Below are 114,161 nucleotides of genomic sequence, written 5' to 3' on the forward strand. Positions count from 1 at the left end.
CCGCACCCCGCGCTCGGGCATCCCGCACTCCGACTGCGGGCCCGGCGCCCGCCCGCCCGCCGCAGGGCCCGCCTACCGCAGGGCCGCCGTCACCAGCCTGCCGATTTCCTTCTCCGACACACGCCCGCCGTTGACCAGGCGGTCGAAGACCAGTCCATCCACGCAGGTCAGCAGGGTGACGGTTCGCTCCTCGGCCTCCGCGACGCCGTGCGCGGCCAGGAAGTCGCGCACGACGTGCCGCCCTGCGTTCTCGCGCGGCACGAGGATCTCCCGCAGCTCGGGATGGTGCACGCTCTCGATGGCGCACGCATAGCGCGCGAGGGAGCGCCGTCGGCCGTCGGCCGTGAGCCGGTGCTCGACGAAGGCGGCGATACCGGCCGCCAGTTCCCCGGCATCCCGCGGCACGGGTGTCCGCTCCCCGATCGCCTGGAGTTCCGCCTGGTCGAGTGCGACCAGACGCCGGACCAGCGCGGTGAGCAGCGCCTGGCGCGTGCGGAAGTAGGCGGACGTGGTGCCCGGTGGCAGGTTCGCCGTCCTGTCCACCGCGCGATGGGTCAGTCCTCGCATCCCCGTCTCGGCGAGCACGGTGATGGCCGCGTCGGCGAGGACGGTGCGTCGGTCGGTGGACATTCCCCCTTTCTACACCTGTAGAGAGCGGGAGTACGATCCTTCTACATCTGTAGAAGGATCGTGGCGGGCAGGACGACGGGGGGCCGGATATGGGCGGCAGTGCTGTGGTGGTCGGCGGGGGCATCGGCGGGCTGGCCGCTGCCATCGGCCTGCGCCGGGCCGGCTGGGAAGTGACGGTTGTCGAACGCGCCTCGGTGCTCGCCGACGTGGGGGCGGGCATATCCCTGCACGCCAACGGCATCCGCGCCCTGGACGTCCTCGGCATCGGCGATGCGGTGCGCTCGGCCGCGCGGCCTCAGTACACCGGAGGCACCCGTGTCCCCGGCGGCGGCCGGCTGGCCCGGATGGACGGAGCCGCGCTGGAGCGTGAGCTCGGCACACCGATCGTCGGCATCCCCCGAGCCGTGCTGCACCGCCTGCTGCGAGCGGCACTGCCGCCCGAGTGCCTGATCGTCGGGGCCGAGGTGACATCCGTCGACCGCTCCGACCCGAGCCGGGTGCGGATCCCCGTCGGCGACACCGTCCTGGAGGCGGACCTGGTCGTGGCCGCCGACGGAGTGGGCAGCCGGATGCGCGCCCACCTGTTCCCTCGCCACCCGGGTCCGGCCTACAGCGGGTCGACCGTGTTGCGCGCCATCACCGAGCATCCGGTCGAGTTGGACACCGACTTCGAGCTGACCTGGGGGAAGGGCGCCGAGTTCGGTCACATCGCGTTCGCCGACGGCCGGGCCGAATGGCACGCGGTGCTCAACTCGCCACCCGGGGTGCGTCATACGGATGCCCTGGACGCGATGCGCCGTCGTTTCGGCGGTTGGCACGATCCGATCCCCGCGCTGCTGGACGCGACCCGGCCCGACGCCGTCCTGCACCATGACATCCACGAACTGGTGACACCCCTGTCCTCCTTCGCTTCGGGCCGGATCGCGCTCCTCGGCGACGCGGCCCACGCCATGACCCCGAACCTCGGCCAGGGCGCCTGCCAGGCGCTGGAGGACGCGGCCACGCTGGCCGCCGCGCTCGCCTCCGAGCCCACCGTGGAAGCGGCGCTGGCCCGTTACGACGTCGAGCGCCGCCCGCGCAGCCAGTCCGTCGCACGCGCCGCCCGCCAGGCCGGCCGGATGGGCCAGCGGATGACGCATCCCCTGGCCGTCGCCGTGCGCAACACGGCGCTTCGGCTGGCCCCGTCCCGCGTGACCGTCCGCGCCGTCCTGCGGCACGCCGACTGGACACCACCGGTCCTGGGCTGACCCGTCCCACGCGGCTGCGGCGCCGCGCCGCCCTCACCCACCCGACGACGGTGCTCCGGCAAGCCGGAGGAGGAAGGGGACACGGCCTAGGCGCCCAGCCACGCCCCGGTCCGCGCCGGACGCTGCCACCCTCGCACCAGCGGCCAGACGGCGACGCCGACGAGCAGCGCCAGCACATGCCCCCAGTTGGTCAGCGGGTCCCGGTAAGCGATCAGGTCGGCGCCGAGCATCCAGCCGCAGCCGCCCAGCACCGCCCAGCGCAGCCACGGCGTGAGCAGGCCCGCGAGGGCACCGACACTCGCGGCGACACCGAAGCTGATGCCGTAGTCGAGGCGGTGCAGCGAGGTGCCGGGGAGCTGCCCGGCCAGCACCGAAAGCCCGACGGGCACCTCGGTGGCGAGCGTGGCGATGACATGGCCCAGCAGGAACACCGCGGCCGTGCGCAGGCCGCCGACGCGGCGTTCCAGCGCGGTGAGGACCACCAGGAAGCCGACCGTGAACGGCGACACCAGACCGCCGGCGACCCACAGGGCGCTGGCGACCAGCACCAGGACGGGCCGGCGCACGAGGTGCGCGACATCGGTGCTGGAGCCGTGCAGCAGCGCCGAGACGACGGACGGGTCGGCGTACGCGGCGACCAGGGACGTCAGGGCGAGCACGGCCGCGTATCCGAAGGTGAACGGCGTGCCGGTGGGCGTGGGCAGGAGCAGCCGGGCGTCCGGCAACCGCCGGACCGCGGGGGGCACCGCTTCGAACCGTGGGGCGCACACGGGGGCTCGGCCGGGCTCGCGCGGGATGCCGTCGAGGGTGGGCGGGAGCCGTTCCTCGGCGGCCGTCACATGGGCGGTCGCACTCCGGTCCACGGGGCCCCCTTCCGTCGCGCCCCACATTTCGCGCCTCACGGTCCCATGTCTATGACCGACGCCACGCGAGACCCGATTCACAGCAACCTCATAGTCACCTTCCGCGTCCCACCACACCCCCGGCACGTCGCAAACAATTCGTCCGGCGGGCCGCGATCCGGCCAGGATGGGCACATGTCCACCCTGTACGACGCCTTCGACAGCCCGTCCCCCGGCGGCAGCGACCGCTTCGACCCGCCGCACGGGGCGCCTCTCGTCCTGGACCGCCGCGACGGTCCGTACGGCGAGGTGGTGCTGCGGCGGCACGGCGCACTGCTCCAGATCATCGCCAACGGTTGCTTCCTGATGGACACGTCCGACGGCCGCTCGGAGCGGCTGCTCGTCGACGCCGCCCGCGACGCCCTCGACGACAGACCCGCGCCGCACGTGCTGATCGGCGGACTGGGCGTGGGCTTCTCGCTGGCGCACGCGGCGGCCGATCCGCGCTGGGGACGCATCACGGTCGTGGAGCGCGAGGCGGCGATCATCGACTGGCACCACGACGGCGGCCCGCTGTCGGTGGTCTCGGCCGACGCGCTCGCCGATCCGCGGACCGGGATCGTGCACGACGATCTCGTGCACCACCTGCACAGCGCCGATGTGACATATGACGCACTGTGCCTGGACATCGACAACGGACCGGACTGGACCGTCACGGAGGGCAACGAAAATCTGTACGATTCCGCGGGCCTCGCAGCCTGCCATGCCCGCCTGAATCCGGGCGGAGTGCTCGCCGTCTGGTCCGCGCAGCCCTCCGAGGAATTCGAGGGCACATTGCGGAATGCGGGGTTCCAAGGGGTTCATACCGAGGAAATCCCGGTTGCCCGGGGCGTTCCGGACGTCGTGCATCTCGCGGTCAGGCCTGGATAGCCGCGGCGCTGTTACTGCCCGTACCCTGCCTACCGGCACATGGACGATCCGTGCGTCAACAGCAGTCATGGGATCACCCCACGGGTTCCGGAAAGCACAGTCAGGGGCGGGCGATGGAGCAGACACACACCTCCTCCCAGAACGGCACCGGCGGCGCGGCCGCGCCGGGTGCCCAGCGAAGGGTGCTGGTGGTCGAGGACGACCCGACGATCGTGGATGCCATCTCCGCACGTCTGCGCGCCGAGGGGTTCCTGGTGCAGACGGCGGGCGACGGTCCCGCAGCCGTCGACACGGCCGAGGCCTGGCAGCCCGACCTGCTGATCCTCGACGTGATGCTGCCGGGCTTCGACGGCCTCGAGGTGTGCCGCCGGGTGCAGGCCCAACGGCCGGTGCCCGTCATGATGCTCACGGCCCGTGACGACGAGACCGACATGCTGGTCGGCCTCGGGGTCGGCGCCGACGACTACATGACCAAGCCGTTCTCGATGCGCGAGCTCGCGGCCCGCGTCCATGTGCTGCTGCGCCGTGTCGAGCGCGCGGCCCTGGCCGCGACGACGCCGCGCTCCGGCATCCTGCGCCTGGGCGAGCTGGAGATCGACCACGCACAGCGCCGGGTACGGGTGCGCAGCGAGGACGTCCACCTCACCCCGACCGAGTTCGACCTCCTGGTCTGCCTGGCCAACACGCCGCGTGCGGTGCTGTCCCGCGAGCAGCTGCTCGCGGAGGTCTGGGACTGGGCGGACGCCTCCGGCACCCGGACCGTCGACAGCCACATCAAGGCGCTGCGGCGGAAGATCGGCGCCGAGCGGATCCGCACCGTGCACGGTGTCGGATACGCGCTGGAGACGCCGACGCCGTGAGCGTCGCGGGCCGTCCGGGCGGGATACGGCAGACCCCCTGGCGCGACGCCCCGAACGGGCCCGGCGGGCCCGGCGGGGCGCGCGGGAGCGCGGGCCCCTGGGGCGGGCTGCGGCCGTTCTCGATCAAGACGAAGCTCGGCACGCTCGTGGTCGTCTCGGTGTTCATCACCACGGGCCTGCTGATGATCGCGGTGCGCACGGAGACGGAGCTGCGCTTCATCACCGTTTTCTCGGTGATCGCGACCCTGCTGATCACCCAGTTCGTGGCGCACTCGCTGACGGCTCCGCTGGACGAGATGAACCACGTGGCCCGGTCGATCTCGCACGGCGACTACACGCGCCGGGTGCGCGGCGCCGACCGGCGCGACGAACTGGGCGACCTGGCGTCGACGATCAACCGCATGGCCGACGACCTGGAGGCCCAGGACCTCCAGCGCAAGGAGCTCGTGGCGAATGTCTCGCACGAGCTGCGCACCCCGATCGCGGGGCTGCGGGCCGTTCTGGAGAACGTCGTGGACGGGGTCTCGGCCGCCGACCCGGAGACCATGCGCACGGCGCTGAAGCAGACCGAGCGCCTCGGCCGGCTGGTGGAGACGCTGCTGGACCTGTCCCGGCTCGACAACGGCGTCGTCCCGCTGAAGGCGCGCCGCTTCGAGGTGTGGCCGTATCTCTCGGGCGTTCTGAAGGAGGCCAACATGGTCGCCTCGCAGCGCGCGGGCATCGCCTCCGGATCGGGCAGCCACACGCGTACGGACGTCCATCTGCACCTGGACGTGTCCCCGCCGGAGCTGACGGCGCACGCGGATCCGGAGCGCATCCACCAGGTCGTGGCGAATCTCATCGACAACGCCGTCAAGCACAGCCCGCCGCACGGCCGGGTCACCGTGCGGGCGCGGCGCGGGGACGGGCCCGAGTCGCTGGACCTGGAGGTCCTGGACGAGGGGCCCGGGATCCCGCGGTCGGAGTGGCACCGGGTCTTCGAGCGGTTCAACCGTGGCGGGCAGGGCTCTTCGAAGGGCCCCGGCAGCGACGGGGGCACCGGTCTGGGCCTCGCGATCGCCCGCTGGGCCGTCGAACTGCACGGTGGCCGGATCGGGGTGGCCGAATCGGAGCGAGGCTGCCGGATTCAGGTCACTCTCCCGGGTCTGCCGAGCGCCTGAAGTTGACGTAGGGTTCAAAGCGGAAGCACAAGATCGACGTGAGGTCGGTCACAAACCACACTCGATCCACCCACGATCGACGCGGGAACGGACAGGGCGCAGGCACACCAGGCCGCGGCCACTCGTCGACGTACCCACTCCGCATCGGAACCTCGCTTGTTTCCCGCCATTTCCGGGCCCGAAACACGGGATCCGGTGTGACTTACGCGACGGATGACCGGCCCGGCCTGCATCACCTGGTCCGGGAGGCGTAGCCTCTATTCCCGCTGTCCATCACCTTGTGAAGCGGAAGAGGGCGGTTGCCGCCGTGTCGCCACAGTCCCCCAGTAACTCGAGCATCTCGACCGACCAAGAGGGGCAGGGCAAGAACCCTGCAGCCGCGTTCGGTCCCAATGAGTGGCTCGTCGACGAGATCTATCAGCAGTACCTCCAGGACCCGAATTCGGTCGACCGTGCCTGGTGGGACTTCTTCGCCGACTACAAGCCCGGGGCGGCCTCGACCGCCGCGCCCGCGCAGAGTGCCGCAGCCGCGGGGGCTGCGGACACCACCGCAACGCCGACGGCTGCGGCGCCCGTAGCCGCCCCCGCCACCCCTGCGGCGAAGCCCGCGGCCCCCGCCGCGTCCGCCGCGCAGACTGCGCCGCCCGCACAGCCCGCGCAGCCCGCCACGGCGAAGCCGGCCGCCGCACAGCCGGCCGCCGCCGCACCGAAGCCCGCCGCCGCCAAGGCCGCGCCCGCGACCGAGGCCCCCGCCGGCCCCGAGCTCGTGACGCTGCGCGGCCCGTCCGCCGCGGTCGCGAAGAACATGAACGCCTCCCTGGAGCTGCCGACGGCCACGTCCGTCCGCGCGGTCCCGGTGAAGCTGCTGTTCGACAACCGCATCGTCATCAACAACCACCTCAAGCGGGCCCGGGGCGGGAAGATCTCCTTCACGCACCTGATCGGCTACGCGATGGTGCAGGCCATCAAGGCCATGCCGTCGATGAACTGGTCCTTCGCGGAGAAGGCCGGCAAGCCGACCCTGGTCAAGCCGGAGCACGTGAACCTCGGCCTCGCCATCGACCTGGTGAAGCCCAATGGCGACCGGCAACTGGTTGTAGCGGCCATCAAGAAGGCCGAGACCCTGAACTTCTTCGAGTTCTGGCAGGCCTACGAGGACATCGTCCGTCGCGCCCGCGACAACAAGCTGACGATGGACGACTTCACCGGCGTCACGGTCTCGCTGACCAACCCCGGCGGCATCGGCACCGTCCACTCCGTGCCGCGTCTGATGCCGGGCCAGTCGGTGATCATGGGCGTCGGCGCCATGGAGTACCCGGCGGAGTTCCAGGGCACGTCCCAGGACACGCTCAACAAGCTGGGCATCTCCAAGGTCATGACGGTCACGTCGACCTACGACCACCGCGTCATCCAGGGCGCCGCCTCCGGCGAGTTCCTGCGGATCGTGTCGAACCTGCTCCTCGGCGAGAACAACTTCTACGACGAGATCTTCGAGGCGCTGCGCATCCCCTACGAGCCGGTCCGCTGGTTCCGGGACATCGACGCCTCCCACGACGACGACGTCACCAAGGCCGCCCGGGTCTTCGAGCTGATCCACTCCTACCGGGTCCGCGGCCACGTCATGGCCGACACCGACCCGCTGGAGTACCGCCAGCGCAAGCACCCCGACCTGGACATCACCGAGCACGGCCTCACGCTCTGGGACCTGGAGCGCGAGTTCGCGGTCGGCGGCTTCGCCGGCAAGTCGATGATGAAGCTGCGCGACATCCTCGGCGTGCTGCGCGACTCGTACTGCCGCACCACCGGCATCGAGTTCATGCACATCCAGGACCCGAAGCAGCGCAAGTGGATCCAGGACCGCGTCGAGCGTCCGCACGCCAAGCCTGAGCGCGAGGAGCAGCTGCGCATCCTGCGCCGGCTGAACGCCGCCGAGGCCTTCGAGACCTTCCTGCAGACGAAGTACGTCGGCCAGAAGCGCTTCTCGCTGGAGGGCGGCGAGTCGGTCATCCCGCTGCTGGACGCGGTCATCGACTCCGCGGCCGAGGCCCGCCTCGACGAGGTCGTCATCGGCATGGCCCACCGCGGCCGTCTGAACGTCCTGGCGAACATCGTCGGCAAGTCGTACGCGCAGATCTTCCGCGAGTTCGAGGGCAACCTCGACCCGAAGTCGATGCACGGCTCCGGCGACGTGAAGTACCACCTGGGCGCCCAGGGCACCTTCACCGGCCTGGACGGCGAGCAGATCAACGTCTCGCTGGTCGCCAACCCCTCCCACCTGGAGGCCGTCGACCCGGTCCTGGAGGGCGTCGCACGCGCCAAGCAGGACATCATCGGCAAGGGCGGCACGGACTTCACGGTCCTGCCGATCGCCCTGCACGGCGACGCGGCCTTCGCGGGCCAGGGTGTGGTCGCCGAGACGCTGAACATGTCGCAGCTGCGCGGCTACCGCACCGGCGGCACCGTCCACGTCGTGATCAACAACCAGGTCGGCTTCACCGCCGCCCCGGAGTCCTCGCGCTCCTCCATGTACGCCACGGACGTGGCCCGCATGATCGAGGCGCCGATCTTCCACGTTAACGGCGACGACCCCGAGGCGGTCGTCCGTGTCGCGCGTCTGGCCTTCGAGTTCCGCCAGGCGTTCAACAAGGACGTGGTCATCGACCTCATCTGCTACCGCCGCCGCGGTCACAACGAGTCGGACAACCCGGCCTTCACGCAGCCGCTGATGTACGACCTGATCGACAAGAAGCGCTCGGTGCGCAAGCTGTACACCGAGTCGCTGATCGGCCGGGGCGACATCACGCTCGAAGAGGCCGAGCAGGCCCTCCAGGACTACCAGGGCCAGCTGGAGAAGGTCTTCACGGAGGTCCGCGAGGCCACCCAGGCGCCCGCCGAGGCCAGCGCCCCGGACGTCCGGGCCGAGTTCCCGGTGGCCGTGGACACCGCGGTCTCCCAGGAGGTCGTGAAGCGGATCGCCGAGTCCCAGGTCAACATCCCCGACCACATCACCGTGCACCCGCGTCTGCTGCCGCAGCTGCAGCGCCGTGCGGCGATGGTCGAGGACGGCACGATCGACTGGGGCATGGGCGAGACGCTGGCGGTCGGCTCCCTCCTCCTCGAGGGCACCCCGGTCCGCCTGGCCGGCCAGGACTCCCGCCGCGGCACCTTCGGCCAGCGCCACGCGGTCCTCATCGACCGCGAGACGGGCGAGGACTTCACCCCGCTGCTGTACCTGTCGGACGACCAGGCTCGCTTCAACGTCTACGACTCCCTCCTGTCGGAGTACGCGGCGATGGGCTTCGAGTACGGCTACTCGCTGGCCCGTCCCGAGTCGCTGGTCATGTGGGAGGCCCAGTTCGGCGACTTCGTCAACGGCGCCCAGACCGTCGTGGACGAGTTCATCTCGTCGGCCGAGCAGAAGTGGGGCCAGACGAGCGGTGTGACGCTGCTCCTCCCCCACGGCTACGAGGGCCAGGGCCCGGACCACTCCTCGGCCCGCCCCGAGCGGTTCCTGCAGATCTGCGCGCAGAACAACATGACGGTCGCGATGCCGACCCTCCCGTCGAACTACTTCCACCTCCTGCGGTGGCAGGTGCACAACCCGCACCACAAGCCGCTGGTGGTCTTCACGCCGAAGTCGATGCTGCGTCTCAAGGCCGCGGCGTCCAAGACGGAGGAGTTCACGACGGGCGGCTTCCGCCCCGTCATCGGCGACAGCCACGTGGACCCGGCCGGGGTCCGCAAGGTCGTCTTCTGCGCGGGCAAGGTCTACTACGACCTCGCCGCCGAGCGCGAGAAGCGCGGCGCGACGGACACGGCCATCATCCGCATCGAGCGCCTGTACCCGCTGCCGGGTGCCGAGCTCCAGGCGGAGGTCAACAAGTACCCGAACGCCGAGAAGTACCTGTGGGCCCAGGAGGAGCCGGCGAACCAGGGTGCCTGGCCGTTCATCGCGCTCAACCTGATCGACCACCTGGACCTGGCGGTCGGCGCGGACATCCCGCACGGCGAGCGGCTCCGCCGCATCTCCCGCCCGCACGGCTCCTCGCCCGCGGTCGGCTCGGCCAAGCGGCACCAGGCGGAGCAGGAGCAGCTGGTGCGCGAGGTGTTCGAGGCGTAGCCCCGGGCGGCCGCTTCGGCGGTACGACGGACACAGGGCCCGGCCCCGGGTGGAACGACCCGGGGCCGGGCCCCCGTCGTCGTCCGTCCTGAGCCGGGCCGTGCCACCGGGAGCACGGGCGATGCGGACCGACGGCGCGAACCGTCCCGCCGTGCCGGTCATTAGGCTGTGTGCAGCACGAGCATCACGTGCACGACCACCACGTATGTAGGCACGTACGTCTGTACGCAGGAGAGCAGCCCCATGTACTTCACCGACCGCGGTATCGAGGAGCTGGAGAAGCGGCGCGGCGAGGAAGAGGTCACGTTCGAGTGGCTCGCCGAGCAGCTGCGGACGTTCGTCGACCTGAACCCGGACTTCGAGGTGCCGGTCGAGCGGCTGGCCACCTGGCTGGCGCGGCTGGACGACGAGGACGAGGACGAGTAGGGGCCAGGGGGGACGTGGCCCGATCGGCCGGATGCCGGCGTGCGCATGGGCCCGGCATGATCCACAGGACCCCTCCTAGGCCGTGCGCTCCGCCTTCCGGATCTCGTAGGCCAGACCCAGTACCCCCTCGGCCATGAGGACCAGTCCCGCCAGGGCCCAGCCGGTGTCACGGTGGCGTACGCCCCAGAGGGCGGCGGGGAGGCCGACGGCCAGCTGGGCGGCGCAGAGGGCGCGGATCCTGGAGCCGCGCAGCCAGCGGACCGGCCTGGTGTTCTCGACGACGTCGAGTTCGGTGCGTACGGCCTCGCGCCAGCCGCCCCACTCGACCTCCTGGGCCTCGGGCAGGGCGTCGACGGCCGCGCGGAGCTGTTCGGCCGGGTCGCCGGGGCCGAGCCCGGCGGGCAGCCGGAGGCCGGTGCGGTCGAGGACCGCGAGCAGCCCGTGCAGACGGGCCCGGGCGTCCGCATCCGTGTCGGGGCGGCTGAGCACGTCCAACGCCTCGCCGTCCATCACCGGATCGAGGCCCAGCCGTCCCGCGAACGTCCGCATCGCCTCCTCCTCGCCGACCGGCGTGCCGCTCGCGAGCCATACGTAGCCCACGGGGCGGCGGAATCCGGAGGCGAGGGTGTAGCCGCTGTGGTGGTCGTCCCACCACAGGGCGAGCACCGGCCAGGGTGCGCTCACGGCGAGGGCGCTGGCCCAGCCGCGCATGACCCGGTCGACCGGCTCTGCGCCGTCCTTCCAGGGCTGCCCCTCGGGCACCAGCACGCTCCACTCGGGCCCCGCGGGCGCCAGCGCCATCGGCTCCCGCAGCAGCCGTGCCACGGGACCCACGGCCTCGGGCTCCGCCCGGCACAGCAACAGCCCACCGATCATGGACACCACGCTAGGGCACTTCGTCCCGCCAGGCCCGAATTGGTCCTCTGACGTCCGGGGTCGACCCGCGGCACGGCCCGCCCCCCTCCCACGCCGACTCCCGCTCCGGCGGATTGCCCCTTCCCCGGCGCGCCTTGACTTTCGCGATCCGCGATATATCGTGTTGAGCAAGGAGACGCGATATGGCGCGTCATGGTAGGTGTCTGGGGGAGGTCGCGACATGGGCGAGTGGTCCGTCGGTGAGCCGACGCAACTCACGTTCGACGCACCGGTGAAGGAACTGCGCGTACGGATCGTCAACGGAACGGTGAACGTCGTGGGCACCGACGAAGGTTCCGCCCGCCTCGAAGTGACCGAGCTGGACGGTCCGCCGCTCACGGTGACCCGGCAGGGCTCCACTCTGACCGTGGCGTACGACGACCTGCCCTGGAAGGGCTTCCTCAAGTGGCTGGACCGCAAGGGCTGGCGGCGCAGCGCGGTGGTCTCGCTGGCCGTGCCCGCGGACACGCGCGTCGAGGTGGGCGTGGTCGGCGCGAGCGCCGTCGTCTCCGGCATCGACGCCCCCGCCGAGGTCAAGGGCGTCACCGGCGACACCACCCTGGTGGGCCTGTCGGGCCCGGTCCGCACCGACACCGTCTCCGGAAACGTCGAGGCGCAGGCGGTCACCGGCGACCTCCGCTTCAACTCGGTCTCCGGCGACCTGACCGTCGTCGACGGCGCGGGCTCCTCCGTGAAGGCCGAATCCGTGAGCGGCTCCATGATCGTCGACCTGGACCGCGCGGGGAGCCCGACCGACATCAGCCTGACCAACATCTCGGGCGAGATCGCCATTCGCCTGCCGCACCCGGCGGACGCCGAGGTGGAGGCCAACACGGCGAGCGGCACGGTCTCGAACGCCTTCGAGGACCTGCGCGTCAGCGGCCAGTGGGGCGCCAAGCGGATCACCGGCCGCCTGGGCGCGGGCAACGGGCGGCTGAAGGCCACGACGGTCTCCGGCGCGATCGCCCTGCTGCGCCGCCCCCCGGCCGATGAGCCGTACGGGTCCGGGACGCCGCAGGGTGACACACCGACCGCCACCGAACAGTCCGCCGCCTCCTCGCCCGCCGCCGACAAGAAGGTGCTGTGACATGCCCCCCGTCTTCGCTCACGGCCGTCTGCGTCTGTACCTGCTGAAGCTGCTCGACGAGGCGCCCCGCCACGGCTATGAGGTGATCCGTCTCCTGGAGGAGCGCTTCCAGGGGCTCTACGCACCGTCGGCCGGCACCGTGTACCCGCGCCTGGCCAAGCTGGAGGCCGAGGGCCTGGTCCGGCACACCTCGGAGGGCGGGCGCAAGGTCTATTCGATCACCGACGCGGGCCGCGCCGAACTGGCGGACCGGAGCGGCGAGCTGGCCGATCTGGAGCTGGAGATCCGCGAGTCGGTCGCGGAGCTCGCCGCCGAGATCCGGGACGACGTGCGCGGCGCCGCGGGGGATCTGCGACGCGACATCCGGGCGGCGGCCAAGGAGGCCCGCACCCGGCCGGGCGGTGCCCGGAGCAGGAGCTTCCCCGACTTCCCTGAGATGTCCGACTACTTCGAGGGAACGTGGGGCGACAAGGAGGCGTGGCGGCAGGCCAAGGAGGACTTCAAGCGCGCCAAGCAGGAGTGGAAGGAGCAGGCGCGGCGGGCGAAGGACGAGAGCCGCCGGGCCCGCGAGGAGGCCCAGCAGGCCCGCAGGGCCGCCAAGGAGGCGCAGGACAAGGCCCACAGCCAGGCGCAGCAGGAGATGCAGCGCATCGCCCGGCGTGTCCAGCAGCAGGTGCAGGACCACTTCGCGCGCGGCGACTGGCCGACGGGCGTGCGGGAAGGGCTCACCGAACTCGCCAGGGAGTTCGGTGAGTTCGGCAAGGACTTCGGCAAGGGCGCCGGGAGCGACGCCGGCCCGGGCCCCGGCAAGGACGCGGGCGGGGAGCACACGGACACCCGGGACGCCCGTATGGAGCCGGAGTACCTGGGCGAGCAGGAGGGGTTCCCCGGACGGTACGTGCCCGAGTGGGCCTCGGAGGAGTCCACCGGCAATCCGGCACGCGATCTCGACCGCCTGCTGGACCGCTTCCGCGACGACATCCGCGATGCCGCCCGGGACAACGGTGTGACGGAGGACCAGCTCCGCGACGCCCGCCGTCATCTGTCGACGGCGGCCGCGCACATCGGGGCGGCACTGCGCCACCGGCCGGAGGACTGAGCCTCCCCCGCCCCGGCCTCTCTCGGCCTCAGCTCGCCCTGGCCTCTCCCGCCCCTCCGACGCCGTGCAGTACCCGCTGGACCGCCTCGTGGGTCACCCCGTGGTCCGCGAGGATCTCGGCGGTCACGCCCGGACGTGCGGTGAGGGCGAGGAGGAGGTGCTCGTCACCGATGTGCCGGTCGCGCTGGGCGACGGCAATACGGAGGGAGCGGGTCAGAAGCTCCTTGGCGCCGGGAGTGAAGGGGCGCCGCCCCGGCCGCCTGCCCCGGCCCCGTGCCGACGCCCCGCGGCTCGCCAGCGCCCCCGCACCGTGCACGTCCTCGACGCGGGCCACGATCCCCTCGACGTCGATGCCGAGCCCGGCGAGTGCGTCCATCTCGGCCCGGGAGAGTCCTCCGCGGCGGCGCGCCTCGGCGAGGGCATGCTCGACCGAGGCCCTGCGGCCGGCGAGGCCGAGCGTGCTCAGCGCGAACGCCGCCGGGCTCCCCTGCCGGTCCAGCAGCGCCAGCAGCATGTGGTCGACGTCGACGAAGTCGCCGCCCCCGCGCTCGGCGTGCTCGACTGCGCCCTCCACCACGGCACGGGCGTCCTTCGTGAACCGTTCGAACATCACTGCCTCCCGTACTTCTTGTGCACGGCCTGCCTGCTCACACCCAGCTCCGCGGCGATCTCCTGCCACGACCAGCCCTGGTTGCGCGCACTGCGCACCTGGACGGCCTCCAACTGCTCCAGCAGCCGGCGCAGCGCGGCGACGGCCCGCAGCCCGACCCGAGGGTCGCGGTCGCCCGCGCGCTCGGCGAGATCCGTTGCTTCGGTCATACATGTCAATGTAGGTTGACACGCCCAGCCTGTCAACCAGAGTTGACAGGATGGGGTGGTGGGCGAGGCGGTGCCGGGAGGAGTGGCTCTCAGGCGGTCAGCACGATCTTGCCGAACTGGTCGCCCTGCGCCAGGCGCTCGAAGCCCTCCCGGGCCCGGTCCAGCGGAAGGACCTCGTCGATGACGGGACGGATTCCCGTCGCGGCACAGAAGGAGAGCAGGTCCTCCAGCTCGTCCTTGGAACCCATGGTCGAGCCGACGATCTTGAGCTCCAGGAAGAAGATGCGGGTGAGTTCGGCGTGCGAGGGGCGGTCGCCGCTGGTCGCGCCGGAGATCACCAGGGTGCCGCCGGGCCGCAGGGACTTGACGGAGTGCGACCAGGTGGCCGCACCGACGGTCTCGATGACGGCGTCGACGCGCTGCGGCAGACGGGCACCGGACTCCAGCGCCTCGACGGCACCGAGCTCCAGGGCCCGCTTGCGCTTGGCCTCGTCGCGGCTGGTGGCGAAGACCCGGAGGCCGGCCGCCTTGCCGAGAGCGATCGCCGCCGTGGCGACGCCGCCGCCGGCGCCCTGGACGAGGACCGAGTCACCGGGGCGCACCCCCGCGTTGGTGAAGAGCATGCGGTAGGCGGTGAGCCAGGCGGTCGGGAGGCAGGCGGCCTCCTCGAAGGAGAGCTCGGGCGGCTTCGGCAGGACGTTCCAGCTCGGGACCGAGACCTGCTCGGCGAACGTGCCCTGGTACTTCTCGGTGAGGATGGACCGGCCCTCGCGCGGACCGACACCGTGGCCGGTCTGGCCGATGACGGAGTGCAGGACGACCTCGTTGCCGTCCTCGTCGATTCCGGCGGCGTCACAGCCGAGGATCATCGGCAGCTTGTCCTCGGAGAGCCCGACCCCGCGCAGGGACCAGAGGTCGTGGTGGTTCAGCGAGGCGGCCTTGACGGTCACGGTCGTCCAGCCCGGCCTCGCCTCGGGGGCCGGCCGCTCCCCCAACTCGAGGCCGTTCAACGGCTGGTCACGGTCAATTCGGGCGGCGTAGGCAGCGAACATGACCTTGACGATAGGCGCCGCCCACCGGCGGACGGAACGCCACCGGCGTGTGACACGCGCCGCGCCCCGAACCGGACACGGACGGGCGCCCCCGCACGGACCCGCCCGACCACCGACCCTGCACCAACAGCAAGGAGGCCCCGCCGGTCGGCGAGGCCTCCTCGGGAGCTGGGCGCGTCAGCGCCGGGCCACTCCCTCGGCCCGGGCGGCGGCGGCGACCGCGGCCGTGACGGCCGGCGCCACCCGCTCGTCGAACGGCGACGGAATGACGTAGTCCGCGGCGAGCTGGTCACCGACGACATCGGCGAGCGCGTCCGCCGCGGCGATCTTCATCCCCTCGGTGATCCGGGAGGCCCGCACCTGGAGCGCACCGGCGAAGATGCCGGGGAACGCCAGCACGTTGTTGATCTGGTTCGGGAAGTCCGAGCGCCCGGTGGCGACGACGGCCGCGTACTTGTGGGCGACGTCCGGGTGCACCTCGGGGTCCGGGTTGGCCATCGCGAACACGAACGCGTCCTTGGCCATGGAGGCGACGGCGGCCTCCGGGACCGTACCGCCGGAGACGCCGATGAAGACGTCGGCGCCCTCGAGGGCGGACTCCAGCGACCCGGTGAGCCCGGCCCGGTTGGTGATCTCGGCCAGCTCCCGCTTGACCTCGGTGAGGTCCTGGCGGTCCCGGCTCACGACGCCCTTGCGGTCGGCGACCGCGACATCCCCGATCCCCGCCTCCAGCAGGAACTTGGCGATGGCGACGCCGGCCGCACCCGCGCCGGAGATGACGGCCCGCAGGTCGCCCAGGGTCCGTCCGGTCAGCTTCGCGGCGTTCCGCAGGGCCGCAAGGGTGACGACGGCGGTGCCGTGCTGGTCGTCATGGAAGACCGGGATGTCGAGCCGCTCCTGGAGCTTGCGCTCGATCTCGAAGCAGCGCGGGGCCGAGATGTCCTCGAGGTTGACTCCGCCGAAAGAGGGGGCGAGCCGCACCACGGTGTCGACGATCTCGTCCGCGTCGGTCGTCGCGAGCGCGATCGGAACCGCGTCGACGCCACCGAACTGCTTGAAGAGAATGGCCTTGCCCTCCATCACCGGAAGGGAGGCCTCCGGGCCGATGTCGCCGAGCCCGAGCACCGCGGTCCCGTCCGTGACGACGGCGACGACCTGCGATTTCCACGTGTAGTCGTGGACCAGTTCGGGCTGCTCGGCAATGGCACTGCACACCCGGGCGACGCCGGGCGTGTAGGCGAGGGACAGGTCGTCCTTGTCGCGGATCGGCACGGTGGCCTTGACGGCCATCTTGCCTCCGCGGTGCAGCGCGAAAGCCGGATCGAAGGAATCGAGGGGCTCCCCGTCTCCTTCGTGAGCCGTATTGCTGTCGCTGCGAGGATTGACGATCTCCGCTGCCACTTGTCTTTACCCCTTAAATCTTAATGGTTGAGGGTGACCACACCTGGTTGAGGGGTGGGCGGGCACCACGTATGGCCTGATGATTGATACGTACGGAGCCATACGTGACGGGCGCGCCGCACACGCGCCCTGAGCCCCGGATGAGGGGTGTAAGGAACCTTCTTACCCGACGAACACGGTCACGGACGAGTCCATAACGGCGCGGTGACGTGACTCATAGCTGAAAATCTGTACAAGTTACCGGGCGGTTAACAACTCGCCGGTTTCACTCTCATGCGGCAAACAGGTACGGACCTTTACGCCCGCATTCTGAGACGCGCCGAAGATCTTCCGGCCGAAAGGAGATAACTCCGCAGAAGATCCTGCCTGGTCCGGCCGGGTTGTACCGGCCTGGGCGGGTTCGGGGGTCACCCGTTATCCGATTTTGACATAGCTGGCCCCCTGAATCTCACGGTCCGAATGGCAGGATGCCGTAACCACACGAGGTCGCGACACTCGATGGTGTGTGCCCAGCGACCCGCGGCAACTCCCTCACCAGCCGGAGGAACCAACGATGACCGCAAGCTCCACCCGTCGCCCGATCGCGAAGTCCACGAAGTCCCGGGTCATCGCCGTCGGCGCGATCGCGGTCGCCGGATCGCTGATGCTGACCGGCTGTGGTGACCAGACCAAGAACAAGGACAACAGCGGCTCCGTGTCGTCCGCCCCGCTGGCCGACAAGCTGCCCAAGGAGATCCGCGACAAGGGCGTCATCCGGGTCGGTTCGGACATCGCCTACGCGCCCGTCGAGTTCAACGACAAGTCGGGCAAGGTCGCCGGCATCGACCCCGACCTCGCGACCGCCATGGGCAAGCAGCTCGGCGTGAAGTTCGACTTCCAGAACGGCACCTTCGACACCCTCATCACGGGTCTGCGCTCCAAGCGCTACGACATCGCGATGTCCGCGATGACGGACACCAAGGACCGTCAGAACGGCGTCGACGCGGACACCGGCAAGAAGGTCGGCGAGGGCGTCGACTTCGTCGACTACTTCAACGCGGGCGTCTCCATCTACACGCCCAAGGGCAAGACCCAGGGCATCACGTCCTGGACCGACCTGTGCGGCAAGAAGATCGTCGTCCAGCGCGGCACCGTCTCCGAGGACCTCGCCAAGGCCCAGGCGAAGAAGTGCCCCTCCGGCAAGAAGCTCTCCATCGAGTCCTACGACACGGACCAGCAGGCCCAGACCCGCCTCCGCTCCGGTGGCGCCAACGCCGGCTCCTCCGACTTCCCGGTCGCCGCGTACGCGGTGAAGACCTCGGGCGGCGGCAAGGACTTCGAGATCGTCGGCGACCAGGTCGAGGCCGCCCCGTACGGCATCGCCGTCGCCAAGGGCAACACCCAGCTGCGCGACGCCCTGCAGGCGGCGCTCAACGCCATCATCAAGAACGGCGAATACGACAAGATCATCGCCAAGTGGGGCGTCAAGGCGGGCTCCGTGAAGCAGGCCACGATCAACGGCGGCAAGTGACCGCGAACCGCTTCCGTTCGTATCAAGCCGTTGAAAGGCAAAGGCAACACCCGTGTCCGTTGACATCGAGAAGACGGGCGGCGGCCCCGAGGACGTGCCGCCGCCCCCACCTGCGGGTCCCGAGGCCATCAAGGCCATTCCGGTCCGTCACTACGGTCGGTACGTCTCCGCCCTGATCGCGATCGGGCTCCTGGTCGCGATCGTGTACGCGTTCGCCCAGGGCAAGATCAACTGGGGAGCGGTCCCCGACTACTTCTTCGACGACCGCATCCTCAAGGGCGTCGGCCAGACCCTGCTGCTGACCGTGCTGTCCATGGTCATCGGTGTCGCCGGCGGCATCCTGCTCGCGGTGATGCGCCTGTCGAAGAACCCGGTCACCTCGTCCATCGCGTGGTTCTACATCTGGTTCTTCCGCGGCACCCCGGTCCTGGTCCAGCTGTTCGTCTGGTTCAACCTCGGCCTGGTCTTCGAGTACATCAACCTCGGCCCCATCTACAAGGACTACTGGTCCAGCTTCATGACGCCGTTCCTGACGGCGCTGCTGGGCCTGGGTCTGAACGAGGCCGCCTACATGGCGGAGATCTGCCGCGCCGGCCTGCTCTCCGTCGACGAGGGACAGACCGAGGCAGCCCACGCCCTGGGCATGAGCCACGGCAGGACGCTGCGCCGCATCATCATCCCGCAGGCCATGCGCGTCATCGTGCCCCCCACGGGCAACGAGGTCATCAACATGCTGAAGACGACCTCGCTGGTCTCCGCGGTGCAGTACTACGAACTGCTGCGCTACGCCCAGGACATCGGACAGACCTCCGGCGCCCCGGTCGAGATGCTGTTCCTCGCCGCCGCCTGGTACCTGATCATGACGTCGATCCTCAGCGTCGGTCAGTACTACATCGAGCGTTACTACGCCCGCGGCTCCAGCCGCGCCCTGCCGCCCACACCGCTGCAGAAGGTCAAGGCCACGCTCCTGTCCCTTTCGAACCGCCCGGGGGTCGCAGCATGACTGCCATGGTCAAGGCCGAGGGCGTCCACAAGTCCTTCGGCGCCATCGAGGTCCTCAAGGGCATCGACCTGACGGTCAACACCGGCGAGGTGTTCTGCCTGATCGGCCCGTCCGGCTCCGGCAAGTCCACGTTCCTGCGCTGCATCAACCACCTGGAGAAGATCAACGCGGGGCGCCTGTACGTCGACGGCGACCTCGTCGGCTACCGGCAGCACGGCGACAAGCTCTACGAGCTGCGCGACCGTGAGGTCGCCATGAAGCGCCGCGACATCGGCATGGTCTTCCAGCGCTTCAACCTCTTCCCGCACATGACGGCAGTCGAGAACGTCATGGAGGCCCCCGTCCAGGTCAAGGGCAAGGGCAAGGGCGAGGCGAAGGAACGGGCCATGCAGCTGCTGGAGCGGGTCGGCCTGGCCGACCGGGCCGGCAACTACCCGTCCCAGCTCTCCGGCGGCCAGCAGCAGCGCGTCGCGATCGCCCGCGCGCTGGCCATGGACCCGAAGCTGATGCTCTTCGACGAGCCCACCAGCGCCCTCGACCCCGAGCTCGTGGGCGACGTACTCGACGTCATGCGCGACCTCGCCGAATCCGGCATGACCATGGTGGTCGTCACCCACGAGATGGGCTTCGCCCGCGAAGTGGGCGACAGCCTCGTGTTCATGGACGGCGGCGTGGTCGTCGAGTCCGGCAACCCGCGGGACGTCCTCACCAACCCCCAGCACGAACGCACCCAGTCCTTCCTGTCCAAGGTGCTGTAGGCGCGTTCGCACGACGACAGGGGCGGTACGGAGAGCATCCGTACCGCCCCTGTCGTCATCCCCGGCGGCCTGCCACCGCGGCCGCTGCCGCCCCGGCCCGGTGGCGGGTGACGGGGAACAGGGCGGCCGTGGTGACTACTTGAGAGCGAGGACGAGGGCGTCGGAGGGCGAGCGCCAGACCGCCCGGGCCTCCGCGAAGCCCTTCTCGCACAGCACGCGCGCATGCCACTCGGCGGAGGGGGTGTCGCCGTCGGCGTGCTCGCCGTAGATCTCGAAGCGCCGTGCGGTGGGCCCCGAGAGGACCGGGTCCTCGGCGGCGAGGGCCCACCAGTCGGCCCAGTCGAGGGCACCGGCGGCCTTGGCGCGGTCCATGCGGGTGTGGCGTCGGGTTCGGTCCGCGGCGTTGATCCGGGGGGTGCCCTCGTCGGGCATGTGGTCGGCGTTCATGAACACACCGCCCTCCCGGACGAGTCCGGCGATCCGGCCGTACAGCGCGGCGAGGGGTCCGCTGTGCAGCCAGTGCAGGGCGGTGGCGGTGAGGACGGCGTCGTATGTGTCGTACGGCAGTGCGTCGGTCCAGTCCGGGTCCTTGAGGTCCGCGGTCACGAACGTGACGCGGCCGTCTCCGGCGAACGTGCCCTCGGCGATGGTGAGCAGGGCCGGGTCGAGGTCGACACCCGTACTGACGGCGTTGGGGAACCTTTTGAGGAGACGGTCCGTAATACTCCCTGTACCGCATGCGAGATCCAGCACCCGGGGCTCCGGACCCACCAGCGCCTCGACCATGTCCAGCATGACCCGGAACCGCTCCTCGCGGTCCGGGAGGTACCACTCCTGCTGGCGGTCCCAGCTGTCCTGCCAGGCCCGCCAGTCGGATGCGGCCGCGGCTCCGGCTGCGATGTCGGTCATGAGGTGCCCTCCCGTACGCCCATCCGTCGAGCGCGCGGAAAGGTAATACCCTTGAACCGCACGCATCTATTACTCACTCCCGAAGCACGATAGACCGCCCCCCGTAAGGACTACAAGTGGAACTGGCCTATTACTCGGACTACGCCGTACGCCTGGTCAACAGCGAGGAGCCGGGCCGGGGCAAGGACGCGCTCACCTCGGTGGAGGCGGTGCGCGATCTGTTCGGCGTCAACCAGTCGGCGGCGCGGCGGGCCACGGACGCCGACGTGACCCGCTTCCGCTCCGTGCGGGCCCGTCTGCGGGGGGTGTTCGAGGCGGCGGACTCCGGCGACGAGACCCTGGCCGTGGACCTGCTGAACTCGCTTCTGCTGGAGTTCCCGGTGAGCCCGCAGATCTCCGGGCACGACCACCGCGACGACGACGACCGGCCGCTGTGGCACATGCACCTGGCGGACCACCCGTCGAACGCCACCGCGGGATACGCGGCGATCGCCGCGATGGGCCTGGCCTTCCACCTGACCGAGTACGGCGTGGACCGGCTCGGCCTGTGCGAGGCGGCACCCTGCCGCAACGCCTACCTCGACACCTCGACGAACCGGTCCCGCCGCTACTGCTCCGACCGCTGCGCGACCCGCGCCAATGTGGCGGCCTACCGCGCGCGCAAGCGCTTGGAGGCCGACCGGTCGGCGAGTACAGGGCGCACGGCGGAGAAGGCCCAGGAGACCACGCCGGCCGCCGGCCGCTGACCGTCGCGCGCCTCGCGCGGCCGGTAGCGGCCGAGGACCCGGCCGATGACGAACTCGTCGGGCACCGCGCCGTACTCCGTGCTGTCCGCGCCCGCACCGGGATTGTCCGCGAGGACCCACCAGCCGGCCTCGCGGCGCTCCACCGCCCGCTTGACGATGAGCAGGTTCTGCTGGAGCGGGTGGCGCAGCACCACCACATGGCCCGGCCGCACCCGCGCTCCGTACCGCACCAGAAGCTGGTCGCCCTGGTACAGCGTGGGCACCATGGAGGGCCCCTCCACCTCGGCGATCCCGAAGGGCGCCCGGGCCCCGTGGCCCTCCGCGATCTCAGGCATCGGGCCTCCCCCGCTCAGGCATGGGCACTCCTCCGTCCAGGCGTCGGCGGCCTGAACCCCCGGTCTCCGACTGACTCCGGCATCCGAACCCTCCCGGTTCGATCCTCCACACGTCCCAGTGTGGCCCTGGACTTTTGACCTAAGCCCCTGGGGCCCCTCGCGAAATCCGCTCCTGTACGGAGTAATGTCCCACCTGAGAAGACGATCACGAGGAAGGACAGCTTCATGCTCTCCCGCCTGTTTGCCCCCAAGGTCAAGGTCAGTGCCCACTGCGACCTGCCCTGTGGCGTGTACGACCCGGCCCAGGCCCGCATCGAGGCGGAGTCGGTGAAGGCCGTGCAGGAGAAGATGGCCGCCAACGACGACCCGCACTTCCAGGCTCGCGCCACCGTCATCAAGGAGCAGCGCGCCGAGCTCGCCAAGCACCACGTGTCGGTGCTGTGGAGCGACTACTTCAAGCCTCCGCACTTCGAGAAGTACCCGGAGCTGCACCAGCTGGTCAACGACACGCTCAAGGCGCTCTCGGCCGCCAAGGCCTCGACGGACCCGGCGACCGGCCAGAAGGCCCTGGACTACATCGCCCAGATCGACAAGATCTTCTGGGAGACCAAGAAGGCCTGATCTTGGATCAGACCCTCTGACCTGCAATTTCTCTACCTGCAGTGTCTCCCTGTCCGCACCCGGTCCGCAGGCCGCCGAGCACGGCGTCCATGACGGGCCGGGTGCGGTCTTCTTCGCCCGGCCGCAGATGGGCGTAAATCCGCCGGGACGGGCCGTGCTTGATGCACAGCGGCCGCGTCGTTGACAGGCTCGGCGCGGCGCAGGCACGCTGGGCAGGCTCCGACACGGTCCATGGCTGCCTTGACCACAGTGGCTCCACGGTCCACAACTCGCTTCCAGAGGTGCGTGATTGGCTCATGGACCCGATGACGGTGATCCTGCCCGGCGCACAGTCCCTGGTGACGGCGATCCTGACGGACGGCTGGACACACGTACGCACCGCCCTGGCCCGTCGCTGGAGCCGGCAGACCCGGGAACCGCAGGCCGTGATCGAACAGCGCCTGGACGCCGCTCACGCTCAGTCCGCCGATCTGACCACCGGCGCTGCGGGCGACGACCAGGCCCTGCTGCGGGCGTACTGGGCCGGCTATCTCGCCGCCGCCCTGGCCGAACGTCCTGCCCTGATCGAACTCGTCCACGGCCTGCGCAGCACGATGGCGGACGCGAGTACGCATGACACGTCGTCCGTGCACAACACCAACAGCGGCACGGTCACCACTCTCGTCCAGGGCCGCGACTTCAACGGCGACATGACGTTCGGGTCCCCGTAACACCGCGGTTGAGCCCTCGCGCCACGGCGAAGCGGTCACCGCCCGCGCGCAGCCCGGAGCGTCCGAGTCCACTGCTGACAGCATCTCAACCGCGCGTCCTGGCCACGCTGTTGAAATCCGTGCCCCTGCAGGGCCTCCGTCTATACGATGTATCCCATCGAGGCGGAGGCGACCTATGGGGGGCCGATGACCGAGCGGGGGCCGGCCGACGACGATTTCGGAGGCGGTTTCCACAACGTCTTCAACGGCAGCGCCGACATCGTGGTTCAGTTCCGGGACAACTACGGCGACATCCACTTCCATATCCCGCCGGCCGAGACACCGGAAGAGACGGCGACGCGGGCACTGGCCGAGACGGTGTTCCGGCAGTGGCGCGAGGAAGCCAAGGTCTGGGACATCGGGGGCGACCGGCCGACGCTGGCAGTACGGTGGAAGCCACGCCTGCAGTGGGCTCGACGCGCGACATTCGCCGACACCACCGATGCCGCTCGCGGCGATCAAGCCGCTGACATGGTCCAGGGGTTCCTGAACCTGCCGCAGCGACGGCTTGTCATCCTGGGTGGTCCCGGGTCGGGGAAGACCGCGCTGGCCATCCTGCTCACCCTGGAGTTGCTGAAGCACCGTCTTGTGCCGTCGGGCGGCGGTGAGCAGCGGCGGACCGCGCAGCACGTGCCGGTGCCGGTGCCCATGTCCATCGCGTCGTGGGATCCGGAGCACGAGACGTTCGACGCGTGGTTCATGCGCCGGCTCGCGGCGGACTACCCCGGGCTTCCGCGCATCTCGGGGCGCCATCCGGCCGCCGAACTGTGGAAGCGCGCCGGATCCGTGGTGCTGCCGGTGGTGGACGGTCTGGACGAGATGCCGCCCTCGCGCCGGGCCTCGGCCCTGCACGCACTGAACCGGGCGCTCTACGACGGCAGGCCACTGATCCTCACCTCGCGGACCGAGGCGTTCGAAGGTCCGGCCCGGGATGTCATGCTCAGGTCGACCGCATTACTCGAGGCACAACCGGTCGATGCCGGCGACGCGGTCTTCTACCTGGGCAGCAGTACGCCGCCACGCCATCGACCGCGATGGCAACCGCTCTTCGACCGGATGCGGGCCGCACCGACCGGCCCCGCGGCACTGGCCCTGTCGACGCCGCTGATGCTCTGGCTCACCCGGACCGTCTATGCGGACCCGGCGACCGAACCGTCCGAGCTCGCCGATCCGGCGGTGTTTCCCACCCGGCAGGCCATTGAAGATCATTTGCTGGACCGGTTCATCCCCGCCGCGTTCGACGACGCGATCCCGTCCGACGACCGCTGGGAGCCTCCGCGTCGCTGGCAGGCGGCCCGGGCACAGAGGTACGCCGAAGCGCTGGCCGACCATCTCGCCCGGGCCGGGACACCGAATCTGGCGTGGTGGCGGCTGCATGAGGCAACGGCGCCGGCACGCGTGGCCGCGCTGCCCCTGCTCGGGCTGGTGGGGTATGTGGCACTCCAGGTATCGGTCCTGGCCGGCCAGGTGATCTGGCGGATCTCCGGTGGACCGGGCGCCGTGGGCGGGCTCTTGAACACGGCGGCGTACGGGTCGGGGGTGCTGATCGGCATGGGGGCCCAACTGGCGGTCCGCGCCTGGTTCACCGACCTCCGGTTCGGCGAGCCCCGGCAGCGCGTCAACCTCCTACGACCAGGTGCGGCGCTGCGCTCGGCTGTCGGGTCCACCGACCGGAAAGGCATGCTCGCGGCGTTGTTCTTCGCGGTCCCCGCCTTCGTGGTGAGTCTGTTCACCGTGCTCTATCACGCCGGCGATCCCCTGCCCGTCATCATCTGCGGCGTGCTCTGTCCGATCCTCTGCGTCGTACTCGCCGTGATCTACGCGGCGCCGACCGACCCCGGTGACGAAGCGACGACACCGCGGATCCTCATGCGGAGCGAGCATGCGGCCGTACTGCTCGGGGTCGCCGTCATCGGACCGGTCGCGGGACTCGGCGTCGGTGTCACACATCTGACGTTCTCCGGCGCGTATGCGGTGTCCGCCGGAATCGCGGCGTGGCTCGGCGCCTCCGTGTTGCTCGTGCTCATCAGTCCCTGGAGCCGGTGGCTGCTCGGTCGGACGAGTCTGGCGCTGACCGGCAGGGCTCCATGGGCCTTGCTGCGTTTTCTGACCGACGCGCACCGGCAGGGCGTCCTGCGGCAGATCGGCGGCGTCTATCAGTTCCGGAACATCCGTCTGCAGGAGCGGCTGGCGGAAACCACCTCCTACGGCGTGAGACGGCGGCAGCGGGCGGCGGGGCAGGTCTCGCTGCCTCCCGACGCGATCACACACACCAGCGATGCGGGCATCGCTTTCCGGTTGCGCGTGCGCAAGACCAACCTTGCGCCGCTGAAGCGGGGCGTCACCTCAGCGGTCATCATGACCCTGGTCTGCTCGATGTTCGGCGGGCTCTTCTGGGCCATTGGACCTGGACTACTGCTCGCAGCGGCCCTGCTGACCTCGATCACGTGGGCCATGCCGCCCTACGTCGTCGATCTGCGCCTGAACCGCGACACCCTGGAGTGCCGGTCGTACCGGTATTCCGCCCGGTTCGAGTGGAGGAACGTCGAGGAGATCGCGTTGCACGGCTTCACGCACCGCGGCATCAGCACCGGACGGCATCTCCTCAAGGTCCGCTTGAGCCCGGATGCATTGACTCCCGCTCAACGGAAGGCACGCGACACGGGGTGGCGCCTGGTCTGCGACCTCGGGTTGATGTCGTCCCTGCCTCCGCAGATCGATGCGGCACTGAAGGAGTACAGCGCCTTCGGCATGCAGCCGGAGAGCTTCGCCCTGTGGGAAGAACAGTTCGACACCGACTAGGGTCCCGGCGAACTACGGGGCCGTACCGGCCTGATCCCTCGGCCAGGGCTCCACGGCCGTCACGGCGTCCACGGGGATCGGCCCGTAGACGTGCGGGAACTCCTCACCGCCCGGCTCCGGCGCCTCGTACCTGACGGGCACCCTGAGCCGGTGGGGATCGACGACGAGGACGACCAGCTCGTCGGGGCCCTCGTAGGTGCCGTACAGGAAGGCCGCCACCCGCGGGAGTTGCTCCCGCGTGGAGCAGTGGATGAAGCCCTCCTCCTGGAGGGTGCGGCCGCGGGTCGAGATCTCGTACGTCCCCGAGGCGCGGGCCGCGTCCCACAGGGCGCGCTCGGTGATGTGGAGCAGGAAGTCGGGCATGCCGCCACGGTAACCGGCCGCGGGGGCGCGCTCCGCCGACCGTGGGGGCCGGTCCTCGGAGGCCGGGCAGCCGGGGTTCTCACAGGGTGCGGGCCGCCACTCGGGAACGAAGGCGCCCAGGGTCTTGTGGCGCCGCACCACCGTCCCCACGGGCTGCCCGCAGACCGGGCACGTGTACCCGTCCCGCGGGCCGCGACGCGGCAGGGTCCCGTGGTCTTCGCCGACCATGTCCTCAGGATAGGCCCGGGGGGTGCGGGTGAGCGCGCTCTGCCGCAGGAACGCCCGAGCTCGCCGGGTACGCGGGTACGAGCAGCCGGTGCCGTGGACCCGGCCTCAGCGCTTCGCGCGCGGCTGCGGTTCGCGCCACATCGGCCACATGGGCGGACCGTCGGGGAGGTCGACGGTGGTTCCCGTGAAGACGAAGCCGAGCCGTTCGTAGAGGCGGCGGCTGCGGGGGTTGCTCGCCTCGAGGTAGGCGGGCAGTCCGTCGTCGTCGCAGCGGTCGAGCACCGAGCCGATGAGCGCGCCACCGACCCCCTGGCCCTGGCGACCGCCGTCCACGGCGATCAGCATCAGATACGCATGGGCGCGGCCCGTGGGATGGGCCGCCGAGGTCAGCCGGCCGACCAGCTCGACCCGTTCGTTGTCCGGGTCGACGGCGGCACGCAGCTGTGCCGGGGCGTCGTCGGCCTCGTGGTCCCCGCCCGGCTCGCCCCCGGGGACGGTCAGCCACAGGGCCGCCGCCGCGCCGTCCTCGGTGACGTCGACATGGCCCTCGGTCAGCGCGATGTCGAGGAAGGCGCCCATCAGCGCGCCGTGCCTGCGTCGGCGGTGGTCCTCGTCGGGGAAGACCCAACTGCTCACCGGGTCGTGGCGGAACACCTCGTCCAGCAGCCGTGCGACGGCCTCCCGGTCGTCCCCGCCGGCCCTCCGGATCGACACGCCCATCGTCCCGTCCGCCCCTTCGCCATCCTCAACCGGTCCCACCGGCCTGGAAGTTGCAGCCTATGCGACGCGCGTTCGGATACGGGGGCGGGCTCCGTACACCGACCGGTTCGGGTCGGCGTACGGAGCCCGTGTCGTCCCCTCTGCGCTCCGCTTCTCCTCGTCCGCTCCCTCCTGTCCGCGGCGTCCGGTCGCCGCTCGATGGCCGTTCACCGGCCCGTTCGTCCGTTGGTCAGTTGCTGCGCCGCGTCACGAACTCCGCCAGGGCCAGCAGGCCGCCCGCCGCCTCCGGGTCCGGAACGACCCGGGACAGCTGCTGGACCGCGCAGGCCATCCGGTCGCCCGCCTGGAGCTGCGCCCAGTCCCGGCCGCCCGCCCGCTCGACGGCCTGCACCGTGCGCGCCGGCTCCCCGTCGGCGGGCGGGCCGGCGTAGAGCTCGGCCAGTTCGGCCGCCTCCGGGGCGCCGGAGGTGAGCGCGGCCACCACGGGGAGCGACTTCTTGCGGGCCAGGAGGTCGGCACCGGCCGGTTTGCCGGTGCGGCGCGGGTCCCCCCAGATTCCGATCACGTCGTCGATCAGCTGGAAGGCGAGTCCGGCCTCCCGGCCGAACGCGTCGAGCGCCGCCACCTCCTCGTCCCCCGCGCCCGCGTACAGCCCGCCCAGGGCGCAGGCGCAGCCCAGCAGCGCACCGGTCTTGGCCTCCGCCATGGCCAGGCACTCCGCGAGTGTGACCTCGTGCGGCGCACGCCGTTCCAGTGCGGAGTCCGTCTGCTGCCCCTCGCACAGCTCCATGACGCAGTCCGCGAGCCGCGCGGCGGCCGCCGGTGCCGCGGGGTGCGGGTCCTCGGCGAGCAGCCGCTGGGCGAGGGCCTGCAGCGCGTCCCCGGTGAGGATGGCCGCGGCGTCGCCGAAGACGGTCCACACGGTCGGGCGGTGCCGGCGTGTGGTGTCCCGGTCCATGACGTCGTCGTGCAGCAGGGTGAAGTTGTGGGTCAGCTCCACCGCGGCGGCGGCCCGTACGGCGCTCTCGGGCCGCCCGCCGAGGGCCCGGACCGCCGTCAGCACGAGGGCCGGCCGGATGGCCTTGCCCGCACTGCCGGCCGCCGGGGTGCCGTCCGCGCGCTCCCAGCCGAAGTGGTACCGCGCGACCCGCCGCATGGCACCGGGCAGCGACTCGACGGCCTGGCGCAGCGCCGGGTCGACCGACGCCCGCGCCCGGTCCAGGATCGCGAACGCCTCCTGCCCGTCGGCCGTTGCGGCGCTCTCGGCCGCGGCGCTTCCGCCGGCGGGGTCCCGCCGTCCGGCGGGTCCGTCGGGCATGCGCCGGGAGCGGGCGCCGCCGGTGCCCTGCCGTCCGAGCAGGCCTGCCTGCGTCTCCGTCATGAACTCCCCCTCGGATCGGTCTCGGAGAGCCGGTGGCCGGCGGCCGGCCCGCGGCCGCCGGACGCGCGCCCCGCCGGTGTTCCCGCCCCTGTGGGCGGGAACCCGACGTGCGCGGTGCCGCAGGTCACCTCCAGCGGCCGATCTCGACGTTCTCCAGCACGCCGAGCGCGTCGGGTACGAGGACCGCCGCCGAGTAGTACGTCGTCACCAGGTAGGAGATGATCGCCTGCTCGTTGATCCCCATGAAGCGGACGGACAGGCTCGGTTCGATCTCGTCCGGCAGGCCTGTCTGGTGGAGGCCGACGACGCCCTGCTCGTCCTCGCCGGTACGCATGCAGATGATCGAGGTGGTCCGGGCCTCGGAGACCGGGATCTTGTTGCACGGGAAGATCGGCACCCCGCGCCAGGTGGGGATGCGGTTCCCCGCGACGTCGATGCTCTCGGGCACCAGTCCGCGCTTGTTGCACTCGCGGCCGAACGCGGCGATGGCACGCGGGTGGGCGAGGAACAGTTTCGAGCCGCGGCGCCTGCTGAGCAGCTCGTCCATGTCGTCCGGGCCGGGGACGCCGTCGTGCGGCTGGATCCGCTGGTCGTACTCGCAGTTGTTGAGCAGGCCGAACTCGCGGTTGTTGATGAGTTCGTGCTCCTGGCGCTCCTTCAGCGCCTCGACGGTGAGCCGCAGCTGCTGTTCCGTCTGGTTCATCGGCTGGTTGTAGAGATCGGCGACACGCGAGTGGATGCGCAGCACGGTCTGGGCGACGCTCAGCTCGTACTCGCGCGGATGTGCCTCGTAGTCCACGAAGGTGCCGGGCAGTTCGGCCTCGCCGACGTGTCCGGCGGACAGGTCGATCTCCTTCTCGCCGTACTTGTTGGCCCGCTGCTCCGGCAGGGACCGCTGCGCCGCCAGATGGGCCTGCAGCGATTCCGAGCGCTCCGCGATCAGCTCGAAGTCCCGCCGGGGCAGCGTGAGAAGGGTGCACGCCGTGGCGGCGCGGGCCGTGTACTCCCACAGGGCGTCCGGGTCGGCGATGGCCTGCTCGCCGAAGTACGCGCCGTCGGCGAGGACCCCGAGGACCGCGTCGTCGCCGTATGGCCCGGTGCCGATCTTCTCGACCCGGCCGTGCGCGAGCAGGAACACCTCGTCCGTCTGGCTGCCGAAGCGGGCGAGCACGGCTCCTGGCTCGACCTCCCGCTGGCGGCAGCGCCGGGCCAGCTCCTGCAGCACCTCCTGGTCCTCGAACGAGCGCAGCACCGGCAACTCGCGCAGCTCATCGGGGATGACCTGCACCTCGTCACCGGTCTTCACGAAGGTGACGCGGCCGTCCCCCACGGAGTAGCTCAGCCGGCGGTTCACCCGGTACGTACCGCCCTGCACATCCACCCAGGGCAGCATCCGCAGCAGCCAGCGAGAGCTGATCTCCTGCATCTGAGGTGCGGACTTGGTGGTGGTGGCCAGATTCCGCGCCGCCGAGGTGCCGAGACTCTTCTGCGACTGGGGCTGCTCTGCGCGGACTTCTTCGCCTACCGACATGTAAATGCCCTCCCGATCATGCACTGACCTGCGAGGAGAAGCCTTCCAGTACGGACTGTGCCCGGGCCATTACACAAAAGAGCGGGAATGGATCACCGCGGACGGGGCAGAGGCCGCGCGGTTCGACGGGGCAGGGAGGCGCACGGTCCGAGCGGTGCGGCCACGGCACGCGCCCCCTGTCCGGATCGGCTCGCACGCCGTCCGAACACCGTGGTCGGCGCGGCGGGGTTGCGGTACAAGCAGGCTGTACGAGGCGGCCGCGACCGGCGGCCGTCCGTGCCCCCGGTGCCCTGCGGCCCGGGGGCACCCCCATCGCGAAGGAGGCGGTCATGGCCCCACCCATGTCCGCGGAGAGTTTTCTGGACGCCCTGCGGGACGAGGGGCTGACCGTCGTCGAGGTCGGCGACTGGGCCCATCACAACCGCAACGGCCAGGGCCCCTGGGGGCCGGTGCACGGTGTGGTCGTCCACCACACCGCGACCTCGGGCAGCGAGCGGACGGTGGAGCTGTGCCGCGACGGCCGCGAAGGACTGCCCGGCCCGCTGTGCCACGGCGTGATCACCAAGGACGGGCGGGTGCACCTCGTCGGCTACGGACGCGCCAATCACGCCGGGCTCGGCGACGACGACGTGCTGCGCGCCGTGATCGCGGAGAAGCGGCTCCCCCCGGACGACGAGGCGAACACCGACGGCAACCGCCACTTCTACGGCTTCGAGTGCGAGAACCTGGGCGACGGCGCGGACCCGTGGCCCGACGCCCAGCTGGCGGCCGTGGAGAAGGCCGCGGCCGCGGTCTGCCGCCATCACGGCTGGACGGAGCGCTCGGTCATCGGCCATCTGGAGTGGCAGCCGGGCAAGGTCGACCCGCGCGGCTTCACGATGGACTGGCTGCGCGGGCGCATCCACGAGCGTCTGAAGTAGTCCGGAGCCGCCTTCCGCACGGGACCCGGCGCCGGAAGCCCTCGGGACGGCCCGCCGACATGCCGTACGCCCCCGGGCGCGGCCCGGACGTGCCGTACGCCCTTCCGGGGGCGCCCCGGGCGAGGAGCGTCGGGACGCCCCGGACAATGGACGTGTGAGCGAACCGGACATAGCGCACGCGCGCGACCCGCACGAGGCTCCCGAGGCCCCCGACGTCGCCGCCATGGGACCCCGGCTGCCGTCCCTGTTGACGGCCGTCGAGGACGAGCGTTTCGCGCGGCACGGGGTACGGCTGCTGCTCAAGCGCGACGATCTGATCCACCCGGAGCTGATCGGGAACAAGTGGCGCAAGCTCGCCCCGAACCTGGCGGCCGCGGCCGGACGTCCGGTGCTGACCTTCGGGGGCGCCTACTCCAATCACCTGCGGGCCACCGCGGCGGCCGGGCGCCTGCTGGGCATCCCGACGACCGGGGTGGTGCGCGGCCAGGAGCTGGCCGGCCGGCCGCTCAACCCGTCGCTCGCCCGGTGCGCGGCCGACGGCATGCGGCTGCACTTCGTCGACAGGTCGACGTATCGCCGCAAGGGCGAGCCGGACGTACTGGCCCGCATCCTGCGGGACACCGGCGCCGAGGACGCCTGGGTGGTGCCGGAGGGCGGCAGCAACGCGCTCGCCGTGCGCGGCTGTGCGGCGCTGGGCGAGGAGCTGCACGGGGACGCGGACGTGGTCGCCGTCGCCTGCGGCACGGGCGGCACACTGGCCGGCCTCGCCGCCGGGCTGACGCCGGGGCAGCGCGCCCTGGGCGTCCCGGTGGTGGGGGGCGGCTTCCTCGGCGCGGAGATACGCGCCCTCCAGGTGCGCGCGTTCGGCGGCCCGCGCGGCGACTGGTGGCTGGACGACCGCTTCCACTGCGGGGGCTACGCACGGACGACGCCGGAACTCCATGCGTTCGCCGACGACTTCGAGCACCGCCACGGTCTCGCCGTGGAACGTCTCTATGTCGCCAAGCTGCTGAAGGCCCTTGTCGCCCTGGCCGACGAGGGCGCCTTCGCGCGCGGCACCCGGCTGGCGGCCGTCATCACGGGGCAGCCGGACCCCACGGCCCGGCACGCCCCGTCGTCGGGGCCCGGCCGGGCGTCCCGCAGCCCCGGATGACGGCCTACGGCGTCTCCTCGCGGTAGGCCGCCGCCTCCTCCAGGTCAAGCCTGCGCAGCAGGGTCCGCATCAGCTCGTCGTCGATCCGCCGCTCGTCGCGCCAGCGGACGAACACCGCGCGCTCGGTGTCGATCATCTCGCGGGCCAGGCGCCGGTAGGTGTCGTCGGCCGACTCCCCGGTGATCGGGTTGCCCTGGCCGAGGCGCTCCCAGACGGCGTTGCGGCGGCGCTCCATGATCGTGCGGAGGCGGTCGACGAGGGGCTCCGGGAGGCTGTTGCGCTCGTCCTGGAGGAGTTCGTCGAGCCGTCCCTCGGCCGCCTGGGACGCGGCGTTCTGCGCCTGCGCCTCGGCGAGGGTCTCGGCCTGGGTGTCGCGGCCGGGCAGTCTCAGGAGCCGGATCAGGCCGGGCAGGGTGAGCCCCTGCACCACCAGCGTGCCGATCACGGTCGTGAAGGTCAGGAAGAGCACCAGGTCACGCGCCGGGAACGGCTTGCCGTGCAGCGTGCCGAACGGGATGGCGAAGGCGATGGCCAGCGACACCACGCCCCGCATACCGGCCCAGCCGACCACGAGCGGGCTGCGCCAGTCGGTTTCCGACTCCCGCTCCCTGATCTTCGGCGACAGCCACCGTGGGAGGTACGTCGCCGGGTAGGTCCACACGAACCGGGTGACCACGACGAAGACGAAGACCAGCAGGGCGTAGCCGACCGTCTCGGCGCCCGCGTACCGGCCCAGCCCGCGCAGCACGACGGGCAGTTGCAGCCCGATCAGCGCGAACACGGACGACTCCAGGATGAAGGCGACCATGCGCCACACGGCCGCCTCCTGGAGGCGGGTCTCGAAGTCGACCTGCCAGTTGCGATGTCCGATGTAGAGGGCGACGACCACGACGGCGAGCACCCCGGAGGCCCCGACCTGTTCGGCGGCGGCGTACGCGCCGAACGGGATGAGCAGCGACAGCGTGTTCTGCAGCAGCGCCTCCTTCAGGTGGGTGCGCAGCCAGTGGATCGGCACCATGAGCACCAGTCCGACGACGACGCCCCCGATCGACGCGATCAGGAATTCGCGGATCCCGCCCGCCCAGCCGATGCCCTCGCCGATCGCGGCGGCCAGGGCGACCTTGTAGGCGGTGATCGCGGTCGCGTCGTTCAGCAGGGACTCGCCCTGGAGGATCGTGGTGAGGCGGGCCGGCAGACCGACCTTGCGGGCGATCGCGGTCGCGGCGACCGCGTCGGGCGGCGCGATCACGGCACCCAGCACCAGGGCCGCGGTGAGCGGCAGGTCCGGGACGACCAGATAGGTCAGCCAGCCGACGACGACGGTCGCGAACAGGACGTACCCCACGGAGAGCAGCGCGACCGGGCGGATGTTGGACCGCAGGTCCAGATAGGAGCTCTCGAGCGCCGAGGTGTGCAGCAGCGGCGGCAGGACCAGCGGCAGCACGATGTGCGGGTCGAGGGTGTAGTGCGGGACCCCCGGCAGGGACGACGCGATCAGACCGACCGCGACCAGCAGCAGTGGCGCGGGAACGGGGCTGCGGCGCGCCGCCCCCGCCACCGCGGCGCTCGCCGCGACCAGTGCCACCAGTGGCAGAGCATCCATCACTGCAACCCCTCCTCGCTCCGCGTGCACGCCTCGTTACCCAGCTGTCGTCGTAACCTGGCCATCATGAACGAGTGCTCGCACGTCACGGCGCTGCCGCACCCCGATCCCGCACCGCTCAGCGAGACGTGCCTCGGGTGTCTGGCGGCGGGCACCCATCCGGTGCAGTTGCGGATGTGCATGGAGTGCGGTCATGTGGGGTGCTGCGACTCGTCGCCGCTGCGCCATGCGGCGGAGCACTTCAAGGACACCGGGCACCCGGTGATGCGCACGTTGGAACCGGGCCAGAGCTGGCGGTGGTGTTTCACGGACAACCTGCTCGTGTAGCCGGATCGCGTGGTGCGCCCGTGACGGTTCGATCGCCGTGAGCATGGGTACGTCAACCCGGCGCGCCCACTTCCCAATTGGGCCCGCAGACCTCTAGCCACTGTCCGTACCCGTAGACTTACTATGAGTGACAGCAGGGGGCGGGGTCCCCGGGACAGGGAAGTTCACGGCGCGATAGCGTCACGGCTGAACCACGCATCGCGTTCCCCGGGGGTCGACTCCGGGCCCCGAATTAGCTTGTACCACCTTGGAGGTGAGGGTGTCCCCAATCGCAGGAGAGCCCGGGACCCAGGACTTCGTGGAAGTCCGGCTGCCGGCTGCGGGTGCCTACCTGTCGGTGCTGCGGACGGCGACGGCCGGCCTCGCTGCTCGTCTGGACTTCACCCTCGACGAGATCGAGGACCTCCGCATCGCGGTCGACGAGGCCTGCGCGATCCTGCTCCAGCAGGCCGTGCCCGGCTCGGTGCTGAGCTGTGTGTTCCGCCTGGTGGACGACTCGCTCGACGTGACGGTCTCGGCCCCGACCACCGACGGCCGTGCGCCCGAGCGGGACACCTTCGCCTGGACGGTGCTGTCCGCCCTCGCCGGCAAGGTCGACTCGCATGTCGACGAGGACAACACCGTGTCGATCAGCCTCTACAAACAGCGCGGCGCGGGACCCGGGCCGGCGTGAGGAACGGGGACGGGCCGGTGCGAGACGAAGAGCGCGGCAACCGCAGCACACAGCGTCTCCCCGCCGACGGCACCGACGGCCGCGGCGAGGCGGGGCGCACTCCTGGCGGCATCCCCGAGCAGCAGGCCCGGCCACACCCGGAGGACGAGTCCTGGGGTGCGGTGGATGCGTCGGAGCAGGCAGAGCCGGTCGACCGGGACGAGCGCGGCGCGCTCTCCGGTGTGGGCGGCGGGACGGGGGTACCTCCCAGCGGTGGCTGGGGGAGGGCGGGATACATGAGCGAGCACGAGCGACACGACGGGCCGGGCGTGCAGGGCGTGCCGGACGCGCAGCCCTCCCCGCAGGTGCAGCGGGTGCAGCACGTCCAGCACGACCCCCAGGACCGCAGTGGCGCGCGGGCGATGTTCCTGGAGCTGCGCAAGCTGCCCACGGGCACGCCCGAGTACGCGGAGCTGCGCAACCAGCTCGTCCGGATGCACCTGCCGCTCGTAGAGCACCTGGCCCGCCGCTTCCGCAATCGCGGGGAGCCGTTGGACGACCTCACCCAGGTGGCCACGATCGGCCTGATCAAGTCCGTCGACCGGTTCGACCCGGAGCGCGGCGTGGAGTTCTCCACGTATGCGACGCCGACGGTCGTCGGGGAGATCAAGCGGCACTTCCGGGACAAGGGCTGGGCGGTGCGGGTGCCGCGGCGCCTTCAGGAGCTGCGCCTCGCGCTCACCACGGCCACGGCCGAGCTGTCCCAGCAGCACGGCCGCTCCCCCACGGTGCACGAACTGGCCGAAAAGCTGGCGATCTCAGAGGAGGAGGTCCTGGAGGGCCTGGAGTCGGCCAACGCCTACTCCACGCTGTCGCTGGACGTCCCCGACACGGACGACGAGTCCCCCGCGGTCGCGGACACCCTCGGCGCCGAGGACGAGGCCCTGGAGGGCGTCGAGTACCGCGAGTCCCTGAAGCCCCTGCTGGAGGATCTGCCGCCCCGGGAGAAGCGGATCCTGCTGCTGCGCTTCTTCGGCAACATGACCCAGTCCCAGATCGCCCAGGAGGTCGGCATCTCCCAGATGCACGTGTCCCGGCTGCTGGCGCGAACCCTGGCCCAGCTGCGGGAGAAGCTCCTCGTCGAGGAGTAGCCGCAAGGACCCGCCGGCCGTCCGGTTCCCTCGACGGCGTTCCTCACGGCTCCCAAGGCTGCGAGCCCTGCGGCTCCCGCCTCACGACTCCTGCGACGAGCCCGGCCCCCGGATCCCGAGGGCCCGGGTGGTCGCCGGGTTGACGAGCAGGACGAGCGCCGTCACGGCCACCACGGCCAGCGCGATCCCGCCGGGGATCAGCATGCTGTCGGCCCTGAGCAGGGTCCAGGCGACCGGCAGCGCCATGATCTGGGTGATGATCGCGGGCCCCCGGCTCCACCCGCGCAGCTTGAGCAGGCCCCGCGCGGCGAGAAGCGGCAGACAGGCGAGGACGACCAGGGTGACGCCACCGGTCACGGCCTGCTCGGGGTTGTCCGGCGTGCCGACGAGTCCCATCACGAGCAGGTAGACGCCGCCCGCGGCGAGCGCGAGCCCCTCCAGGGCGGCCAGCGCCGCGGCAGCGGTGAGACGTCCGGGCCGGGCGCCCCCGGTCGTGGCGTCCGGGGCGTCGGAGGTGGGGTGCTGCGCAGAGGTCACCCCTGAAGGGTAGCCGTCGGCCCTCGGGCGACCGGGGGCCCCGGGGTGCAGCGTCACGTCCCGACGGGGTTCCACCGGCCCCATCAGCGGACTCTTACCGAACTCCTACCTCGGTCTGGGCCGGGTACCACCCAGTAGGTACGCTGCATCGCATGCGTGCACTTCTCGTGGTCAATCCGGCAGCAACCACCACGAGTGCGCGCACACGCGACGTACTGATCCACGCGCTGGCGAGCGAGATGAAGCTCGAAGCGGTCACCACCGAGTACCGCGGGCACGCCCGGGACCTCGCCCGGCAGGCCACGGCGAGCGACGACATAGACCTGGTCGTCGCACTCGGCGGCGACGGCACGGTCAACGAGGTCGTGAACGGTCTGCTGCACGACGGCCCCGACCCCGACCGTCTCCCCGGCCTCGCCGTGGTCCCCGGCGGTTCCACGAACGTGTTCGCCCGCGCCCTGGGCCTGCCGAACGACGCGGTCGAGGCGACCGGCGCACTGCTCGACGCGCTGCGCGAGGGCACCGAGCGCACCGTGGGCCTCGGCCGGGCCTCGGGCACCCCGGGCACGGAGGACGAGGCGGTGCCGGCGCGCTGGTTCACCTTCTGCGCCGGCCTCGGGTTCGACGCGGGCGTCGTCGGCCGGGTCGAGCAGCAGCGCGAGCGCGGCAAGCGGTCGACGCACGCCCTTTATGTGCGCCAGGTGGTACGCCAGTTTCTGGAGGAGCCCCACCGCCGGCATGGCCAGATCACGCTGGAGCGGCCCGGCGAGGAGCCGGTGACCGATCTGGTGCTGTCGATAATCTGCAACACCTCTCCCTGGACCTACCTGGGCAACCGCCCCGTGTACGCGTCCCCCCTGGCCTCCTTCGACACCGGCCTCGACGTGCTGGGCCTGCGCAAGCTCTCCACCGCCGCGGTGACCCGGTATGCGACACAGTTGCTCGCTTCGTCCCCCGACCGCGGCCCCCGCGGCAAGCACGTCGCCGCGCTTCACGATCTGAGTGAGTTCACCTTGCATTCGAAGGCGCCGCTGCCGCTCCAGATGGACGGCGACCACTTGGGGCTGCGTACGAGCGTGACGTTCACAGGCGTTCGCCGTGCACTGCGTGTGATTGTGTGAGTGGAAGGGCCCAAAGTCCTTCTACTCGAACGTTTAGGCCAGGATCCACCCCATGGAAGTACGGCTGTGACCTAGTCGACACCGAGGAATCAAAAAAAACTTTCCGGAAGGGGTTGTATCCGCAGCCGAGGTTTGCGAATCTCTACGTGGCGCTCGGGACGGCCCGCAACATCGGCCCCACAGAGAGCCCGAACCCCTCCTCAATCCACAGGACCACCCCGGCGTGACTGGGTGTAGGCCCTTCACTTGTTGAGGGATTCGTGAAAGCGTTCACATTCACAAGCACCAAGCACGACATACCGAGAGAGGTAGCAGCCATGGACTGGCGTCACAACGCCGTTTGCCGCGAGGAAGACCCCGAGCTGTTCTTCCCCATCGGCAACACCGGTCCTGCGCTGCTGCAGATCGAGGAAGCCAAGGCCGTCTGCCGTCGCTGCCCCGTTATCGAGCAGTGCCTGCAGTGGGCGCTCGAGTCCGGCCAGGACTCCGGCGTCTGGGGTGGCCTCAGCGAGGACGAGCGCCGCGCGATGAAGCGCCGCGCCGCCCGCAACCGGGCCCGCCAGGCCAGCGCCTGACACCCATAGCCCCCATACGAGCCTGAGCCCGGCGGCGCGTACGACGCGTACGCATCTCCCGCCCCCGAGCCGCAGCGCGCAGTACCCCCGATGCGCTTGACGTGAGCCCCCCGGAACCTTCGGTTCCGGGGGGCTCACTGTCGTTCGGGGACCACTTTCCGGGTCCGTCGGCGCTCCGTGGGACGACCTTCCATGGTCGCCCCCGCACGATGGTTACTTTTCGTGACGAACCGGGATGTCGAGGATCACCTGAGTGCCCCGTACGGGCGCCGGAACCATGTCGAAGCTGCCGCCGAGCTCGCCCTCGACGAGCGTGCGAACGATTTGCAGACCGAGATTGCCCGCGCGATGCGGATCGAAGCCTTCCGGTAGGCCGACACCATCGTCCTGCACGGTGACCAGGAGCCGGCCGTCGGGCTTGTCGCCGGACTCGCGGCGGCCCGGCGTCGGGCCGCTGCGGACCGCGGTGACCTCGACCGTGCCCGTGTCGCCCTGCCGGAAGCCGTGCTCCAGCGCGTTCTGAAGCACCTCCGTCAGAGCCATCGACAGCGGGGTCGCGACCTCCGCGTCCAGGATGCCGAAGCGTCCGGTACGACGGCCGGTGACCTTGCCGGGCGAGATCTCCGCGACCATCGCGACGACCCGGTCGGCTATCTCGTCGAACTGCACCCGCTCGTCCAGGTTCTGCGAGAGCGTCTCGTGCACGATCGCAATGGAGCCGACCCGGCGCACCGCCTCCTCCAGCGCTTCCCGGCCCTTGTCGGAGTCCATCCGGCGGGCCTGCAGCCGCAGCAGCGCGGCGACCGTCTGCAGGTTGTTCTTCACCCGGTGGTGGATCTCCCGGATGGTCGCGTCCTTGGTGATCAACTCCCGCTCGCGGCGGCGCAGTTCGGTGACGTCCCGCAGCAGGACCAGCGACCCGATGCGGACCCCCTTGGGCTTGAGCGGAATCGCCCGGAGCTGGATCACGCCGTCATTGGCCTCGACCTCGAACTCGCGGGGCGCCCAGCCGCTGGCGACCTTGGCCAGCGCCTCGTCCACCGGGCCGCGCGACGGGGCGAGTTCGGCCGTGGTCAGGCCCAGGTGGTGCCCGACGAGGTCGGCGGCGAGGCCGAGACGGTGGTACGCCGAGAGCGCGTTCGGCGAGGCGTACTGCACGACACCGTCCGCGTCCAGCCGGAGCAGGCCGTCGCCGACGCGCGGCGAGGCGTCCATGTCGACCTGCTGGCCAGGGAACGGAAACGTTCCGGCAGCAATCATCTGAGCCAGGTCGGAGGCCGACTGGAGGTAGGTGAGCTCCAGCCGGGACGGCGTCCGCACGGTGAGCAGATTGGTGTTGCGGGCGATCACGCCGAGGACGCGGCCCTCCCGGCGGACCGGAATGGACTCGACCCGGACCGGCACCTCCTCGCGCCACTCCGGGTCGCCCTCGCGGACGATGCGCCCCTCGTCCAGGGCGGCGTCCAGCATGGGCCGGCGCCCACGCGGGACGAGGTGGCCGACCATGTCGTCCTGGTAGGAGGTGGGTCCGGTGTTGGGGCGCATCTGGGCGACCGAGACGTACCGGGTGCCGTCGCTGGTGGGAACCCACAGGACCAGGTCGGCGAAGGAGAGGTCGGAGAGCAGCTGCCACTCCGAGACGAGCAGATGCAGCCACTCGAGGTCGGTGTCCGAGAGGGCCGTGTGCTGTCGTACGAGATCGTTCATGGAGGGCACGTTGTGAGCGTACCCGGGGTTTCGGACATGTCCCGAAGCCGTCGGCGCCGCAGGGACCGGGACCCGTACGGGCCCGCGCGATCCACAGGACCCCGGAAGCACCCGCGGGCCGCGGCGCCTGGGAGGGACCCTCAACCCTCCCGGCACCGCAGCCCGGAGCAGCATCGGCCGGTGGGTGTGCGGTCCCGGTCGGCCGAAGGGGAGGAGCCGGTGCAGTCAGGGCAGAGAGCGCCGGTTCCTCGGTCCGTCCTCCTGTGCGGGGAGGACGGAGGCTTTACCACTGCATTGTGGACTAGACCATTCTCCCCTGTCCATGAGTCGGGGGGATGTTTGTCGTCGTCCCTTTCACGGCGCGGCCGGGTGCGGTTTCCGAGAATCCGCAGCATCGATGGCGCTTGAGGCACCCTACTCCTCCATGGCCGAACATCCGTACCCCTCGCGCAGGAGGCGATTCGGATCGACGCGGCTTCGTCACCTCGCCCGGCACCGCCGGAGCACCCCCGGGCACCCTCGGAACGTGAGCTTCACGGCCCCGCTCCGATGGCCGGCCTCGCCGACCGGCCGCCGGAGCGGGACGATTTCCGCAAGGGCCAGGGCCGGTCGACGCGCCCTTCGGCCAGCGGCGCGAAACCCGCCGACGCCCGTCCCACCTGGGGCTTCGCGCCACCCGCGCTCCGGCCGGCACCCCTGCGCACAGGGTTGCCCGTTCGGACGCGCAGCGCGTGCCCGCTCTGCTAGATTGGTCTATACCACATCGGTCATCAGTTGATACGCCCCTCATCAGATCGGCAGGCCCAGCGTGGAAGTTGTCATCGTCAAGGACGCCCGGGCAGGCGGCGAACTCATCGCCGAGGCCATGGTCCAGCTGCTCCGGCGCAAGCCCGACGCCGTCCTCGGCGTGGCCACCGGTTCGACGCCGCTGCCCGTCTACGAGGCCCTCACCGCACAGGTGGCCGCGGGCGCCGTCGACGCGTCGCGGGCCCGGATCGCCCAGCTCGACGAGTACGTCGGACTGCCGGCCGACCACCCGGAGTCCTATCGTTCGGTGCTGCGCCGCCAGGTGCTCTCGCCGCTCGGCATCGGTGAGGAGGCGTTCATGGGCCCCGACGGCACCGCCGACGACATTCCGGCCGCCTGTGCCGCGTACGACAGGGCGCTGGCCGAGGCCGGGGGTGTGGACCTGCAGCTGCTCGGGATCGGCACCGACGGGCACATCGGCTTCAACGAGCCGTGCTCCTCGCTCGCCTCGCGCACCCGGATCAAGACGCTGACGGAGCAGACCCGTATCGACAATGCGCGGTTCTTCGACGACGACATCGACCAGGTGCCGCACCATGTGATCACCCAGGGCATCGGGACGATACTCGAGGCGCGGCACCTCGTGCTGCTCGCCACGGGCGAGGGCAAGGCCGACGCCGTGGCGGCGACCGTGGAAGGGCCGGTCGCGGCGGTGTGTCCCGCGTCGGCCCTCCAGCTGCACCCGCATGCGACGGTCGTCGTGGACGAGGCCGCAGCCTCCAAGCTGAAGCTGGCGGACTACTTCCGGCACACCTACGCCGAGAAGCCCGCCTGGCAGGGGATCTGACCCCGGCGGACGACCGTGCCCGGACCACCCCTGCGGGGGGCGGTCCGGGCACTGTCCCGTATCGGGACCGTCGGCCGTGGAAGGACGGCTCTAGAGGGCCGTGATCGCCTCCGCGGCGGCCACCCCGCACACCCGCGCGGCGCCGTGCGTGGCGATGTGCAGCGCGCCCCGGGGCGGGGCCTGGGGGACGCCCATCTCGACGACCACCGTGTCGGGGCGGGCGGCCAACAGCGTGTCGAGGGCCGCGGCCATCCACGGGTGCCGGTGGACGTCCCGTACGACGGCCACGATGCGCCGCTCCCCCGCCGCGGCCAGCGCGTCCGCGCCCGCCGTGGGGCCGGCGAAGCGGCCCGTCCCGGTGCCGGGGAGCAGCCGCTGGAGCTCGGCCGCCACGCCCCAGGGAGTCTCGTCACCCACGGCGATGTTGGCGACCGGTGTGAAGGCGGCGACGTACGGGGCCTCGGTGACAGGCGCGGCTTGCGCCGCTCGGGTGACGGTGAGCGCGCGCCGGGCGGCGAGCAGCCCGATGCCGGTGCCGGGCGCGCCCCCCGTGGGCCCGCCCGGCACCCCCGCGCCCGGGGCCGCCGCCTTCACCTCCGCCGCCGTCCGCGCCGCGAGCCTGCGGACCCGCTCGGCCGCCTCGGCGAGCCGTTCCTCGGACAGGTCGCCCGACCGGACCGCGGCGACGAGGGCGTCCCGCAGTCGCAGCACCGTGTCGTCGTCGGCGAGCCCGCCGCCCACGCAGATCGCGTCGGCACCGGCCGCGATGGCGAGGACGCTGCCGCGTTCGATGCCGTAGGTTCCGGCGATCGCCTGCATCTCCATGCCGTCGGTGACGATGAGCCCGTCGAAGCCCAGCTCCTCGCGCAGCAGCCCGGTCAGGATGCGGCGGGAGAGGGTCGCGGGGCGCTCCGGGTCCAGGGCGGGTACGAGGATGTGGGCGCTCATCACCGCGCGCGTACCGGCGGCCACGGCGGCTCGGAACGGGGCGAGTTCACGGGCGAGCAGGGTGTCCAGGCCGGCGTCGATGCGCGGGAGCGCATGGTGCGAGTCGACCGCCGTGTCGCCGTGGCCGGGGAAGTGCTTGGTGCAGGCGGCGACTCCCGCGGACTGCAGCCCGGAGACGTACGCCGCCGTGTGCCGGGCCACCAGGCCGGTGTCGGCGCCGAAGGACCGTACGCCGATGACGGGGTTGTCCGGGTTGGAGTTGATGTCCGCGGACGGCGCCCAGTTGAGGTTGACGCCGCAGGCGGCGAGGCGGCGGCCCAGCTCCCGTGCCACCTCGCGGGTGAGCTCCACGTCGTCCACCGCGCCCAGTGCGTGGTTGCCGGGGAACGAGGAGCCGGTGCGTACCTCCAGACGGGTGACGTCGCCGCCCTCCTCGTCGATGGCCACGAGCACGTCGTCGCGCTCGGCCCGCAACTGGGCCGTGAGCAGGGCGAGCTGCCGCGGCGATGCGATGTTGCGGCCGAACAGGCCGACCGAGGCCAGGCCCTCGCCGATGCGGCGCAGCAGCCAGTCGGGGGCGCTCGTGCCGGTGAAGCCGGGCTGGAGGACGGTGAGCGCGTCGCGGGTGATCGTCTCGGTACCGCGGGCGAGTGTCGTCATCGGATGGCGTTATCCCTTCACGGCGCCTGCGGTGAGGCCGCCGACGGCCTTGCGCTGCAGGAAGACGAAGAGGATCAGGATCGGTACGGCGAAGAGGGAGGCCGCTGCCATGGTGGCACCCCAGTCGTCGCCGAAGGTGGTCTGGAAGCTGGTCAGCCACAGCGGCAGCGTCTGCGCGCCGATGTCCTTGTTGAGGACGAGGACCAGCGGGAACTCGTTCCAGGCGGTGATGAACCCGAAGAGCGAGGTGGCCATGAGGCCCGGCGCGAGCAGCGGGAAGATCACCTTGATGAAGGCCTGGATGCGGGTGCAGCCGTCGACCATGGCGGACTCCTCCAGCTCCTTGGGCACCGCGGCGACGTAGCCGCGCAGCGTGAGGACGGTGAACGGCAGCACCATGATCATGTAGAAGAGGGTGAGCGGCACCAGGCTGTTCAGCATGTCCGCGTCGCGGACCAGCATGTAGATCGCGATGACCATGACCTCCCAGGGGGCCATCTGGGCGATCATGAAGGTGACGACGAAACCGCGGCGCCCCCTGAACCGCATCCGTGCGAGCGCGAAGGACGCGAGGAGCGCGATCACGAGCGCGAACACCACGGACAGGACGGTGACGGTGACGGAGTTGCCGACCAGCGTCCAGAAGTGGTCGGCCCGGACGGCCTTCTCGAAGTGACCGAGCGTCACGTCGGTCGGGATCCACACGGGGTTCTCGGCGATGATGTCGCCGGTCGGCTTGAGGGCCGTCGCGAACATCCAGTAGACGGGGAAGACGAACCCCACGAAGAGCACCGCCGCCGTGGCGTTGGGCCAGAACCTGGCGAACAGGGAGCGGTTCACAGCTCGTCCTCCTCCTGCTTGAGCACGGTGCGCAGGTAGTACGCGGTGAGGGCCAGCAGGATCAGGATCGTCAGGAACGAGATCGCCGCCCCCATGCCGAAGTGCTGGTTGCCGATGCCCTCCACGAAGGCGTAGATGGGCAGCGTCTCGGTGAGCCGGTCCGGGCCGCCGGCGTTCATCGCGAAGATCTGCGGGAACGCCTTGAACACCCAGATGACCTCCAGGAAGGTCGTGGCCCACAGGAACGGCCGCAGGAAGGGGAAGGTCACCGAGGTGAAGCTCTTCCAGGTGCCGGCGCCGTCGAGGGACGCGGCCTCGTACAGCTCGCGGGGGATCGTCGTCGTCGCCGCGTACAGGTTGATCGCCACGAACGGGACCGACTGCCAGACGATCAGCAGGGTGACCACCGAGAAGGTGGACAGCTGGGTGCCGAGCCAGTTGTAGTCGGCCATGGAGTGCCCGCCGAGCTTGTCGAGGACCCAGTTGACGACGCCGAAGCGCTGCGCGAACAGCCACTGGTAGACGGTGGTGGCCGCGATGACGGGCGTCGCCCAGGCCAGCACGAGACCGAGCATCAGCAGCAGCCGCATGCGCCGGCCCAGCCGGGCCAGCAGGAGTCCCGTCAGGGTGCCGAGGGCCATGATGAGGACGACGTTGGCCGTGGTGAAGGCGATCGTCCGGCCGACGACCTTCCAGAAGTCGCTCCCGGTGAGGACCTCCCGGTAGTTGTCGACGCCGTTCCACTCGGTGAGGTGGAGGATCAGCTGCCGCGGGTTGAGGTTCTGGAACGACAGCATCCCGTTCTTGACCAGCGGCCAGCCCAGCAGCACGGCGGTGGCGAGCAGCGCGGGCAGCAGCAGGAGGTACGGGGCCGGGGCGCCGCCTCTCCTCCGCGGCGACGCGACGTCGTCACTCGTCTTCACGGGCGGTGCACCACCCGGTCTCCGGGCGGGAAGCCTGCGTTCGGTCTGCACTGACATGCTCGCCATCTCCTGTGGGGCGGGGGGGACGGCGGAGGCCGTCCCCCCCGGCTGGGGACCGTCAGTTCTTCTGGGAGAGGCGCTTGTCGATCTCGCCCTCGACCTGCTTGGCGGCAGCGGCGGGCGTCTTGCCGTTGAGGACGGCGGTCATGTAGTTCTTGATCGGGTTCGGCGTGTTCTCGACCGCGGCCCACTCGGGGATCAGCGGGGTGGTGCCACCGCCCGCGGCGGCGGGAGCGGCGGCCTCGGCGGCGCCGTTGCCCTTCAGGTTGGACTGGAGGGACTGCTTGTTCGGGATGACGCCGTTCTCCTTGGCCAGCCGGCCCTCGAACCGGTCCGAGAGGGCGAGCTTCAGGAACTCCTTGGCCAGCTCCTGCTTCTTGCTGCCCGCGGCGACGGCGAAGTTGGAGCCGCCGAGGAAGACACCCTCGGGCTTGCCGGCGCTCTCACCGGGGATGGTGAAGTAGCCGATCTCCTTCTCGATCTTCTTGTTGGCGGCGATGGCCGTGCCGGCCTCCCAGCCCATGCCGATGAACGCGCCGACGTTCCCCTTGGCGAACACCTCGGCCTGCTGCGGGGTCGCCTCGTCCTTGTCCTTGGGGGCCTTGGAGTACGACTGGAACTTCTTGTAGATCTCCATGGCCCGGGCGACCTTCGGGTCGCCGAGGTTGGAGACGTACGTGTCGCCCTCCTTCCTGACCAGGTCGGCGCCCTGACCGATGGTCAGGCCGTCGAAGAAGTACCAGTTCTGGCCGGGCAGGTAGATCGGCTCGGCCTTGGTCTTCCTGCCGATGGCCGCCAGGTCCCCGAGGAACTCGTCGCGTGTCTTCGGGACGTCCTTGATGCCGGCCTCGGCCCAGATCTTCTTGTTGTAGACGACGACCCGGTTGGCGAAGTACCAGGGGGCGGCGTACTGCTTGCCCTGGTAGACGGAGGACCGGTTGAGCGAGGGCGTCCAGTCGGCGCCGATCTCGCTCTTCAGGTCGCCCAGGTCGGCGAGGCCGCCGGTGGCGGCGTAGGCCGGGGTCTGGGTGTTGCCGACCTCGATGACGTCCGGAGGGGCCGACTCGGACAGGGCCGTGGTGATCTTCTGCTGGATGCCGTCCCACTTCTGGGTCTCGAACGTGAGCTTCGCGCCGGTCTTCTTCTCGAAGGCGGCCGTCAGGTCCTTGGTCCACTGGGGAGGCGTGGAGCCGTCCATGGCCCACACGGTCAGGGTCTGCCCCTTGAAGCCGTCGGCGCCGGCCTTCCCGCCCTTGTCGCCGTCGTCGCCGCCCCCGCACGCAGCGATCGAGACCAACATGCCCGCGACACCGACGGCCGCGACGAGCTTGCGCTTCACGTCACCCTCCTCAGGGATGCCAGCAACCCCCCACCCACAGCCATGAAGCGGCGGAGTACTGCGCTCGGAAGCCGGAGTACTGCCCGTGGGACTGGGATCTGGTCTCTAATGGTGTAGACCAGTAGCTGGAGCTTGGCCTAGACCTTTAGGGGTGTCAAGGGTGTATAAGAAGGGCTGTCACGTCCGTTATCGGACCGACACCTGAGGGAGCACGGCCCCCCGGGGCGGTGCCGTGCCACGATGTGAGCCGCAACAGACGGAGGTGCCGGTGACGGCAGCAGCGCAGGAGCCGGGAAGGCGGACGATGGGCACCGAGGCGGGCAGTGGGGCGACCGAGGGGGGCACGACCGCTACGGCGGAGACGGCGGGAGCCGGCCGCACCGCGCGCGTGCCCAAGTACTACCGCCTCAAGCGGCACTTGCTCGACATGACCGAGACCCTGCCGCCCGGCACTCCCGTGCCGCCCGAGCGCACCCTCGCCGCCGAGTTCGACACCTCGCGCACCACGGTCCGCCAGGCCCTCCAGGAGCTGGTCGTGGAGGGCCGCCTGGAGCGCATCCAGGGCAAGGGCACCTTCGTCGCCAAGCCCAAGGTGTCGCAGGCGCTGCAACTCACCTCGTACACCGAGGACATGCGCGCCCAGGGTCTGGAACCCACCTCGCAGCTGCTCGACATCGGCTACATCACCGCCGACGACACGCTCGCCGAACTGCTCGACATCGCCACGGGCGGACGCGTGCTGCGCATCGAGCGGCTGCGGCTCGCCAGCGGGGAGCCGATGGCGATCGAGACGACGCATCTGTCCGCGAAGCGCTTTCCCGCGCTGCGCCGCTCCCTGGTCAAGTACACCTCGCTGTACACGGCCCTGGCCGAGGTGTACGGGGTCCGTCTCGCCGAGGCCGAGGAGACCATCGAGACATCGCTGGCCACCCCGCGCGAGGCCGGTCTGCTCGGCACCGACGTGGGCCTGCCGATGCTGATGCTGTCGCGCCACTCCCTGGACGGCGAGGGCCGGCCGGTGGAGTGGGTGCGGTCGGTGTACCGCGGCGACCGGTACAAGTTCGTCGCGCGGCTGAAGCGTCCGGCCGAGTAGAAGGGAGGCGCTCCGGCCGGGCGGAGCGGGCCGAAGCGGCCAAGAGGCTCGCGGGGCCCGGGGCTTCGTACACCACATCCGGTATCCGGACAGGGGTTCCCTACCGCGGAACCCGTCCCCTACATTTCTCGCGCGTTAAAGAAAAATAAGCGATGCAAGGGGACGGAGCCGCTGTATGTCGGATACGCCTGAAGTCGGAAGACCCCTGGTCACGCCGGTGCGCGTGATCATCGCACTCTGCCTCGCCGCCCCGTTCGTGGCGATGCTCTGGGTCGGCTCCTACGCGAAGACGGACCCCGCCCTCATCGGGATCCCGTTCTTCTACTGGTACCAGATGCTGTGGGTGATCATCTCCACCGGACTGACCGTGCTCGCGTACCAGCTGTGGCGGCGTGACCAGCGCGCCCGCAAGGGAGGTGCCGAGAAGTGAAGGACGGTGTGAACGGCGTCGCACTCGGCGTCTTCGTGTTCTTCTTCCTGGCCGTCACGGTCATGGGATTCCTCGCCGCGCGCTGGCGCAGGGCCGACAGCGCCGCGAGCCTGGACGAATGGGGCCTGGGCGGGCGGTCGTTCGGGACCTGGATCACCTGGTTCCTGCTCGGCGGCGACCTGTACACGGCGTACACCTTCGTCGCCGTCCCTGCGGCCGTCTACGCGGCGGGCGCGGCCGGCTTCTTCGCCGTGCCGTACACGATCCTCGTCTACCCGCTCATCTTCACGTTCCTGCCGCGCCTGTGGTCGGTCTCGCACCGGCACGGTTATGTGACGACCTCGGACTTCGTCCGCGGGCGCTTCGGCTCCAAGGGACTGTCCCTCGCCGTCGCGGTCACCGGCATCCTCGCCACGATGCCCTACATCGCGCTCCAGCTCGTCGGCATCCAGGCCGTGCTGGACGTGATGGGCGTCGGCGGCGGCGACAGCACCTTCTGGCTCGTCAAGGACCTGCCGCTGCTCATCGCCTTCGGCGTGCTGGCCGCGTACACCTACTCGTCCGGACTCCGCGCTCCCGCGCTCATCGCGTTCGTCAAGGACACCCTGATCTACATCGTCATCGCCGTCGCGATCATCTACATCCCGATCAAGCTGGGCGGCTTCGACGACATCTTCGCCAAGGCCGGTCACGCCTTCGCCCAGACCAACCCCGCGACCGGCAAGCCGCGCGGGGCGCTCGCGCCGCCCGAGGCCGGGCAGTGGACGTACGCGACGCTCGCCCTGGGTTCGGCGCTGGCGCTGTTCATGTACCCGCACTCGATCACGGCGACGCTGTCCTCGCGCAGCCGTGAGGTGATCCGCCGCAACACCACGATCCTGCCGCTGTACTCGCTCATGCTGGGCCTGCTCGCGCTGCTCGGCTTCATGGCGATCGCGGCGGGCGTCAAGGTCACCAACGGCCAGCTCGCCATCCCGCAGCTGTTCGAGGACATGTTCCCCGACTGGTTCGCGGGCGTCGCCTTCGCCGCGATCGGCATCGGCGCACTGGTCCCCGCGGCCATCATGTCCATCGCAGCGGCGAACCTGTTCACGCGCAACATCTACAAGGACTTCATCAAGCCGGACGCGACGGCGGAACAGGAGACCAAGGTCTCCAAGCTCGTGTCGCTGCTGGTGAAGGTGGGTGCGCTGGTCTTCGTCCTGACCATGGACAAGACCGTGGCCATCAACTTCCAGCTGCTGGGCGGCATCTGGATCCTGCAGACCTTCCCGGCGCTGGTCGGCGGCCTGTTCACGCGGTGGTTCCACCGCTGGGCGCTGCTCGCCGGCTGGGCGGTCGGCATGGTGTACGGGACGTTCGCCGCGTACGGCGTCGCCTCGCCGACGCAGAAGCACTTCGGCGGCAGCGCGAAGGAGATCCCGGGCATCGGCGAGATCGGCTACATCGGTCTCACGGCCTTCGTGCTGAACGTCGCGGTGGCCGTCGTCCTCACCCTCGTCCTGAAGGCCGTGAAGGCCCCTGAGGGCGTCGACGAGACGTCCCCCGACGACTACACGGCGGACGCGGGCGACGCGGGCGTACAGCAGGAGATGCCGGCCGCCGCGGGCCACTGACCTCCACCCCGTCCAGGGCAGCGGGCCGCCGGACTTCCGGCGGCCCGCTGCCCTGTCCGTCGTGCACACTGCCCGCATGGACATCGTCATCAGACAAGCGGAAGCAGAGGAGTTCGCCGCACTCGGCGAGATCACCGCGCAGGCCTACCTCGGCGACGGGCTGCTCTCCTTCGGGGAGAGCGACGGGTACCTGGTGAACCTGCGCGATGTCGCGGGGCGGGCCGAGCACGCCGAGGTGCTGGCCGCCGTGGACGGCCTCGGCCGGGTCCTGGGCGGGGTGACCTTCGTCCCGTCGCCGGCAAGTCCGATGGCCGATCTGGCGCGCGAGGGCGAGAGCGAGATCCGGATGCTCGCGGTGGCGCGGGAGGCCCGCGGTGCGGGCGCCGGAGAGGCGCTGGTGCGCGCGTGCGTGGACCGGGCCCGGGCGGCCGGCCGCACCCGCGTGGTGCTCTCCACGCAGCGCGCCATGCACGCGGCCCACCGGCTCTACGAACGCCTCGGCTTCACCCGCGCCCCGGAGCGCGACTGGAACCCGATCCCGCACATCGACGACATCGACCTGCTCGTCTACGAGTTGGCGCTGTAGCGGCGCGAACACTCCCGGGAGCTTTCGGCTCCTCCCCCAAGCTCCCGGCTGCGCTCGAGCAGGGGGCACCCCCATACCCAGAGCCACCCTCACGACACAACATGTAGGGGTGCTCTGGCAACCCGGCACAAGATGTATGCTCTTGCTCGCTGTCGCTGCAGGGGAATCCGGTGCCAATCCGGAACTGTCCCGCAACGGTGAGCGGGCGCGCACGCGCGTGTCCGTGCAGTCCGAGGACCTGCCGACGGCGCACCCGGTCCGTCCGTTCCGGGTGCCGTTGACGTCCGGGCTCCGTGGAGTGGGCCGGTGGACGCGTGCCCGTACCGCTCCCGCGTGTGCGCCGGTGTGCCCCGCTGCCCTCCCGAGGCCCATGAGCCCAGCGAGGGAGAGCTCACGTGACCATCGCGCCTGCCGATCCGGCTTCAGCGAGTCATGCCCAGGCGGAAGCCGTCCAGCCCCAGGCCGACGGACCCGGGACCGCGCTGCTGCGGACCCTGACCGACCTCACCGCCGACCTCCCCGACGCCGACCCCGGCCGGGTGGCCGCCGCCGCGCTGCGCGGCCGTTCCGCCGCCGCCGACGAGACGGAGCTGCGCGAGCTGGCGACCGAGGCGGCCGCGGGGCTCATCTCCGAGGACCCGGCTTACTCGCGGCTCGCGGCCCGGCTGCTGACCATCAGCATCGCCGCCGAGGCGGCCTCGCAGGGCGTGCGTTCGTTCTCCGACTCGGTCGCCGTCGGCCACCGCGAGGGCCTGATCGCGGACCGCACCGCCGACTTCGTCACGATGCACGCGGCGCGCCTGGACGCGCTCGTGGACACCGCGGGGGACGACCGCTTCGGCTACTTCGGCCTGCGCACCCTGCACAGCCGTTACCTGCTGCGGCACCCCATCACACGGCGCGTCGTCGAGACGCCGCAGCACTTCATGCTGCGCGTGGCGGCCGGGCTCGCCGAGGACGACAGCACCCGTTCGGTGGACGAGGTCGCCGCCCTGTACGGCCTGATGAGCCGTCTGGACTACCTCCCCTCCTCGCCCACGCTCTTCAACTCCGGTACGCGCCACCCGCAGATGTCGTCCTGCTATCTGCTGGACTCGCCGCTGGACGAGCTGGACTCCATCTACGACCGCTACCACCAGGTGGCGCGGCTGTCGAAGCACGCCGGCGGCATCGGCCTGTCGTACTCGCGCATCCGTTCCCGCGGCTCCCTCATCCGCGGCACGAACGGACACTCCAACGGCATCGTGCCGTTCCTGAAGACCCTCGACGCCTCGGTCGCCGCCGTGAACCAGGGCGGACGCCGCAAGGGCGCCGCCGCGGTCTACCTGGAGACCTGGCACTCCGACATCGAGGAGTTCCTGGAGCTGCGCGACAACACGGGCGAGGACGCCCGTCGTACGCACAACCTCAACCTCGCGCACTGGATCCCCGACGAGTTCATGCGCCGGGTGGCGGCCGACCAGGACTGGTCGCTGTTCTCGCCGGCCGACGTGCCCGAGCTGGTCGACCTGTGGGGCGACGAGTTCGACGCCGCGTACCGCAAGGCCGAAGCGGCGGGCCTGGCGAAGAAGACGATCCCCGCCCGGGACCTGTACGGCCGCATGATGCGCACCCTCGCGCAGACCGGCAACGGCTGGATGACGTTCAAGGACGCCGCCAACCGCACGGCCAACCAGACCGCCCTGCCCGGCCACACCGTCCACTCCTCGAACCTGTGCACCGAGATCCTGGAGGTCACGGACGACGGCGAGACGGCCGTGTGCAACCTGGGTTCGGTGAACCTCGGCGCGTTCGTGCGCGACGGCGACATCGACTGGGAGCGGCTGGACGAGACCGTCCGTACCGCGGTGACCTTCCTCGACCGGGTCGTCGACATCAACTTCTACCCGACCGAGCAGGCGGGGCGCTCCAACGCCAAGTGGCGGCCGGTGGGCCTCGGTGCGATGGGCCTGCAGGACGTGTTCTTCAAGCTGCGGCTGCCCTTCGACTCCGCCGAGGCCCGGGCCCTGTCCACGCGGATCGCCGAGCGCATCATGCTCGCCGCGTACGAGGCGTCCGCGGACCTCGCCGAACGCAACGCCCCGCTGCCCGCCTGGGAGAAGACCCGGACGGCCCAGGGCGTCCTGCACCCGGACCACTACGACGTGGAGCTCGCCTGGCCCGAGCGGTGGGCGGCGCTGCGGAAGCGGATCGCCGTGACCGGCATGCGCAACTCGCTGCTTCTGGCGATCGCGCCGACCGCGACCATCGCGTCGATCGCGGGCGTCTACGAGTGCATCGAGCCGCAGGTGTCGAACCTGTTCAAGCGCGAGACGCTGTCCGGTGAGTTCCTCCAGGTCAACTCGTACCTGGTGCAGGAGCTGAAGCGGCTCGGCGTGTGGGACGCGCAGACCCGGGAGGCGCTGCGCGACTCCAACGGCTCGGTGCAGGGCTTCACCTGGGTGCCGGCCGATGTGCGCGAGCTGTACCGCACGGCGTGGGAGATCCCGCAGCGCGGGCTCATCGACATGGCGGCGGCCCGCACCCCGTTCCTGGACCAGTCCCAGTCCCTGAACCTGTTCCTGGAGACGCCGACGATCGGCAAGCTCTCCTCGATGTACGCATACGCCTGGAAGCAGGGCCTGAAGACGACGTACTACCTGCGCTCGCGCCCGGCGACCCGGATCGCGCGTGCGGCTCAGGCGCAGGCGCCCATCCCGGCCCAGGCGGCGCCCGACGCGGACGCGGTCGCCTGCTCCCTCGAGAACCCGGAGTCCTGCGAGGCCTGCCAGTAGCTCCCGCCCCTGCCCGAGCGCTCGGCTCCTCCCCCCAGCTCTCGACTTCGCTCGAGCAGGGGGGACCCCATGAGCAGGGCCATCCCAGTCCCGACCGCCACCCCAGGAGGACGGCGCCTCGCGCCGACAGCAACGATGCGTAACACCAATCTGCTCGACCCGGGCTTCGAGCTCACCCTGCGTCCCATGCGCTACCCGGACTTCTACGAGCGCTACCGGGACGCCATCAAGAACACGTGGACCGTCGAGGAGGTCGACCTCCACTCGGACGTCGCGGACCTCGCGAAGCTGACGCCCGCGGAGCAGCACCTCATCGGCCGTCTGGTCGCGTTCTTCGCGACGGGCGACTCGATCGTCGCGAACAACCTGGTGCTGACGCTGTACAAGCACATCAACTCCCCCGAGGCGCGGCTGTACCTGAGCCGCCAGCTGTTCGAGGAGGCCGTGCACGTCCAGTTCTATCTGACGCTGCTCGACACCTACCTCCCCGACCCGGAGGACCGGGCGGCGGCCTTCGCGGCCGTCGAGAACATCCCCTCCATCCGCGAGAAGGCAGAGTTCTGCTTCAAGTGGATGGACTCGGTGGAGAAGATCGACCGCCTCGAGTCGCAGGCCGACCGCCGGCGCTTCCTGCTGAACCTGATCTGCTTCGCGGCGTGCATCGAGGGCCTGTTCTTCTACGGGGCCTTCGCCTACGTCTACTGGTTCCGCTCGCGCGGTCTGCTGCACGGCCTGGCCACCGGCACCAACTGGGTGTTCCGTGACGAGACCATGCACATGAGCTTCGCGTTCGAGGTGGTGGACACCGTCCGCAAGGAGGAGCCGGAGCTCTTCGACGACCAGCTCCAGCAGCAGGTCACGGACATGCTGAGGGAGGCCGTCGAGGCGGAGCTGCAGTTCGCGCGTGACCTGTGCGGCGACGGTCTGCCGGGGATGAACACGGAGTCGATGCGGCAGTACCTGGAGTGCGTGGCCGACCAGCGGCTCCAGCGCCTCGGGTTCGCCCCGGTGTACGGCTCGGAGAACCCGTTCTCCTTCATGGAGCTGCAGGGTGTGCAGGAGCTGACCAACTTCTTCGAGCGCCGCCCGTCGGCGTACCAGGTCGCCGTCGAGGGCTCGGTGTCGTTCGACGACGAGTTCTGATACCTGTGTGTCCCGCCCCGTCGGGGGTTCGGGGCGGGACACACGGCCCTACCTCGGCTCGGTCCGCAGCACCGGGCGCTTCGGCTGGAGCGTGATGCCGATGCGGGGCTCCGGGTCCGTCCCCGGGACGGCGCGGAGCCGCCACTTCGGCACCACCGTCGCCAGCACGATGGCGAGTTCGGCCATGCTGAAGTGGTCGCCCGGGCACTTACGATTGCCGACGCTGAACGGCATCATCGCGAACGGCGGTACGCCCGCCGCGCGTTCCGGCAGCCAGCGGTCCGGATCGAACTCCAGATGCCGGTCGAATGCACGCGGATCACGCTGCATCGCGTACGGACTGTAGACGATGTCCGCACCGGCCGGAATGCGATAGCCGCCCAGCTCGGTATCGTCGACGGCCTGCCGGGTCAATATCCATACGGCGGGGCGTATGCGCATCGACTCGGTGATGACATTGTTCGTGTGCGTCAGTTTCCGGACATCTCCGAAGACAATCGGCCGGTCCGCTGCCACGGTCTTGACCTCGTCGCAGATCCGGTTTTCCTGTTCCGGATGCCCGGCGAGCAACTGGAACGTCCACGTCAGTGTCGAGGCGACGTTTTCGGCGCCGGCCACGAGCAGTGAGACGACTTGGTCGTGCACCTCCTGCTCGTTGAGCGCTTCACCATTTTCGTCCTTTGCCCCCAGCAATGCCGCGAGCAGATCCGCGGGGTCCTTGCCGGACGCCCTGCGCTCGTCGACGATCTCGTCGACGAGGCGGTGCAGATCGGCCAGCGCCCGGTCGAACCGGCGGTTCGCCGGCAGCGGGAGCCGGTAGAAGGGGCTCACCGACAGCACCATGCGCCGGTACAGGCCGCTGAACACCGTGTGCAGCGAGGTGCTCAGCCGGTCGGCGCGCTCGTCGATGGAGTCCACCTCCAGTAGCGACCGCGCCACGATCCGCACGGCCGTGCGGAACGACTCGGCACCGATGTCGACGGTGCCGCCCGGCGTCCAGCGCGCCGCCATGGCGCGCGCCTCCTCCTCCATCACGGCCGCGTAGTCGGCGATCCGCTCCGGCCGGAACGCGGGCTGGACGGTGCGCCGCTGACGGCGGTGCAGGGGGCCGTTGCTCGTCGCGACGCCCTTTCCGAGCAGCACGCCCAGGGTCTCCCACAGGGGGCCGCCGACGGCGTACCCGGGGCTCTTCAGCAGCGCCCCCACGAGTTCGGGGTCCGTCACCGCGTACGCCGTCCTGGGGCCCAGTGCGATCCGTACGAGGTCGCCGTGGTCGCGCAGTCCCGCCAGGAAGCCGAGCGGGTCGCGCAGCAGGCTCCAGGCGTGCCCGAGCAGCGGGGCGCCGCCGGGCAGCAGGGGCGGGGTGCGCAGTTGCTCGGGGCCGGGCCCCGTGGTCGCCGGAAGCGTGGATTCGACGCTCATTCCTCACCTGCCCGGTCTCCGGCCGGCTCACCGACCGGGTCGCTGATGTAGGGGGGCATGGACCGGTCGTCCCAGCTGTCCACCCGGTACCGCCCGGACTCGTGGTGGAACCAGTACACGGAACTGAACCAGTTCCGCATATTCGAAACGCAGGACTTCACGGCCGCCGAAAGGTCTTCGAGTCCGTCGCCGCCGCCCGCGAGTGCCCCGGCGAACCGGTACACGTCCCGTTCTGCGACCAGGAATTCGGAAATACATCCCTCGACCCTGCGGTGCACTTCCCGCACCGCTTCTTCGAGAGTTAATCCCTCATGGTGGATGAGGCTGATTCCGAGGTTGTGAACCTCATCCCCCGCGAGTTCCTTGGGCAGCGAACACAAATCGTTGTACCAGGCCGCGAAATCCTGGCACGCAAGCGCCGCCCTGCGATAGGACGGATTTTCCAGGACCACTTTCGGGAGTTCGTACCCGGCAGCGGGTTCGAGCAGGTCGAGCCAAATCCAGTGCGCGAAGGTGAGCCGCCGCAGTTCCAGATACGAGGCGACCGTCGGCACCGTTCCCGCCGCGCGGTTACGGAATTCCTGGTCGTATGCGTCGATGACCGCGTGGAAGTGCCCGGCGAACCGGGCGTTCCACCGCTCGCCCAGGTACGAGTAGAGCCGGTCCACGCTGTCCGCGAATCCGGCGACCAGCGGGTCCCCGTGGTGCAGATGCTCCTGGGGGGACTCCAGTGCCGTGTGCAGCCGCGCGTGCAGCCGCCGCCAGGAGTCCGCCCGGCTGTGCACCGCATCGCGGTCGTGGCGGTCGTCCCAGACGAAGAACCACGCGCTGAAGTCGGCTATCGCCTGAAGGACCTCGTCGGGGGCGCCGATGTAGTAGCCGGCCATCAAGTCGGTGTAGCGCAGACCGTCGGCATACTGCTCGACCTTGTCGGCCGGCATCAGGCGTTTTTCGAGCAGCCAGTCCCTGGTCTTCTGCTGAAGCTTTGGCCAATACGGATGCAGCTGTCGAGGAAACGCGTCCTCGATCACCCGTAGAGAGAGCGCCGGCGGCACGGTTGCCATGTGCGACCGCGCGGTCCGTGTCGGTGCGGCGTGTGAAGACACCGTGTACATCGACGTAGTGCAGTGTGAGAAAGCAGGCACGAACAAACCCCTCTCAGCCGCCTGTCGGCGGCACGCCCCCCTCGCCGTGCCGGGCGCGCGCCGTTGCGTATCCCCGCGCTTTCCATTCAGCACCACAACTGACCGTTCAGGGAACAGATTTGCTTCACTCACTACCCCGGGGCGCCTGGAAGATCCCCTTACGTGACTGATTTCGGATTAAGTGAGCGCATCCGAGACCAGTCCCGACCGATTGGGATCGCCTCCGACATGACGAGGCCCGGCCGGGAAGGGCCCGGCCGGGCAGGTTCCGTAAGTCCACGGTTATCTCAACGACCCCAGGAGCATGGGGAGTTGACCGTGGCCACGGGCTCAGTCGTTCGACACGACGGGGTAGCGGGGGGTGCCCTCCTCCATCTGGCGGAGCGCGTCCTTGCGGTCCCGCTTGGAGAGGCGGTCGATGTAGAGCCGGCCGTAGAGATGGTCCGTCTCGTGCTGGAGGCACCGTGCGAAGTAGCCCGTGCCCCGCACCTTGACCGGGTTGCCCTTCTCGTCCTGTCCGGTCACCTCGGCGTAGTCCGGGCGGGCCAGCGCGGCGTACGCGGTCGGCACGGACAGGCAGCCCTCGTTGCTGTCGTCCAGACTGCGCTGCTCGGCGGGCAGCTCCTGGACCACGGGGTTGCACACCACACCCACGTGCCGCACGCCCTCGTCGTCCATGCAGTCGTACACGAAGACCTTGAGGTCGACGCCGATCTGGTTGGCGGCAAGGCCCACGCCCTCCGCCGTCCGCTGGCTGGCGAACATGTCGTCCACGAGCCGGGACAGCTCGTCACCGAACTCGGTGACGTCCTTGCACTCGCGGTGCAGCACCGGGTTGCCCACGACCGTGATCGGGCGGGACGTGCCGCGCTCGCGGTAGGCGGCCTCGCGCGCCTCGCAATCCTCGGTGTCGATGACGAAGCCCTCGTCGTCCACGGGGAGGACCGCCGTGATCTCGGGCCCCTGCTGAGTGTCCTGCTGCGCCATCGCCGCCGTACGCCTTCCGTCCGAATCGTTCACTGGGTGCCGATACAGCCTACGGCGCGGTTCAGCAGACCTCCTCCAGATCCCGCCAGCCCCGGGAGTCCGGACTGTCGGCGACCCAGCCGTCCAGCAACCCCCGTACCAGGCTCGCGGGCGCGGCTATGCCGCACTCCCGCTCGGGCACCCACAGCTGCCCGTCGGTGCGGTGGCCCAGCGGGCCCGGGTGACCCGGCTCGCTGTGGTCGTGCGGATCCAGGTGCTCGCCCTCGCCCTCGTCGCTGGGCATCCGGCTCTCCGAACACATCCGGCACAGCAGCCGCACGGACGACGACCAGTCCTCCGCGGCGAACCCGGCGTCGGCGGCGAGCCGCTCCAGGGCATCCCGGTCGTCCTCGGTGGCGGCCTCCAGGAGGACCACCCAGGTGGGCACGGGCGAGGGCGCCCAGAGCTCGATCTCGTCGAAGACGGGGTAGGCGTGCCCGGCGGCCGTGGTGCGCTCGCCGTGCGGGACGCCGTCGTGCAGCACGACCTCGCCCCAGCGGCGCCCTGAGGACGGCAGCGGGATGGACAGCACCTCGATGCGGGCCGGGTCGAGCCTGCGGCCCCACACGACCTCGGCCTCGCCCTCCGGCGAAAGCCGCACCGCCGCACTGCCCAGCTCCATGCCGAGCGGCTCGGACGAGCCCGTCGCGCCGACGCCCGCACGGCCGCCGGGAACCCGCAGGCCGTACGCCTGCCAGGCCCGGCGGGCCAGCGGCCAGTCCTGGAGGGCCGTCGCCGCGATGCCCACGTTCCACCAGTCGGGGGCGCCCGTCTCGCGGTCGAGCAGCGCCACGGCGCGCAGACCAGCGGCCCTGGCCTGCTCCCAGTCGTGCCGGAACTTGTGCAGCAGCGCGAGGTTGAACCAGGACTCGGACAGCCAGGGTTCGAGATCCGCCGCACGCGTCAGCAGCGCGCCCGCGTCCTCGTACCGGCCGTCGCCGATCAGCGTGAACGCGCGGTCGGTGGCCTGCCGCCAGGAGGCGGAGGGCCGGTGCCGTCCCTTGCCGAAGATCCTCACGATTCCCGCCTGCCGTCTGCCCACACCCTGTAGTTCGCATCCAACCACGTACGGTCGGACGGCCGCTCATTACCCATGGGTTACCCAGCGGCGGGGGGCATCAGCCCACCACGTGACAGCACCCGGGCCAGCGCCTCCACGACCTCGGGCTGGTAGTCGTGGCCGGTGGCCAGCCGCAGCCGCTCCAAAGCCGTGAGCGGCCCCCCGGGGCCCTGTTCCCGGGCCAGCTCGTCGTATGCGTTCGCCGCCCGGACGATACGGGCGGTGAGAGGCTGGTCGCGGTACGGGTCGGCCTGCTGCTCCACGACGACGGCGACGTCCGCCTCGACACCGGTCTGGCGTACCACCGCCCCGCCCAGCAGGGCGATCCGGCGCTGCTCGTCGGCCGGCAGGGAGCAGGTGGCGCCCGCGGGCACCGGGTCGACGAGCGAGAGCTGGCCGATGTCGTGCATCAGGGCCGCGTACTCGAGCACGGTCAGGTCGGCCTCGGACAGGCCCAGGTCGCGGCCGACGGCGCGGCTGAGCACGGCGACCCGGCGGGCGTGACCGGGCGGGGTGTAGCCGGCGATCTCGGTGGCCCGGGCGAGTGAGGTGATGGTCTGGCGGTAGGTCGTCCGCACGGCCGCGTACCGCCGGAAGGAGAGCTGCGTGAGCAGCAGCGGCAGGCTGAAGACCGGCAGCGCCCACAGGCCCGCCACGGCGACCGCGAGAGCCATCACGGCCCCCGTCGCGCCGACCGCGGAGCCCACGCCGATCATGGCGCGCAGCTCGTCCCTCAGCAGCGGCCCGAAGGGCCAGCCGGTGCGGGCCCGTGCCGTCGCCGCGGCGAGCACGGCGTCGCAGAGGGCCGTGAGGGCGAGGATCGCCACGATCCACAGGGCGTAGCGGGGGCCCTGCCCGACCCACCCGGCCAAGGTCCCCGCGTTGTAGAGCGGTTGGAAGCACGCCGCCGCGAAGCCGACGGTCAGGACGCGCCGGGCCATGTGGTCGGAGCTCGGGCCGTGGCCCAGGGCCACATGCGGCACGCAGCCCACGAGGGCGCCGGCGACGACGACGGCGACCACCTGGAGCACGCCGTGATGGGTGGCCCGGCCGGCCTCCTCGCCCAGCAGGGCGTAGGCGAGGGCCCCGGCGGCGGCCAGCGGGGCCGGCTCCCGGTCCTTGCCGCTCCCCCACCGTGCCAGCTCGCCGACGGCGACGAGGGCACCGAAGGCGAGGGCGACGGGGCCCTCGGCCATCCCGTACCAGAGGGTGTGGGCGAGGGCCGCGAGGGCGAGCAGGGCGGCGGAGCCACGGACGACGAGGAGGACTCCCCGCGCCCCGGGGCCCTGCGGCGGCGCGGGGGCGGGGCGCTCGTCGAAGGACGTCACGTCGGGGTCTCCGCCGGGGCGCGCCGGGGAGCCGTGACGTTTCCGCCCGGGGCGTCGGAGGTGACCGTGGGGTGCCAGCCCTGGTGGGCGAGGGCACGGACGAGGGCCTGGACCATGTCCGGATCGAACTGGGCGCCCGCGCACCGTTCGAGTTCGGCGACGGCCGTCGCCACGGGCCGGGCGCGCCGGTACGAGCGGGTCGACGTCATCGCGTCGAAGGCGTCGGCGACGGCGACGATCCGGGCGAACTCGGGGATCTGGCCGCCGACGAGTCCGTACGGGTAGCCGCTCCCGTCGAGCCGCTCGTGGTGGTGCAGGATCGCCGCCCGTGCCTCGCCGAGGAACCCGATGCCGCGCACCATCTCGTGCCCGTACTCGGGGTGCAGTTCGATGACCCGGCGTTCGTCCGGCGTCAGCGGCCCTTCCTTGCGCAGCAGCCGGGTCGGTACGCCGAGCTTGCCGACATCGTGCAGGATCCCCGCGAAGCGCAGCGCCTCGACGCGGTCGTCGGACATGCCGAGCTCCTGGGCGATCATCACCGACGCCCGCCCCACCCGCTCGCTGTGCCCGCGGGTGTACCCGTCCTTGATGTCGACGGCCTGCACGAGCGCCCGGATGGTCGCCTGGTGGGCGGCCCGCTCCCGGTGGTACTGGGCGAACACCCAGCAGGAGATGTACATGGGGAGCAGCACCGGCAGTGCGGCGACCGGGCCGTACGGGCTGCGCCACAGCACCGCCATCATCAGCCCCGCGAGGCCGTGCACGACGACGGGCGCCAGGGCGCGGGAGAACAGCCCCCGCCAGGCGGACCGCAACGGCACCCGTTCGGCGGTCGCGAGGATGCCTCCGTCGAGGGCCGTGAGCACCGCGCAGAACACCAGCACGGCGGCTCCCGCGGGCACCAGCGCGTACGGAAAGTCCGGCAGCTCCCCGAGTCCGGTCCCGGACAGCGCGCCCAGCACGTCCGCCGAGGCCCCCGCCTCCGTCCCGCCCAGGGTCGCCGGCCCGCCGAGCGCCCCGTACGCCCCGGCGGCCGCGCCGGTGGCCAGCGCGAGCCGGCTGGCGTGCCACACCCGGCGTACCCGTCGGGGCCGCTGCTCCACCCGGGCGATCAGCGCGCCCGGCACCGCCACCAGCGCGGCCGCGCCGGCCGGCAGCAGGAACGCCCCCGCGAGCAGCACGGGGAGGAACGTGCCCATGCCGGTGGGGGCGTGTCGTCCGAGCAAGCGGCAGCGGGGCACCTGCTCGCAGCCGGCGTACAGCGCGGCGAGCAGCGCGACCGCGCCCCATGGCGTACGCGGACCGAGCGCGGGGGCCACACAGGCCGCGCCGCCCAGCGTGACGCACAGGATGTAGGCGCGAGCCCACGGCGGCAGCATCCGCATGGCGCACTCCTCCCCCTGGCCAGGGCCGCCGGGAGAACTCCCGGGCCGGACAAGCCCGTTCAGCACCCGGAGGATAGAGGGGCGGGCCCGGCGCAGGGGGCGGCATCGACGTATTCGCCGCACCTCGCGTTCCCGGATTAGCACATTCGAGTGAAAGTGAAAGCGGGCCGCGACGTGTGTCACGACCCGCTGTATGCCTCTTCGACCGGGAAGGGACCCGCTGCCCGGCAGGTCCGTACGGTGTCAGGCGCCCTCGGCGCTCGCCGTCACGTCCTCGTCGGGGGGCGTCTGTCCGGAGCGGATCAGTTCGATGCGCCCCATCACCTTGGCCCGCAGGTCGCCGGGCACGTCGTCGTGCCCACAGCACCGCTTGACCAGCTTCTTGACGGCCTGCTCGAGGCCGTACTTCTCCAGGCAGGGCGAGCACTCCTCGAAGTGGTGCTCGTACTTGCTGAAGTCGCTGTCGGGCATCTCATGGTCGAGGAACTCGTAGAGATGATCGAGTACCTCACCGCAGTCAGTCTCGTGCGGCTCTCCGCAGCTCATGAGCCCGAGCCTTTCGTTCCGTTCGACTCTCCGGCACCGGCCGGGACGAGGCCGCGCTCGCGCGCGTAGTCCTCGAGCATGCCACGCAGTTGACGGCGGCCCCGGTGGAGCCGGGACATCACCGTACCGATGGGTGTCCCCATGATGTCCGCGATCTCCTTGTACGCAAATCCCTCGACATCCGCCAGGTAGACGGCGATGCGGAACTCCTCGGGGATCGCCTGCAGCGCTTCCTTCACGTCCGAGTCGGGCAGGTGGTCCAGCGCCTGCGACTCGGCGGAGCGCAGACCCGTCGACATGTGCGACTCGGCCCGGGCGAGCTGCCAGTCCTCGATCTCCTCCGCGGCGCTGCGCTGGGGCTCGCGCTGCTTCTTGCGGTAGGAGTTGATGAACGTGTTCGTCAGAATCCGGTACAGCCACGCCTTGAGGTTGGTGCCCTCGCGGAACTGGTGGAACGACGCGTACGCCTTCGCGTAGGTCTCCTGCACCAGATCCTCGGCATCGGCCGGGTTGCGCGTCATGCGCAGGGCGGCCGAATACATCTGGTCGAGGAACTCGAGCGCGTCCCGCTCGAAGCGCGCGCTGCGCGCGGCAGCGGTCTCCTCGGGCTGCTCCGCCTGGCCGTGATCGGCCCCTGCGTCGGTCCCAGTGACCGGACCCACCTCCTCGAACGACGTGGCGAGGCCGAGACCGACCCCACTCGAATCGGAGGATAGACGACGATCCGGTCCGACCGCCGCCCGAATAGGAGCGGCCTTGGGCGCGTGCAGCACCGACCAGTCCAGGTCGGCGGCGCTGCGGCGGCTCGGGCAGATGGTCGAACCCATGCGGCGGACTCCCTTTCGGACGAAGCGTTCACCGGTACTCGCGTCAGCACCGTCTGCCGGTGTCAACAGTGCCCCGGCGCGCCGCATTCCCGGGCTGGAGCCCTGTCGCGATCCCTTGCTAGCTCCGCAGTCCGCCGATCCACGCGGCGACGCCGTCGGTGATGATCCGCACCGCCTCGTCCTGCCCGATGTCCGCCCGCTTCGGCACGGCGAAGCCGTGGTCGGCGCCCGGGACCTCGACGAGGTCGTACGGGCCGTCGGGGAACTCCTGGGGTCTGCCGAACGGGTCGTTGCCGCCCTGGACCACCAGAGTGGGCACTCCGGCGCCGAGCAGTTCGTCCGCACGGGACTTCTCGGGCCTGCCCGGGGGATGCAGGGGGAAGCTGAGGGCGAGCACGGCGTGCGCGCCGAGCTCGGCCGCGGTACGGCAGGCGACGCGCGCGCCCGCGCTGCGGCCTCCGGCGATCACCGGGAGCCCGGGGGCGGCCAGTGCGGGCCACACGCCCCGCCAGCCGGTGTCCAGGGTCTTCGGCGCCGGGGCCACCTTCTTGCCGGCCACCCGCCACGGCTGCTCGACCCGGGCGACGGTCACGCCGTGCGCGGGCAGCTCGGCGGCAAGGGCCACCAGGTCGCGCGCCTCGATGCCGCCGCCCGCACCGTGGCTCACGGCCAGGACGAGGCGGGGCCGCCGCGCCGGGTGCCAGGTGACGCGGGCGGTGCCCGCCTCGGTCGCCACGTCCACGGTCTCGGTTTCCACGGTCTCGGTGCGTGTCACAGGTCAAGCATCCAGCGCCCGCCGCCCAGCAGCGAGCACAGCGACACGGTGTGGAAGAGGAACAGCCACATGGCCGCGGGCACGTGCGTGAGCCGCGAGAGCTGGTCCGCGTCCGAGTCGCCCGCACCGCCGCGCCGCCGCTTGCTCTGCAGCTCGAAGGCCGGGCGCACGCCGCCGAGCAGCAGGAACCACACCACCGCGTACGCGAAGGCGGCCTGCACCTGGGGTCCGGTGAGCCAGGAGACGAGCAGGAACGTGCCGCCGGCGAGGACCACGGTGAGGGCGCCGTAGGCGTTGCGGATCATCACCAGCATGGCGACGAGCAGCGCGGTGGCCGCCCACAGCAGGGCGGTGACGTGGTGCGCTGCGAGCAGCGCGGCGCCGCCGAGACCGAGCAGCGGGGGCGCGGTGTAGCCCGCGGCGGCGGTGAGGATCATGCCGAGGCCGGTGGGCTTGCCGCGGCTCACGGTGAGGCCCGAGGTGTCCGAGTGCAGGCGGATGCCGTCGAGGCGCCGTCCGGTGAGCAGCGCCACCAGGCCGTGACCGCCCTCGTGGGCAATGGTGATCGCGTTCCGGGACAGCCGCCAGACGGGCTGCGGGAGGACGGCCGCGAGGGCGACGACCGCCGTCGCGACCACCACCCAGGTGTCGGGGTGGGGCTGGCTGCCGAAGACGCGGTCCCATATGTCGGCGAGGGAGGCGCTCGCCGGGGCGCTCTGCATGGTGTCCATATGTTCGGGCGGCTCCTCGGTGGCGATCAACAGGTGCCGGCGCGCAGCGCCGTCGTTGAGGGCGGTGGTCGGGGGGCGGGCGGAAGTGGCAGTGTGGCACTCATGTGCGGACGGTATGCATCGAGTCGTAGGCCCGAGGATCTCTCAGGCATTTTCGAGGTCGAGAAGTGGGAGCCCGAGGAGACCCTGGCCCCGGACTACAACGTGGCTCCGACCAAGGAGGTCTACGCAGTCCTGGACCGTCCCGTGAAAGACGCGGAAAGCCCGGCTCCGGTTCGCCAGCTGCGCAAGCTGAAGTGGGGGCTGGTGCCGTCGTGGGCGAAGACCCCGGAGGGCGGCGCCCGGATGATCAACGCGCGCGCGGAGACCGTGCACGAGAAGCCCTCGTACCGGCGTGCCTTCTCGGCCCGGCGCTGCATCCTGCCCGCCGACGGCTACTACGAGTGGGTCACGGACGCGGCGGAGCGCGAGCTGGAGGTCGAGGGCCGCAAGAAGCGGCCGCGCAAGCAGCCGTACTTCGTGACCCCGGCGGACGGGTCCGTCTTCGCCATGGCCGGTCTGTACGAGTTCTGGCGCGACCGCACCCTCCCCGACGACCATCCCCAGGCCTGGTGGGTGACCTGCTCGGTGATCACGACGGAGGCCGAGACGACGCCGCTCGCGGTGGCCCCGGCCGAGGGTCCGCGCTCGCTCGCGGACATCCACCCCCGGATGCCGCTGATGCTTACGCAGGACCGCTGGGACTCCTGGCTGGACCCGGCCCGCACGGACCCCGACGACCTGCGCGCCCTGCTGGCGCCTCCGCCGCCCGGCCTGATGCGCGCCTATCCGGTCTCGACGGCCGTCAGCAATGTGCGCAACAACGGCCCGGAGCTCCTCAAGGAGCTCGCCGCTCCGGAGGAGGGCACGCTCTTCTGATCCCCGGTGCCCCGGTCAGTCGGTCCCGGTGCCCCGGTCAGTCGATCCCGGTGCCCCGGTCAGTCGATCCCGGTACCTCTGCCAGTCGATCCCGGTGCCTCCGTCAGTGATCCGGATACGGCCCTACCAGAGCGCTGTTTCGGTCCGGTTTCGGCATGTTTGATCAAGATCTGGCGCCCTGGTCAGCCACTACAGTGGGGCGCATGACCGAAACCCGAGCACACACCCCCCTCTGGACCGCCCCGCACGCGAGCGGAGCCGTCGAAGCGACGGTCCACGTGCCCGGGTCCAAGTCGGTCACCAACCGCGCCCTCGTGCTCGCGGCCCTGGCCGCGGAGCCCGGCTGGCTGCGCCGCCCGCTGCGCTCCCGCGACACGCTGCTGATGGCGGGCGCGCTGCGCTCCCTCGGTGTCGGCATCGAGGAGCAGGTGTCCTCCAGCTCCTCCGGCTCCGCCCCGGACGCCGGCGAGGCCTGGCGTGTCATCCCGGCCGGACTGCACGGCCCGGCCACGGTCGACGTCGGCAACGCCGGCACGGTGATGCGCTTCATGCCGCCGGTCGCCGCCCTGGCCGACGGGCCCGTGCGGTTCGACGGCGACCCCCGTTCGTACGAACGGCCCCTGAACGGCGTGATCGACGCGCTGCGCGTCCTCGGCGCCCGTATCGACGACGACGGGCGCGGCGCGCTGCCGCTGACCGTGCACGGCGGCGGCGCGCTGGAGGGCGGTCCGGTCGAGATCGACGCGTCGTCGTCCTCGCAGTTCGTCTCGGCGCTGCTGCTGTCCGGCCCGCGCTTCAACCAGGGCGTCGAGGTGCGCCACATCGGCAGCTCGCTGCCGTCGATGCCGCACATCCGGATGACCGTCGACATGCTGCGCGCCGCGGGCGCCCAGGTGGACAACCCCGAGTCGGGCGGCGAGCCGAACGTCTGGCGGGTCACCCCGGGCGCCCTGCTCGGCCAGGACCTGACCATCGAGCCGGACCTGTCGAACGCCCAGCCGTTCCTGGCCGCCGCCCTGGTCACCGGTGGCCGCGTCGTGATCCCGGACTGGCCGGAGCGCACCACGCAGCCCGGCGACCGGCTGCGGGAGATCTTCACCGAGATGGGTGGTTCCTGCGAGCTGACCGACCAGGGCCTGGTGTTCACCGGTTCGGGCTCGGTCCACGGCATCGACGTGGACCTGAGCGAGGTGGGCGAGCTGACGCCCGGCATCGCCGCCGTCGCGGCGCTCGCGGACTCGCCGTCGACGCTGCGCGGCGTGGCGCACCTGCGCCTGCACGAGACGGACCGGCTGGCCGCGCTCACCAAGGAGATCAACGAACTCGGCGGCGATGTCACCGAGACCGCCGACGGTCTGCACATCCGTCCCCGCCCGCTGCACGGTGGCGTGTTCCACACCTACGACGACCACCGCATGGCCACCGCCGGCGCGGTCATCGGCCTCGCCGTCGACGGGGTCATGATCGAGAACGTCGCCACGACGGCGAAGACCCTCCCGGACTTCCCCGACCTGTGGACCGGGATGCTCGGGAACTGACGGGCGGATAGATCATGCGCCGCTACGGCAAGCACACCGACGAGGACGACATCCGGACCCGCCCCAACCGCAAGGGCAACCGGCCGCGCACGAGCATCCGCCCCAAGCACGAGGACGCCGCCGAGGGCATGGTGCTCACCGTCGACCGGGGCCGGCTGACCTGTCTGGTCGACGACCGCGTGGTCATGGCGATGAAGGCCCGGGAACTCGGCCGCAAGGCAGCCGTGGTGGGCGACAAGGTCCATATCGTCGGCGACCTGTCCGGCGCGAAGGACACCCTCGCGCGGATCGTCCGGATCACCGAGCGCTCGTCGGTGCTGCGCCGCACCGCGGACGACGACGATCCGTTCGAGCGCGTCGTCGTCGCCAACGCCGACCAGCTTGCCGTCGTCACCGCCCTCGCCGACCCGGAGCCGCGCCCCCGGCTGATCGACCGCTGTCTGGTCGCGGCCTACGACGGCGGTCTCGAACCGCTGCTCGTCCTCACGAAGTCGGACCTGGCACCGGCGGACAAGCTGCTGGAGACGTACGAGCCACTGGGCGTCCCCTATGTCGTCACGTCCCGCGAGGAGTTGGAGAACGGCGACGCGGCGCACCGGGTGCGGGAGTTGCTCCAGGGTCGCGTGACGGCGTTCGTCGGGCACTCCGGCGTCGGCAAGACGACGCTGGTCAACGCACTGGTACCGGAGGAGCGGCGGCGCACGACGGGGCATGTCAACCGGGTCACGGGCCGCGGGCGGCACACCACGACGTCGGCGCTCGCGCTGCCGCTGTACGGCACCGACGGCTGGGTGATCGACACCCCGGGCGTGCGGTCGTTCGGGCTGGCGCACGTCGACCCGTCCCGGGTCATCCACGCCTTCCCCGACCTGGAGCCGGGCACGGAGGGGTGCCCGCGCGCATGCAGCCACGACGAGCCGGAGTGCGCGCTGGACGAGTGGGTGGCGGGCGGCCATGCCGATCCCGCACGGCTGCACTCGCTGCGCAGGCTGCTCGCGACGCGGGAGCGCCACGAGGGCGACTGATCCGGCGCCCCGGCGGCGGACGCACGGTCTTCGGGAAGGGTTTCCGGGGCGGTGCGGGCAGGTCCGAGGGCGGGTGACCGGGCCTGTGGGGCCGGGGTGACCAGAGTCGTGGGGCCGTGGGTGACCAAGTCCGTGGGACCGGCGTAACCAGGCCCGTGGGGCCGGTTGGCCGTGCCGGTCGTTCCGTGGCCGCCTGCCTGGCGGTGTTTCAGATGCCCTCGCGCAGGTAAGTGCATAATCGCATCAAGCCTGATCCAAGTCAGACGAAGCGGTCACGACACAGAGACGCGCACATGGGGACGCGGGAGGCATGTACATGGCGTGGCTGCTGGTCATCGTGGCCGGACTGCTCGAGACCGGCTTCGCGGTCTGCCTGAAGCTCTCGCACGGTTTCACCCGGATCTGGCCCACGGTCGCCTTCGCGTGCTTCGCGCTCGGTTCCTTCGGTCTGCTCACGCTCGCCCTCCGACGCCTCGACGTCGGCCCGGCGTACGCGGTGTGGACGGGCATCGGCGCGGCCGGCACCGCCATCTACGGCATGGTCTTCCTCGGGGACCTGGTCTCCGTACTGAAGATCGTCTCGATCAGCCTCGTGATCATGGGTGTCATCGGACTGCAGCTGTCGGGCTCGGCGCACTGACCTCGTGACCGCGCCGGACCCGCGCGGACCGGCACTCCTCGCCTCCCGTCACGGACGGCAGGCCCGGTGCGGCTGGACGAGCGCGGACTTCACGAGGTCCGCGACCCTGCCCTCGTCGGGCGGGGCCGCCACACAGGACAGCGACAGACGGACGGCGAGCTCACAGGCCCGGGCCAGCCCGGCCAGCTCGGCCTTGGTCGCGCCGGGCGCCGAGAGCGCCACGACGGCACGGTCCCTGACCTGCGCGATCAGCTCCAGGGGCGAAGGAAGCGGGCCGTCGGCGCGGCGCTGCGCGGGCACCGCCGACGAGGACGGCACCGCGGAGAGGATCGGCGCGGGCAGCCGTTCGCTCCACTGACCGGTCAGCATCGCCCTCAGGAGCGCACTCCGGCGGGCCGCCGCCACCGTCCACTCCGCTGCCGCCGCGAGCCGTTCACCGGGGTCGCCCTGGCTCGCGAGCACGCGGTCGACGCCCGCCAGATAGGCGTCGCTCTCGCGCCGCACGAGCGCCCGGGCCAGCCCGTCCTTGCTGCCGAACTCGTTGTACAGGGTCTGCCGGGAGACTCCGGCGACGGCGGCCACGTCGACCATGCGCACCGCGGGCCACGGGCGGCGGGCCAGCGCCGTCCAGGCCGCGTCCAACAACGACTCCCGCGCTGCAGGCATCCATGCCTCCCCGGCCGAGCGGCTCCGGTCCAGAGTTGACTCGGGCCCGGGGACTGTCAAGGGGAGCGGAAGGCGTGCGGACGGGCGCCGGCGCGCACACCCCACAGGGAGGCGACGGCGCCGTACGGGCCGTGTGGCCGGGGCGCGGAGGAGATCGATACTGTGCCTACATGCCCGACTATCTCGATGACCTGCGCCTTGCCCATGTCCTTGCGGACGCCGCCGACGCCGCGACGATGGCCCGCTTCAAGGCCCTCGACCTCAAGGTCGAGACCAAGCCGGACATGACGCCGGTGAGCGAGGCCGACAAGGCGGCCGAGGAGCTGATCCGCGGCCAGCTCCAGCGGGCGCGGCCGCGCGACGCGGTCCTCGGCGAGGAGTACGGCATCGAGGGCACGGGCCCGCGCCGCTGGGTCGTCGACCCGATCGACGGCACCAAGAATTACGTACGCGGCGTCCCCGTCTGGGCCACCCTGATCTCCCTGATGGAGGCCGGCGAAGGGGGCTACCAGCCGGTCGTGGGCCTCGTATCGGCGCCCGCACTGGGCCGCCGCTGGTGGGCCGCGAAAGGCCACGGCGCGTTCAGCGGGCGCAGCCTGTCCTCGGCCGGGCGGCTCCAGGTCTCCCGGGTCGGGCGGCTGTCCGACGCGTCGTTCGCGTACTCCTCGCTGACCGGCTGGGAGCAGCAGGGCCGGCTCGACGGCTTCCTGGACCTCACGCGCGCGGTGTGGCGCACGCGCGGGTACGGCGACTTCTGGCCCTACATGATGGTCGCCGAGGGCTCGGTCGACCTGTGCGCCGAGCCGGAGCTGTCGCTGTGGGACATGGCGGCGCCCGCGATCGTGGTGACCGAGGCGGGCGGTACGTTCACCGGGCTCGACGGCCGCCCCGGCCCGCACAGCGGCAACGCCGCCGCGTCGAACGGCCTGCTCCACGACGAGCTGCTGGCGTATCTGAACCAGCGGTACTGAACACCGGCGGTCCGGAGCAGAGCCGCACGGAGCACGGGCGGTACACGGCATGCGCCCCACGAGGTACGGGCGCGGATGCCGCCCCCACCACACGGCACCGAGGCACGGTTGCACGCAGCACCGGCGGTACACGGCAGGTGCTGCACGAGGCTCCGGCGGCACGGAGCACAGAGGAGCCTGTGCACACCAGGGCGCCCGGACCGGCGCTCCTGAGACTCCTGAGCGGCGCGGGTCGTATTTTTACGCGCCCCTCAATTGGCTTCTACCAGCCCCTTGTTGACGGCGGGCGGGAATGCGACTCTGAAAGTCCCCCCACTTGTGAACTTGTGAATCCGTTCTCGTTGAACCGTTGAACCGTTGAATCCGCACCGTCGGGGCCTCGCCCCATGCAGGACGGGCCGGAACGGCGGGCGGTCGCAGCGGGAACGGGGCCGCAAGCATCCGTCAAGGAGGTGGCTCCATCCATGCTCGTCCGTGACGCCATGAGCACGGTGGTCCTCACCATCGGTCCCGCCCATACGCTCCGCCAGGCGGCGCAACTGATGTCCGCGCGCCGCGTGGGCGCCGCCGTGGTCCTGGACCCCGACACCTATGGAATCGGCATCCTCACCGAGCGTGACGTGCTCAACTCGGTGGGACTCGGCCAGAACCCCGACCGCGAACTCGTCCACGCCCACACCACCACCGACGTGGTCTTCGCCGCGCCGTCCTGGACGCTGGAGGAGGCGGGGCGTGCCATGGCGCACGGCGGCTTCCGCCATCTCATCGTGCTGGACGACGGCGAGCCCGTCGGCGTCGTCTCGGTCCGCGACATCATCCGCTGCTGGGCCCCGGCGCGGCAGCACGCACCCGCCTGACGGCGGCGAGCACGGCAAGCACACCGCACACACCTGCGCATGCCGGGCACGCCGAGGTCGCCCGGCATGCGGACGGGCCGGATCCCCCGCAGGGAGATCCGGCCCGTCACCTACGACAAGCGTTCCGGTGCCGGCGTCACCGCCGCACCGCCCTCAGCCGCGCAGGGCCTGGACCGCGGCCTCGAGCCGCTTGCCGAAGTCACCGTCCGCCTGCCGGAAGTTGTTGATCGCGCGCTCGGCGATGTCGTCGCGGGAGACGCCCGCGATCGATCCGGCGAGGTTGTCGATCAGCCGCTGCTTCTCGTCGTCGGACATCAGACGGTAGAGGTTGCCCGCCTGCACGAAGTCGTCGTCCTCGGCGTGCCGGGGAGTCTCGTGGTTGCCCGTACCGGCGGTGAAGTCCGCGGTGGACACCCACAGCGGCCTGTCCGTCTGCGACGGGCTGCCGAAGCTGTTCGGCTCGTAGTTCTTCGCCCCCTTGTGGCGGCCGTCGTACAGGAAGCCGTCACGGGAGTTGGTGCGCGCCTCGGTGGCGTGCGGACGGTTCACCGGCAGGTGGTCGGCGTTGATGCCGACGCGGTAGCGGTGGGCGTCGCCGTAGGCGAAGAGACGGCCCTGGAGCATCTTGTCGGGCGAGGGGCCGATACCCGGCACGAAGTGCGCCGGGGAGAAGATGCTCTGCTCGACCTCGGCGAAGATGTTCTCCGGGTTGCGGTTGAGCTCCAGCTTGCCGATCTCGATCGGCGGATAGTCCTCGTGCGGCCACACCTTGGTGAGGTCGAACGGGTTGAAACGGTAGTGCGCGGCGTCGGCCACCGGCATGATCTGCGCCTGCACCGTCCAGGACGGGAACTCGCCGCGCTCGATCGACTCACGCAGGTCGCGCTGGTGCGAGTCCGGGTCCTCGCCCGAGAGCTTCGTGGCCTCTGCGGCGGTGAGGGTCTCGATGCCCTGGTCGGTCTTGAAGTGGTACTTGACCCAGAAGGCCTCGCCCGCCTCGTTGTTCCACTGGAAGGTGTGCGAGCCGTAGCCGTTCATGTGGCGGTACGACGCCGGGATGCCGCGGTCACCGAACAGCCAGGTCACCTGGTGGGTGGACTCCGGGCTCAGGCCCCAGAAGTCCCACACGTTGTCGGCTTCCTGCGACCCCGTGTACGGGTCGCGCTTCTGCGTGTGGATGAAGTCGGGGAACTTGATGGCGTCCTTGATGAAGAACACCGGGGTGTTGTTGCCGACGAGGTCGTAGTTGCCGTCCTCGGTGTAGAACTTCAGCGCGAAGCCACGCGGGTCGCGCACGGCGTCGGGGGCCCCGAGGTTGCCGGCCACCGTGGAGAAGCGGAGGAAGACCTCGGTCTGCTTGCCGATCCCGGAGAGGAACCGGGCGCGCGTGTACGGGGTGACGTCCGCGGTCACCGTGAAGGTGCCGTAGGCGCCGGCGCCGCGCGCGTGCACGATCCGCTCCGGAATGCGCTCGCGGTTGAAGTGCGCGAGCTTCTCGATCAGCAGCTGGTCCTGAACGAGAACCGGACCACCGACGCCCGCGGTCTCGCTGTTCTGGTTGTCGGCGACCGGAGCGCCGGCCTCCGTGGTGAGCGGTCCCTGCGAGGTCACGTGCGCCTCCTGCGTAGTTTCAGCGAGTCCTGTCCCTTGGCCAAAGCCGTTTCCGATCCTACATTGGACATTGTCCAGGTCAAGCAGACTTCCAAAGTCACACCTGTTCAGAACCTGGGCCATGTGCTGTTAGGCTGGATTCCATGAGTGACCTGTTGGAACGACTGCGCGGACGCGGATGGCGTATGACCGCGCAGCGCCGCGTAGTGGCCGAGGTCCTTGATGGCGACCACGTCCATCTGACGGCCGACGAGGTGCATGCGCGCGCCGTCGCGAAGCTGCCCGAGATCTCGCGCGCGACCGTCTACAACACGCTCGGTGAGCTCGTCTCACTGGGCGAGGTCCTCGAGGTCTCCACGGACAAGCGCGCGAAGCGGTACGACCCGAACGCACACCGGCCGCACCACCACCTGGTCTGCGCCCAGTGCGGCTCCATCCGGGACGTCCACCCCACCGGCAACCCCCTGGCCGACCTCCCCAGCTCGGAGCGCTTCGGCTTCACGGTTTCGGGCGTCGAGGTCACGTACAAGGGCCTGTGCCCGAACTGCGCCAAGGCCTAGCGGCCCGCCCAGCGACTCCCGAGGGGCCCGGCACCTGAAGAGGCGCCGGGCCCCTTTTGTCATGCGCGATTCCGGGCGCCGCGTCTAGGGGTGTTCTCGCATGCCCTACGGACGCCCTGCGCGTCGCCGGGCGCTCTGCGTGGTCTCGGGGCGTTCTTGCGCGTGCCCACGGACGCCTTCCGCGCGCCTCGGTGCCCCGCGGGTCTTCTGTACGCCGAGCCGGTCGGCACCGCGCCCGCGGCATTGCGCCGACGAACGAGGCCTACGGATCTCCCTGCGGATACACCGAAGGCCCGGGACCATGGGTCCCGGGCCTTCGGCCTTGCAGTAGCGGGGACAGGATTTGAACCTGCGACCTCTGGGTTATGAGCCCAGCGAGCTACCGAGCTGCTCCACCCCGCGTCGGTGAACCCAACAGTACGCGACGCCCGGGACCAGCGCAAATTCCTTCCCGCCGCGACGGGCGCTACGCGGAGAGCTCCTGTTGCAGCGCGTCCCTCAGCCGGGCCGCGCGTTCGGTGACCTCCTCGGGGCCGAGCTCCACGGCCCGCGCGCTCCAGCGCTGCGCCTCCACCAGCTCGCCGCGACGCGCGTAGACGAGGGCCAGCCGCAACGCCGCCCGCCCATGGCCGGCGTCGGCGGCGCGCCGCCACCACACCGCGGCTTCCGGCTCACTCCCCTCCCTGGCCAGCAGCAGCCCCAGGTTGAACGCGCCGTTCCGGCTCCCGGCCTCCGCCGCCGACCGGTACCACCGGGCCGCCTCGACCACATCGCCCCGCACCGCTGCGAGCATCCCGACCCGCACCTGGGCCCGCCGATGGCCCTGCTCGGCGGCCCGCTCGTACCACTCCTCGTGCTCCTGCCTCTGCTCGGGCACATCCGGCTCCCCGAGCTCGTGCTCGCCCCGTGGGGGCTGCCGGGCATCGAGCACGGTGGCCAGCCGGTAGGCGGCCTCCGCGCTGCCCCCACCGGCCGCACAGCGCAGATGGCGCTCGGCTGCGGCCTCGTCGCCGTCCCGCAGGCACGCCATGCCGACCTGCAGCGCGGCCTCCGTGTGACCGGCGGCGGCCGCCCGCTCGTACCAGTGCAGGGCCTCCTCGTCCTCGCCACGGCCCGCGTACAGGATGCCGAGGTTGAAGGCGGCGTCGACGCTGCCCGCCTCAGCCGCCTTGGAGAACCAGGGCTCGGCTCCGGCCGCGTCGCCGCCCTGAAGCAGCAGCACGGCGAGCGCGTTGGCGGCCTCCCGGTGGCCCGCGTACGCGGCGCGCCGGTACCACTGCTCGGCCTGCGGAGTGCGGTCCTGCTCGGCGCAGAGCAGCCCGAGGTTGTAGGCGCCGTTCACATCGCCTGCGTCCATGGCGGTCCGGTACCAGCGCTCGGCGGTCTGCGTCTCGCCGCGCTCGGCGTGCAGCGCGCCCAGCGCGTTCGCGGCGTTGCCGTCGCCGTCCTGGGCGGCCTTGAGCCACCAGACAGCGGCGTTCTCCTCGTCTCCCGCGTCCCGCAGCAGAAACCCGAGCGCGCACGCCGCCCGCGGTTCGCCGTCCTTGGCGGAGGTGAGGTACCACCGCCCGGCCTCCTGGAGCTCCCCACGCCGCTCGAGGATCACCCCCAGCTGCAGCGCGGCCCGTCGGTGGCCTCGCGCGGCCGCCTGCCGGTACCACTGCTCGGCCTCGTCGCGAGTGTCCGCGGTGTCCCGCTGCGGGTGCCCTTCGTCGTCCGTCGGGCGCTGCGGGCCGTCCTTCCGCTGCACGACGGGAGCACCCTCCGCGCCCGTGGAGCCGACGCCCCGGGGCAGGTCGGACATCGCCCCGGGTACCGGGCAGTCCGGGGCGAGGCGCGGACCCGGGACATCGTCCCCGGCCCGTCGGTCGATGGCGCGCGCCAGCCGGTACGCCGCCTCCCGGTGCCCGCGCTCCGCTGCCACCCGCATCCACCGCTCGCCGTCGGGGTCGGCCCGGTGCTCCAGCAGGTCCGCGAGCGCGTAGGCACCGAGAACATGGCCCTGCTCCGCGGACTGCCGGAGCCAGTACTCCGCGGCGGGCTCGTCCCCCCGCTCCCGGTGGTGCCGCCCCAGCGCGTGCGCCGCGGCCGCGGAACCGGCGACGGCGGCGATCCGCCACCACCCGGCCGCCTCGTCCGCGTAGCCGCGCTGATGCAGCAGGACTCCAAGGTTGTTGGCGGCGGCCCGGTCACCGGCCGCGGTGGCCGCGCGCAACTGCGGCTCCGCCCCGTCGAGATCACCGCGGCGCAGCAGCATGGCGCCGAGGACGCTCATCGCCTCGACGTCGCCGGCCTCCGCGGCGAGCCGCTGGCGTACTTCCTCCACTGCGGCGGTGTCATCCCGATCCGCCGACTGCCCAAACCGCCCAGATTCCAACAGACTTGCCTTGTCCCCCATAACGTCCATCGTCGCACCACCTGCAACCTGGGTACACCTCGTGCACCGCAGCCAGTGAGGTCACTTCAGCGTTTTGTCGACATGCCCACAGAGAGATAAGTCAAACACAGATCCGCCAAGTCTCCGAGCAGGGCGCGCGCTTCACCGCAAGCGCCGAGGTCAGCCCCGGCTCGGCGGGGCATTCTGTGGACGGACGGACAGGGGAACGCACGCACGACGAAGGCCCGGATCCTGGAGTCCAGGATCCGGGCCTTCGGCCTTCAGTAGCGGGGACAGGATTTGAACCTGCGACCTCTGGGTTATGAGCCCAGCGAGCTACCGAGCTGCTCCACCCCGCGTCGTTGTGAGACAACCGTACCACAACGCGGGGGGAGCTCTTGATCAGTTCCCCGAGCCGCCTCCCTGGCTCTTGCCGTTACCGGCCGCCTTCTCGGCCTGGGCCTGGGCGTCCGCGGCGCGCTTCAGGGCGGCTGCCAGTCTGTCCTGCGCCTCGCCGTAGGCCTTCCAGTCGTTCTCCTTCAGGGCGGCCTGGCCGTCGTCGAAGGCCTTCTGCGCATCGGCGAGCGCCTGCTTGACCGTGGGGTTCTGGTCACCGCCTCCCCCGCCGGGTTTGTCGGGTTCGGAGGGCGCCGAACCGCTCGCGGAGAACGCCTGGTCGAGTGCCTCGGACAAGCTGTTCGCGAAGCCCGGCCGGTCGCCGTACGAGACGGCCACCTTGCGCAACAGCGGGTACTCGGAGTTGCGGCCCTGGGCGTAGATCGGCTCGACGTAGAGGAAGCCGTTGTCGAGCGGCACCGTCAGCAGATTGCCGTACAGCACCGTCGAGTCGGCACCCTTCATATCGCGTACGAAGTTCGCCACGGGGGTCCAGGAGTTGAGCTTGTTCTGCACCTGCTCGGGGCCGGCGACCTTGTCCTCGGTGACCCTCAGCAGGGCGATCCGTCCGTAGTCCTTGCTGGTGGCGTCGGCGTCGACCGCCATGAACGCACGCAGATTGGGGCGCCCGCTCGGCGTGAACGTCGTCGTCAGCGAGAACTGCTGGCCCTGCGCGCCCGGCATCTTCATGGACAGGTAGTACGGCGGGACCGCGCTGTGGTCCTTCTTCGTCGGGTCGTCCGGCACCTGCCACGCGTCACTGGCGTTGTAGAACTGGTCGGAGTCCGTGACGTGGTAGAGCGAGAGCAGTTCGCGCTGGACCTTGAACATGTCCTGCGGGTACCGCAGATGCTCCTTGAGCTCCTGCGGTATGGCGCCCTTGGGCTCGACCGTGTTCGGAAACGCCTTCTTCCAGGTCTTCAGGACCGGGTCGTGATCGTCCCAGGTGTACAGCTTCACCGTGCCGTCGTAGGCGTCGACGGTGGCCTTGACCGAGTTGCGGATGTAGTTGACCTGGTTCTGCTGGGCCACCACCGCGCGCTGATTGTCCCGCTCGTTCAGCGAGTCCGCCGTGGTGTCCCCGAGCGTCGTACGGGAGGCGTAGGGATAGCCGTTGGACGTGGTGTACGCGTCCACGACCCACTGGATCCGTCCGCCGACGACCGCCGGGTACGCGTCGCCGTCGATGGTCAGCCACGGGGCGACCGCCTCGACGCGCTCCTTGGGGGTGCGGTTGTAGATGATCTTCGAGCCCTTGCCGATGGCGCCCGAGTACATGATCTGCGGCTCGCTGAAGGCCACCGCGTACGCGGCCCGGTTGACCGGGTTCGCGAGGTCGACGCCGCCCGCTCCCTGGTAGCTGGTGGTCTTCTGGGCGCCGTTGTCCCGCTCGTAGTCGAGCTCCTTCTGGGGCCCGCCGACGATCGAGTACTGCCGGGTCTTCTCGCCGTAGTAGACGCGCTGCTCGTAGTTCTTGAGGCCGCCGCTCGCGGGCAGACCCGACGAGGTGAACAGCGGCGCCCCGGTGTTGCCGGAGTCCGTCTGCGTCCCCTTGGCCGTGACGGCGCCGTAACCGTGCGTGTAGACGAAGTGGTCGTTGATCCAGTTGCGCTTGTCGAGCCTGTCGAGGTTGAGCTCGCGCAGACCGATCACCGTGTCCTGGCCGTCGTACCGGTCGACGTCCAGCGTCTTCGGGAACTGGTAGTACTTACGCTCCTGCTCCAGCTGCTGGAACGTCGGCGAGACCACGTTCGGATCGTTCAGCCGGTAGCTCGCCGCCGAATCGGCCGCCGTGCGCTGCTGCTTGGCGTCGCCGCCGGAGCCCTTGCCGAGGTAGTCCACGGGCGTCACACCGTCGATGCCGTACGCCTTGCGGGTCGCCTCTATGTTCTTCTTGATGTACGGGGCTTCCTTGGCCTGCTCGTTCGGCTGGACCTGGAACTTCTGGACGATCGCCGGGTAGAGCCCGCCGATCAGCACCGCGGCGAGCACCATCAGGCCGAAGCCGATCACGGGCAGCTGCCAGGTGCGCCGCCACAGCGTCGCGAAGAAGAGCAGGGCGCAGATCACGGCGATGCAGAACAGGATGGTCTTCGCCGGGAGGTACGCGTGCGCGTCGACGTAGCGCAGGCCCGTCCAGTTGTCCGTCGCCTTGAAGTCGCTGGACTTCACCGCGAGGCCGTACCGGTCCAGCCAGTACGCCACCGCCTTCAGGGCGACGAAGAGGCCGAGCAGCACCGAGAGATGCCCGGTGGCGGCGGCGGTCGCCCGCGCGCCGGGGCTGGTGATCCGCAGTCCCCCGTAGAGGTAGTGCGTGAGAGCGGCCGCGATCAGCGAGAGCACCGCGGCGGCGAAGCCGAAGCCCAGCAGGAAGCGGTACCAGGGCAGGTCGAACGCGTAGAAGGCGACGTCGAGGTGGAACTGGGGGTCCTGCTGCCCGAACGGGACGCCGTTCACCCACATCAGCCAGGTGCGCCACTGGCCCGCCGCGGACGCGCCCGCGATCAGGCCGACCAGGGCGGTGACGCCGAGCAGCAGCCACGTCTTGTAGGGCGCGATGCCCATGCGGTAGCGGTCGAGGCTCTGCTGCTCCGTCGACATCGCGCTGAGCGGCGGGCGCAGCCGGTGGGCCAGCCAGATGTTCACGCCGACCGCGACCGCCATCAGCAGCCCGAAGACGGAGAACAGGCCGATCTTGGTCCACAGCGTGGTCGTGAAGACGGACGAGTAGTGGACCGACCGGTACCAGAGCCAGTCCGTCCAGAACCCCGCGAACATGACGAACGCCATGGCCAGTACGGCCAGGACGCCCAGTGTCATGAGCAGGGTCCGGACACGCCGGGGCGGTCGGCCCACTCTGATCCGCGGCCCCGTCGGGCCTCCGCCGCGGTCCGGCATCTGGAAAGCCAAGGTGCGCACCTCGAAGTTCGCTGTCGGTCTCTCTGGCCCTGCGAGCGCCGGGCCACACCTATGCAACTTACTGATGGTTTACTCAGTTCCCGTTTCCGGGGACGAACGAGGCAGGATTGTGACCATGTCCAACACCGCCTCTTCAGGCACCCCCATGGCGGCCAGTCCGCTCACCCGTGCCGTTCTCGAGATCGACGAGTACGTCTCCGGCCTCGGCTGGGACCAGCCCGCCCGGCTCTTCGCGCTGGTCGACACGGCGCAGCTGCGCGCCCAGGAGCCGGGGCTCGCCGATCGCCTCGGCATCACCGACGACGCGTCCGATGGCTCCCTCACGCCCATCGAGCAGGAGGAGCTGCCCGCCGACGGCGCGTTGGACGAGTTCCTCGGCACCATCGCCTGGCCCGATGCCGTGGCCGGCTGCGCCCTCACGGTGGAGCGGCTGATGCTGCCGCCGTCCGCCGAGGCATCCGTACCGGAGGGGCTCGACGACGCGGCGCTGGCGAAGTGGGTCGCCGGGCACCCTGAGCGCCAGGAGGTCCGGATGACGGTGGCCGTGCTGCGCGACGGGTCGCGCGAGTCGGCGCTGCGGCTGCGCGAGAAGGATTCGGCGACCGAGGTGCTCACGGGCTCCGGCCTGGTTCCGGGGCTGGCCGACGCGCTGGCCGCGACCTTCGCCGCGTAACCGCCCGGACCGGCCCCGGCACGCAGCCGGGGCCCGTGCCCGCCTCGGCCGGCGGGCGGCCGCGCCCGGGCCCGCGAGGGGCCCGGCGGGGCGGGAGCCGGGCCGGCCGCCCGGCCCCGGGGCCGTTCAGCCCTTGGGGGTGCAGCCGGGCAGGGCGGCCGTGTTGCCGGTCCGGATGTCCTTGAGGGCCTTCATCGCGTCGTCGATGGTGCCGACCTTGACCAGCGTGAGCCCCGCGGGTGTGTCCTTGGCCGCCGAGGCGCAGTTGTCCTTCGGCGTGAGGAAGTACTGGGCGCCCTTGGCGCGTGCCCCGACGGTCTTCATCTGGATGCCGCCGATGGGGCCCACCTTGCCCTCGTCGTCGATGGTGCCCGTGCCGGCCACGAACTTGCCGCCGGTCAGGTCCTCCGGGGTGAGCTTGTCGACGATGCCGAGCGCGAACATCAGTCCGGCGCTGGGGCCGCCCACGTCGGCGAGCTTGATGTCGATCGTGAACGGGAAGGTGTGGTCGGTCCCGGCCTGGATGCCGACGATCGCACGGTCGCCGTCTTCGGCCTTCACCGTGGTGATCCTGACCTGCTGGGTGCGGGTCGCCTGCTTGCCCGCCTTGGCGGCGTCGGCGGCCTCCTTGGCGGGGACGACCGTGAAGACGACGTCCTGGCCCGGGCGGTGCTTGGTGACCAGCTTGGCCACGTCGCCGGGGGCCTTCACGGGCGCGCCGTCGACCTGCCTGATCACGTCGCCCGCGTGCAGCCGGTTCTGGGCGGGGCTGCCCTTCACCACCGAAGAAACGATCACCCAGGACTTGACCGGGATACCGAGCTCGTGGAGCGCGGCGACCTTGGCGCTCTCCTGGGACTGGGAGAACTCCTCGGCGTTCTCCTGCGTCGACTGCTCCTCCGTCTTGCCGTTCGGGTAGAGCGTGTCGTGGGGGACGACGATGTCGTCGTGCGCCAGCCAGCCGTACACGGCCTCGACGAGGTTCATGTTGTAGTCGGCACTCGTCACACGGACCGTCGTCATGTTGAGGTTGCCGGTCGTCCGGTAGCTCTTGCGGCCGGAGATCTGGAGCACCGGTTCGCCGTCGTGGTCACCGAGCGTGTTCACCGTGGGCCCGGGGGACATCTCCGCGTACGGCACGGTGATGAACACTCCCGCGCACAGCAGCGCGATCAGCATCAGAGTGGAGGCGAGCATCGTCGCGGTGCGGCGTGGCATGAGAACGACAGTACGGGACGCCTCCGACGGCGCACCCGCGGGCCCGGTCCGTACGGGGCCGTCCGTACCGGTCAGGCGGCGCCGGCGCCCGAGTCCGTCTTCTCCATGGCCTCACGGAAGCGCGCGTATCCGGCGAGCTCCGGACCGTCGCCCCTGGTGCGATTGCGGGCGGCCCAGCTGCCCCAGAGGGCGGCGCCGACCGCCGCGAAAAGCGGAATGAGGAGCCAGGCGAGAGCCGCCATGCCGACCTCCCAAGCCCGAGTACGCTCGCAAGTGACTGATCAGCAGATTAACCGCCTGCATGGTCAACGCTCACGTCGGGGGTCCGGTTACGCAACAGGAACCGCCGTCCGGGTGACGGGGTGCGTGCGCCGTCCGGGTGAAGTCAGCAGGCCCCCACCCACTCCTCGGTACCGTCCGAGAACCTCTGGTGCTTCCAGATGGGCACCTCGTGCTTCAGGTCGTCGATCAGCTTGCGGCACGCCGCGAACGCCTCCGCGCGGTGCGGGCACGACACGGCGACGACCACCGCGAGGTCCCCGACCTCCAGATCTCCGACCCGGTGCACGGCCGCGAGCGCCCGTACCGGGAACTCGGCCACGACCTTCTCGGCGACCCGCCGCATCTCCGCCTCGGCCGTCGGGTGACACGAATACCCGAGCGAGTCGACGTCGGCTCCCCCGTCGTGATTGCGCACGGTCCCGACGAAGAGCGCGGTCCCCCCGGCAGCAGGGTCACCGGCGGCCCGGAACACCTCGTCGAGCGACAGCGGCGTGTCCCGGATCGACAGCAGCCGGATCGGATCCTCGAGCCCCTGCTCGCCGGGGTGATCATAGGTACGCGCCATGAGCCCATCGTGCCCCACGCCACGGACGGCGCGGAATAGCGCTTTGCACCGGCAGGCGCGTCTTCCGTATGTAGGACCCTCCAGTCCGCTTGTGCCGCCTCCGCGGAGGCGGCACCACCGGCTGCTGCGGGGGGCCCGTCCGGGACGCCCGCAGGGCGTCGTCAGATCCTGCGGCGGGCCTTGCGTGCGCGCCGCACGAGGGCCGCCGTGCCGAGCAGCGCGACCGTCGCACCCGCGGCCCCCGCCGCCGTCGCGTCCTTGCGGCCCAGCCGCCGTCCGGCCACTGTGTGCCGTCCGGCCACCTCCTCCAGCAGCTCCGTGAGGACCTCCTCGTTGCTGTACTGGGGCCGCCACCCCGCGTCGTGCAGCCGGCTGCCGCTCACCACCCAGGGGTACATCGTGTAGGCGAGGTCACCGGCGGGCGACGGTGTCAGGCCGATCCGGTGCAGCCTGGCCGCCGCCCCCAGGGCGACTGCGGACGGCAGCTCCATGCGCCTGATGCCGCTGAGCTCCTCGACCTCCTCCTGCTCCAGCCAGCCGTCGCAGCCGACCGCGAGCTCCCCCTCGACCTTCTCCAGAACGGCGTACTCCAGGGCGCCGCACAGGTCCTCGACGTGGCAGAACTGCCAGGCGGGCCGGGATCCGGCGACGACCAGCAGCCGGGGCGACTCGAAGTACCGCGTGAGGGCAGTGTCGGTGCCGCCGACCAGGACGGCGGGCCGCACCACGGTGACGTTGAGGCCGGGATGCGCACGGGGGGCGCGCCGCGCGAGCCGTTCGATCTCGAGGAGGTCGCCGACGCCCGTGGCCTCGGCGGTCGCCCGCAGCTCGGCGTCCTCGGCGAGGGGGAGCTCGTTGTCGGGCAGCGCCCCGTAGACCATCGACGACGTGCACAGCACGACCCGGTGGACGCCAGCGGCGGCGGCCGCGGTGAGCACGGTCTGGGTGCCGCGCACGTTGTAGGCGGTGCGGGCGGCCGGGTCGCTCTCCAGGTCGAGATCGAGGGCGAGGTGCACCACCACGTCGACGCCGCGCAGCTTGTCGGCGATCGCCGGGTCCCGTACGTCGAGGATGTGCCACTGGGCGTCCGCGCACTCGCCGCGCCGCTCGTCGATGGCCACGACCTGCTTGATCTCGTTGCTGGCCGCGAGCCGCTCGGTCAGCAGGGCGCCGACGCCGGACGCGGCGCCGGTGACCGCGACGACGGGCCCGCGCACGGCCGGACTGGTTGTGTGGTTTCGCGCTGCGCGAACCTGTGGATCTGGGGAACTCACCGGGCGTCTCCAGCGGTTGTCTTCAGTACGTACCCGAATGACGCGTACGTACCAGGTGGCATCCATCCTGCCGCAGGCCGCGAGTCGGCGGAGCACCGAGGCCCGAAGCGGTCGTGGTGTCTACGCTGGGTGGTGTTGTCGGGCAGCCGCCGTCGCACCGTGCCGACGGCCCAACGAGCCGAGGAACCCCGTGAGTGACACCCCATTCGGATTCGGCCTTCCGCCGGAGGAGCCGGAAGACGGCGACGAGGGCAAGAAGAAGGACCAGCAGGGCGGTGGTGGTCAGGGACCTGCCAACCCGTTCGGTTTCGGACAGTCCGGGGCGGGCGGCCCCGGCGGCGACAACCCGTTCGCCGCGATGTTCGGGTCGCTGAACCCGTCGGACCTGGGCGCCGCGTTCCAGCAGCTCGGCCAGATGCTGTCCTACGAGGGCGGCCCGGTGAACTGGGACATGGCCAAGCAGATCGCCCGCCAGACGGTCTCGCAGGGCACCTCCGACGGCACGAAGGACGCCAGCGTCGGCCCCGCCGAGCGGACGGCCGTCGAGGAGGCCGTCCGGCTCGCCGACCTGTGGCTGGACGACGCGACCTCGCTGCCCTCCGGGGCGGCGTCGGCCGTGGCCTGGAGCCGCGCCGAGTGGGTCGAGGCGACCCTGCCGGTGTGGAAGGACCTGGTCGACCCGGTGGCCGAGCGCGTCGGCGCCGCCATGGGCGAGGTGCTGCCCGACGAGATGCAGGCCATGGCCGGGCCGCTCATCGGGATGATGCGCTCCATGGGCGGGGCCATGTTCGGCACCCAGATCGGACAGGCGCTCGGCGTCCTCGCGGGCGAAGTCGTCGGCTCCACCGACGTCGGCCTGCCGCTCGGCCCGGCCGGCAAGGCCGCGCTCCTCCCGCTGAACATCGAGGCGTTCGGCAAGGACCTCGGCGTGCCCCAGGAGGAGGTGCGGCTCTACCTGGCGCTGCGCGAGGCCGCGCACCAGCGACTCTTCGCGCACGTGCCGTGGCTGCGCTCCCACCTCTTCGGCGCCGTCGAGGGGTACGCACGCGGCATCAAGGTCGACACGGCCAAGCTGGAGGACGTGGTCGGCCAGCTCGACCCGCAGAATCCCGAACAGCTCCAGGACGCTCTGCAGCAGGGCATGTTCCAGCCGGAGGACACCCCGGAGCAGAAGCTCGCCCTGGCCCGTCTGGAGACGGCGCTCGCCCTCGTCGAGGGTTGGGTGGACGCGGTGGTGCACGCCGCGGCCAAGCCGCGCCTGGGCTCGGCCGACGCGCTCCGCGAGACGCTGCGCCGCCGTCGGGCGACCGGCGGTCCCGCCGAGCAGACGTTCGCCACGCTGATCGGCCTGGAGCTGCGCCCGCGCCGTCTGCGGGACGCCTCCCGTCTGTGGGCGTCGCTCACGGACGCGCGCGGTGTCGACGGGCGCGACGCCCTGTGGGCGCACCCGGACATGCTTCCGACCGCGTCGGACCTCGACGACCCGGACGGCTTCGTGCACCGCGAGCATCTGGACTTCTCCGAGCTGGACAAGATGCTCGGCGAGGCCGCGGCCGGCACCTCCGAGAAGCTCGACCTGACGAAGGACGAGGACGACGGCGAAGCCGACGGCGAGGGCGACGGCAAGAAGTGAGCCTTCACGACGATGCGGTCCTCGTGCTGAAGGGGTACGAGGACCAGCCCCAGCTGCGCCAGACCTATCTGGACCATCTGGCCGCCCACCCGGACGGCATGTGGAAGTCGAACACCGCCGGGCACATCACGGCCAGCGCCCTCGTGGTCGACCCCGAACGCGGCCGGGTGCTCCTGACGCTGCACAGGAAGCTGCGCATGTGGCTGCAGATGGGCGGCCACTGCGAGCCGGGCGACGCATCCCTGGCGGCGGCCGCGCTGCGGGAGGGCGCCGAGGAGTCGGGCATCGCCGGACTGGTCCTGCTGCCCGGGGGGCCGGTCCGTCTGGACCGGCACGAGACGCCGTGCGCCTGGCACCTCGACGTGCAGTACGCCGCACTCGCCCCGGCAGGTGCGGTGGAGGCGATCAGCGACGAGTCCCTGGACCTGCGCTGGTTCGCCTACGAGGACGTTGGGGAGGTGGCCGACGACTCCGTCGTACGCCTCGTGGAGGCCACCCGCGCACGGCTCGCCCTGCACGGCTCGCGCTCTCGATGAGCCGCGGCCCGGCGGCGTATGCCGGGCTCCGACGGCCAGGAGCCCCGAGCCCGGCACACCGGGTTTTCGGTGGCAGGGACCGGGCCCTGTACGAGCAGGCAAGGGGCGGCACATGCGCGGCCGCCCCTTGCACGGACCTGTCGGGGTCCTAGCTCCAGACGTTGCCCTGGTTCTGCGCGTGGGCGCCCTGCGGGCCCATGCCGTACTGCGCTCGGAGCCCCTGCCCGATCACCGCGTTCTGCGGCGGCAGCAACTCGCTGGGCTGGACCAGGGCGTACCCCGTGCCCATGAAGCTCAGCTCCCAGCCCTCACCGGTGTTTCCGCGACGGCGGAACACGCCCGAGGAATGGGTCTGCGCCTGCATCTGGACGCGCAGCCCGTTGGACCAGGCGACGATCGCGTCCGCGTCGCAGTTGACGTACCGGTCCGGGGTGACCTGCATCATGAGCGGGGTTCCCGAGGTCATCAGTGCGACCTTGCCGCGTCCCGTGATGATCAGCTGGTACTTGCCGGAGCCGGAGATGCCGTACTGGCTGTCCACGGCGATGACGTCATGGTGCAGCGAGGAGTCCATCGCCAGGACGTAGCTGCTGTCGACGGTGAGGCCGTCCTGGTCGACGTCCACCACGTGGATGTGCTGGGCGAGGTTGGCCAGGTACACGGTCCCCTGACCGTGGACGCGCATCAGGTCGAGGCCCTCGCCGGTGAACGCGCGTGCCTGCCGCTGGTTGTTGTTCTGGTACTCGGCGTCGAAGTCCATCATCCCCTGGTAGGCGACCATGGTGCCCTTGCGGGCCAGCACGTCGTCGTGGCCCTCCAGCACGACCCGCAGCATCTGCGGGTTCTGCAGGCTGTACCGCTCCTGGGACTGCTGCTCATTGTAGCCGAAAAGTGGGCTCTGCATGGTGTGTTGCTCCCCCTCAGCCCCGGATCCGAAGGCGGTCGGTGCTGTCCTCGCTGGGCTGGACGACGACGATGCCCTGCCCCGAGAACGCCATCTGGTAGGCCTCGCCGCTGCCCCGTCCGATCAGCGAGGAGGCCTTGAAGCTGGCCTTTCCCTTCACCTTCAGATTGGGCGACCAGGCGACGAGCGCGTCCGGGTCGACGTACGTCTCGTCCTCACCGCTGCCGCAGTCGACGACGATCGGTGTGCCCCGGGACGTCAGGGCGACCCAGCCCTGCCCGGAGATCTTGGTGTTCCACAGGCCCTGACCGGCGAACTTGGCCATCCCCTTGACGCGTTCCACGCCCCACTGGAGGTGGGCGTCGAAGGCGAGCAGATTGGTGGCGTTGACCGAGATCGCGTCGCCGTTGAGGTTGATCACGACGACGTTCGCACCGTAGTCGGCGAGGTAGAGCAGGCCGTCGCCGCTGCACTTCATCAGGGGCGCGCCCTCACCGGTGAGCCAGTCGCGCGCGATCTGGCGCACGGCCGGCGGGTTGGGCTCGTACTGGACGAACCCTTCGTAGGCGACCATCGACCCCACGCGCGCGAGGAGGTCGTTCCCCGTCTGCATGGCGACCTTGAGCATGTGGTTGCCGTGGTTCTCCATACGGGCGGCAACCGGTGCCGGGGCAAAGCCCGCAAGCTGCTGGTTCATGACGGGCTCCCTCAGACCTCGTACGGCTGGACGACGATGAAATTGCCGGGGGCGCCCCGGAATTGCAGGTTCACGCTCTCGCCGGTGTCACCGGGGTAGGCGTTCCTGCGCACCCTCACCTGGCTGGAGACGATCACCTGGGAGGCCGCGGACCAGGCGACGATCGCGTTGGCGTCCGCGAAGGTGGTGGGCGTGACCGGGAGCACGACGGGCCTGCCGTGCGTCTTCACGACGACCGTGCCGGTGCCCTGGAACTGCATGGTGAACAGCGCGCCGCCGGGGATGCCGTGTCCCTCGATCCGGCGCACCTCGTACTGGAGCGTCTCGTCGAACGCGAGCACGTGCTCGGCCGCCACGCAGATCGCGTCGCCCTGGAGCTCGATGGGGTGCAGATGCGTGGAGTTCTCGGCGAGGAACACCTGGCCCCGGCCGGAACAGCGCATCAGCTCCATCTCCTGGCCGGTCGCGCTGCCCACGATCCGGCCCCGCATCCCGGCGCCCTTGTAGGCGAAGTCGACCTTGCCCTGGTAGAGCACCATGCTGCCCTGGCGGGCCAGCACGGGCTGGTCCCCGATGCTCAGGTCGACGCGTACGAGCTTCTTGTTCTGCTGGGTCCAGCGCTGGCCGGTCGGGACCTCCTTGTACTTCTGGAGCGCGGCGGCGACTCCGGGCGCGGAGGCGGCGGCCTGCTGCGTCCCCTGGGGCGCTCCCTGCGGCTGCCCGTAGGGGGCCGGCGCGGCGGGCTGCCCGGGGAACTGGCCGCCCTGGGGCTGGCCGTAACCCGGGGGCGGCGTGGGCGCCTGGGGCTGGCCGTAGCCGGGCGGCGGGGTGGCCCCCTGCGGGTAGCCGTAGCCGGACGGCGCGGGCGCGGGCTGGCCCGGCACCTGTCCGTACTGCTGCGGCGGCTGGCCGTACGGAGCGGGGGCGGCCGGCGCATGGGCGGACGGCGGATGCACGGTGCCGCCGGGCGGCGTCAGCGGCGCGACGATCGTCTCCGCCGCATGCACGGACGGGGCGGGCGCGGGAGCCGGGGGCTGCTGCGTCCCGCCCGGGGGCGGGAAGCCCTGCGGGGCGGGCTGCTGGGCGGCCGGGGGCGACTGCGGCGCGGGGGCCTGCTGCGGGGCCGGGGCACCCGCCGGAGCGCCGAACGCGGGAGGCGCGGAGGCCTGGGCCGGCGGCGCGAAGCCCGGAGCGGCGTCGGTCTGCGGCTGCTGGGCCGCGGGCTCCTCCTCGGCCACCTCGCCGCCGAAGTTCTTCAGCAGCGCGTCGAGTCCGCCGTCGAAGCCCTGGCCGACCGCGGCGAACCGCCAGACGTCCTTCAGATAGATGTCGCCGAGCATCACGGCGCGCTCGGTGGTGAACTCCGCACCGGTGAACGCGTACCGGCCGACCTCCTCACCGCCCGCCACGATGCGCAGGTACCCGGGGGCGATCTGCGACATCTGTCCGGCGCCGTCGATCGTCGCGGTGAAGGACAGCTTCTTGATGTGCGGCGGAATACGGTCCAGCGTGACACGGAACGACTCGCTGTCACCGGCCTGCGACCCCAGCAGCTGGACGGACTCCTCAGGAGTCTTCGGCTGGTTGAAGAACACGAAGTACCGGTCGTCCGAGAGCCGTTCGTCGGCGTCCAGGCCGAAGCAGCTGATGTCGAAGGTCAGCCCGGGAGCGGAGATCTGTACACCTACGTACAGGTCCGTCCCCGTGGTGAGGTCACCGATCCTGGCCTTATGGCCGCGTTGGAATTCCCTGGGCATACGTAACGACCGTCCCCCATCCCGAATGTGAATGCGTCGCGCCAGGCTAACGGCTGGCGCGGACACTGGGCGCAGCCGGTACAGAGCCGGTACAGAATCAGCGGCTTCCGGTCGACAGCGAACCCGGCTCACGGCCGCCGGCGGCGGGCAAATGGGGCAACCGGTCGACCGCGACCACACCTTCGAGGTAGCCCCGCGCACGCTCCGTGCGCGGATAGGCCTCCAGGAGCCGCCAGAACCGTGGGCCGTGACCGGGCACGAGCAAATGCGCAAGCTCGTGGACGAGGACGTAGTCGACGACGTACTCGGGCATGCCCTGAAGACGGTGCGAAAGCCGGATGCTGCCCTCCGACGGAGTGCACGAACCCCAGCGGGTGTTCTGGTTCGTCACCCAGCGGACCGACGTGGGGCGCGCCCGCCCGTCGAGGTACTGCTCCGACAGCCGCCGGGCCCGCTCGGACAGCTCGGTGTCGCCGAGCACCCGCTTGCTCTCCTGGGCCGCCAGCTTGTCGAGCATGACGTTCACCCAGCGCTGCTCCTCGGCCTCGGACATCCGGGCAGGGATCAGCACGATGGTGCGGTCGCCCTCGCGGTACGCGGAGACCGTTCTACGACGTCGGGCGCTCCTGCGGACCTCGATCGCGCTCGTCCCCGAGCCGCTGGGCGGCTGGCTCGTCGTGCGGCGCTGTGGGTTTGCGGCGCGGTGCAGGGGGTCGGCGGGCACGCCCCGACGTTACCCGCTGGACGTGGGGGAAGTCCCGCCTCCGGGACGGTTCGCGCCCGATCCCCACCCTGCGCACCTGATTTGTACGACAAATCAGGTGCCCTGTGGACAACTTTCTGCGGAGCGGGAGCGGGGAGGGCAATCTGGACACCGATCGGCGGAGCGGTCGGGGCCCGGCAGACGGCACCGCTCAGTCGGCGGTCCCGGGCACTCGGGCGGCCGTGGGACACGGACGAACGGGGCCTTCGGCGCCGACAGCACTACGGACGGACACGGGCGCCCCGGCGCCCGAGGAGTACGGGGGACACTGATGCATCCGATGCTGAAGCCCGCGCTGCGGCGCGGCTGGCGCGACCTCAACACCGTGCAGTTCGGTGTGGCACCGGCCCATGCCGTGGTGCTGGGCCCCGTGGACACGGCGACGGGAAGCTTCCTGACGCTCCTCGACGGCACCCGCGGGCTGCCGCTGCTGCGGGAGGAGGGGCGGCGCATGGGACTGCCGGAGGGCCATGTGGACGGGCTGGTGGAGCGCCTGGCCGGTGCGGGACTGCTGGACGACGCCACGGGAGGGGGTGCGGCGGCCGAAGCCTTGCGCAAACGCGCCGGGGCCCTGGACCGGTTGCGCCCCGACCTGGCATCCCTCTCCGTCACCGTCCGCGAACCGGGCGGCGGAATACGACACCTGGCCGCGCGCCGCGAAATGCGCGTACAGGTACGGGGCGCGGGGAGGGTCGGCGCGATGGTCGCGTCCGTGCTGTCGGGAGCGGGGGTCGGTCATGTCGATGTGATGGACGGCGGCTGCGTGGAGCCGTGGGACGTGGCGCCGGGCGGGGTGCCGGCCGATTCCGTCGGCGCGCGCCGGGCCGAGGCCGCCGGGTGTGCCGTCCGACGTGCGGCACCTGACCGGACCCGCCGGCAGCGGGCGGTACGACAGCGGCCGGCCGCGTCCCCCCGCGCCCAGCGGCGGTCCCGCCCGTCGGTGGAGCCTCCGCAGGAGCCGGGCCTCCGCCTGGTCGTCCTCGCCCCGCGCGACGGCCTCGACGCCTACGCACCCGACCCGTTCACGTCCGAGCGGCTCATCGCATCCGGAACACCCCATCTGTACGCGGGTGTGATCGAGGGCACAGGATTCGTGGGCCCCTTGGTGCTGCCCGGAGGCACGGCGTGTGCCGGCTGCCTGGCGCAGGGACGTGCGGAGCGGGACCCCGCATGGCCCCGGCTGGTGGCGCAGTGGCGCTCGGGCCGCCGGAATCCGGTGCCCGCGTGCGACCTGGCCCTGGCTGCCGCGGTCGCCGGTCTCGCGGCGGGGCATGCGCTGGCGCACCTGGACGGTGAGGTGCCGTCGAGCGCCGGCGCCCGCTGGGAGGCCTCACTGCCCTGGCTCGGCTGGCACGCCCGGCCGGTGTGGCCGCATCCCGCGTGCCGCTGCGGCGCCGCCCGGCGAAGTAAGGGCGAACTCACCTCCGCAGAGCCGCAAGTGCAGGAGACAATGTCCGCGTAACCCGCCGTCGACGAGGCAATGCCCATGAGGCACACACCACACGGCTGTCTGGGACTTGGAGGGGCGCATGTCTGATCTTCCCCGGAAAGCGGTCACCCGTACCGCCAAACTGGCCGCGTTGCCGCTCGGCATCGCCGGACGCGCGACCTGGGGGCTCGGCAAGCGGATCGGGGGCAAGTCGGCGGAGATCGTCGGACGGGAGCTCCAACAGCGCACGGCTGAGCAGCTGTTCAAGGTGCTCGGCGAACTCAAGGGCGGAGCGATGAAGTTCGGGCAGGCCCTGTCCGTCTTCGAGTCGGCCCTGCCCGAAGAGGTCGCCGGCCCCTACCGTGCCGCGCTGACGAAGCTTCAGGACGCCGCGCCTCCCATGCCCACGCGGACCGTGCACGCGGTGCTGGCGGAGCGGCTCGGCGAGGACTGGCGCGAGCTGTTCGAGGAGTTCGAGGACAAACCGGCGGCCGCCGCGTCGATCGGGCAGGTGCACCGTGCGGTGTGGCACGACGGGCGCGAGGTCGCGGTCAAGGTGCAGTACCCCGGGGCGGGCGACGCGCTGCTCTCCGACCTGGGCCAGCTGAGTCGCTTCGCCCGGCTGCTGGGCCCGCTGATCCCCGGCATGGACATCAAGCCCCTGATCGCCGAGCTGCGCGACCGGGTGTCCGAGGAGCTGGACTACGGCCTGGAGGCGCAGGCCCAGCGGGTGCACGCGGAGGAGTTCGCGGACGACCCCGATGTACTCGTCCCCGATGTGGTGCACCAGTGCGACCAGGTACTGGTCACCGAGTGGATCGACGGGGTCCCGCTGTCGGAGGTGATCGCCGACGGCACCCGCGAGCAGCGGGATCGGGCGGGCCAGCTGCTGGCACGCTTCCTGTTCTCGGGCCCTGCCCGCACCGGTCTGCTGCACGCGGATCCGCATCCCGGCAACTTCCGGCTGCTGCCCGACGGGGACGGCTGGAAGCTCGGGGTGCTGGACTTCGGCACCGTCGACCGGCTGCCGGGCGGGCTGCCCGGGACGATCGGGAGCTCCCTGCGGATGACGCTCGACGGCGAGGCCGCCGCGGTCTACGAGCTGCTGTGCGCCGAAGGGTTCGTGAAGGAGGAGATCGACCTCGACCCGGATGCGGTCCTGGACTATCTGCTGCCGATCATCGAGCCCGCCGAGGCGGAGGAGTTCACGTTCACCCGGGGCTGGATGCGCAGCCAGGCGGCACGGGTGGCGGACCCCCGCTCCCCCGCCCACCAGTTGGGCAAACGGCTCAATCTGCCGCCTGCCTATCTGCTGATCCACCGGGTGACGCTGAGCACGATCGGGGTGCTCTGCCAGCTGGGTGCGCGGGTGCGGCTCCGGGACGAGCTGGAGACGTGGCTGCCCGGGTTCGTGCCCGGTGAGGGCGACGAGGACGGCGCGGGGCAGGACCTGCTGCCGGCCGAGGAGGAGTCCGCGGCCGGCGCGTGACGCCCTCCGGCGCCGGCCCGCCGCGGGGCCGGTGCCGGTGCCGGTCGGCACGGGCCGTCACCACCAGGAGGAGTCGAGCCGCCCCTCGATGGCTCTGATGTTGGCGCGCGCACAGGCGTCGCAGAAGTACTGGCGCTCGCCGTTCTCCACGGAGCAGGTCCAGGTGGGCTGGGGCTCGTCGGCGACCGCCCCGCAGCGGGCGCACACCCTGACCTCGGCCTCGGGCCGCTGTGCAGATTCTTGTGTCTGCCGTTCCACCTGTTGACGATACCGCCGATACCGGCGGATCGCCGGGCACAACGCACCGCGGGGGCCGGTCCGTTCGACCGGCCCCCGCGGGGTGAAAGGAAGGGTGCTGCGTGCGGTGACCGCGGCGGTGCGCCGACGATCAGTGCATAACGGCCATGGCCAGGGCACGGCGGGCGCGGAGCGACGCGCGTTCGGCGCGGCGCTGCATCCTCCGGGCGACGGCCAGCCGCTCGGCCGAGCGGTGGGCCTCGGCCTCGCGCAGCCGCTCATGCATATGGGCACGAGCCAGGGCTTCTGGGATGAGTTGCATTTCTCGGGTCCTGTTCTGGCGCGAGTCGGTTGCGCCGAGGGTGGTGAAGTCTGGGATCGCGGAGCCGATGGGCTCGCTGGCGGACGTCGTCATCGGGGCCTGCTTCTTGGGGTCGTGCGTGAGGGGGCGATCGATCGTTCCTGCGGCGTTCATGCGGCGACCGGGTTCTTGCGCGGGCGACCACGCGGCCGCTTGCGGGCAACGACGACACCCTGGACGAAGAGCTCGCCACCCCAGACGCCCCAGGGCTCACGGCGCTCCTTGGCCCCGGCGAGGCAGGCCTCGACCAGCGGGCAGGTGCGGCAGAGCGACTTGGCGTACTCGACGTCGGCCGGCGACTCGGCGAAGAAGACCTCCGGGTCGTAGGAACGGCAGGGGACGGGTACGCCGAGGTTCTCGATGGCGTCGTCGAGCGCGGTGAGCGCGGTGAGGGGGGTCAAGGAGTCCTCCGTGGAGCCGGGCGGGGGGAACGTGTCTGAAGGCGGTACGGACGGGGCGTGCGCTTCGAGTTGCACGGTGTCGTCTTCCTCGTCTGGTCGTTCCGGCCTGTTGGCCGGGTGGCGGCTGGTACCGGGGTCTTGCCAGTCCCGAGGCCCCTTCGGTCCGTCATCCCCGTTCAGGGAAAACAGAAGGGCCGCGGATCCCGGATGGGGTTCCGCGGCCCTGAAGGCGCCGGCCTGATCGTCGATCAGGCTGGATCACTCCAGGGTTCGAGCCCACGGAAGGCCCACATCGTGTGGTGGTGCGTCGTCTGCTTCCGGGATCCGGCACCGGCCGCCGCGAGGGCATAGGCCTGTGCCTGTGCCGTCACTACTGCTTCCGGTGCCTGGGTCGGTCGCTCATTGCGCTCACTGACCGGGAGGCCGGCGAGAGACAGGAAGGACTCCGGACGCGCGGCAGGAATGCCGGACATACCGGTGCCCAGGTTCGAGAAACCGAGCAGGCAGGAAGCGACGACCGAGCGATCGGTCATTTTGGCGGTGCGGATGGAGCTGGTCTTGATGCTGATCACTGGAATCGCCTCCTCTCGGCGTCTCTGGGGACCGGGCGAACCGGTCCGACGGTTTCAAGTACAGCACGGAGCCAGGGCTTCGAAGAAGCCGCTGTTCCCGTGACCTAGAACCTATGGGGGTTGCTGGGGCATGCGCAAACTATTTTTTCGACGAATTTGTATCAGTCACCTTCGGCGCTTCCCCCAAGCTCCTCACCTGCACAGATGGCGAGCACATCGGTTCCGTAGCGGTGGAGCTTGCGGCTGATGACGCCGGAGATGCGGGAGAGTTCGGCGGTCGTGGTGGGCACGGTCTCCGCGATGGCCATCAGCGTCTTGTCCGTGAAGACGCAGAACTCGGGCTGCCGCAGCTCCCGTGCGCGCTCCGCACGCCAGTCCCGCAGCCGCTCGTAGAGGCCTTCGTCCATGTCGGAGGGGCAGTCCTCACAGCGCATCAGTTTCATCTCGCCCGCGTCCGTCAGGGTGCGGCCGCACACCCGGCACCGGGCAGGGGTCCGGCTGGTCCGTCGCACCGGCCTGTCGATGCCGCTCCCGCCGCTTCCGGTGCCGCGCTCGATACCGCCGAGGCCGCCCGCGGCGCGGGCCGCTCCCGTCCCGGAGGAGCCCGGCCGCAGACCGTCGAGGAAACGGCTGGCCCTGCGCGACGCCCGCCCGCCCGGCGAGCGGGACAGTGCCCAGGAGACATGGAGGTGCCGGCGGGCGCGGGTGACTCCGACGTAGAGGAGACGGCGCTCCTCCTCGACCTGCTCGTCGGTCCTGGCGTAGGTGATGGGCATCATGCCCTCGGCGACGCCGACCACGAAGACGGCGTCCCACTCCAGGCCCTTGGCGGCGTGCAGGGAGGCGAGCGTGACGCCTTCGACGGTGGGGGCGTGCTGGGCGCTCGCCCGCTCGTCGAGCTCGGCCACCAGATCCGCGAGGGTCGCGGCGGGGCGGGCCCCGGCGAACTCCTCGGCGAGGCGCACCAGGGCGGCGAGCGACTCCCAGCGGTCGCGGACCGCACCGGAGCCGGCGGGGGGCTGGGGCGTCCAGCCCTTGGTGGACAGCACGGCGCGCACCTGCGAGGGCAGGTCGACGGCGTCGTCGAGGAGCGCGTCGTTGCCGCCGAAGCGGGCCGCGCCGCGCAGAGCCGCGCCGGCCTCGCGCACCTCGGTGCGCTCGAAGAACCGCTCGGCGCCGCGCAGCTGGTACGGCACTCCGGCGTCGGCGAGTGCCTGCTCGTACGTCTCGGACTGGGCGTTCGTCCGGAAGAGGACCGCGATCTCGCTGGCCGGGACGCCGGCCGCCATGAGGTCGCGGATGCGGCGCGCGGTGCCCTCGGCCTCGGCGGGCTCGTCGGCGTACTCGGTGTAGAGGGGCTCGGGGCCCGGGTCGCGCTGCGAGACCAGCTCCAGGCGGTGGTCGGCGGCGCGGCCCCGGGCCTGGGCGAGCAGACCGTTGGCCAGATGGACGACCTGGGGGGACGAGCGGTAGTCGCGGACCAGCTTGACGACCGTGGCTCCCGGATGGCGGGTGCGGAAGTCGAGCAGATGGTCCGGGGTCGCGCCGGTGAAGGAGTAGATCGTCTGGCTGGCGTCGCCCACGACGCACAGGCTGTCCCGGTCCCCCAGCCACAGGTCCAGCAGGCGCTGCTGGAGGGGGCTGACGTCCTGGTACTCGTCGACCACGAAGTGCTGGTACTGGGCGCGGACCTGCTCGGCGATGTCGTGCCGCTCCTGGAGGACGCCGACCGTCAGCAGCAGCACGTCCTCGAAGTCGATGACGGAGCGCTCCCGCTTGAGGTCCTCGTAGGTGGCGTAGAGCTGGGAGAGCTCGGCGGGGTCGCGGGGGACATCACGGCCCGCCTTGGCGGCGGCCGCCGGATAGTCGGCGGGAACGGTCTGGGTGACCTTGCACCATTCGATCTCGGCGGCGGCGTCCCGCAGCTCGTTCCGGTCGAGGCGGATGCGGCAGGCCGCCGCGGCGTCGGCGACGATCTGGATCTTGCGGTCGACGATCCGCGGCAGGCCTCCGCCCACGGCCTTCGGCCAGAAGTACTGGAGCTGCCGCAGCGCGGCCGCGTGGAAGGTGCGGGCCTGCACCCCGGACACGCCGAGTCCGCGGAGCCGGCCGCGCATCTCGCCCGCGGCGCGGTTGGTGAACGTGACGGCCAGCACGCTGTGCGGCTGGAGGATGCCCGCGTGGACGCCGTACGCGATCCGGTGGGTGATCGCGCGGGTCTTGCCCGTGCCGGCCCCGGCCAGGACGCACACCGGGCCGTGCAGCGCGGTCGCCACCTCGCGCTGCTCCGGGTCGAGCCCTTCGAGCACCGCGTCGGCGCCCTGCGGCACGGCCGCGGACGGCCCGGCGCCGGAGTGCTGCGGGAAGAGGGTGGAGTGCGTTGCTGGTGTCACCCCGCCATGCTGCCAGGTCCCCGGGGGCGCGTGAGCCGCGTTGTCCACAGGGGGACGCCATTGGTCGTACGAATACGGAGGATGTGTCCCCGGCCACGTCCGGCCGGCAGGTCCGGCCGGCAGGTGTCTCCCGCCACGAGGGCGCTCGTGCGGGAATGGCGGCACCGTCGCGTACGTTCGTCCCTTAGCGACCACGCACCCCCGGCGACGAGAAGGAGCGCGAGACAGATGCAGGGCACTGTGACGATGTACAGCACGACGTGGTGCGGCTACTGCCGCCGGCTGAAGAGCCAGCTGGACCGTGAGGGCATCGCGTACACGGAGATCAACATCGAGCAGGACCCCGAGTCCGCGGCGTTCGTCGAGAAGGCGAACGGCGGGAACCAGACGGTTCCCACCGTGCGCTTCGCCGACGGTTCGACGCTCACCAACCCGTCGCTCGCGCAGGTCAAGCAGAAGCTCGCCGCGTAAGCACCGAGGGCCCGTGGGGCCGCGCCGTCACGCGGCGGCGGTCCCGGGCCTCGGCAGGGGCTTGCCGTACCAGAGTTCGATCAGCCGGGCTGCGATCGAGATCCCGTAGGGGGGCAGTACCTCCCCGGACTCGAACGCGGCCCGCAGGTCGTCGCGGGAGAACCAGCGGGCCTCGGAGATCTCCTCGCCGTCCACGTTGATCTCCGACGAGGTGGCGCGCGCCATGAAGCCCAGCATGAGGCTCGACGGGAACGGCCACGGCTGGCTGGCCACGTACTCCACGTCGCCGACAGTGACGCCCGCCTCCTCCCACACCTCACGACGCACCGAGTGCTCGATGGACTCGCCCGGCTCGACGAAGCCCGCGAGCGTCGAGAAGCGGCCCTCCGGCCAGTGCATCTGGCGGCCCAGCAGCGCCCTGTCCTCGTCGTCCGTGACCAGCATGATCACGGCCGGGTCGGTGCGCGGGTAGTGCTCGGCCCCGCAGGCCGGGCAGCGGCGGATGTGCCCCGCCGCCGCGATGACGGTGCGCTCGCCGCAGCGCGAGCAGAAGCGGTGCAGCCGCTGCCAGTTCTCCAGGGCGACCGCGTGCACCATCAGGCCGGCGTGCCGGGGCGAGAGCAGCAGCCCCGCCTCGCGCAGGCCCGCGGGCCGCGCGGACTGGTCCATACGGCCCGGCAGGGAGTCCTTCTGGAGCGCGAAGTAGCTGACACCGTCCTCGTCGGTGCCCAGGAAGTACCGGTGCGACTCGGTGAGCGGGGCCTCGAACGAGGGCGTCATCACCAGTTCGGTCGTGCCGTCGGGTGTCTCGTCGATGAGCACTTGGCCGCCGGAGACCACGAACACCCGCGTGCTGGGGTGGCTCCAGGCTGCGGCCAGCCATGCCTCGTCGAGGCGGTGGTGGGCCGCACGGTCGATGCCGCTCGGCGCGGTCAGCGAGATCGGCCGGTCGGCGGTGCGGTCGGTCCAGATGGTCACGGGTGCTTCCAACTCCCCCGGTGCAATGGTTGTTTCGGCGGGCGGTTCAGCAGGGTGTCCGGCAGGTCTGCGAGCGGTGGCGGGCCCGGCCCGTCCGGGACGGCCCCTTCAGTGTGCATCGGTCCGCGGAAGGCCCCGGACACCGTCCACGGGTCAGGACGCACGGCGCCAGTGTTCCGCGAGGTCGCCCCACAGATGGGCGGTGGTCTCCACACCCTTGAGGAGGAGGTCGAGTTCCACCTTCTCGTCGGGGGCGTGCCAGCCGTCGGACGGGACCGAGATGCCCAGGAACAGGACGGGCGCACCGAGCACGTCCTGGAGGTCGGCGGCGGGCCCGGAGCCACCCTCGCGGGTGAAGCGGATCTTCTGTCCGAAGGCCCGTCCCATGGCGCGGGCCACCGACTGCAGCGCCGGATGGTCCAGCGGCGTCAGGCAGGGGCGGGTGGCGGCGCCGAAGGTGATCGTGTGCCGGATGCCCGCGGGCAGCTGCTCGGCCACCCACGCGCGGACGGCCGCCTCGATGCGGTCCGGGTCCTGGCCGGCGACCAGGCGGAAGGAGAGCTTCAGCATGGCGGACGACGGGATGATCGTCTTGCCTCCGGGGCCCTGGTAGCCACCGCCGATGCCGTTGACCTCGGCGGTCGGGCGGGCCCAGATGCGCTCCAGGGTGGTGTGTCCGGCCTCCCCGTGCGCGGCGTACGACTTGGCCGTGCGCAGCCACTGGGCCTCGTCGAAGGGCAGCTCGGCGAAGAGCTCCCGCTCCTGTTCGGTGAGCTCGACGATGCCCTCGTAGAAGCCGGGTATCGCCACGCGCGCGTGCTCGTCGTGCAGCGCGGCGACGAGGCGGGCGGCCGCGGTCGCCGGATTCGGCACGGCGCCGCCGAAGGATCCGGAGTGGATGTCCTGGTCGGGGCCGTACAGCTCGATCTCGCAGTCGGCCAGGCCGCGCATGCCCGTGCACACCGTGGGGGTGTCCTCGGACCACATGCCCGTGTCCGAGACGATCACCGCGTCGGCGGCCAGCCGGTCCCGGTGCTCCTCGACGAGGGCCCGGAAGTGCGCGGAGCCGGACTCCTCCTCGCCCTCGACGATCAGCTTGAGGTTGACCGCGGGGGCGGTGCGGCCGGTGGCGGCGAGATGGGCCCGGACACCGAGGGTGTGGAAGAAGACCTGGCCCTTGTCGTCGGCGGCCCCGCGCGCGTAGAGGCGGTTGTCGCGCAGGACCGGCTCGAAGGGATCGCTGTGCCAGCCGTCCTCGCGGGCGGCGGGCTGCACGTCGTGGTGCCCGTACACGAGCACGGTGGGCGCCTGCGGGTCGTCGGACGGCCATGCGGCGAACACGGCCGGGGCACCCGGCGTCTCCCAGACCTCCGCGGTCGGGAAGCCCGTCTCCTTGAGCTTGGCGGCGAGCCAGTCGGCGCTGCGCCGTACGTCCCCGGCATGGTCCGGCTGGGCCGACACGGACGGGATGCGCAGCCATTCCACGAGGTCGTCGAGGAACGCGGAGCGGTGGTGCTCGATGTACGTGCGGACGACGCTGTCCGGGGTCTCGCTCATGCGCATGACCCTATCGGCCCACCGGCGCGGTCCGGTCCGGCGGTTCCCCGAGCCCGTCGCGGGCCGGGTCCGCGGGGTCCTCCAGCAGCAGGCGCTCCAGCTCCGCCCGGCCCGGGAGCCGCCGGGGGCGGACGATCTCGCCGCTGCGCACGAAGAGGAACGCGGCGTCCACGGACTCCGGGTCGATCCCGTGCTGCTCGGCCCATGCCAGGCGGTAGACCGCGAGCTGGAGGGGGTCGGCGCTGGTGGTGCGGCCGGTCTTCCAGTCGACGATCTCGTACGTGGCGCCGGGGCCGTCGCCGTTCCGGTAGACGGCGTCGATACGGCCGCGCACCACCCGGCCCGCGATGTCGATCTGGAAGGGGGTCTCGACCCGGTGCGGGGTGCGTCGGGCGTACGGGCTGCGCTCGAAGGCGTCCTTGAGGGCTTCCAGGTCACGCTCGTCGGCGATCTCGGTGTCGTCGGCGCCCGGCAGGTCGTCCGGCTCCAGCATGGGCAGGCGCAGCTCCTCGAAACGGGCCTCCACCCAGGCGTGGAAACGGGTGCCGCGGCGCGCGGCCGGCTGCGGCGGGCGCGGCATGGGGCGCGCCAGGTCCCGGGCGAACCCGTCGGGGTCGGCTGCGAGGTGCATCAGCTGCGATGCGGTGAGGGACGGCGGGAGCGGCACGTCCGTGACGGTGGCGCGGGCGCTCAGCAGCTCCTCGGTGAGGGCGTCCAGGTCGCGGTCCCAGGAGGCGACCGCGCGAGCCTCCTCGGGGGTGAGGCGTGCGGCCTGTGCGGGCACCCGCGCGGGCAGCCGGCCGGCTCCGTCCAGGAAGGGATCGTCGGGGAACGCGTCGTCCGTGAAGGGATCGTCGGGGAACGCGTCGTCGGGGATCGTGTCCGCGTCGCCGAGGAAGGCTCGGTCGTCCCCGCCGGGGAAGACGTCACCGCCGGGAAACGCGTCCCCTTCGGGGAAGGCGTCCCCTTCAGGGAAGGCGTCCGCTTCGAGGAAGGCCTCGTCGTCGGCAGGGGCGGCCCGGCCGAGGAAGCCCTCGTCCTCGGGATGGGCGTCGTCCGGGACGTCCGCCCCGTACGGGTCCTCGTCCTCCTCCGGTGGTGGCGGCCACTCGGGGTCCTCGGACGGCTCGGCCGGCACATGAACGGCGGACCCCGCGAAGTGCGCAGCCGTCCTGCCGGGCGGCACGGCCGGCTCCGCCGTCAGGCGCTCCAGGTGTGCCAGCACGGTGCGCGCCGCCGCCCGCCTGCGCGCGGTCGCCGCGTCGTCCAGCGGCAGCGGCCATGCCTGCTCGGCGGCGGATTCGAGCAGCGCCGGGTTCTCCTCGCCGTCCTCGGGCTCGTCCGCCCAGACCTCGATCTCGCCGTGTCCTGCGGCGCAGTGCTCGTACAGGGCCCGGAGGAAGTCGGAGGGGCCGCGCGGCTTCTTCTGCGAAGGACCCCACCAGTGGCCGGAGCCGAGCAGCAGGGAGCGGGGGCGGGTGAACGTGACGTATCCGAGGCGCAGCTCCTCGGTGCGCTGGTGCTCCTTCATCGCCTCGTGGAAGGCCTTCAGACCCTTGGCGTCCCAGGCCTGGACGTCGGGGAGGGTCGCGGCGTCGCCGCGCAGCACGTGCGGCAGCACCCTGCCCTGGGCGGTCCACTTCTCGCGCCCCTGGGCGCTGGGGAAGGTGCCGGTGACCAGCCCGGGAACGGCCACGACGTCCCATTCCAGGCCCTTTGACTTGTGCGCGGTCAGCACCTTGACGGTGTTCTCGCCGCCCGGGAGGGAGTTGTCGAGGCCCTTCTCGTACCGGGCGGCGGTGCGCAGGAAGCCGAGGAAGGCCAGCAGGGTGGCCTCGTGCTCGTTCGCGGCGAAGGACGCGGCGATGTCGAGGAAGTTGGAGAGCGTCTCGCGTCGCCGCGCGGCCAGCGCGTGCGGCGACGCGGACAGTTCCACTTCGAGGCCGGTGACGGCGAGGACGCGATGCAGTACGTCCATCAGCGGGTCGGAGAGCGAGCGGCGCAGGTCGCGCAGTTCGGCGGCGAGGCGGGCGAACCGTACGCGGGCCTCCGGTGAGAAGGGCAGCCCGTCGTCCTCCGCCTCCGCGTCGAAGGGGGATTCCAGGAAGGTGTCGAGCGCGTCGGCGAGCGAGATCACCTCGGCCGGGTCCACGCCCTCGACGGCTTCGGCGAGCCTGCGGTCGGGATCGTCGGACCGCTCGTGGCCGTGGCGCACCAGGAGGCGGGCACGGCGGCCCAGGAGGGCCAGGTCGCGCGGGCCGATGCGCCAGCGCGGACCGGTGAGCAGCCGCACCAGGGAGGCGTTGGCGCCCGGGTCCTGCAGTACCTCGCAGACGGCGACCAGGTCGGCGACCTCGGGCAGGTGCAGAAGCCCGGACAGGCCCACGACCTCGACGGGCACGTCACGGGCGACCAGCGCGGCCTGGATCTGGGCGAAGTCGGTCGCGGTGCGGCACAGGACGGCGATCTCGCCGGGCGGCGTGCCGGTGCGCACCAGGTGGGCCAGCGAGTCGGCGATCCAGTCGATCTCCTCCGCGTGGGTATGCAGCAGGGCGCAGCGGACCGTACCGTCGCGTTCGGCGCCCGGTGCGGGTCGCAGCGCCTCCACGCCCGCGTGCATCGCGCGCAGGGGCTCGGCGAGGCCGTTGGCGAGATCGAGGAGGCGGCCGCCGCTGCGGCGGTTCTCGCTGAGGGCGAAGCGTGCGGCAGGGCGGCCGTCTCCGTGCGCGAAGTGGTCGGGGAAGTCGTCCAGGTTGGCGACGGAGGCGCCGCGCCAGCCGTAGATGGCCTGGCAGGGGTCGCCGACGGCGGTGACCGGGTGTCCGGTGCCCGCCCCGAAGAGCCCCGCCAGGAGGATGCGCTGGGCGACGGAGGTGTCCTGGTACTCGTCGAGCAGGACCACACGGAACTCGTCGCGCAGGATCGCGCCGACCTCGGGCCGGGTGCGGGCGAGGGTGGCGGACAGGGCGATCTGGTCGCCGAAGTCGAGGAGGTCCCGGGTGCGCTTCGCCGTGCGGTAGCGGTCCACCAGGCCGGCCAGCTCACGCCGGGCGGCGGCGGTCTCCGGGACCCGGCGCAGATCGGCGTTGCTGAGCTTCGCGCCCTGGAGCGCGGTGAGCAGCCCGGCGTCGTACGCGCGCAGTTCCTCGGGGCGTACGAGGTGTTCGGCGAGCTCGCCGTCCAGCGCGAGCAGATCGCCGACCAGGTCAGGGAAGGAGCGGGTGAGCGCCGGGTAGGGGCCGGGGGCGTCCTGCAGGACGCGTGCGGCGAGCTGGAAGCGGGTGGCGTCGGCGAGGAGCCGGGCGGTGGGCTCCAGGCCGATGCGCAGCCCGTGGTCGGTGAGGAGGCGGCCCGCGAAGGAGTGGTACGTGGAGATGACGGGCTCGCCCGGGGGGTTGTCCGGGTCGATCACATCGGGGTCGGTGACGCCCGCCTTGATCAGCGCCTTGCGTACGCGCTCCGCCAGCTCGCCCGCCGCCTTGTTGGTGAACGTCAGGCCGAGGACCTGTTCGGGCGCGACCTGGCCGGTGCCGACCAGCCACACCACGCGCGCCGCCATGACCGTCGTCTTCCCGGACCCGGCTCCGGCCACGATGACCTGCGGGGCGGGCGGCGCGATGATGCAGGCCGTCTGCTCCGGGGTGAACGGGATGCCGAGCAGCTCCTTGAGCTGTTCGGGGTCGGTGATGCGAGCGGTCACCCGGAAGACCCTAGCGGCGGCCACCGACAGCCGGGTCCGCCCCGGGCGGTCCTGTGACGGGTCCCTCCCGGCCGGTCCGCCCGGCACCCTGGCTCTTCCGCCGTCGCCGCGGCCTTTCCCCCGGCCGGTCCGCCGCCGGGCCGGGTCCTCCCGCCCACCGCCGCCGGGCCGGGTCCTCCCGGCGCCTGCCGCCCGTGCCCCGGCTACTCCACCACGTGCCGCCCCTCGGGCCGTGCGCTGCACGACGCACGGAAGGCGCAGTGGGTGCAGTGCTGGCCCGTGGTCGGGGTGAACCGCTCGTCGAGGACCTTGCCCGCGGCCGTGGCCAGCAGGTCGCCGATCCACTCCCCCGACTGCGGGTCCTGGGCCTGCGTTCTGGGCAGGTCCTCGCCGCCGTCCTTCTTGGCGGCGCCCTGCCGCAGGTGCACCAGCTCGGCGCCACCGGTCTCGGGGCGTACGCCCCCGAAGGCCTCGTCGACCGCGCCTTCGCGCACGGCGAGCTGGTAGACGGCGAGCTGCGGGTGCCGGGCCACGTCGGCAGCACTCGGAGCCTGTTTTCCGGTCTTGAAGTCGACGACGTAGGCGCGGCCCTCGGCGTCCCGCTCGACGCGGTCCATGGAGCCGCGGATGCGTACGTCGAAGGAGCCCGCTCGGAGCGTCACGTCGAAGTCGTGCTCGCTCGCCACCGGGGTGCGGCCCGCACGGTCCATGACGTGCCACTGGAGGAAGCGTTCGAGCGCCACGCGCGCGTGCTCCTTCTCCTGCTGCGACTTCCAGGGCGCGTCGAAGGCGAGCGCGTCCCAGACGGAGTCGAGGCGCTCCATGAGGACGGCGAGGTCGGCCGGGGTGCGGCCGGAGGCGACCTCGTCGGCGAGGACGTGCACGACGTTGCCGAACCCCTGGGCGGCCGTGGCCGGCGCGTCGGCCTTCACCTCGCGGCCGAGGAACCACTGCAGCGCGCACGTGCCGGCGAGCTGGTCGAGGGCGCTTCCGGAGAGCACGACGGGCTTGTCGCGGTCCCGCAGGGGGACCCTGCTCTCCGTGGGGTCGTCCATGCCCCACCACCGGTACGGGTGCGCCGCGGGCACGAGCGGGCGGCCGTCCCCGTCGTCCAGGGCGGCGAGCCGGGCGAGACGGTGCGCGGCGGCGGTCCGGAGGGCGTCGGAGACACGGGGGTCGACGGTCGTGGCCCGCAGTTCGGCGACCAGCGCGGCCACCGACAAGGGGCGGCGGGGGCGGGCCGTGACGTCCCTGGGCTCCACGCCGAGCTCGGTGAGGAACCTGGACGGCTGGTCGCCGTCGTCGGCGGGTGCCTTGACCGCGGTGACGACGAGGCGCTCCCGCGCGCGGGTGGCGGCCACGTAGAACAGGCGGCGCTCCTCGGCGAGAAGCGCGCCCGGCGTGAGCGGTTCGGCGAGGCCGTCGCGCCCGATGCGGTCCGCCTCCAGCAGGGAGCCGCGGCGGCGCAGGTCGGGCCACAGCCCTTCCTGCACGCCGGCGACCACGACGAGCCGCCATTGAAGACCCTTGGAGCGGTGCGCGGTCATCAGACGTACGGCGTCGGGGCGCACGGCCCTGCGGGTGAGCGTGTCGGCGGCGATGTCCTGCGCCTCGATCTCGGCCAGGAAGTTGAGGGCGCCCCGGCCGCCGGTGCGTTCCTCGGCGCGGGCCGCGGTCTCGAAGAGTGCGCACACGGCATCGAGGTCGCGGTCGGCGTTGCGGCCCGCGGCGCCGCCGCGGCGGGCCGCACGGGCCAGGCGCTGGGGCCACCCGGTGCCGTCCCAGAGCTCCCACAGGGCCTCTTCGGCGGTGCCGCCTCCGGCGAGGCGCTCGCAGGCCTTGCGCAGCAGTGCGCCGAGGCGCTGGGCGCCCCGGGCGTACGCCGGGTCGTGCGCGACGAGCCGCTCGGGCTCGGCCAGGGCGCGCGCCAGCAGTTCGTCGGAGGGCGGCGGCAGCGGGTTGCCTGCGGCCCGCTCCTCCTCGCGCAGCGCGCGTCCGAGGCGGCGCAGATCCGCGGTGTCCATGCCCGCGAGGGGCGAGGCGAGGAGCGTCAGCGCGGTCTCGGTGTCGAGCCACGGCCGCTGCGGGGCGGACGCCGTGGGCTCGGCGGCAGGTGAGGACCCCTCGTCGACGGCGGCAGGTGAGGACGACCCCTCGGCAACGGGCGAGAGCTCCTCGCCGACGGGCGCGGACCCCTCGGCGGGGGTCTCCTCGGACACGGCCTCCTCACGGACGGCCTCCTCGGGTGCCGTCCCCTCCCCCAGGGGTGCCTCCCCCAGGGTCGCCCTCGCCACCGCGCCCAGGGCCTTCAGGAGCGGCTGGACCGCGGGCTCCTGGCGCAGGGGAAGGTCGTCACCGGCTATGTCCAGCGGCACACCGGCGGCCGTCAGGGCACGCCGCAGCGCGGGGATGGTGCGGGTGCCGGCCCGGACGAGGACGGCCATGTCGCCCCAGGGGACGCCGTCCTCGAGATGGGCGCGGCGCAGGATGTCGGCGATGTTGTCGAGTTCCGCGCCCGCCGTGGGGTACGTGAAGACCTCGACGCGGCCGCCTTCGTCCACGGGGGTGAGGTCGCGGTGGGCGCGCACCTTGGCGGCCGGGAGCCGGGTGAGCGGCATGCGCCGGGTGAGCAGCCTGGTCGCCGTCAGGACGTCGGCGGCGGACCTGCGCGACGTCCGCAGGACCTCCACACGCGCGGGGCGGCCGTCGGAGCGCGGGAAGGCGTCCGGGAAGTCGAGGATGCCGTTGACGTCGGCGCCCCGGAACGCGTAGATCGACTGGTCCGGGTCGCCGAAGGCGACGAGCGTGCGGCCGCCTCCGGCGAGGGCGTGCAGCAGCCGCACCTGCGCCGGATCGGTGTCCTGGTACTCGTCCACGAACACGGCGTCGTACCGGGCCGCCAGCTGCGCGGCGACCTCGGGCCGGCGGGCGAGCAGGACGGCGCGGTGCACCAGCTCCGCGTAGTCGAGCACGCCCTGCATGTCGAGGACGTCCAGGTACTCGGCGAGGAAGGCGGCCGCGGCGCCCCAGTCGGGGCGGCCGATGCGGGCGGCGAAGGACGTCAGGGAGCCGGGGCCCAGGCCCAGCTCCCGGCTGCGGGCGAGGACCGCGCGGACCTCGTCGGCGAAGCCCCGCGTGGTCAGGCAGGCGCGCAGCTCGTCGGGCCAGCGGACATGCCCGCGTCCGTCCCGTTCGAGGTCGATCTGGCCGGCGAGGAGCTCGCGGACGGCGACGTCCTGTTCGGGTCCGGAGAGCAGCCGGAGGGGCTCCGTGAACAGCGTGGCGTCCTGGTGGGCGCGCACGAGCGCGTAGCAGTAGGAGTGGAACGTGGTCGCCTGCGGGGCGCGCGCGGCGCCCATGCGGCGTGCCATGCGGTCGCGCAGCTCCACCGCCGCCTTGCGGCTGAAGGTGAGGACCAGGACCCGCGCGGGGTCCGTGCCCCGCCCGACGCGTTCGGCGACGGCTTCCACCAGGGTCGTCGTCTTGCCCGTGCCCGGACCCGCCAGAACCAGAAGCGGACCGTCCGCGTGGTCAACCACCGTGCGCTGTGGTGCGTCCAGACGAGGGGGCTCCACCGGGACCGGCGCGGTACGGACGAGCCGGTACGCACCGGGGTCCCCCTGTCGTACCGGACGGTGCGACAGGCGGCGGGTGGAGGAAGAGGAGCTCACGTGGTTCGCCGGTCCTGGTGGGTGTACGGGGTGTCGGGCAGCCGTCCGGGCGGGGCGGTGGCCGCGGGGTGACGGGGATGCGCGCGCTCGACGCTACGCCAGGCGGTCCGATGGCAGGGGCGCTTCCCCTCGTTCCCGCCGCTGCGGCCGTCCCGGGGACTCCCGCGGATCCCGGGTCTCCCGCCGAGCACCGGCATCACAGACGTGTCGGACGTCACGGAAGTGCCCGTGTTCCCCCGTACGGGCCACCTGTCCCCCATCCGGCCCCCCGATGGCGGAAGCTTGCTGGTGTGAGTCCGCTGCCCATCGACCGACCCCGACGCCGCCGCACAGCACCGCGCACACGGCTAGGCGCGCTCCTCGCCGTCCCAGCGCGCGCGTCGCATGTCCAGGCGCGGCACATGGCCGTCCGCGGCGCGCCCCGCCTCGCGCAGCGGCGTCCCCTCCGCGTGGTAGTGGTCCAGCGCGCGCACCTCGTGCCCGGGCAGCAGCACCCCGTCGGCGCGGACCACGCGCCACCACGGCACCGCACCGCCGTAGAGGGCCATCACCCGGCCGACCTGACGCGGCCCGCCCTCCCCCAGCCACTCCGCGACGTCCCCGTACGTCATCACGCGGCCCTGCGGGATCAGCTCCGCGACCTCCAGGACGCGCTCGGCGTACTCCGGCAGGGCAGCCGCGCCGGGGACGTCATCCGCGTACTGCGCACCGCTCTCCTCGCTCATCCGTCCCATCCTGCCGCACACCACCGACAGCGTGACCCGGCCGGTACGGAGCGCTCGCATCGCCTTGCCGCGGCGGTTGAGGCAGACTGTGCGGCCCCGCATTGCACCCTGATGACCCCGTCTGTCGGCAGGGCATGCCACCATCGTGCGGGCGGTGACTGGTGATACGAGACCAAGAAGAGACGACTGAGCAGCAGGGCGTGCACCCCGGCGGGACGGCGGGCACCTCTGGCGCCGCGTCGCGCCCGGACACCGGTGACGTCGGCGAGCATGAGCCGACGGGGGACCACCGGGACCTCGCCGAGGCCGACGAGGACGAGGGCACCGGCTGCCGGGACAACGGTCACCCGGAGGAGGTCGAGGGCGACGAGCCCCTGCTCCCCGCGCGGGTGCACCGGCCCTCCGATCTGATGCGGTTCCTGGTCGGCATGCTCGCGATCGCCGTGCTGCTGATGATCGCCGCGTTCGCGCACGGTACGACCTCGGGCCTGGAGCAGGACATCTCGGCGGGCACCGGCCAGGCACCCGACCTGCTGATCCGGTTCGCGGGCCTGGCGTCGAGCATCGCGGTGCTCCTCGTCCCCGTGGCGTTCGCCGTCGAGCGGCTGATCAAACGGGACGGGCTGCGCATCGCCGACGGCGTGCTGGCGGCCGTCCTCGCCCACGGGGTGACCCTCGCGACGGACCTGTGGGTCGCCGAGGGCGCCCCCGCGTCCATCCAGGACGCGCTGACGCGGCCGTCCCCGGGCGACATCCACGCCCTCACCGACCCGGTGCACGGCTATCTCGCCCCCGTCATCGCCTATATGACGGCCGTCGGCATGTCCCGCAGACCCCGCTGGCGGGTGGCGCTGTGGGTGGTCCTGCTGCTCGACGCGTTCGCGATGCTGGTCACCGGATACACGACGCCGTTCTCGATCGTCCTGACGATCCTCATCGGCTGGGCCGTCGCGTACGGAACGCTGTACGCGGTGGGCTCACCGAACGTACGCCCCACCGGGCGGACGCTGCTCGCGGGGCTCCGCCGCGTCGGCTTCCATCCGGTCAGCGCGGCCCGCTCCGAGTTCTCCCCGGACAGCTCCGAGAACGGCGACCGGGGCAGGCGCTACTTCGTCACGCTGGAGGACGGCCCCCCGCTGGACGTCACGGTCGTCGACCGCGAGCAGCAGGCGCAGGGGTTCTTCTACCGGGTCTGGCGCCGGCTGACGCTGCGCGCGATCACCACCCCGCGCAGCCTGGTGTCCCTGCGCCAGGCGCTCGAACAGGAGGCGCTGCTCGCCTACGCGGCCATCGCGGCCGGGGCCAACGCGCCGAAGCTGATCGCGACCTCCGAGCTCGGTCCTGACGCCGTGATGCTCGTGTACGAGCACACCGGCGGCCGCTCCCTGGACGCGCTGGAGGACGAGGAGATCACCGACGAGCTGCTGCACGGCACCTGGCGGCAGGTGCAGGCGCTCCAGTCGCGACGCATCGCGCACCGGAGGCTGGCGGGCGACGCGATCCTGGTGGATCGTTCCGGCACGGTGATCCTCACCGATCTGCGCGGCGGCGAGATCGCCGCCGGCGATCTCATCCTCCGGATGGACATCGCACAGCTCCTCGCGACGCTGGGCCTGCGGGTCGGCGCCGAGCGGTCGGTGGCATCGGCGGTGGCCGTGCTCGGCCCCGACGCGGTAGCGGACTGTCTGCCGCTGCTCCAGCCGATCGCCCTGACCCGCTCCACGCGCGCGACGCTGCGCAAGCTGGCCCGGGAGCGCGCGCACCGCGAGCGGGAAGCGGTCCTGGAGGCGTCCCGGCTCAGCAGGCAGGCCCGCCTGGAGGTGGCCGAGGCCGAGAAGCACCGCGACAAGAAGGCCGAGCGGGCCGAGAAGCAGGCGGAGAAGCGGGCACTCGACGAGGCCCTGGAGGGCGCGCGCGAGGAGGACCTGCTCACCCAGATCCGCCACCAGGTGCTGCGGATCAGGCCCCAGGCACCGGTGGAACCGGCGCGTCTGGAGCGCATCAGGCCGCGCACGCTGATCAGCTTCATCGCGGGTGCGATCGGCGCCTATTTCCTGCTGTCGCAGCTCACCCACATCGAGTTCGGCAGGCTGTTCGCGCAGGCCCAGTGGGGCTGGGTCGCCGCGGCCGTGGCGTTCTCGGCGCTGAGCTACGTGGCCGCGGCGATGAGCCTCATGGGGTTCGTGCCGGAGCGGCTGTCCTTCGTGCAGACGGTGGCCGCGCAGGTCGCCGGGTCGTTCGTGAAGATCGTGGCGCCTGCGGCCGTCGGCGGGGTGGCCCTCAACACGCGCTTCCTCCAGCGGTCCGGGGTGCGCCCGGGGCTCGCGGTGGCCAGCGTGGGCGCCTCGCAGCTGTTCGGACTCGGCAGCCACATCCTGCTGCTGCTGGCCTTCGGCTATCTGACCGGCACCGAGAAGACCCCGTCGCTGTCGCCGTCCCGCACGGTCATCGCCGGGCTGCTGACCGTCGCGGTGCTCGTGCTGGTGATGACGTCGATCCCGTTCCTGCGGAAGTTCGTCGTCACCCGAGTGCGGTCGCTGTTCGCGGGCGTCATCCCGCGCATGCTCGACGTCCTCCAGCGGCCGCAGAAGCTGGTCACCGGCATCGGCGGCATCCTGCTGCTCACCGCCTGCTTCGTGATGTGCCTGGACGCGTCGATCCGCGCGTTCGGCGGCGGGACGACGACGCTGAGCCTCGCCAGCGTGGCGGTGGTGTTCCTCGCGGGCAACGCGCTCGGTTCGGCCGCACCGACCCCGGGCGGCGTGGGCGCCGTCGAGGCCACCCTCACGGTCGGTCTGATCGCGGTGGGCCTCCCCAAGGAGGTCGCCGCGCCGGCGGTGCTCCTCTACCGGCTGCTGACACTGTGGCTGCCGGTGCTCCCGGGGTGGCTGTTCTTCAACCACCTGACACGCAAGGGCGCTTTGTAGCGATCACCCGGCACGCGGGGGCGCCCCGCAGCGATCACCCGGCACGCACAGGCGCGTTGCCGCGGAGGCGCGCCGCGGACGGCTGCGCACTTCACCCGCACAGCCCTCCCCCCGGGCGGGCCGGAGCCACCCGCCGCACGATGGAGGCATGCCGACTCCGTCCCGTCTGCGCGCCGCCGCGCTGGCCGCCTCCGTCGTCCTGCTGTCCGCTCCGCTCGCCGCGTGCGGCAGCGACGACAAGGGGGACGGGGACCTGACGACGCAGAAGCTGCACTGGAAGGACTGTCCCCCGCCCTCCGAGTCGGAGGGCGGAGGCGACGCGCCCTCACCGCTGCCCGGCGGCGCCGAGTGGCAGTGCGCGACCATGAAGGCGCCGCTGGACTGGAGCAAGCCCAAGGGGAAGACGATCGACATCGCGCTGGTCCGTGCCCGCACGAGCGGCCCCCCGGACCAGCGCATCGGTTCCCTGATCTTCAACTTCGGCGGCCCGGGCGGTTCGGGCGTCACCACGCTGCCCGCCTTCGGCGACGAGTACGCGAAGCTGCGCACCCGGTACGACCTGGTGAGCTTCGACCCGCGCGGTGTGGGCCGCAGCGCCGGTGTGAAGTGCGAGGACGACGAACAGCTCGACAAGTACTTCCAGCAGGACTTCACGCCGGAGGACAAGGCCGAGGCAAACACGTTCCTGGACAACACGAAGCAGTTCAACGACTCCTGCCGCAAGAACTCCGGCTCCGTGCTGCCCCATGTGAGCACCGAGGACGCGGCCCGCGACATGGATCTGATGCGGCAGGTGCTCGGCGACGACAAGCTGCACTACTTCGGCATCTCCTACGGCACCGAGCTGGGCGGCGTCTACGCCCATCTCTTCCCCCAGCACGTCGGCCGGGCCGTCTTCGACGGTGTCGTCGACCCGACGGAGGACCCCGAGCAGTCCGCGCTGGGCCAGGCGCAGGGGTTCCAGCTCGCGCTCGACAACTTCGCCAAGGACTGCACGTCCAAGCCCGACGGGTGTCCCATCGGCGACACCCCGCAGGACGTCCAGAACCGCATCGCGAAGCTGCTGAAGGACCTGGAGAAGAAGCCTCTGCCGGGTCTCTTCCCGCGCGAGCTGACACAGACGGCCGCCACCAACGGCATCGCCCAGTCCCTCTACTCCAAGGACTTCTGGGAGTACCTCACCGAAGGCCTCGAGCAGGCGTACGACGGCGACGGCAAGGTCCTGATGCTGCTGTCCGACTCCTTGAACGGCCGGAACCAGGACGGGCACTACAGCAACCTCCAGGCGGCGAACATCGCGGTCAACTGCGCCGACGACAAGGCTCGCTACACGCCCGCGGACGTCGAGGCGAAGCTCCCGGAGTTCCGCAAGGCGTCGCCGCTGTTCGGCGAATACCTCGCCTGGGGCATGCTCAGCTGCACGGACTGGGCGGTGCCCGGCCGGTCCGACCGCCCGGAGGTGAGCGCCCCCGGGTCAAAGCCGATCCTCGTCGTCGGCAACACCGGCGATCCGGCCACGCCGTACGCGGGCGCCCGGAGGATGGCGGACGCACTGGGCAAGGGCGTCGGCGTCGAGCTCACGTACAAGGGCCAGGGCCACGGGTCGTACGACAGCGGCAACAAGTGCGTACGCGATGCCGTGGACGGCTATCTGCTCGACGGGAAACTGCCGCCGGAGGGCACGGTCTGTTCCTGAGGCGGGCGTGCCGCGGCCCGGCGGCGGGCAGGACGCAGCGTGAGCGCGGCGGCGGATACGACGTGGCCCGGCGACGGGGCCGGACACGGCGTGGATACGGCGAAGGCCCCGCTCGCGTGGAGCGAGCGGGGCCTTTCGGCAGAAGGGCCGCTGACCGCGGTGACCGGCGGACGGTCGCCGGGGCCGGGCAGGCCTAGTAGACCGGCTTCTCGGGCTCGATCTGGTTGACCCAGCCGATCACACCGCCGCCGACGTGCACGGCGTCCGCGAAGCCCGCGGACTTGAGCACGGCGAGGACTTCCGCACTGCGGACACCCGTCTTGCAGTGCAAGACGATCTTCTTGTCCTGCGGCAGGGCCTCCAGGGCGGTGCCCATCAGGAACTCGTTCTTCGGGATCAGCTTCGCGCCGGGGATCGAGACGATCTCGTACTCGTTCTTCTCGCGGACGTCGATGATCTCGATGTTCTCGCCGTCGTCGATCCACTCCTTGAGCTGCTTCGGAGTGATCGTCGAACCGGCGGCCGCCTCCTGGGCCTCCTCGGACACGACGCCGCAGAAGGCCTCGTAGTCGATGAGCTCGGTGACGGTCGGGTTCTCGCCGCAGACCGCGCAGTTCGGGTCCTTGCGGACCTTGACCTGGCGGTACTGCATCTCCAGGGCGTCGTAGATCATCAGACGGCCGACCAGCGGCTCGCCGATGCCCGCGAGGAGCTTGATGGCCTCGTTGACCTGGATGGAGCCGATGGACGCGCAGAGCACGCCCAGGACGCCGCCCTCGGCGCAGGAGGGGACCATGCCCGGCGGCGGGGGCTCCGGGTAGAGGCAGCGGTAGCAGGGTCCGTGCTCGCTCCAGAACACCGACGCCTGGCCGTCGAAGCGGTAGATCGAACCCCATACGTACGGCTTGTTCAGCAGCACGCACGCGTCGTTGACCAGGTAACGGGTCGCGAAGTTGTCCGTACCGTCGACGATCAGGTCGTACTGGGCGAAGATCTCCATCACGTTGTCGGCCTCGAGCCGCTCCTCGTGAAGGATCACGTCCACGTACGGGTTGATGCCCTTGACGGTGTCGCGCGCCGACTCGGCCTTGGAGCGGCCGATGTCGGACTGGCTGTGGATGATCTGGCGCTGCAGGTTCGACTCGTCGACCTCGTCGAACTCCACGATGCCCAGCGTGCCGACGCCCGCCGCGGCCAGGTACATCAGGGCCGGGGATCCGAGGCCGCCGGCGCCCACACAGAGCACCTTGGCGTTCTTCAGCCGCTTCTGCCCGTCCATCCCGACATCCGGGATGATCAGGTGGCGGGAGTACCTGCGGACCTCGTCTACGGTGAGCTCAGCAGCCGGCTCGACCAGGGGTGGCAGCGACACGGGGACTCCGTTGGTCGGTCAATCACTACAGTGGTTCTTCCCGTAACACTGCCACGCCCCTCTTCATTCCGAGACACCCGTTCCGACACGCGAGACGAATTCGTCCCAGTAGCCGGGCATCCCCTCCCAGGGGTCGGTGTGCCCGTGCCGGTCGGTGCGGTCCGTGAAGTAGACCGTCGATGCGCCCTGCCAGCGGGCGATGCGCAGCGCCTCGTCGAGATGCCCCCGGGGCACGCTGTGCACGAAGTGGCAGAACCGCTCGGGCGGGTGATCGGCTGTCCACTCGGCCACCTGCGACCAGCGGTAGTCGTTCCAGGTGCCGGAGAACGTCACGAGCTGGTCGGCGACCTCCGCATAGCCGGGGTACGGGTGGGTGCCGTGGCCGAGGACGATGTGCCCCCGGTGCAGCAGCGCGCGCAGTGCGGCGACCGTCCGCCGGGTCTCCGGCAGGGCCGTACGCTCCGTGGGGCAGCGGTCCAGCAGGAAGCCGTCGACCCGGTACCAGTCCAGATACCGGTGTGCGTCCGAGACGATCTCGCCGAAGGGGCGGGCGCCGGAGGTCAGGTCGAGGTGACCGAGGACACGCGCGCCACGGTTGGTGAGGCGGCCTGCGGCTTCCAGGCAGTGCGGGTCGGGGCAGGTGCCCGGGCCGTGGCCGACGTTCAGGACGGCCCAGTGCAGCGGCGTGCCCGGGCGGGTGAGTTCCGCCCATTCGACGGGGGCGACGAGCGGGTGGGCGTATCCGGGGACGCCCACGCCGAGCCGTATGCCGGTGCTCGCGGGCCCCGTCGCGGCGCGGGTCAGATACGACATGCGGCCTCCATCCAGATGTCCGCGAGGGATTCCTCCAGGTTGATCCGGGGCCGCCAGCCGAGGCGGTCGCGGGCGGTGCGCACATCGGCCTGCTGCCAGCTGCCGCAGCCGTCCGGGTAGGGGTGGGCGGCGGCCGGCGGCACATGGTCGGAGTCGCCCCTGGGGTGTCCGAGCACGGAGCGCATCGGGCCGGGGGGCGCGTCGAGCTCGTGCAGCGCGCCGCCGTAGCCGGCCACCCTGGCGAGGACGGCGGCGGCGTCGCGCAGCCGTACGGCGCGGCCGGAGCCGATGTTGATGACGCCCTGCGCCGCGGAGAGCGAGGCGGCGTGGACGGCACGGGCGATGTCG

The 114,161-nt window shown here is 71.4% G+C and carries 97 protein-coding genes, 2 tRNA genes, 2 pseudogenes and 1 riboswitch (1 of these 102 only partly in view); of the genes and pseudogenes, 44 read left to right on the top strand and 57 right to left on the bottom strand.

Features of this window, described 5'->3' with window-relative positions; all coding sequences use genetic code 11:
* Positions 1–72: 72 nt before the first annotated feature.
* On the bottom strand, positions 73–630 hold the full coding sequence (locus tag ACWCP6_RS13055; protein WP_450932471.1) for a TetR/AcrR family transcriptional regulator: 558 nt from the start codon (positions 628–630) through the stop codon (positions 73–75).
* A gap of 89 nt (positions 631–719) precedes the next feature.
* On the opposite strand from ACWCP6_RS13055, the gene ACWCP6_RS13060 reads away from it, so the two are divergent.
* Complete coding sequence (locus tag ACWCP6_RS13060; RefSeq protein ID WP_450932472.1) at positions 720–1,877, top strand: FAD-dependent monooxygenase; 1,158 nt, start codon at positions 720–722, stop codon at positions 1,875–1,877.
* Between the two features lie 86 nt (positions 1,878–1,963).
* Here the strand turns inward: ACWCP6_RS13060 and ACWCP6_RS13065 are convergent, their stop codons facing one another.
* Positions 1,964–2,740, bottom strand: a complete 777-nt coding sequence (locus ACWCP6_RS13065; RefSeq protein WP_450932473.1) for a rhomboid-like protein — start codon at positions 2,738–2,740, stop codon at positions 1,964–1,966.
* Between the two features lie 174 nt (positions 2,741–2,914).
* Here ACWCP6_RS13065 and ACWCP6_RS13070 point away from each other — a divergent pair, with 174 nt between their 5' ends.
* The 5 genes from ACWCP6_RS13070 to ACWCP6_RS13090 all read left to right on the top strand — a co-directional run bounded on the left by ACWCP6_RS13070 (position 2,915) and on the right by ACWCP6_RS13090 (position 10,215).
* Complete coding sequence (locus tag ACWCP6_RS13070) at positions 2,915–3,649, top strand: spermidine synthase (RefSeq protein WP_450932474.1); 735 nt, start codon at positions 2,915–2,917, stop codon at positions 3,647–3,649.
* A 113-nt stretch (positions 3,650–3,762) separates the two neighbouring features.
* Complete coding sequence (locus tag ACWCP6_RS13075) at positions 3,763–4,509, top strand: response regulator transcription factor (RefSeq protein ID WP_450932475.1); 747 nt, start codon at positions 3,763–3,765, stop codon at positions 4,507–4,509.
* Between the two features lie 107 nt (positions 4,510–4,616).
* Complete coding sequence (locus tag ACWCP6_RS13080) at positions 4,617–5,669, top strand: HAMP domain-containing sensor histidine kinase (protein ID WP_450932576.1); 1,053 nt, start codon at positions 4,617–4,619, stop codon at positions 5,667–5,669.
* Positions 5,670–5,976: 307 nt separating this feature from the next.
* The gene (locus ACWCP6_RS13085; protein ID WP_450932476.1) at positions 5,977–9,789 is read left to right on the top strand and encodes a multifunctional oxoglutarate decarboxylase/oxoglutarate dehydrogenase thiamine pyrophosphate-binding subunit/dihydrolipoyllysine-residue succinyltransferase subunit; all 3,813 of its coding nucleotides are present in this window, start codon (positions 5,977–5,979) and stop codon (positions 9,787–9,789) included.
* A 243-nt stretch (positions 9,790–10,032) separates the two neighbouring features.
* Entirely contained in the window at positions 10,033–10,215 is a 183-nt protein-coding gene (locus ACWCP6_RS13090) for a DUF6104 family protein (RefSeq protein WP_003961784.1), read from the top strand.
* A 75-nt stretch (positions 10,216–10,290) separates the two neighbouring features.
* On the opposite strand, the gene ACWCP6_RS13095 is transcribed toward ACWCP6_RS13090, so the two are convergent.
* Complete coding sequence (locus tag ACWCP6_RS13095) at positions 10,291–11,091, bottom strand: hypothetical protein (protein ID WP_450932477.1); 801 nt, start codon at positions 11,089–11,091, stop codon at positions 10,291–10,293.
* 220 nt (positions 11,092–11,311) lie between these two features.
* Here ACWCP6_RS13095 and ACWCP6_RS13100 point away from each other — a divergent pair, with 220 nt between their 5' ends.
* Both ACWCP6_RS13100 and ACWCP6_RS13105 read left to right on the top strand, forming a co-directional pair.
* Complete coding sequence (locus ACWCP6_RS13100) at positions 11,312–12,217, top strand: DUF4097 family beta strand repeat-containing protein (RefSeq protein WP_450932478.1); 906 nt, start codon at positions 11,312–11,314, stop codon at positions 12,215–12,217.
* 1 nt (position 12,218) lies between these two features.
* Positions 12,219–13,316, top strand: coding sequence for a helix-turn-helix transcriptional regulator (locus tag ACWCP6_RS13105; protein WP_450932479.1), 1,098 nt, complete (start codon positions 12,219–12,221; stop codon positions 13,314–13,316).
* 28 nt (positions 13,317–13,344) lie between these two features.
* Here ACWCP6_RS13105 and ACWCP6_RS13110 read toward each other — a convergent pair whose 3' ends face one another.
* The 4 genes from ACWCP6_RS13110 to ACWCP6_RS13125 form a co-directional block, all read right to left on the bottom strand.
* Positions 13,345–13,926 (bottom strand): Clp protease N-terminal domain-containing protein, encoded by a 582-nt coding sequence (locus ACWCP6_RS13110; protein ID WP_450932480.1) that lies wholly within the window; start codon positions 13,924–13,926, stop codon positions 13,345–13,347.
* The gene (locus ACWCP6_RS13115; protein WP_018571396.1) at positions 13,926–14,135 is read right to left on the bottom strand and encodes a helix-turn-helix domain-containing protein; all 210 of its coding nucleotides are present in this window, start codon (positions 14,133–14,135) and stop codon (positions 13,926–13,928) included. Before ACWCP6_RS13115 ends, ACWCP6_RS13110 begins: the two co-directional genes overlap by 1 nt.
* Positions 14,136–14,224: 89 nt before the next feature.
* Positions 14,225–15,187 carry a zinc-binding dehydrogenase gene (locus ACWCP6_RS13120; protein ID WP_450932481.1) on the bottom strand — a complete coding sequence of 321 codons (963 nt, stop codon included), beginning with the start codon at positions 15,185–15,187 and terminating at the stop codon, positions 14,225–14,227.
* Between the two features lie 177 nt (positions 15,188–15,364).
* Positions 15,365–16,588 (bottom strand): NAD(P)-dependent malic enzyme, encoded by a 1,224-nt coding sequence (locus ACWCP6_RS13125; protein WP_450932482.1) that lies wholly within the window; start codon positions 16,586–16,588, stop codon positions 15,365–15,367.
* Positions 16,589–17,141: 553 nt separating this feature from the next.
* Between ACWCP6_RS13125 and ACWCP6_RS13130 the strand changes: the two genes are divergently transcribed.
* The 3 genes from ACWCP6_RS13130 to ACWCP6_RS13140 are packed head-to-tail and all read left to right on the top strand — an operon-like array spanning position 17,142 to position 19,859.
* Positions 17,142–18,098 carry an ABC transporter substrate-binding protein gene (locus ACWCP6_RS13130; protein ID WP_450932483.1) on the top strand — a complete coding sequence of 319 codons (957 nt, stop codon included), beginning with the start codon at positions 17,142–17,144 and terminating at the stop codon, positions 18,096–18,098.
* 52 nt (positions 18,099–18,150) lie between these two features.
* Positions 18,151–19,101, top strand: coding sequence for an amino acid ABC transporter permease (locus ACWCP6_RS13135; protein WP_450932484.1), 951 nt, complete (start codon positions 18,151–18,153; stop codon positions 19,099–19,101).
* A complete protein-coding gene (locus ACWCP6_RS13140; RefSeq protein ID WP_450932485.1) occupies positions 19,098–19,859 on the top strand; it encodes an amino acid ABC transporter ATP-binding protein in 762 nt (253 codons plus the stop codon). Before ACWCP6_RS13135 ends, ACWCP6_RS13140 begins: the two co-directional genes overlap by 4 nt.
* A 135-nt stretch (positions 19,860–19,994) precedes the next feature.
* Here ACWCP6_RS13140 and ACWCP6_RS13145 read toward each other — a convergent pair whose 3' ends face one another.
* On the bottom strand, positions 19,995–20,768 hold the full coding sequence (locus ACWCP6_RS13145; protein ID WP_450932486.1) for a class I SAM-dependent methyltransferase: 774 nt from the start codon (positions 20,766–20,768) through the stop codon (positions 19,995–19,997).
* A 116-nt stretch (positions 20,769–20,884) separates the two neighbouring features.
* Here ACWCP6_RS13145 and ACWCP6_RS13150 point away from each other — a divergent pair, with 116 nt between their 5' ends.
* A complete protein-coding gene (locus ACWCP6_RS13150; RefSeq protein WP_450932487.1) occupies positions 20,885–21,514 on the top strand; it encodes a CGNR zinc finger domain-containing protein in 630 nt (209 codons plus the stop codon).
* On the opposite strand, the gene sodX is transcribed toward ACWCP6_RS13150, so the two are convergent.
* A complete protein-coding gene (gene sodX / locus ACWCP6_RS13155) occupies positions 21,418–21,849 on the bottom strand; it encodes a nickel-type superoxide dismutase maturation protease (RefSeq protein WP_450932488.1) in 432 nt (143 codons plus the stop codon). The two genes, ACWCP6_RS13150 and sodX, sit on opposite strands and share 97 nt — an antisense overlap.
* 225 nt (positions 21,850–22,074) lie before the next feature.
* On the opposite strand from sodX, the gene sodN reads away from it, so the two are divergent.
* The 3 genes from sodN to ACWCP6_RS13170 all read left to right on the top strand — a co-directional run bounded on the left by sodN (position 22,075) and on the right by ACWCP6_RS13170 (position 26,021).
* Positions 22,075–22,470, top strand: coding sequence for a superoxide dismutase, Ni (sodN, locus tag ACWCP6_RS13160; RefSeq protein ID WP_020136639.1), 396 nt, complete (start codon positions 22,075–22,077; stop codon positions 22,468–22,470).
* A 296-nt stretch (positions 22,471–22,766) separates the two neighbouring features.
* Entirely contained in the window at positions 22,767–23,180 is a 414-nt protein-coding gene (locus tag ACWCP6_RS13165) for a hypothetical protein (protein WP_450932489.1), read from the top strand.
* A 147-nt stretch (positions 23,181–23,327) separates the two neighbouring features.
* On the top strand, positions 23,328–26,021 hold the full coding sequence (locus ACWCP6_RS13170; protein WP_450932490.1) for a hypothetical protein: 2,694 nt from the start codon (positions 23,328–23,330) through the stop codon (positions 26,019–26,021).
* Positions 26,022–26,033: 12 nt separating this feature from the next.
* On the opposite strand, the gene ACWCP6_RS13175 is transcribed toward ACWCP6_RS13170, so the two are convergent.
* From ACWCP6_RS13175 to ACWCP6_RS13190, 4 genes are all read right to left on the bottom strand, one after another.
* Positions 26,034–26,384, bottom strand: coding sequence for a DUF952 domain-containing protein (locus ACWCP6_RS13175; RefSeq protein ID WP_450932577.1), 351 nt, complete (start codon positions 26,382–26,384; stop codon positions 26,034–26,036).
* A gap of 333 nt (positions 26,385–26,717) precedes the next feature.
* Positions 26,718–27,332 (bottom strand): GNAT family N-acetyltransferase, encoded by a 615-nt coding sequence (locus ACWCP6_RS13180; protein ID WP_450932491.1) that lies wholly within the window; start codon positions 27,330–27,332, stop codon positions 26,718–26,720.
* Between the two features lie 229 nt (positions 27,333–27,561).
* Complete coding sequence (locus ACWCP6_RS13185; RefSeq protein ID WP_450932492.1) at positions 27,562–28,713, bottom strand: family 2 encapsulin nanocompartment cargo protein polyprenyl transferase; 1,152 nt, start codon at positions 28,711–28,713, stop codon at positions 27,562–27,564.
* A gap of 124 nt (positions 28,714–28,837) precedes the next feature.
* Positions 28,838–30,244 carry a family 2B encapsulin nanocompartment shell protein gene (locus tag ACWCP6_RS13190; RefSeq protein WP_450932493.1) on the bottom strand — a complete coding sequence of 469 codons (1,407 nt, stop codon included), beginning with the start codon at positions 30,242–30,244 and terminating at the stop codon, positions 28,838–28,840.
* Between the two features lie 329 nt (positions 30,245–30,573).
* Between ACWCP6_RS13190 and ACWCP6_RS13195 the strand changes: the two genes are divergently transcribed.
* Together ACWCP6_RS13195 and ACWCP6_RS13200 are read left to right on the top strand one after the other, a co-directional pair.
* The gene (locus ACWCP6_RS13195; protein WP_450932494.1) at positions 30,574–31,164 is read left to right on the top strand and encodes an N-acetylmuramoyl-L-alanine amidase; all 591 of its coding nucleotides are present in this window, start codon (positions 30,574–30,576) and stop codon (positions 31,162–31,164) included.
* A gap of 223 nt (positions 31,165–31,387) precedes the next feature.
* Positions 31,388–32,317, top strand: coding sequence for a 1-aminocyclopropane-1-carboxylate deaminase/D-cysteine desulfhydrase (locus ACWCP6_RS13200; RefSeq protein WP_450932578.1), 930 nt, complete (start codon positions 31,388–31,390; stop codon positions 32,315–32,317).
* A gap of 4 nt (positions 32,318–32,321) precedes the next feature.
* Here ACWCP6_RS13200 and ACWCP6_RS13205 read toward each other — a convergent pair whose 3' ends face one another.
* On the bottom strand, positions 32,322–33,920 hold the full coding sequence (locus tag ACWCP6_RS13205; protein ID WP_450932495.1) for a Na+/H+ antiporter: 1,599 nt from the start codon (positions 33,918–33,920) through the stop codon (positions 32,322–32,324).
* Positions 33,921–33,986: 66 nt separating this feature from the next.
* Here ACWCP6_RS13205 and ACWCP6_RS13210 point away from each other — a divergent pair, with 66 nt between their 5' ends.
* The 3 genes from ACWCP6_RS13210 (at position 33,987) to ACWCP6_RS13220 (ending at position 36,050) form a co-directional block, all read left to right on the top strand.
* Positions 33,987–34,247: a UBP-type zinc finger domain-containing protein gene (locus ACWCP6_RS13210; protein WP_450932496.1), complete on the top strand. Its 261-nt coding sequence runs from the start codon at positions 33,987–33,989 to the stop codon at positions 34,245–34,247.
* Between the two features lie 259 nt (positions 34,248–34,506).
* Positions 34,507–34,920, top strand: coding sequence for an anti-sigma regulatory factor (locus tag ACWCP6_RS13215; RefSeq protein ID WP_450932497.1), 414 nt, complete (start codon positions 34,507–34,509; stop codon positions 34,918–34,920).
* Complete coding sequence (locus ACWCP6_RS13220; RefSeq protein WP_450932498.1) at positions 34,917–36,050, top strand: RNA polymerase sigma factor SigF; 1,134 nt, start codon at positions 34,917–34,919, stop codon at positions 36,048–36,050. Before ACWCP6_RS13215 ends, ACWCP6_RS13220 begins: the two co-directional genes overlap by 4 nt.
* Positions 36,051–36,131: 81 nt before the next feature.
* On the opposite strand, the gene ACWCP6_RS13225 is transcribed toward ACWCP6_RS13220, so the two are convergent.
* On the bottom strand, positions 36,132–36,587 hold the full coding sequence (locus ACWCP6_RS13225; protein ID WP_450932499.1) for a hypothetical protein: 456 nt from the start codon (positions 36,585–36,587) through the stop codon (positions 36,132–36,134).
* 152 nt (positions 36,588–36,739) lie between these two features.
* Here ACWCP6_RS13225 and ACWCP6_RS13230 point away from each other — a divergent pair, with 152 nt between their 5' ends.
* Together ACWCP6_RS13230 and ACWCP6_RS13235 are read left to right on the top strand one after the other, a co-directional pair.
* Complete coding sequence (locus ACWCP6_RS13230) at positions 36,740–37,708, top strand: diacylglycerol/lipid kinase family protein (protein WP_450932500.1); 969 nt, start codon at positions 36,740–36,742, stop codon at positions 37,706–37,708.
* 317 nt (positions 37,709–38,025) lie between these two features.
* A complete protein-coding gene (locus tag ACWCP6_RS13235; protein WP_003992873.1) occupies positions 38,026–38,283 on the top strand; it encodes a WhiB family transcriptional regulator in 258 nt (85 codons plus the stop codon).
* Positions 38,284–38,496: 213 nt separating this feature from the next.
* On the opposite strand, the gene ACWCP6_RS13240 is transcribed toward ACWCP6_RS13235, so the two are convergent.
* A complete protein-coding gene (locus tag ACWCP6_RS13240) occupies positions 38,497–39,990 on the bottom strand; it encodes a sensor histidine kinase (protein WP_450932501.1) in 1,494 nt (497 codons plus the stop codon).
* Positions 39,991–40,798: 808 nt separating this feature from the next.
* On the opposite strand from ACWCP6_RS13240, the gene nagB reads away from it, so the two are divergent.
* Positions 40,799–41,584, top strand: coding sequence for a glucosamine-6-phosphate deaminase (gene nagB, locus ACWCP6_RS13245; RefSeq protein ID WP_450932502.1), 786 nt, complete (start codon positions 40,799–40,801; stop codon positions 41,582–41,584).
* 90 nt (positions 41,585–41,674) lie between these two features.
* Here nagB and ACWCP6_RS13250 read toward each other — a convergent pair whose 3' ends face one another.
* From ACWCP6_RS13250 to ACWCP6_RS13265, 4 genes are all read right to left on the bottom strand, one after another.
* Entirely contained in the window at positions 41,675–43,192 is a 1,518-nt protein-coding gene (locus ACWCP6_RS13250) for a glycoside hydrolase family 3 protein (protein WP_450932503.1), read from the bottom strand.
* A 9-nt stretch (positions 43,193–43,201) separates the two neighbouring features.
* Positions 43,202–44,032: a carbohydrate ABC transporter permease gene (locus ACWCP6_RS13255; protein WP_450932504.1), complete on the bottom strand. Its 831-nt coding sequence runs from the start codon at positions 44,030–44,032 to the stop codon at positions 43,202–43,204.
* Positions 44,029–45,012: a carbohydrate ABC transporter permease gene (locus ACWCP6_RS13260; RefSeq protein ID WP_450932505.1), complete on the bottom strand. Its 984-nt coding sequence runs from the start codon at positions 45,010–45,012 to the stop codon at positions 44,029–44,031. The genes ACWCP6_RS13255 and ACWCP6_RS13260 overlap by 4 nt, the downstream gene beginning before the upstream one ends.
* Before the next feature lie 61 nt (positions 45,013–45,073).
* Positions 45,074–46,354: an extracellular solute-binding protein gene (locus ACWCP6_RS13265; RefSeq protein ID WP_450932506.1), complete on the bottom strand. Its 1,281-nt coding sequence runs from the start codon at positions 46,352–46,354 to the stop codon at positions 45,074–45,076.
* Between the two features lie 304 nt (positions 46,355–46,658).
* Between ACWCP6_RS13265 and ACWCP6_RS13270 the strand changes: the two genes are divergently transcribed.
* From ACWCP6_RS13270 to ACWCP6_RS13295, 6 genes are all read left to right on the top strand, one after another.
* The gene (locus tag ACWCP6_RS13270; RefSeq protein ID WP_450932579.1) at positions 46,659–47,447 is read left to right on the top strand and encodes a GntR family transcriptional regulator; all 789 of its coding nucleotides are present in this window, start codon (positions 46,659–46,661) and stop codon (positions 47,445–47,447) included.
* A 175-nt stretch (positions 47,448–47,622) separates the two neighbouring features.
* Entirely contained in the window at positions 47,623–47,877 is a 255-nt protein-coding gene (locus ACWCP6_RS13275; protein WP_450932507.1) for a DUF3311 domain-containing protein, read from the top strand.
* The gene (mctP, locus tag ACWCP6_RS13280) at positions 47,874–49,493 is read left to right on the top strand and encodes a monocarboxylate uptake permease MctP (RefSeq protein ID WP_450932508.1); all 1,620 of its coding nucleotides are present in this window, start codon (positions 47,874–47,876) and stop codon (positions 49,491–49,493) included. Before ACWCP6_RS13275 ends, mctP begins: the two co-directional genes overlap by 4 nt.
* Before the next feature lie 76 nt (positions 49,494–49,569).
* Positions 49,570–50,079, top strand: coding sequence for a GNAT family N-acetyltransferase (locus ACWCP6_RS13285; RefSeq protein WP_450932509.1), 510 nt, complete (start codon positions 49,570–49,572; stop codon positions 50,077–50,079).
* Between the two features lie 136 nt (positions 50,080–50,215).
* Positions 50,216–50,339: riboswitch (cobalamin riboswitch) on the top strand.
* 135 nt (positions 50,340–50,474) lie between these two features.
* Positions 50,475–52,853 carry a ribonucleoside-diphosphate reductase subunit alpha gene (locus ACWCP6_RS13290; protein WP_450932510.1) on the top strand — a complete coding sequence of 793 codons (2,379 nt, stop codon included), beginning with the start codon at positions 50,475–50,477 and terminating at the stop codon, positions 52,851–52,853.
* 135 nt (positions 52,854–52,988) lie between these two features.
* Positions 52,989–53,996, top strand: a complete 1,008-nt coding sequence (locus ACWCP6_RS13295; protein ID WP_450932511.1) for a ribonucleotide-diphosphate reductase subunit beta — start codon at positions 52,989–52,991, stop codon at positions 53,994–53,996.
* 48 nt (positions 53,997–54,044) lie between these two features.
* Here ACWCP6_RS13295 and ACWCP6_RS13300 read toward each other — a convergent pair whose 3' ends face one another.
* The 10 genes from ACWCP6_RS13300 to ACWCP6_RS13345 all read right to left on the bottom strand — a co-directional run bounded on the left by ACWCP6_RS13300 (position 54,045) and on the right by ACWCP6_RS13345 (position 64,241).
* On the bottom strand, positions 54,045–55,418 hold the full coding sequence (locus tag ACWCP6_RS13300; protein WP_450932512.1) for a bifunctional albaflavenone monooxygenase/terpene synthase: 1,374 nt from the start codon (positions 55,416–55,418) through the stop codon (positions 54,045–54,047).
* Positions 55,415–56,563, bottom strand: a complete 1,149-nt coding sequence (locus ACWCP6_RS13305) for a terpene synthase family protein (RefSeq protein ID WP_450932580.1) — start codon at positions 56,561–56,563, stop codon at positions 55,415–55,417. The genes ACWCP6_RS13300 and ACWCP6_RS13305 overlap by 4 nt, the downstream gene beginning before the upstream one ends.
* Before the next feature lie 330 nt (positions 56,564–56,893).
* On the bottom strand, positions 56,894–57,550 hold the full coding sequence (gene def, locus ACWCP6_RS13310) for a peptide deformylase (RefSeq protein WP_450932581.1): 657 nt from the start codon (positions 57,548–57,550) through the stop codon (positions 56,894–56,896).
* A gap of 61 nt (positions 57,551–57,611) precedes the next feature.
* A complete protein-coding gene (locus ACWCP6_RS13315; RefSeq protein ID WP_450932513.1) occupies positions 57,612–58,607 on the bottom strand; it encodes a tetratricopeptide repeat protein in 996 nt (331 codons plus the stop codon).
* Between the two features lie 80 nt (positions 58,608–58,687).
* Positions 58,688–59,977 (bottom strand): HD-GYP domain-containing protein, encoded by a 1,290-nt coding sequence (locus ACWCP6_RS13320; RefSeq protein ID WP_450932514.1) that lies wholly within the window; start codon positions 59,975–59,977, stop codon positions 58,688–58,690.
* On the bottom strand, positions 59,974–61,362 hold the full coding sequence (locus ACWCP6_RS13325; protein ID WP_450932515.1) for an HD-GYP domain-containing protein: 1,389 nt from the start codon (positions 61,360–61,362) through the stop codon (positions 59,974–59,976). The genes ACWCP6_RS13320 and ACWCP6_RS13325 overlap by 4 nt, the downstream gene beginning before the upstream one ends.
* A gap of 243 nt (positions 61,363–61,605) precedes the next feature.
* Entirely contained in the window at positions 61,606–61,908 is a 303-nt protein-coding gene (rsrA, locus tag ACWCP6_RS13330) for a mycothiol system anti-sigma-R factor (RefSeq protein WP_450932516.1), read from the bottom strand.
* Positions 61,905–62,570 carry a sigma-70 family RNA polymerase sigma factor gene (locus ACWCP6_RS13335; RefSeq protein WP_450932582.1) on the bottom strand — a complete coding sequence of 222 codons (666 nt, stop codon included), beginning with the start codon at positions 62,568–62,570 and terminating at the stop codon, positions 61,905–61,907. Before ACWCP6_RS13335 ends, rsrA begins: the two co-directional genes overlap by 4 nt.
* A gap of 283 nt (positions 62,571–62,853) precedes the next feature.
* The gene (locus tag ACWCP6_RS13340) at positions 62,854–63,510 is read right to left on the bottom strand and encodes an alpha/beta hydrolase family protein (RefSeq protein ID WP_450932517.1); all 657 of its coding nucleotides are present in this window, start codon (positions 63,508–63,510) and stop codon (positions 62,854–62,856) included.
* The gene (locus tag ACWCP6_RS13345; protein ID WP_450932518.1) at positions 63,507–64,241 is read right to left on the bottom strand and encodes a M50 family metallopeptidase; all 735 of its coding nucleotides are present in this window, start codon (positions 64,239–64,241) and stop codon (positions 63,507–63,509) included. Before ACWCP6_RS13345 ends, ACWCP6_RS13340 begins: the two co-directional genes overlap by 4 nt.
* 102 nt (positions 64,242–64,343) lie before the next feature.
* Here ACWCP6_RS13345 and ACWCP6_RS13350 point away from each other — a divergent pair, with 102 nt between their 5' ends.
* The 4 genes from ACWCP6_RS13350 (at position 64,344) to ACWCP6_RS13365 (ending at position 68,362) form a co-directional block, all read left to right on the top strand.
* The gene (locus tag ACWCP6_RS13350) at positions 64,344–65,159 is read left to right on the top strand and encodes an SOS response-associated peptidase (RefSeq protein ID WP_450932519.1); all 816 of its coding nucleotides are present in this window, start codon (positions 64,344–64,346) and stop codon (positions 65,157–65,159) included.
* Positions 65,160–65,362: 203 nt separating this feature from the next.
* Positions 65,363–66,697 carry a 3-phosphoshikimate 1-carboxyvinyltransferase gene (aroA, locus tag ACWCP6_RS13355; RefSeq protein WP_450932520.1) on the top strand — a complete coding sequence of 445 codons (1,335 nt, stop codon included), beginning with the start codon at positions 65,363–65,365 and terminating at the stop codon, positions 66,695–66,697.
* A gap of 14 nt (positions 66,698–66,711) precedes the next feature.
* Complete coding sequence (rsgA, locus tag ACWCP6_RS13360; RefSeq protein ID WP_450932521.1) at positions 66,712–67,722, top strand: ribosome small subunit-dependent GTPase A; 1,011 nt, start codon at positions 66,712–66,714, stop codon at positions 67,720–67,722.
* Positions 67,723–68,038: 316 nt separating this feature from the next.
* On the top strand, positions 68,039–68,362 hold the full coding sequence (locus tag ACWCP6_RS13365; RefSeq protein ID WP_450932522.1) for a DMT family transporter: 324 nt from the start codon (positions 68,039–68,041) through the stop codon (positions 68,360–68,362).
* Positions 68,363–68,410: 48 nt separating this feature from the next.
* Here ACWCP6_RS13365 and ACWCP6_RS13370 read toward each other — a convergent pair whose 3' ends face one another.
* Complete coding sequence (locus tag ACWCP6_RS13370) at positions 68,411–69,028, bottom strand: TetR/AcrR family transcriptional regulator (RefSeq protein ID WP_450932523.1); 618 nt, start codon at positions 69,026–69,028, stop codon at positions 68,411–68,413.
* A 170-nt stretch (positions 69,029–69,198) separates the two neighbouring features.
* Here ACWCP6_RS13370 and hisN point away from each other — a divergent pair, with 170 nt between their 5' ends.
* Both hisN and ACWCP6_RS13380 read left to right on the top strand, forming a co-directional pair.
* The gene (gene hisN, locus ACWCP6_RS13375; protein ID WP_450932524.1) at positions 69,199–69,999 is read left to right on the top strand and encodes a histidinol-phosphatase; all 801 of its coding nucleotides are present in this window, start codon (positions 69,199–69,201) and stop codon (positions 69,997–69,999) included.
* Positions 70,000–70,463: 464 nt separating this feature from the next.
* A complete protein-coding gene (locus ACWCP6_RS13380; protein WP_450932525.1) occupies positions 70,464–70,856 on the top strand; it encodes a CBS domain-containing protein in 393 nt (130 codons plus the stop codon).
* A 153-nt stretch (positions 70,857–71,009) separates the two neighbouring features.
* On the opposite strand, the gene ACWCP6_RS13385 is transcribed toward ACWCP6_RS13380, so the two are convergent.
* Positions 71,010–72,467 carry a catalase gene (locus tag ACWCP6_RS13385; protein WP_450932526.1) on the bottom strand — a complete coding sequence of 486 codons (1,458 nt, stop codon included), beginning with the start codon at positions 72,465–72,467 and terminating at the stop codon, positions 71,010–71,012.
* Between the two features lie 143 nt (positions 72,468–72,610).
* On the opposite strand from ACWCP6_RS13385, the gene ACWCP6_RS13390 reads away from it, so the two are divergent.
* Positions 72,611–73,027 carry a Fur family transcriptional regulator gene (locus ACWCP6_RS13390; protein ID WP_450932527.1) on the top strand — a complete coding sequence of 139 codons (417 nt, stop codon included), beginning with the start codon at positions 72,611–72,613 and terminating at the stop codon, positions 73,025–73,027.
* A 328-nt stretch (positions 73,028–73,355) separates the two neighbouring features.
* Here the strand turns inward: ACWCP6_RS13390 and ACWCP6_RS13395 are convergent.
* The 4 genes from ACWCP6_RS13395 to ACWCP6_RS13410 form a co-directional block, all read right to left on the bottom strand.
* A tRNA-Met gene (locus ACWCP6_RS13395) sits at positions 73,356–73,429 on the bottom strand.
* Positions 73,430–73,493: 64 nt separating this feature from the next.
* On the bottom strand, positions 73,494–75,434 hold the full coding sequence (locus ACWCP6_RS13400) for a sel1 repeat family protein (protein ID WP_450932528.1): 1,941 nt from the start codon (positions 75,432–75,434) through the stop codon (positions 73,494–73,496).
* Between the two features lie 255 nt (positions 75,435–75,689).
* Positions 75,690–75,763 (bottom strand) — tRNA-Met (locus ACWCP6_RS13405).
* A 43-nt stretch (positions 75,764–75,806) separates the two neighbouring features.
* Complete coding sequence (locus ACWCP6_RS13410) at positions 75,807–78,698, bottom strand: UPF0182 family membrane protein (protein ID WP_450932583.1); 2,892 nt, start codon at positions 78,696–78,698, stop codon at positions 75,807–75,809.
* Positions 78,699–78,834: 136 nt separating this feature from the next.
* Here ACWCP6_RS13410 and ACWCP6_RS13415 point away from each other — a divergent pair, with 136 nt between their 5' ends.
* Positions 78,835–79,392 (top strand): PPA1309 family protein, encoded by a 558-nt coding sequence (locus ACWCP6_RS13415; RefSeq protein WP_450932529.1) that lies wholly within the window; start codon positions 78,835–78,837, stop codon positions 79,390–79,392.
* Positions 79,393–79,518: 126 nt separating this feature from the next.
* On the opposite strand, the gene ACWCP6_RS13420 is transcribed toward ACWCP6_RS13415, so the two are convergent.
* The 4 genes from ACWCP6_RS13420 to ACWCP6_RS13435 all read right to left on the bottom strand — a co-directional run bounded on the left by ACWCP6_RS13420 (position 79,519) and on the right by ACWCP6_RS13435 (position 82,731).
* Positions 79,519–80,610, bottom strand: coding sequence for a YlbL family protein (locus ACWCP6_RS13420; RefSeq protein WP_450932530.1), 1,092 nt, complete (start codon positions 80,608–80,610; stop codon positions 79,519–79,521).
* 71 nt (positions 80,611–80,681) lie between these two features.
* Complete coding sequence (locus ACWCP6_RS13425) at positions 80,682–80,852, bottom strand: hypothetical protein (protein ID WP_450932531.1); 171 nt, start codon at positions 80,850–80,852, stop codon at positions 80,682–80,684.
* A gap of 143 nt (positions 80,853–80,995) precedes the next feature.
* Positions 80,996–81,457, bottom strand: a complete 462-nt coding sequence (locus ACWCP6_RS13430; RefSeq protein ID WP_450932532.1) for a molybdenum cofactor biosynthesis protein MoaE — start codon at positions 81,455–81,457, stop codon at positions 80,996–80,998.
* A 161-nt stretch (positions 81,458–81,618) separates the two neighbouring features.
* Positions 81,619–82,731, bottom strand: a complete 1,113-nt coding sequence (locus ACWCP6_RS13435; RefSeq protein WP_450932533.1) for an SDR family oxidoreductase — start codon at positions 82,729–82,731, stop codon at positions 81,619–81,621.
* A gap of 190 nt (positions 82,732–82,921) precedes the next feature.
* On the opposite strand from ACWCP6_RS13435, the gene ACWCP6_RS13440 reads away from it, so the two are divergent.
* Positions 82,922–84,364 (top strand): zinc-dependent metalloprotease, encoded by a 1,443-nt coding sequence (locus ACWCP6_RS13440; protein WP_450932534.1) that lies wholly within the window; start codon positions 82,922–82,924, stop codon positions 84,362–84,364.
* On the top strand, positions 84,361–84,900 hold the full coding sequence (locus tag ACWCP6_RS13445; protein ID WP_450932535.1) for an NUDIX hydrolase: 540 nt from the start codon (positions 84,361–84,363) through the stop codon (positions 84,898–84,900). Before ACWCP6_RS13440 ends, ACWCP6_RS13445 begins: the two co-directional genes overlap by 4 nt.
* Before the next feature lie 148 nt (positions 84,901–85,048).
* Here the strand turns inward: ACWCP6_RS13445 and ACWCP6_RS13450 are convergent, their stop codons facing one another.
* From ACWCP6_RS13450 to ACWCP6_RS13465, 4 genes are all read right to left on the bottom strand, one after another.
* Positions 85,049–85,804 (bottom strand): AIM24 family protein, encoded by a 756-nt coding sequence (locus tag ACWCP6_RS13450; protein ID WP_450932536.1) that lies wholly within the window; start codon positions 85,802–85,804, stop codon positions 85,049–85,051.
* Positions 85,805–85,820: 16 nt separating this feature from the next.
* On the bottom strand, positions 85,821–86,501 hold the full coding sequence (locus ACWCP6_RS13455) for an AIM24 family protein (protein ID WP_450932537.1): 681 nt from the start codon (positions 86,499–86,501) through the stop codon (positions 85,821–85,823).
* 11 nt (positions 86,502–86,512) lie between these two features.
* Positions 86,513–88,258 carry a TerD family protein gene (locus ACWCP6_RS13460; RefSeq protein WP_450932538.1) on the bottom strand — a complete coding sequence of 582 codons (1,746 nt, stop codon included), beginning with the start codon at positions 88,256–88,258 and terminating at the stop codon, positions 86,513–86,515.
* A gap of 97 nt (positions 88,259–88,355) precedes the next feature.
* The gene (locus tag ACWCP6_RS13465; protein ID WP_450932539.1) at positions 88,356–88,982 is read right to left on the bottom strand and encodes a M48 metallopeptidase family protein; all 627 of its coding nucleotides are present in this window, start codon (positions 88,980–88,982) and stop codon (positions 88,356–88,358) included.
* Between the two features lie 310 nt (positions 88,983–89,292).
* On the opposite strand from ACWCP6_RS13465, the pseudogene ACWCP6_RS13470 reads away from it, so the two are divergent.
* Positions 89,293–90,545 (top strand): annotated as a pseudogene (locus ACWCP6_RS13470) (ThiF family adenylyltransferase); the annotation flags it as partial.
* Between the two features lie 5 nt (positions 90,546–90,550).
* Positions 90,551–91,939, top strand: a complete 1,389-nt coding sequence (locus ACWCP6_RS13475; protein WP_450932540.1) for an ABC1 kinase family protein — start codon at positions 90,551–90,553, stop codon at positions 91,937–91,939.
* Between the two features lie 57 nt (positions 91,940–91,996).
* Here the strand turns inward: ACWCP6_RS13475 and ACWCP6_RS13480 are convergent, their stop codons facing one another.
* The 5 genes and pseudogenes from ACWCP6_RS13480 to ACWCP6_RS13500 all read right to left on the bottom strand — a co-directional run bounded on the left by ACWCP6_RS13480 (position 91,997) and on the right by ACWCP6_RS13500 (position 95,964).
* The gene (locus tag ACWCP6_RS13480; protein WP_450932541.1) at positions 91,997–92,197 is read right to left on the bottom strand and encodes a hypothetical protein; all 201 of its coding nucleotides are present in this window, start codon (positions 92,195–92,197) and stop codon (positions 91,997–91,999) included.
* Between the two features lie 130 nt (positions 92,198–92,327).
* Positions 92,328–92,651 (bottom strand): hypothetical protein, encoded by a 324-nt coding sequence (locus tag ACWCP6_RS13485; protein ID WP_450932542.1) that lies wholly within the window; start codon positions 92,649–92,651, stop codon positions 92,328–92,330.
* Positions 92,648–93,013 (bottom strand): WhiB family transcriptional regulator, encoded by a 366-nt coding sequence (locus ACWCP6_RS13490; RefSeq protein WP_450932543.1) that lies wholly within the window; start codon positions 93,011–93,013, stop codon positions 92,648–92,650. Before ACWCP6_RS13490 ends, ACWCP6_RS13485 begins: the two co-directional genes overlap by 4 nt.
* 173 nt (positions 93,014–93,186) lie before the next feature.
* Positions 93,187–93,510, bottom strand: a complete 324-nt coding sequence (locus ACWCP6_RS13495) for a hypothetical protein (RefSeq protein WP_450932544.1) — start codon at positions 93,508–93,510, stop codon at positions 93,187–93,189.
* A 161-nt stretch (positions 93,511–93,671) separates the two neighbouring features.
* Positions 93,672–95,964 (bottom strand): annotated as a pseudogene (locus ACWCP6_RS13500) (ATP-dependent DNA helicase UvrD2).
* Positions 95,965–96,131: 167 nt separating this feature from the next.
* Here ACWCP6_RS13500 and ACWCP6_RS13505 point away from each other — a divergent pair.
* Positions 96,132–96,374: a mycoredoxin gene (locus tag ACWCP6_RS13505; RefSeq protein WP_061924256.1), complete on the top strand. Its 243-nt coding sequence runs from the start codon at positions 96,132–96,134 to the stop codon at positions 96,372–96,374.
* Positions 96,375–96,401: 27 nt separating this feature from the next.
* Here ACWCP6_RS13505 and nudC read toward each other — a convergent pair whose 3' ends face one another.
* The 5 genes from nudC to ACWCP6_RS13530 form a co-directional block, all read right to left on the bottom strand.
* Positions 96,402–97,352 (bottom strand): NAD(+) diphosphatase, encoded by a 951-nt coding sequence (gene nudC / locus ACWCP6_RS13510; protein WP_450932545.1) that lies wholly within the window; start codon positions 97,350–97,352, stop codon positions 96,402–96,404.
* Between the two features lie 153 nt (positions 97,353–97,505).
* The gene (locus ACWCP6_RS13515) at positions 97,506–98,909 is read right to left on the bottom strand and encodes a dipeptidase (protein WP_450932546.1); all 1,404 of its coding nucleotides are present in this window, start codon (positions 98,907–98,909) and stop codon (positions 97,506–97,508) included.
* 10 nt (positions 98,910–98,919) lie between these two features.
* Complete coding sequence (locus ACWCP6_RS13520; protein WP_450932547.1) at positions 98,920–102,609, bottom strand: ATP-dependent helicase; 3,690 nt, start codon at positions 102,607–102,609, stop codon at positions 98,920–98,922.
* A 203-nt stretch (positions 102,610–102,812) separates the two neighbouring features.
* Positions 102,813–106,280 carry an ATP-dependent helicase gene (locus ACWCP6_RS13525; RefSeq protein ID WP_450932548.1) on the bottom strand — a complete coding sequence of 1,156 codons (3,468 nt, stop codon included), beginning with the start codon at positions 106,278–106,280 and terminating at the stop codon, positions 102,813–102,815.
* 347 nt (positions 106,281–106,627) lie between these two features.
* Positions 106,628–107,005: an MGMT family protein gene (locus ACWCP6_RS13530; protein WP_450932584.1), complete on the bottom strand. Its 378-nt coding sequence runs from the start codon at positions 107,003–107,005 to the stop codon at positions 106,628–106,630.
* A gap of 161 nt (positions 107,006–107,166) precedes the next feature.
* On the opposite strand from ACWCP6_RS13530, the gene ACWCP6_RS13535 reads away from it, so the two are divergent.
* Together ACWCP6_RS13535 and ACWCP6_RS13540 are read left to right on the top strand one after the other, a co-directional pair.
* Entirely contained in the window at positions 107,167–109,932 is a 2,766-nt protein-coding gene (locus ACWCP6_RS13535; protein WP_450932549.1) for a lysylphosphatidylglycerol synthase domain-containing protein, read from the top strand.
* 148 nt (positions 109,933–110,080) lie between these two features.
* Positions 110,081–111,628, top strand: coding sequence for an alpha/beta hydrolase (locus tag ACWCP6_RS13540; RefSeq protein ID WP_450932550.1), 1,548 nt, complete (start codon positions 110,081–110,083; stop codon positions 111,626–111,628).
* A 193-nt stretch (positions 111,629–111,821) separates the two neighbouring features.
* Here ACWCP6_RS13540 and moeZ read toward each other — a convergent pair whose 3' ends face one another.
* From moeZ to ACWCP6_RS13555, 3 genes are all read right to left on the bottom strand, one after another.
* Positions 111,822–113,000, bottom strand: a complete 1,179-nt coding sequence (moeZ, locus tag ACWCP6_RS13545; protein WP_450932551.1) for an adenylyltransferase/sulfurtransferase MoeZ — start codon at positions 112,998–113,000, stop codon at positions 111,822–111,824.
* A 63-nt stretch (positions 113,001–113,063) separates the two neighbouring features.
* Positions 113,064–113,813 carry a spherulation-specific family 4 protein gene (locus tag ACWCP6_RS13550; RefSeq protein ID WP_450932552.1) on the bottom strand — a complete coding sequence of 250 codons (750 nt, stop codon included), beginning with the start codon at positions 113,811–113,813 and terminating at the stop codon, positions 113,064–113,066.
* Positions 113,801–114,161, bottom strand: the final stretch of a protein-coding gene (locus tag ACWCP6_RS13555; RefSeq protein WP_450932553.1) for an NAD-dependent epimerase/dehydratase family protein. It continues 602 nt past the right edge of the window; 361 of the gene's 963 nt are visible here — the last part of the coding sequence; its start codon lies beyond the right edge, outside the window; its stop codon occupies positions 113,801–113,803. Before ACWCP6_RS13555 ends, ACWCP6_RS13550 begins: the two co-directional genes overlap by 13 nt.

The organism is Streptomyces sp. NPDC002004 (assembly GCF_053593975.1).

Bases quoted from the DNA above. Each gene is read 5' to 3' on its own strand.
- ACWCP6_RS13380 (WP_450932525.1), top strand. From the start codon at position 70,464: ATGCTCGTCCGTGACGCCATGAGCACGGTGGTCCTCACCATCGGTCCC.
- ACWCP6_RS13195 (WP_450932494.1), top strand. From the start codon at position 30,574: ATGGCCCCACCCATGTCCGCGGAGAGTTTTCTGGACGCCCTGCGGGAC.
- ACWCP6_RS13345 (WP_450932518.1), bottom strand. From the start codon at position 64,241: ATGGACACCATGCAGAGCGCCCCGGCGAGCGCCTCCCTCGCCGACATA.
- ACWCP6_RS13530 (WP_450932584.1), bottom strand. From the start codon at position 107,005: ATGAGCGAGGAGAGCGGTGCGCAGTACGCGGATGACGTCCCCGGCGCG.
- hisN (WP_450932524.1), top strand. From the start codon at position 69,199: ATGCCCGACTATCTCGATGACCTGCGCCTTGCCCATGTCCTTGCGGAC.
- aroA (WP_450932520.1), top strand. From the start codon at position 65,363: ATGACCGAAACCCGAGCACACACCCCCCTCTGGACCGCCCCGCACGCG.
- ACWCP6_RS13230 (WP_450932500.1), top strand. From the start codon at position 36,740: ATGCGTGCACTTCTCGTGGTCAATCCGGCAGCAACCACCACGAGTGCG.
- ACWCP6_RS13095 (WP_450932477.1), bottom strand. From the start codon at position 11,091: ATGATCGGTGGGCTGTTGCTGTGCCGGGCGGAGCCCGAGGCCGTGGGT.
- ACWCP6_RS13350 (WP_450932519.1), top strand. From the start codon at position 64,344: ATGTGCGGACGGTATGCATCGAGTCGTAGGCCCGAGGATCTCTCAGGC.
- ACWCP6_RS13250 (WP_450932503.1), bottom strand. From the start codon at position 43,192: ATGACGACACTCGCCCGCGGTACCGAGACGATCACCCGCGACGCGCTC.
- ACWCP6_RS13390 (WP_450932527.1), top strand. From the start codon at position 72,611: ATGAGTGACCTGTTGGAACGACTGCGCGGACGCGGATGGCGTATGACC.
- ACWCP6_RS13140 (WP_450932485.1), top strand. From the start codon at position 19,098: ATGACTGCCATGGTCAAGGCCGAGGGCGTCCACAAGTCCTTCGGCGCC.
- ACWCP6_RS13110 (WP_450932480.1), bottom strand. From the start codon at position 13,926: ATGTTCGAACGGTTCACGAAGGACGCCCGTGCCGTGGTGGAGGGCGCA.
- ACWCP6_RS13130 (WP_450932483.1), top strand. From the start codon at position 17,142: ATGACCGCAAGCTCCACCCGTCGCCCGATCGCGAAGTCCACGAAGTCC.
- ACWCP6_RS13505 (WP_061924256.1), top strand. From the start codon at position 96,132: ATGCAGGGCACTGTGACGATGTACAGCACGACGTGGTGCGGCTACTGC.
- ACWCP6_RS13180 (WP_450932491.1), bottom strand. From the start codon at position 27,332: ATGGGCGTGTCGATCCGGAGGGCCGGCGGGGACGACCGGGAGGCCGTC.
- ACWCP6_RS13165 (WP_450932489.1), top strand. From the start codon at position 22,767: ATGGACCCGATGACGGTGATCCTGCCCGGCGCACAGTCCCTGGTGACG.
- ACWCP6_RS13550 (WP_450932552.1), bottom strand. From the start codon at position 113,813: ATGTCGTATCTGACCCGCGCCGCGACGGGGCCCGCGAGCACCGGCATA.
- ACWCP6_RS13075 (WP_450932475.1), top strand. From the start codon at position 3,763: ATGGAGCAGACACACACCTCCTCCCAGAACGGCACCGGCGGCGCGGCC.
- ACWCP6_RS13365 (WP_450932522.1), top strand. From the start codon at position 68,039: ATGGCGTGGCTGCTGGTCATCGTGGCCGGACTGCTCGAGACCGGCTTC.
- ACWCP6_RS13430 (WP_450932532.1), bottom strand. From the start codon at position 81,457: ATGGCGCGTACCTATGATCACCCCGGCGAGCAGGGGCTCGAGGATCCG.
- ACWCP6_RS13270 (WP_450932579.1), top strand. From the start codon at position 46,659: ATGGGCACCGAGGCGGGCAGTGGGGCGACCGAGGGGGGCACGACCGCT.
- ACWCP6_RS13450 (WP_450932536.1), bottom strand. From the start codon at position 85,804: ATGCAGAGCCCACTTTTCGGCTACAATGAGCAGCAGTCCCAGGAGCGG.
- rsrA (WP_450932516.1), bottom strand. From the start codon at position 61,908: ATGAGCTGCGGAGAGCCGCACGAGACTGACTGCGGTGAGGTACTCGAT.
- ACWCP6_RS13460 (WP_450932538.1), bottom strand. From the start codon at position 88,258: ATGCCCAGGGAATTCCAACGCGGCCATAAGGCCAGGATCGGTGACCTC.
- ACWCP6_RS13540 (WP_450932550.1), top strand. From the start codon at position 110,081: ATGCCGACTCCGTCCCGTCTGCGCGCCGCCGCGCTGGCCGCCTCCGTC.
- ACWCP6_RS13295 (WP_450932511.1), top strand. From the start codon at position 52,989: ATGCGTAACACCAATCTGCTCGACCCGGGCTTCGAGCTCACCCTGCGT.
- ACWCP6_RS13260 (WP_450932505.1), bottom strand. From the start codon at position 45,012: ATGTCAGTGCAGACCGAACGCAGGCTTCCCGCCCGGAGACCGGGTGGT.
- ACWCP6_RS13070 (WP_450932474.1), top strand. From the start codon at position 2,915: ATGTCCACCCTGTACGACGCCTTCGACAGCCCGTCCCCCGGCGGCAGC.
- ACWCP6_RS13415 (WP_450932529.1), top strand. From the start codon at position 78,835: ATGTCCAACACCGCCTCTTCAGGCACCCCCATGGCGGCCAGTCCGCTC.
- ACWCP6_RS13325 (WP_450932515.1), bottom strand. From the start codon at position 61,362: ATGCGGATGCTGCCGCCGTGGGCTCGCGCCTACATCCTGTGCGTCACG.
- ACWCP6_RS13400 (WP_450932528.1), bottom strand. From the start codon at position 75,434: ATGGACGTTATGGGGGACAAGGCAAGTCTGTTGGAATCTGGGCGGTTT.
- sodX (WP_450932488.1), bottom strand. From the start codon at position 21,849: ATGCCTGAGATCGCGGAGGGCCACGGGGCCCGGGCGCCCTTCGGGATC.
- ACWCP6_RS13370 (WP_450932523.1), bottom strand. From the start codon at position 69,028: ATGCCTGCAGCGCGGGAGTCGTTGTTGGACGCGGCCTGGACGGCGCTG.
- ACWCP6_RS13420 (WP_450932530.1), bottom strand. From the start codon at position 80,610: ATGCCACGCCGCACCGCGACGATGCTCGCCTCCACTCTGATGCTGATC.
- ACWCP6_RS13235 (WP_003992873.1), top strand. From the start codon at position 38,026: ATGGACTGGCGTCACAACGCCGTTTGCCGCGAGGAAGACCCCGAGCTG.
- ACWCP6_RS13455 (WP_450932537.1), bottom strand. From the start codon at position 86,501: ATGAACCAGCAGCTTGCGGGCTTTGCCCCGGCACCGGTTGCCGCCCGT.
- ACWCP6_RS13285 (WP_450932509.1), top strand. From the start codon at position 49,570: ATGGACATCGTCATCAGACAAGCGGAAGCAGAGGAGTTCGCCGCACTC.
- ACWCP6_RS13515 (WP_450932546.1), bottom strand. From the start codon at position 98,909: ATGAGCGAGACCCCGGACAGCGTCGTCCGCACGTACATCGAGCACCAC.
- ACWCP6_RS13090 (WP_003961784.1), top strand. From the start codon at position 10,033: ATGTACTTCACCGACCGCGGTATCGAGGAGCTGGAGAAGCGGCGCGGC.
- ACWCP6_RS13115 (WP_018571396.1), bottom strand. From the start codon at position 14,135: ATGACCGAAGCAACGGATCTCGCCGAGCGCGCGGGCGACCGCGACCCT.
- ACWCP6_RS13275 (WP_450932507.1), top strand. From the start codon at position 47,623: ATGTCGGATACGCCTGAAGTCGGAAGACCCCTGGTCACGCCGGTGCGC.
- def (WP_450932581.1), bottom strand. From the start codon at position 57,550: ATGGCGCAGCAGGACACTCAGCAGGGGCCCGAGATCACGGCGGTCCTC.
- ACWCP6_RS13300 (WP_450932512.1), bottom strand. From the start codon at position 55,418: ATGAGCGTCGAATCCACGCTTCCGGCGACCACGGGGCCCGGCCCCGAG.
- ACWCP6_RS13060 (WP_450932472.1), top strand. From the start codon at position 720: ATGGGCGGCAGTGCTGTGGTGGTCGGCGGGGGCATCGGCGGGCTGGCC.
- ACWCP6_RS13145 (WP_450932486.1), bottom strand. From the start codon at position 20,768: ATGACCGACATCGCAGCCGGAGCCGCGGCCGCATCCGACTGGCGGGCC.
- ACWCP6_RS13100 (WP_450932478.1), top strand. From the start codon at position 11,312: ATGGGCGAGTGGTCCGTCGGTGAGCCGACGCAACTCACGTTCGACGCA.
- ACWCP6_RS13185 (WP_450932492.1), bottom strand. From the start codon at position 28,713: ATGACGGAGACGCAGGCAGGCCTGCTCGGACGGCAGGGCACCGGCGGC.
- sodN (WP_020136639.1), top strand. From the start codon at position 22,075: ATGCTCTCCCGCCTGTTTGCCCCCAAGGTCAAGGTCAGTGCCCACTGC.
- ACWCP6_RS13205 (WP_450932495.1), bottom strand. From the start codon at position 33,920: ATGGATGCTCTGCCACTGGTGGCACTGGTCGCGGCGAGCGCCGCGGTG.
- ACWCP6_RS13240 (WP_450932501.1), bottom strand. From the start codon at position 39,990: ATGAACGATCTCGTACGACAGCACACGGCCCTCTCGGACACCGACCTC.
- ACWCP6_RS13170 (WP_450932490.1), top strand. From the start codon at position 23,328: ATGTATCCCATCGAGGCGGAGGCGACCTATGGGGGGCCGATGACCGAG.
- ACWCP6_RS13210 (WP_450932496.1), top strand. From the start codon at position 33,987: ATGAACGAGTGCTCGCACGTCACGGCGCTGCCGCACCCCGATCCCGCA.
- ACWCP6_RS13485 (WP_450932542.1), bottom strand. From the start codon at position 92,651: ATGAACGCCGCAGGAACGATCGATCGCCCCCTCACGCACGACCCCAAG.
- ACWCP6_RS13190 (WP_450932493.1), bottom strand. From the start codon at position 30,244: ATGTCGGTAGGCGAAGAAGTCCGCGCAGAGCAGCCCCAGTCGCAGAAG.
- ACWCP6_RS13200 (WP_450932578.1), top strand. From the start codon at position 31,388: ATGGGACCCCGGCTGCCGTCCCTGTTGACGGCCGTCGAGGACGAGCGT.
- rsgA (WP_450932521.1), top strand. From the start codon at position 66,712: ATGCGCCGCTACGGCAAGCACACCGACGAGGACGACATCCGGACCCGC.
- ACWCP6_RS13425 (WP_450932531.1), bottom strand. From the start codon at position 80,852: ATGGCGGCTCTCGCCTGGCTCCTCATTCCGCTTTTCGCGGCGGTCGGC.
- ACWCP6_RS13410 (WP_450932583.1), bottom strand. From the start codon at position 78,698: ATGCCGGACCGCGGCGGAGGCCCGACGGGGCCGCGGATCAGAGTGGGC.
- ACWCP6_RS13055 (WP_450932471.1), bottom strand. From the start codon at position 630: ATGTCCACCGACCGACGCACCGTCCTCGCCGACGCGGCCATCACCGTG.
- ACWCP6_RS13175 (WP_450932577.1), bottom strand. From the start codon at position 26,384: ATGCCCGACTTCCTGCTCCACATCACCGAGCGCGCCCTGTGGGACGCG.
- ACWCP6_RS13105 (WP_450932479.1), top strand. From the start codon at position 12,219: ATGCCCCCCGTCTTCGCTCACGGCCGTCTGCGTCTGTACCTGCTGAAG.
- ACWCP6_RS13120 (WP_450932481.1), bottom strand. From the start codon at position 15,187: ATGTTCGCTGCCTACGCCGCCCGAATTGACCGTGACCAGCCGTTGAAC.
- ACWCP6_RS13475 (WP_450932540.1), top strand. From the start codon at position 90,551: ATGTCTGATCTTCCCCGGAAAGCGGTCACCCGTACCGCCAAACTGGCC.